Raw genomic sequence first — 109,328 nt, 5'->3', positions numbered from 1 at the left:
GTCGTTCGGCTGGAGACGACGGCTGCGGGCTTCACACGAGACTCATCCGGTCATGCCGCGCTGCGGGCAGGGAGTGCGTCGCCGGCGCGTAGCAGGCGCAGCGGTGGCGGGGCCTTGCCTCAGCTGAGGAGCTCCTCGAGCCCGTAGCTCTCAGCGAGCGCCGTCGCCACAAAAGGGGTGAACAGGAAGCGCGCGGTGACTGTCGGGCTGAGCCCAGGGCTGTAGGCGATGTCGGTGCAGTCGGCGTTGTGCAGGGAGACGTGCGCTCCTCGCGCCGTCCAGAAGTCGTACAGGCCGACGTCCGGCTCGACTCCTCGCCCGGGCTCCTCGCTGACCCCGGTGAGTCGGCACGCGGCCGCGAGATGGCCGCGCACGCCCAGCTCACCGCTGACGCCGGCAGACCCTGGTTGGATCATCATCCCGGGCCGGCCGAACGCGACCTGCCAGCGCGCGTCGCCGTCGCAGTCGCTCGCGAAGCGGCACAGCGCCTGCGCTGCTCGCGGGTACCGCGCCGTCGAACGCCCCGGCGGCGTCGACCCAACACACAAGGAGGCGAGGCACAAGGCTGCCCCGCCTTCCTCGTGACTGTGCAGTGTGCTAGTTGGTGAAGGACTGCAGCAGGCAGTCCCGCTCGATGTCGGCGGCGTTGGACGGAGTCGGTGTGCTGTCGCTGTCGTAGGTCCAGCCCAACCCGTTGGGGTAGACGCTGTGGTCCGGGACGAGGTGGACGGCGATGCCGTTCTTGCGCAGGCAGGCAACGTTCGCGGCGCTGTCGGCCCGGTAGTTGGGGTTACGGGCGGGGTTGAGCTCCTTCGGGGGCACGGGAAGCAGGCGGCGGCAAGCTGCCTGGGCCGCGGACGGGATGGGTTCGGTCGTAGTCCGTCCGGCGGGGACGGGGACCACCCCCTCGACCCGGGGGGTGCCGTGGGCGACGAGGCAGGCGTCCCATGCCGAGGTCCTGGCGGTGCGCTGCGCCTCGCTGTCGGTCAGCTGCTCCTGCGGCCGGCCGGTCGTCGACGGCTTGGCAGCCGGGCGCGCGGGCTTCGCGACCGGCCGTGCGGTCGTGCCAGGCCGGGCCTGTCCCACGCCCGCGACGGCGTGCACTGCGGCGGGAGCGGGAGCAGGGGCGCGGACGTCGGCGTAGGCCAGGCCGGTCAACCCGGCGCCGGCGCTGAGCGTTGCCAGCGCGGCGAGCAGGTACGGGGGGCGGCCGAGGCGGGTCCGGCGAGCAGCCTGCCCGGGCTCGAGACGGGGGCGCAAGCTCATGAGCGGTGCTCCTTCAGAGATGAGGTCGACCACCGATTGGGGTCGAAGGGGTGACGCCCGGGAGCAGCGCCGGGTTGCAGCCGACGCTGGCCTCGACCGTGGGCGATGAACGTTGCCGATGCTGCAACCCGAGGAGCTGGTCGGGCGTCATCGGGTGGACGGCGGCGCAACGGCCGAAGCCGTCAGGAGGAGGTGGGCCCGCCATATGCGTGAGACGAGCGAGTTCGACGCGTTCTACGCGGGCACGTCGCGCCGCGTCCTCGGCTCGGTGTACGCGATGACGGGCAGCGTGGCCGAGGCGGAGGACGCGGTCGCCGAGGCGTACGCGCGCGCCTGGCAGCGATGGCCGCGGGTGCGTGCCTGCGACTCGCCCGAGGCGTGGGTACGCACGGTCGCGTCGCGGCTGGCAGTGAGCTCGTGGCGCAAGAGCGTCAACCGCTGGCGGGCCCACGCCGCCAGCAGGCCGGTGCAGGAGGAGCTGCCCGGCCTTGACCCCAGCCATGTGGCCCTGGTCGACGCGCTGCGGCGGCTTCCGGAGAAGCAACGGCGCGCGGTCGTGCTCCACCACCTCGTTGGGCTGCCCGTGACCGAAGTGGCCGCCGAGATGGGTTCCCCGGACGGGACGGTGAAGGCCTGGCTCGCCCGCGGGCGCACGGCCCTCGCGGCCCATCTGGCCGATGACGACGAGCCGACGCCCACCGCCTCGGCCCGCGCAAAGGAGCTGCCCCATGCCCGATGACGACGCACGATTGGACGCCGACCTGCGCGCCCTGGCCCGCGCCGCCGGCTCGGCCGCGGCCCTGCCCCCCGCGTCGGCCGCCCGCCGCCGCGGTGAGCGTCGCGCCGCCCGCACCCGAGGGGCCGTGCTGACCCTCGCGCTCGGCGCGGTCGTGGCCAGCGGCGCCGCCGGGGTGACCGGCTGGCAGGAAGAGGGGCGCGGCGGAACGCGGCCGGCGCCAGGCGCTCCCGTCGCACCCAGCTCGCCAGACTCCACGCCGTCACCGCACGTGACCCCCGGCCACGTCCCACCGAAGACGCCCTCACCCGGCACGACGCCGTCTAGCTCGCCCTCGCCCGTCCCTACCGCGCGCTCCTGAGCGCGGATGCATGTTCGCAGCTAGGACGCTCAAGCGAGTCAGCTGGTCCCCGGGGACTCGCGGGAGAAAGCGTCAACAGCCTCTGACGGCTCTCACGCTGCATGATCATGCACTCACGCCGGTCCTCGGCTCGCGCTGCACGACGCCTTCGAGCCAGTGGCTCCGCGGCGCGTTGATGCGCACCCGCTGTACCCGTAACCACGTCGACATGTCCCGTCACGAGGCGGCAACACGCAGCTGCGAGTGTGCCGACCGCCTGATCGGATGACGAGATGCCGGTCTCGCATCACCAGGAGAGCACTCATGAAGCGAACGCTGCAGGCGACGACGTTGGCCGTCGCCGCGCTCTCGGCCGCCGTGGTCCTCGTGCCACCGGGGTCGGCGGGCGCGTTCACCTACGTGACCGACACCGCCGGCACCGCCTGGGGTATCCAGGACGCGGCCCCGCCCGGCGCAGACACCGGCAGCATCCGGGCCACCCAGACCGGCACCGGCGTGCTTGCGGCGTACTCCACCTTGCTCAACGGGTACGGCGGCATCCGAGTCCGGGTCGACTCCCCGACCGCACCCCGCTTCAACGGGGAACTGATGCGCGGGTTCGGGCTGGAGCAGACCGCGAAGGGCCAGTTCACGACCACCCGGTCGGTCGACCTGGGTGGGGTGCGGATCTCCCGCGACATCGCCATCGAGCAGGCGGGCTCCTACGGGCGCTGGCTCGACACGTTCACGAACACCACGCACCAGCCGCTCACGGTCGAGGTCGCCTTCGGCGGGCAGACCGGGTACGGCGCCACCGGCACGAACGCCAGCCGGATCGTGGCGACCTCGGACGGCGACACCGCGGTGACGACGAGGGACACGTGGACCGCCACGGCCAGCGGGACGTCGGCGACCGGCGCCACGACCGGCGGGCCGAGCGCCACGGTGGTCGGAAGGTTCGACCGCACGGGGAACTGGCTGCGCGACACCTTCACCCAGCCGATGGGCACCACGGGCCACGCGGCGAACTTCCCGGCGTACGTCAACACGCTGACGCTCCCGGCCCGCACCAGCGCCTCGCTGCTGCACTACGTCGTCGTCGGCAAGCCGGTCACCGCCGCGACGCTCGCCGGGGAGCTCGCCGCGGTCTCGCGCGTCGCCGGCACCCTTGCGGCCACCCCGATGCTCGCTGGCCTGTCCCACAACCAGGTGTGCACGATCGTCAACGTCCCTGCCGCCCGTACCAGCGATTGTCGGGGACGCGACACCACGCGGGTCAACCAGCCGAACGACGGCAAGGCGCCGAGGCTGGAGACCAAGTCGCCGTACGACGTCGTGGACAAGACGATCGGCGAGATGCAGGCGGACATGGAGGCCGGCCGCACCACGTCGAAGGAGATCACCCAGGCCTACCTCGACCGCATCTCCGCCTACGACGAGGGCCAGTTCGGGTTCAACGCCTTCACCACCGTAGCGAGCGACGCGTTGAAGCAGGCCGCCGCCGCCGACCAGAAGCGGCGCGCCGGTGCCAAGGGCGCGCTGCTCGGCATCCCGATCGCGGTGAAGGACCTCTACGACACCAAGGACATGCCGACCACGAACGGGTCGCTCACCTTCGAGGGGTTCCGCCCGAAGGACGACGCGTACCAGGTGGCGCAGCTGCGCAAGGCCGGGGCGATCATCATCGGCAAGGCGAGCATGGAGGAGTACGCCACCAGCGGCAGCTACTCCGACAGCGCCTACGGCACTGTCTGGAACGCCTTCGACCCCTCCCGCTCGGCACTCGCCTCTTCCGGCGGGTCCGCGGTGGCGACGGCGACGAGCATGGCCGCGGCAGCACTGGGGTCCCAGACCGGTGACTCGCTCTACGCCCCGGCGAGCGCTGCGAGCCTGGTGACCTTGCGCGGCACCGACGGGATGCAGTCCGACCGTGGCGTCATGCCGCTGAGCTGGCTGCAGGACTACGCCGGCGCCATGACCCGCTCGGTGCCGGACCTGGCCGACATTCTCAACGCCGTCTCCGGCACCGACCCGCAGAACCCGGAGACGGCCGAAGCCAGCAGCCACCGGCCGGCGGACTGGCGCTCGGTCCTGCAGGCGGACGCCCTCGAGGGCAAGCGCATCGGCTACCTGCCGTCGGCCTGGGTGGACCCCTACGGCACGACGACGACGATCGAAGCGTCGAAGGCCGCCCTGGCCCAGCTGAAGGCCGCCGGCGCGCAGATCGTCGAGCTGCCCGCGGGGCCGACCGCGCCGGCGCGCCCGAGTGGCGACGTGAACTGGGAGGGCTGGGCCCGTTACATCGCAGCGCACCCCGAGCTGGACACCCAGCTCGGCATCGACTCGCCGGCCGAGGTCGTGTGCTCGCAGAAGAAGCTGCCGTACACCCGCTATCCGACCAGCTACTGCGACGGCAGGACGCGCATGACCGACGCGCAGGCCACCGCCTGGCGCAACTACCGCGCCCAGTACCAGAAGAACATCGCTGCTTGGCTGGACACCTACCGGCTGGACGCCGTCGTCTACCCGGGCCTGCTGTCCGAGATCAGCCTCAACGACGGCGGGGGCAACCGCTCGAGCTTCGGGCGCCAGGACACCCCCTCCGGCAGCTCCGGCGTCCCGACCATCGCGTTCCCCGCCGGCACGGACGCCAACGGCGCCCCGATCAACCTCCAGCTGCTGGGTCGGGCGTGGTCCGACGCTCAATTGGTCGGCATGGCCTACGCCTTCGAGCACGTTGCTGACGGCCACGTCGCCCCCGACACCGTGCCGGCGCTGAAGGTTCGCCACTAGAGCGCCACCACGAAGCGGCACGGCGCCCTCTCGCGGCTGCTCACGACGCCCGGACACCTCGCGGATGTCCGGGCGTCGTGCGCCCCAGGGGCCGGCGAGCGCCGCGCCGCTGCCGCTCGTCCGGGACGGGACCTCAGCGCCGCCCACGGCGCCGTGCGGTCGCGTCGGGCGTGCGCGCTCCTGCCGCCGTCGGGGCGCGTCCGGTCGTCCGCTCATCCGGGTGTCCTGGCGTGGCTGGCCGCCGGGCATGATGTGCAGCACCCTGGTCATCCGCCCGTTGCGCTCGGGCCGGCCGGTGCCGGCAGTGGTCTCACGGACGAGGCGTCGATCGGCGCGGTGCCGTCCCGGAAGCGGCGAAGTGCCCCTGGTCGGGGACCGGGCGATGTCGCCGACTGGCCGCGCTGCTCCGGCCAGGCCGATCCCGTCCAGGTGCAGCAGGCTCGACCCGGTCGCCCGCCCGATCTGCCGGGGACGGATGCTGCCCTGACACGCGGCCTCGTGTGCCGCGGCGGCTGGGCCACCACGGCACACGAGGCAGGCGGTCAGACCCCGACGAGCCGGTGCGACGACGGCCGCAGGTAGACCGTCCACGTCACCGCGAAGCACACGGCGTAGAACGCGAGGAAGGCGACGTACGCCAGGTTGCCGTTGCCTGTCTCCAGGAACGACTGGCGGAACGCGAGGTTGACCAGCACCCCGCCGAACGCGCCGATGGCCCCGGCCACGCCGATCAGGGCGGAGGAGAGCCGGCGCGCCTCGTCGCCCGCGGCCTCGAGGTCGGCCCCGTGCATGACCTGAGCCGCCGCCTTGGCCCGGAAGATCGCCGGGATCATCTTGTACGTCGACCCGTTGCCCAGGCCGGAGAAGACGAACAGGGCGATGAAGCCGGCGAGGAAGAGCGGGAGCGACTGCTGGGCGGAGGCGAGGAGCACGATGCCTGCGCTGCCGGCCATCGCGATGAAGTTGACGAAGGTGACCTTGGCCCCGCCGACGCGGTCGGCCAGCAGCCCGCCCACCGGCCGGATGAGCGAGCCGAGCAGCGGGCCGAGGAAGGTCAGGTACGCCGCCTTGATCGGGGTGTCGAAGTCGGCCTTGAACTGCACCTGCAGCACCTGGCCGAACGCGAACCCGAAGCCGATGAACGAGCCGAACGTCCCGATGTAGAGCAGGGACATGATCCAGGTGTGCGGGTCGCGGCACACCCTGCGCATCGCGCGCTTGTCGTTCTTCGCCTGGGCGAGGTTGTCCATCTTCCACCAGGCGCCGAGGGCCGCGAGGACGATGAGCGGCACGTAGATGGCGAGCACCACGCGCGGGTGGTCCTTGCCGGCGGTCGCCAGCACGAGCAGCCCGATCAGCTGCACCGCGGCGACGCCGAGGTTGCCGCCGCCGGCGTTGAGGCCGAGCGCCCAGCCCTTGCGGCGCTCCGGGTAGAACGCGTTGATGTTCGCCATCGAGGAGGCGAAGTTGCCGCCGCCGACGCCGGCGACCGACGCGACCAGGAGCAAGGTGCCGAGGGACACCCCCGGCTCGAGGACCAGCGCCCCGAGGCCGACCGGGACGAGGAGCAGGGCCGCGCTGAACACGGTCCAGTTGCGGCCGCCGAACTTAGCGACCGCGAAGGTGTACGGGAGCCGCAGCACCGACCCGACCAAGGTGGGAACGCAGGTGAGGAGGAACTTGTCCGCGGCGTCGAATCCGTACGCCGGACCGAGGAAGAGGACCAGCACCGACCACATGCTCCAGACGGAGAAGCCGATGTGCTCGGAGAGGATCGAGTAGAGCAGGTTGCGACGGGCGACGCGCTCGCCCTTCTCCGCCCAGAACACGGGGTCCTCGGGCCGCCAGTCCTGGATCCAGCGGCCCTGCCCCTGGGAGGCCGGCTCCTCCGGGACGGTGGTGACCGGGGTTGCGGTGATCGACATGGGTGCCCTCCGAGGCGTGCGCGATCCGTCGTCGGCAACGTAGGGAGGAGGGGTTACGCACGGGTTCGACGAGCTTGTCGCCGGTGCTACATCCGGCTCACGGCCGGCTCGGGCGGGGGCGCAGCCGCATCACCGGGCCGCAGGCCCCGGGGAGAGCGCCTCGGAACGCTGCCGTAACGAGCCGTCCATCGTCGTGCAACGGCGCCCCGGCAGCCTCTGGAGCCATGCGCGGCCCCGTATCGACCGCAACCCACTGCCCCTACTGCTCACTGCAATGCGGGATAACCCTCGCGGTCGAGAAGGGGCGCGTGGAGCTCGCCGCCCAGGAGGACTGGCCCACCAACCGCGGTGGGCTCTGCCAGAAGGGCTGGACCGCCGCGGAGCTGCTCGACTCCCCGGAACGGCTCACGGCTCCGCTGGTGCGCGACAGCCGAGACCAGCCCTTGCGCCCGGCGTCCTGGGACGAGGCTCTGGGGCGGGTGGCCGTGGCGATGGAGCGCAGCCGCGCCGAGCACGGCCCCGACAGTGTCGGCTGCTTCAGCGGCGGCGGCCTCACCAACGAGAAGGCATACCAGGCCGGGAAGTTCGTGCGGGTCGCGCTCGGCTCGTCGGCCATCGACTACAACGGACGCTTCTGCATGTCGTCCGCCGCGGCCGCGGGGACCAAGGCCTTCGGGATCGACCGTGGGCTCCCGTTCCCGCTGGCCGACATCGCGGGCGCCGACGTGGTCCTCCTCGTCGGCAGCAACGCGGCGGACACGATGCCGCCTGCCATGCAGTGGTTCGAGGCAGGCCGCGAGCGCGGGGCGCGGCACGTCGTCGTCGACCCGCGCGCCACGGCGACCGCCCGCGCCGCTCACCTGCACCTGCAGCCGGTGCCCGGCAGCGACCTCGCGCTCGCGAACGGGCTGCTGCACCTCGCGATCCGCGAGGGATACATCGACGAGGCCTACATCGACGGGCGCACGACCGGCTTCGCGGAGGTACGGCGGGCCGTGCGGGCGTACTGGCCGGACCGGGTCGAGCGCATGACCGGCGTCCCGGTGCAGGACATGGTCGCCACCGTACGGCTGCTCGGCGAGGCGCGCTCGGCGATGATCCTCACGGCCCGCGGTGCCGAGCAGCACGCGCACGGCACCGAGACGGCACTCGCGTTCCTGAATCTCGCGCTGGCCCTCGGGCTGCCCGGCCGGCCGTTCTCGGGCTGGGGGACACTCACCGGGCAGGGCAACGGCCAGGGCGGCCGCGAGCACGGCCAGAAGGCGGACCAGCTGCCCGGGGCGCGCCGCATCGACGACCCCGCCGCTCGCGCCCACGTGGCGTCGGTGTGGGGCATCGAGCCGGAGGAGCTGCCCGGGCCGGGGCTGTCGGCGTACGAGATGCTCGACCGGCTCGGCACCCCGGGCGGCGTGCGCACGCTGCTCGTCATGGCGTCCAACATCGCCGTGTCCGCGCCCAACCGGGACCGCATGGTCGACCGGCTCGACGCCCTGGACTTCCTCGCCGTCTGCGACATGTTCCTGTCCGAGACCGCCGAGCGCGCCGACGTGGTCCTGCCGATCGCGCAGTGGGCCGAGGAGGAGGGGACGCTCACCAACCTGGAGGGCCGGGTCATCCTGCGCCGCAAGGCCGTGGAGCCGCCACCGGGAGTGCGCTCCGACCTCGAGGTCCTGGCCGACCTGGCCGAGCGGCTGGGACGCGGGAAGCACTTCTCCGCCGACCCGGCCGAGGTCTACGACGAGCTGCGCCGGGCCAGTGCGGGCGGGGCGGCCGACTACGCCGGCATCAGCCGGGAGCGCGTCCAGTCCGAGCAGGGAGTCTTCTGGCCGTGCCCCGACGTCTCTCACGCCGGCAGCCCTCGCCTCTTCACCGAGCGTTTCGCCACCCCCGACGGCCGGGCGCGCTTCCACGCGGTGCAGGCACAGGAGCCGGCCGAGCTGCCCGACGAGGAGTTCCCGCTCATCCTGACCACCGGAAGAGTGCTCCGGCAGTACCAGTCCGGCACCCAGACCCGGCGGGTCCCCGTCCTTGCTGCCGCCGAGCCGGAGGCCTTCGTGGAGGTCCACCCCTACGTCGCCGCCCGGGCCGAGGTGGGCGAGGGGGACGTGGTGCGGCTCCGCTCGCGGCGAGGCACCGCCGTCCTGCGGGCGCGGGTCACCGACACGATCCGCCCCGACACCGTCTTCGTCCCGTTCCACTGGGGCGGCCGGGCGGCCGCCAACGCGCTCACCAACCCGGCGCTCGACCCCTACTCCCGCATGCCCGAGTTCAAGGCGTGCGCAGTCGCGCTCACGCGGCTCGACCCCGAGGAGGCCCGGTGACCGTCGTGCAACCGCTCCCGACGCCGGACGACCCGCGCCCGCGCCTCGTGGTCGTCGGCAACGGCATGGCCGGCGGTCGGGCCGTCGAGGAGATCGTCGCCCGTGGAGGCGCAGAGCGCTTCGGTGTTGAGGTCTTCGGTGAAGAGCCGTACGGGAACTACAACCGGATCATGCTGTCGGAGGTGCTCGCCGGCAACGCCGCGGCGCCGGAGATCTACCTCAACCCCGTCGAGTGGTACGCGGACAACGGCGTCGTCTTCCACCGCGGCGTCCGCGTGGTGCGGATCGACCGGCGCAGGCGACTGGTCTTCGGCGACGACGGGTCGATCGTCGGCTACGACAAGCTGGTCGTCGCCACCGGCAGCCGGGCGTTCCTCCCGCCGATGGAGGGCATGTGGCAGGACGCCAAGACGCTCACGCCCGGCGTCTTCGGCTTCCGGGGGCTGGACGACACCGCGGAGATGATGCGGCACGCGCCGGAGCACGACGTCGCAGTGGTGATCGGGGGGGGCCTGCTCGGGCTCGAGGCGGCCCGCGGCCTGCAGACGTACGGGATGACGACCCACGTGGTCCACGCCGCGCCCACGCTGATGAACCAGCAGCTCGACGAGCAGGCCGGGCGCATCCTGCAGCGCTCGGTCGAGCAGCTCGGCATCTCCGTCCGCTGCGACGCCCGCACCACCGCGGTCCTCGGGGAGGACCGGGTGACCGGCGTCCGGCTCGCCGACGGGACGACGCTCGACTGCGACATGGTCGTGATGACCGCGGGGATCCGGCCGAACGTGGAGCTGGCGCGCCGCGCGGGCCTCACCGTCGACCGCGCGATCGTGGTCGACGACCAGATGCGCTCGGTGGACGACCCCGACGTCTACGTCGTGGGGGAGTGCGCCCAGCACCGCGGACAGGTCTACGGGCTGGTCGCGCCGCTGTGGGAGCAGGCCCGGGTGCTCGCCGACCATCTGACCGGCGCCGACCCCACCGCGGCGTACCACGGGTCGCGGGTGGCGACGAAGCTCAAGGTGGCCGGCGTCGACGTCGCGGCGATGGGGCTCAAGGAGCCCGAGCACGAGGACGACGAGCTCGTCCAGTTCTGCGAGCCCCGGCGCGGCGTCTACAAGACGTTGATCGTCCGGGAGGACCGGCTGGTCGGCGCCACCCTCCTGGGCGACGTGCGCAAGGTCGCCTTCCTCACGCAGGTGTTCGACAAGGGGCTGCCCCTGCCGGAGGAGCGGGCCCGGCTGCTCTTCGACATCGGCGGCGCCGCGGAGCCGGTCGGTGCGGCCGGCCTCGCCGATGACGCGCAGGTGTGCAACTGCAACGGCGTCACCAAGGGGCAGCTCGTCGCCTGCGTGCACGGCGGCGAGGACACCGTGACGGGGGTCATGGACCGGACCCGTGCCGGCAAGGGGTGCGGCTCGTGCCGCGGGCTCGTCAAGGAGGTCTGCGAGCTGGCGATGGCGGGACAGCAGGACGGGAGCGACGACGGCCCGGTGGCCGATCCCGCAGCCTGCGACAGCTTTCCGCGCCCGGGACGGCCCCTCGTCGTGCGCGCCGGCTGAGGGCTCGGGGCGGCCCGTCCGGGGAGGACGGGCCGCTCCTCGGCCGTCACGAACGCGGGAACGGCAGGGGGTGGTGCCGGACGAAGGCCGGCGCGACCGGCACGCCCCCACCGGTGTTCAGCTCCGGGCCCAGGGCCGCCGCCCGGGCATTCAGCAACCCCGGCTTCACGTGCCATGCCCCCTCGTCCAGCCGCTCCTGCAAGGCCGCGAAGGCCGACACGATCTCGGCGGAGGTGAAGGTGCAGTGCCCGGGGCGGTCCACGAAGACCTGCCGGAGCAGCTCCGGCCGCCCGCTTGCCGTGGCGTAGGCCCGCTCGTGAGAGCTGGGCACCAGCCCGTCCGCCGTGCCGTGCAGGGTGAGCAGCGGCTTGGCGGGCACGTCCGTCAGCCCGCCGTTGGCCGACAGGTACGCCCGGGCCGCGGAGCCCGCCTCGACGCGCGGCGCTGCGGCGAGGGTGGCGAGGTCCGCGTCCAGGTCCAGTCCCGCGGCGCGGTACAGCGCACGTACGTCCGCACGCTGCTCGGAGGCGCGCAGCATCCGCTCGTAGTCCACACCGACGTTGGACGAGGGGTTGCCGCCGGCGCGCGCCTCGAGCTCCCCGCGCTCGGCGAAGGCGAACACCGGGAAGGGCTCGGTCATCCACGCCAGCCGCGCCTGCGAGCGTCCGCCGGCGTCGGACGGCATCGGCGCCAGCGGGTCGACGGCGCCCGGGACCTGCATGACGGCGGCGGCGAGAGCGATGCGAGCGCGCCCGGCGGGCGTCCCCGCTGCTTCGGACAACATCGCGCCCGCAGCGCCGAGGTTGCCGAGCGGGTCGTCGATCCCGATGATCCGCACCGCATCGGACGATGGAAGCAGAGTTCGCAGGACGTACGCCCCGTCCAGGTAGATGTCCCACAGTGCGGGGCCGCCCGCGTTCAGCCCGCACAACGAGAGGCCGCCGTCGAAGCGTCCCGGCTGCTGCTCGATCAACGCGGTGGTGACGAGCCCGCCGAGCGACTCGCCCAGCGCGACCGTCCGGCTGGGCCGGCCCACCCGGTCCGCGAACGTGTCGAGGGTCTGCAGCTGGTCGTCGACGGCCTCCTCGAGCGCCCAGCCCGTGCCGGCGTACGACGAGCCGGCCAGGGCGTACCCCGCGCTCAGCAGCCAGCGCCGTGAGGCGTCCCCGGGAGCGGTCTCGGCTGGGTTGTCCTCGCCCGGGAAGCGGAGGCCGTGGCTGTAGAGGACGAGGGTGCCGTTCCAGTCCGGCGGGACCTCCAGGCGGTAGGAGGCGCCGTCAGCGAGGGCGCCGGTCAGGACACGCGCGTCCTCGGGCGCGGCGGTGGCGGCGGTGGCGACGGACACGGGGGCAGCGGTTAGGGCGGCCAGCAGCGCCGCCGTGAGGCGCGAGCGGTAGGTCATGCGCCCAAGCTGGTCGCGCGGGCCGGGCGGGGACAGAGCAACGGTTGCTCATCAGCGAGCGGTCTCGCGTCGCCGCCTCGTGAGCATCGGCGCCCCGGGCGGTTGAGCAACGCCTGCTCAGGTGGGGGGAGCCGTCGAGCGGCAGCCTCGACGTGCCGGCAGAGAGCCGGCAACAGCAGAGAGGCTCTCCGATGCAGACCCCCTTCGCGCGCCGCGCCGTGCGCGTGGCGTCCACTCTCGTGACGGCTGCGATGGCCGTCGTCGTCCCGGCCGTCGGGGCCACCCCCGCTCACGCGCAGGAGGTGACGACGGTGCGGGCCCACCTCACCTACGAGGACACCAACCTGCAGGACCGGCCGATCGCCTTCAGCAAGGTAGAGATCTGGCGGTTCGCCCCGCGGACGTTCGGGATATGGACGTGGGCCAACGAGCGCACCGTGCAGACCGACGGCAAGGGCAACCTGACGCAGTCCTTCCCCTTCGTCGATGACGCGATCTACGCGCTGCGCGTCTTCGCCACCAACAGCGCCGTCGAGGTCTGGCCCAACGACGCGCTGCACACCCAGCCGTTCTGGGCCGAGCCCGGACAGGGCTCGTCGATCATCGAGCTGACGTCGACGTCCCCGAACACGACGCTGTCCTTCGACTGGAACTTCGACGACGACTGGGCCCCGCAGCACTACAACCTCGCCGAGACGATCCGCCACGGGCGCGACTACGCGACGGCGAACCGGGGGGACACGGACGTCCTCCCGCAGGCCGACGTGCAGCCGACGTCGGTCACCGGCAGCTACTACAACCCGGTGAACAGCACGGTGGTCATCAATAGCAGCAGCGTCTTCTCCGACCAGACGGTCCTGCACGAGTACGGCCACTTCCTGCAGGACAAGATCGGGTCGTTCCCGTGGCTGCCCGCCAGGCACAACGGGTGCCTCACCTTCGACGTGCTCGGCAACGCGGTCAACACCGCGGAGCACGCCTGGATGGAGGGGTTCGCCAACTGGTTCGCGCAGGCGGTCGTACGCGCCAGGCCGGAGGCGGCGCTCGTGGGCAACACCAGCTCCACCGGTGAGGGCACCTTCAGCGCCTCGCAGCTGGAGACGCCCCGGTGCGGTGCGCTCCCGGCGAGCGTGACGGGGGACGAGGTCGAGCTCTTCGTGGCGGCCTCGCTGTGGGACCTGACCGACTCCTTCGGTGGCCTCGGCGAGCCGGCGGACACGGTGTCCGGGCGTGACCGGGAGGTGTTCCAGATCATGGACAAGGAGCTCGACGCGCAGTCCGGCGGGCCGACGCCGACGATCAGGACCTTCCGGGCCGCCTGGATGGCCCGGGGGATCTTCGGCCTCGAGCCGATCCTGAAGCTGAACCACGTCCTCTGAGCACGACCGACGGGGCTGCGGGCAGAACGCCCGCAGCCCGTCCGTCGTCCTGCCGCCTAGGCCGAGAGCGCCTCCGCGAGCTCGCGTCGGCTTCCGATGCCGAGCTTCGTGTACGCCGCCTGCAGGTGGTTATTGACGGTCCGGACGGACAGGAAGAGCCGTTCGGCGATCTCCCTGCTCGACATGCCGCGCGCGGCCAGCCGCGAGATCTCCCGCTCCCGATCGGTGAGCGGCGAGACAGACTCGACGAGCAGGGCGTGCAGGACGCCGCCCTCGCAGCGGCCCGCGAGCTGCCGGGCGCGCGCGGTCAGCGCCGCGACCTCACGCTTCGACGCCGTCCCCGCCGCGGCCTGCGCGGCCTGCGCCGCCGCCTCCGCGGCGCTCATCCGTGACCCGATGCGCTCGAACTCGTCGGCGGACGCGCTGAGTCCCGCCACGTCACGGCGCGCGGCGGCCGTCGCATGGCGGGCGAAGGCCGCGGTGAGGACGCCCTCGGTCGAGGCCTGCAGGCGCTCGAGCCGGTCGACGACGAGCCCGGGCCGGCCGAGGCGTACGACCCCGTGCAGCAGCGCGGCGGCGAGCGTCGGGTGACCGGCGTCCAGAGCCCGGTCCGCCCGGTCGCGCAGGTCACCGGTCGCGCCGTCGAGGTCGCCCTCCAGGGCCCGCGCCCAGCAGCCGGCGAGCACGCGCCACGGCTCGTCCGGGTCCCCGCTGGCCGGTATCCGCCCCAGCGCCTCCCGGGCCGGCCCCGGCTCCCCGAGCCACGCGTGGGCTAGCGCGAGCCCGGCCAGCCCGAGGCACACGTGCCGCCGGGGGCCGTGGGCCTGCCCGCCGCTGACCACGTCACGCGCCCAGCGGGAGGCGCTGCGCGGGCGGCCCGCGTGCAGCAGCGCCATCGTCAGCGTCCACTCGGCCACCGTGACGGCACGGTCGAGCCCGTCCTGGACCGCGTAGGCCAGCGCGCGGTGGGCGGCCTTCGTGGCGTCCTCGACGCGCCCGTCCTGGATGAGCGCCGCCGTGCGGGCGAGCTCCGGGGCCGAGCTGTGCAGCAGCGCGGCCCCGCGCAGCCGCGACATCGCGCTCGTGCTCTCCTCCGCGAGCTCCACGCCCTCCCGGGCACGACCCGCCCAGGCGAGGGCGACCGACGCCGCGACCGACCACTCGAGCCGGTCGCCGGGACGGGTCGGAGCGGGCACTGTCGTCACCGCCACCAGCGCCTCGTGCGCGCGGTACGCGTTGCGCAGGATCTCCGCGCGCGCGGCTGCGAGCGCGGCAGCCTGTCCCGGCACGGCCGCCTGTGCCTCGTCCAGCAGGGCGATCGCCGCGTCGACGCCGCCGGTGCCCTCGTCGGCGAGCAGGCCGGCCCGGAGCGCGGCGACCCGGGCGCGCACGTCGTCGGCCGCCGGCATACCGGCTGCCTCGCGCAGGGTCCGTGCGGCGTCGTCGGGCCGGCCCAGCTCGCACTCGGCCTCGCCCAGGTGCAGCAGCGACTCGGCCAGCCCCGGCCCGTGCTCGCGCCAGGACCTGGCCGCCGCGCCGGCCAGCCGTTCCACTGCGACGAAGTCGTGGGCCAGGCGCGCCAGGCGCGACGCCCGCAGCAGCAGGTCCGGGTCGGCCGTGCCCGTCGCCTCCAGGCGCCACAGGGCGACGCGCAGCGGGTCCCCGCGCCGTGGGGGGCGGGCCTCGACGACCGCGACCTGCTGGAGCAGCAGGTCGGCGGCGCGCAGCCGTGAGATGCCCGTCCGCACCACCGACTCGTACTGCGGATGTGCGAGCCGGGCGAGCAGCTGCGCGGCCGCGTCGTTGGCGCCGGGCTCGACCGTGACGATGCCGTTCTCCTCGAGCGCAGCCAGGGCGCTGCGAGCGGCGGGCTCGACCAGCTCGTCGACGTCGAGCGTCTGGCAGAGGGCGAGCCGTTCGACGACGGACCGACCGGCCGCGTCGAGCCCGTCCAGCCGCAGGCGGAGCAGCTCGAGCAGGGCGGGGCTGCCGGTCACCGGGCCGGTGAGCTGCCAGACCCCCGAGACCGAGGTGAAGCCGCCGCGCCGGGACGTCTCGGAGACGAGCTCACGCAGATGCAGCGCGTTGCCACCGCTCTCGCGGGCGAAGGCCTCGACGGCCTGGGCGGCGACCGGTCCTCCGAGCGTCGTGGCGATCAGCTCACCGCACTCGCGAGCGGTCAGGAGCGGGACGTCCACCCGGAGCGCCCGGTCCGCGCTCCACATCGCGAGGACCGCGTCCGGCAGGGCTTCACCGGACCGCGCGGTGGCGAGCAGGACGGCCAGCCCCTCCTCGAGCAGTTGGACGAGGACGCCCAGCGACAGCGGGTCCAGCCGCGGCAGGTCGTCGACCAGCAACAGCAGCCGCGCGCCGCCGGCGAGGTCGGCGACCACGCGGCGCGCGTGGGCGAACAGGCGCACCGCGTCGGTCGTGAGCGGGTCCAGGTCCACCTCGCCGAGGGTCAGCAGCCCGGCGAGCGGCCCGAGCGGCACCGCGGCGAGGCTGCGGGTCGCGGTGATCCGGAAGACGGGGTACGCCCCCTCCAACCGCGTGGCGCACTCCTGCGCCAGCCGGGTCTTGCCGACGCCCGCCGGGCCGTGCAGCAGCACAGCATGGAGGCCGGGCCGCCGCAGCGCGGCCTCGACCTGCTCGAGCAGGCCGTCGCGCCCGACGAGAGGCCACTTGGGTTGCCCGCCGGCAGCGGGCGCGGAGCCGAGGCTGGCGGGCGCGGCGGTGGCGTACGCGCCGGCGTGGGCGTGACAACGCACGCCCGCTCCGGCAGCCGCGCTCTCCGACGACACGCGCACACTTTGCCGTAGTTGTCCCGGCCGTGCAGCCGAATTCGGCGCCTGCCCGCGTCCCTCGTCAGGAGCCCTCGACGACCTCGCCGCGCAGCGACTCGACACGCTCGACGACGTCGGCGACCGCCTCGGGGTCGAGGTCGAGGTCGCGCAGGGTCGCCGCGAGGTGCTCGACGATCGCGTCGAACGCGGTGCCCGTGACGGCGAGCCCGGCGTGGGCCGCAGCCGGCGACCGCCCCGTGAAGACGTCCGGCCCGCCCACCACGCTGGTGAGGAAGGCGTGCTGGTGAGCTCTGAGCCGACGGAGGTCGACGTCGGCGAACCACGGCGCGAGCAGCGGGTCCTCCGCGACCCGCGAGTAGAACACCGTCACCGCCGTCGCGAGCCCCCGAGCGCCGCCGAGCCGGTCGTAGAGGCTGTCCCTCGTCTCGTGACCGACGAGGTGGGGCCCTCCGGTCGGCTCCCGGGCGCCCTGCTCCTGCGGCTGCCTCGTCGTCATGCGGTCCGCCTCCTTCTGCCGCTCTTCCGCCGCTCGGGGAATTGCACCACGCGCCGGGCGGCCCGGGCCTGAGCATTCCTTGCTCACCCTGCCCTCGCTGCCCGACGCGACTGAGCAACGAGTGCTCTGCCGAGCCGGGAGCGGGCGGGGTGTCCTGTGACCATGACGAACCGACCTGCCGCCCAGCGGCCCGTGCTCAGGATCTTCTCCGCGATCGCCCTCGTGCTCGCGACGTTGTCGGCCTCGCTCGCCGCGACCGGCGTCGCGCACGCGGACACCTGCAAGACCGGGGTGTGCATCACCTCCGCACAGACCGGTGCCGGCCCCAGCAACGTCACGACCACGCTGCAGACCAACGTCCCCACGACCGTCTACTACTACCTGTTCGACTCCCAGGGCGGCGTCGCGGGCGCCACGGTGGTGAGCGCCCCGGCCACGACGCACGTCCTGAGCGTGGCCGGCCTGCACCCGGCCAACGACTACACCTGGTGGGCCTCGGTGCTGGACGCGTCTGGTGCGGCCGTCGCTCGCCAGGGCACGGTGAGCACCCAGCGCGGACGGGTCGAGGTGCGGTTCGACACCGCGGACGTCTGGAACGACAGCGACTTCTGGTCGGCGGGCGACATGAGCGTGTACGGCCGCGCGGGCGACGCGCAGTTGACGATCGACGAGAGCAGGCAGGTCGACGGGGACGGCCTCAGCGGGGTCGACACGTCGTTGCACGGGCTAATGCTCACCGTGCCGAACACCGCGTCCACGGTCACGGCGGCGGTCGAGATGTACGACGACGACTGCGACTTCTTCCAGCTGTGCGTGCACGGCCTCGGCGCCGAGTGGGGCCAGGGCAGTGACAGCGAGGCCGACTGGGCGACCGCGTGGGCGTCCGCGCCGACCCGGAACCAGGACGGGCAGTGGCACCCGCTGCACGGCCGTGTCGACGGCCCGGTCGGGTTCAGCGTGCAGCTGAGCTACCGCGTCGTCCCCTAGAGCTTCCGGCCCCGTCGCCGCGCGGCGACGGGGCCGGACCCACAATGGCGCGGTGCGCCGTGCCCCTGCCGCCCTCCCGCTCGCCGTCGCGCTCGTGCTGGCGGCATGCGGCACCGGCTCAGACACCAGCACGTCGCAGGACCGCGCCGGCGGGACGGCAATGGCACCCACGCGGCCCGCCGACTGCAACCACGTCTCCCTGCAGGGCACGGACGCCGCAGCCGCGGTCGGCTTCCACTGGACGGGGGAGGAGCACCCCTACGGCACGGCGGTCACCCTCTGGTTCTGCGTCGACCCGCGGCTCGGCGGCAGTGTCGCGTTCGGCCCGCCGGAGGGCGTGACGGTGTCGCCCGCGACCCAGCCGAACCCTGCTCCCGGAACCGGCGTACTGCCGTTCACCGTCACGGTCCCGGCCGGCGCGAGCGGCAGGGTGCGGGTGCGGGCCTCGGACCCGGACGGGCGGCCGCAGGCGGACATCGGCGGGCCGGAGATCGTCGCAGCAGAAAGCGGCTGGCGGTTCTCCGAGCCGGGGCGCTAGCCGGGGCGGGCGCTACCGCCTCAGGCGCCGAGCCACGCCGCGCACGGCGCGGTAGGCGACCACGCCGCTCAGCACCCACGGCCCGCCGACGAGGATCGGGTCGAGCCACTGGTGGTTGACGTCGGCCCGGTTGCGCCCGAAGCGGCTGATGACGGGGTGGCTGCGCGGCTCGCCGAGCACCCCGGTCTCGGTGATCGGGTTGTCCGGGCGGGCGCTGAGGAACGACGCGAGCACGTGCTCGGTCCGGTCGACCCGGTCCGCCGCGATCAGCAGCAGCCAGTGGGCCGCGCGCCCCTCGCTGTACTTCGCGTAGGCGTGGCGGCGGATGACACCGGAAAGGCCCTTCGGAGGTGTAGAGGTGCCGAACACCGGGGTCAGGAACTTGTGCTCGATCGACCGCTCGCGCGGCCACTTCTCCTCCTGCCGCTCCGGGAAGTCCCAGTGGGCGCCACTGGCAGCGGGGTCGAACACCTCGCGCGGCACGGCCGGACGGTCCTTCGGGTCGAGGTCGACCCCCCATCCGGGGATGCGGGCGCGCAACTGCTCCGGCGTCTCCGGCAGCGGCGGCTTCTCCGGCGTGTAGGCCATCGTCGTCTGCCCTTCGGTCAGGAGGCGTTCGGGAGAATGATCGGCTTGATGCAGTTGTCGAGCTTGGACGAGAAGATGTGGTAGCCCTCGGCGATGTGCTCGAGCGGGATGCGGTGCGTCACGATGTCGTTCGGCTTGATGTAGCCGTTGCGGATGTGCTCGAACAGCCGTGGCCACTGACGCTTCACGGGCGCCTGGTTCATGCGGAGCGTCAGCCCCTTGTTCAGCGCGTCGCCGAACTTCACCGCGCTGAAGAGCGGCCCGTACGCGCCCATGACGCTGATCGTGCCGCCCTTGCGCACCCCGTCGATGGCCCAGTTGAGCGCGATCGGCGAGCCCCCCTGCAGCTTGAGCTTGGCCGAGGTGACGTGCTGGAGGAAGTTGCCGTCCGCCTCGGCGCCCACCGCGTCGATCACGCGGTCGGCGCCGATGTGGTCGGTGATCTTCTTCAGGTGCACGACGATGTCGTCGTACTCGGCGAAGTTGTACGTCTCGGCGTGGGCGAACGTGCGGGCCTTCTCCAGGCGGTAGTCGAGGTGGTCGATGACGATGACGCGCCCGGCACCCATGAACCACGCGGACTTGGCTGCGTACAGGCCCACCGGGCCGGCGCCGAGCACCACCACCACGTCGCCCTCGACGATGTCGGCGAGCTGCGCGCCGAAATAGCCGGTCGAGAGCGCGTCGGTGCAGAGCAGGGCGTCCTCGTCGTCCATCCAGTCGGGGATGAGGCTGGGGCCGACGTCCGCGAACGGGACGCGGACGTACTCCGACTGCCCGCCGTCGTAGCCGCCGCAGGTGTGCGAGTAGCCGTAGATGCCGCCCACCGCCGTCGCGTTGGGGTTGACGTTGTGGCAGTTGGAGTAGAGGCCCCGGGCGCAGAAGAAGCAGGACCCGCAGTAGATGTTGAAGGGCACCATGACCCGGTCGCCGACCTGCAGGCTCTGCACCGACGGGCCGACCTGCTCGACGACCCCGATGAACTCGTGGCCGAAGGTCATGCCGACGCGGGTGTCCGGCATCATCCCGTGGTAGAGGTGCAGGTCGGAGCCGCAGATCGCCGCCATGGTCACCCGCACGATCGCGTCGTTCGGATGTTCGATCGGCGGGATGTCCTTCTCCTCGACCCGGACCCGGTACGGCCCGCGGTACACCATCGCTCGCATGCGCCCTCCACCCGTCACCCGTCCTTGCGCGGGACACGATCCCCGCCGACAGGCCGGTCAACCGTCGAGGCGCTCAACCGCCCGGCCCGTGGTCAGCGGCCGCCGGAGACGTCCAGCGTGGCACCGGTGACGTAGGAGGCGTCGTCCGAGAGCAGCCAGGCGATCGCGGCAGCGACCTCGTCCGGCTCGCCCCCCCGGGCCAGCGGCACGCTCGGCGCCAGCCGGGCGACCCGGCCCGGCTCGCCGCCCGACGCGTGGATGTCCGTGGCGATCAGGCCGGGGCGTACGCCGTTGACCCGGATCCCGTCCGCGGCCGCCTCCTTCGCCAGGCCGACGGTGAGCGCGTCGACCCCGGCCTTGGCGGCCGCGTAGTCGACGTACTCGTCCGGCGCGCCGAGGACGGCCGCGCGGGAGGAGACGTTGACGACGGCGCCCCCGTCCCCGCCGGACCGACGGGACATGAGTCGCACGGCCTCACGGGCGCAGAGGATCGCGCCCAGGGTGTTGACCTCCAGGGTGCGCCGGATGCGGGCGGCATCGAGGTGCTCCACCCGCGACTGGGGGCCGAGGACGCCGGCGTTGTTGACCAGGCCGCGCACGCGCCCGAGGCCCGCCGCCGCCGCGAACGTCCGCTGCACGTCCGCCTCGCGCGCCACGTCGGCCTGCAGGACGAGCGCTCTCGCCCCGAGGCTCCGGCAGGCCGCCGCGACGGCCTTGGCGGGCTCGGGCCGGCTGACCCAGGTGAGGCAGACGTCCCAGCCGTCGGCGGCCAGGCGCAGGCAGGTCGCGGCGCCGATGCCCCGGCCGCCGCCCGTGACGACGCAGACGGGGCGACCCGGCCCCTCCTCCGGCTCGGTCATGCCGGCTCTCCCTCCTGTGCCGCGGGCTCCCACTGCGGCCGGTCGTGCCCCGCCGGCACCGGGCCGCGTACCCAGGCCGGTGCGCCCGGAGGCGCCACGACCGTCACCCTCCCCAGCGGGGAGGGCAGGGTCACGAGGTACGGCGTGACGTCCCCTGCGGGCTCCGCCGCCGTCGTCGCCCGGACGCCGGAGGCCGTCAGCCAGTGTGCCGTCTGTGCGAGCGACAGCTCGCCGTGCCACGTGCCGCCCTCGTCGCGCCGCCTCGCCAGGGCGGTCAGGGCCACGGCCGCCGCGAGGTGGCCGGTCCCGTGGTCGAGCGCCTGCGCCGGCAGCACCCCCGGGCGCTCGTCGTCCCCGTACGCCGTCGCGATGCCGGTCGCCGCTTGCACCAGCGAGTCGAAGCCGCGCCGGTGCCGCCACGGCCCCGTCGTGCCCCAGGCGCTCAGCCGCACGACCACGAGGTGCGGGTGGCGGGCCGCGAGCGCGGCGGCGCCCAGCCCGTGGGCGTCGAGCGCCCCGGGCCGGTAGCCGAGGGCCAGCACGTCGGCCGCGCGGAGCAGCTCCTCGAGGATGCCCCGGTCGGAGGAGGCGGCCAGGTCGAGCAGCGTGTGGCGCTTGCCGGGGCCGGTGTCGAGCAGTGCCCCCGGCAGCTCGGGCAGGTGCGGGCTGTCGACCCGGAGCACGTCGGCGCCGTGCGCCGCGAGCGTCCGGGTGGCCACCGGCCCGGCGATGACCCGGGTGAGGTCGAGGACACGCGGCCCGGACGGCGGGACGGCCCGTGCCGGAGCGTCCGCGACCCTCGTCAGGGACAGCAGCGGGAGCCGCGCGACCGTCGCGCCCTGCGGGTGCCGCGCCCACTCGTCGGGCGACCGGACGGCGGCCGCGGCACCGCCCGCCGCGACGACCGCTGCCTCGAGCTGCTCGGCGGGCATGGCCGCGGCCACCGCGTCGGGAGAGCCCTCGCCGAGCACCAGCCGCGCCGCGCGCTCGTGGTGCGGGTAGTTGGCGTGCAGGCGGAGCCACCCGTCCGCGGTACGCCAGAAGCGCGACCAGGGCGCGAAGCCCGCGCCTGCGGGCACCCCGTCCAGCCGGACGTGGCGCTCGCTGCGGAACGCGAAGCCGACGTGACGCGCGTCCAGCTCGACCGGCCCGCGCCCGCCGTTCAGCCGCCGGGCCGCCAGCAGCTGGGCGAGCACGGCACCGCAGGCGAGCTCGTCCACGGGCAGTGGGCCGCCCAGCCCGGGCATAGCGGAGACCCCGGTGGTGTCCGGGGGCAGCGGCGGCTCGCCGAGGGCCGCGCGGGCGGCGTCGAGCATCGCGTGGCCCGTCGGGCCCCCTCCCATGGCCGGCACCGCTGCTCAGCCGCGGCCGGTGATGCGGACGGCCGGGTCGAGGCACCACTGCAGGACGCCCGGCCACTCGCCGTAGCCCGCGTCCAGGTCGAGGTGGCCCGCGCCGGTCAGAAGGTCCGCGTCGAGGCCGAAGCGCTCGACGTAGACCCGTTGCGCACCGCCCGGGAAGTAGGGGTCGTCGTCGCTCGCGACGAGGCGGGCCCGTCGCCGAACGTCCTCGGGGAGCGGCTCCTCCTCCACGCCGGCGGGCGCGAAGGCGGCGACCGCGGCGTGCGTCCGCAGCACCTCGGCCGCGGGAGGCGCGACGAGCAGCACGCGGTCCGCCTGCAGCTCGCCGAGCGTCGACGCCTCCCGCCACCAGAGCACGACGGCGAGGCTGTGACAGACCAGCACCCGTTCCCGCCCGGCGAGGGCCGCGAGGCCCCGGCGCAGCTCGCGCGCCCAGTCGGCCGGGACGGGCTCGTCCGGCTCGGGCAGCTGCGGATAGGCGACCTGGTGGCCCGCGGCCCTCAGCCGGTCGGCCAGCCAGTGCTGCCAGTGCCCGGGCGGCCGGCGGTTCTGCCAGCCGTGCACGAGCAGGAAGCTCTTGTCTCCCGTCATGGGCCCTCCGTCGGACGCGTCGCGCCGGCACCCGGGCGGGTGCGGGCTCCGTCGCCCTTCGGCGGGGCAAGGATGCGATGCCGGGCGGGCGGGGCGCCAGCCGATTCCGCGCGCACCGCGGCCGGGCGCCGCGCGGGCTTCGCCCGTGCCGGGCTCGCATGGCCTCCTGATCGAGTGTCCGCATCCGGCCAAGTGTCTGACGCGGTGCCGGAAGCGCGGGCTGCTGTGCTGGTCGGCGGCGTCCTATGACGTCACAAACGCGAACGGTCGGCATCCGGTCCCGTCGGTTGCCGACGGACGATCTCCTGCAGCCACGCGCCCGATCGCCGCCATTCCTGACGAGGAGGCTTCCCCGGATCGTCGCGATGAGAGCCGTCCTTGCTCGCTCCGGCTCCCGGTCGATGGAGTGCGGGCCCCGACGGGTCGCGCGGTCGTACACGTCGTGCGCGCCCGACACGTGGCGCAGGTAGCGGAAGGCGGATCGAAGTGAAGGAAGCAGCGAGCCTGGCAATGGCGCTGGGCTCGGCTCTGTCGGTGGGGTCGTCGGGCGTCCTTGTGAGCCCCGCCGCGGCGACGCAGACGTCCGTCAAGCCGTGGCTGTCCGTCGTGGGCCTGGAGGTGAACCACCTGACCGAGCGGCCCCTGGGCATCGACGAGGCGGAGCCCGTCTTCTGCTGGGGCATGGAGTCGAACATCCTCGGCGCGAAGCAGGGGAGCTACCGCATCGAGGTCGCCACCGACCGGTCCTTCCGGCGCCTCGCCTGGGACAGCGGCACGTCGCCTCCGACGAGTCGACCGACGTCAGGTACGGCAGCACCGGGACGGCACAGCCGCTGCGGCCGGAGACCGACTACTGGTGGCGCGTGACTGTCGTCGACAACCAGGGAGCGGCGCGGACGTCCGAGGCCGCCGCGTTCTCCACCGGCCTGATGGACCCGACGATCGGCGTGGCGCTGGCGCAGCGACTCGGCGGACCGGCTTCACGCTGAACGCGACGCCGGGCGGCCAGGCGAGCAACAAGCCCTACACGATCACGACCGGCTTCAACGGCACGCCGAACATCCTCCCGGCGCTGACGAAGAACGGCGAGATCGAGACGGCGTACAAGCTGTTCAGCAGCGACGACTACACCAGCTGGCTGTACCCGGTCACCCTGGGCGCGACCACGATGTGGGAGCTCTGGAACTCCTACGAGCGCGGCTTCGCCCAGGGCGGCAAGCCAGATGAACTCGCAGAACCACTTCGCCCTCGGCGCCTCCCAGTCCTGGATGTACGAGTACCAGCTCGGCATCACCTCCGACGGCAGGAAGGGCTACAAGGACTTCGTCGTGCAGCCCGTCGCCGGCGGCAACTCCACCTCTGTCGAGGGCAGCTTCACCTCCAGCTACGGCCTCATCGAGTCCGGGTGGCAGGCGGAGAACGGCACGATCAGCTCGTACGAGGCCACGGTGCCGGCGAACACGACCGCGACGCTCTACCTGCCGGTGGAGAAGACGGTCAGCGAGCTCGACCACGTCCCCGGCGTCTCGTTCGAGGGCATGGCCACGCGCAACGGCCAGCTGACCGCGAAGTTCGAGCTGGGCGCCGGCGCCTACGATTTCGCGATCGACGTCGACGACGTCACGGCGACGGCGGACGGCGAGTTCGTCCGCTCGGTCGACGAGCAGGGCGGCCAGCTCGCGGGCCTCATCGCGGGCTACCGCGCCGAGGGGCAGATCAACGCACACGTCATCGCGGGCATGCTCGACCGGCTCGAGCGCGCTCTGGCCCGTGCCCGTGCGGGCAACCAGGTGGCCGCGATCGGCTACCTGCAGCACCTGATCGACCGGGCGAACAACCAGATCAAGGGCGATGCCGCCGACCTGGCGGCCCGCGACGTGATCGTCGCGGCCACACGAGACCTCATGGAGCGGCTNGCCGCCGCCGGCTTCCGTGTGCCCTCGGCCGCGGGCCGCGATCCGGCGGTCGCGCCTCCTACCCGGCGCAGCGGGTAGGAGGNNNGCAGGCCTGGCGCAGCGCGAGGCTCGGGCTCAGCGACCGGCTCGTCGGCGCCGGCGGCGGCGCTCCGCGAAGGGCCGCCGCCGGCTTCCGGGGACGTCGGCGACCGGCGCCACGACCGGCGGGCGCGCCTCCTACCCGGCGCAGCGGGTAGGAGGCGCGACCGGCGTGGAGGACGTTCGGGCCGCGGTCACCCGTGCGGCTGCGTCGACCGCACGTTCGAGGGAACGGCTCGTGGACAGGGGAACCACGCCGTCCGGTCAGATCGGGCTCGTCTCACCCGCCCAGCTCGAGGACGACCACTAGCGGCACAACCGCGCGCCGACTACCCGTCCACCCGTCAGCCCCGAGCCTCCACTGAGCTGAGGCGCGCCAGAGCCCATGGGTACGCACCCCTGACCTCCCTGCGGCAGCCTGGCCTCCTGCTCAGGGGCAGGCCGTGCTCCTGCCCTCTTCCGCATTCGTCGCGGGCCTGCACCAGCGCCACTAGCTCAGGAGGTAGGCGAGGTCGTTGCTGTACCCGTACTCGCCCGCGGGCTGCGTGAACTCCTCACCGGCAGGACTGACGTACAGGATGCCCGGAGCACCGCGGTGCACCGAAGAGCCGGCAGCGGCGGACCAACTGCCGAGCTGCTGCGACCACCACTTCGGCAGTGGCACGCTGTCTCGTCCTTCCCAGTCCGTCCTGACTGTCGCGTCGCTGCTGTCGCGCAGGACCGGCATTCCCTGTTCCATGCCGACGAGTGTGAGTCCGCTTCTCAGCAGCCGCGTCTCGCCGGTCCCGAGGTCCGTGCGCCAGAGGCTCGGGTAGCTGCGCCCCGCCGGACAGGCCTCGGATGACTCCGACCAGCACACCGTCCCCGTCAGCAGCGTCTGACCGTCTGCGCTGATCGCCCAGGACCGGTGGAGCTCGTTGTCGGGAATGAAGGTCGGCCGGAGCGGGAACCTGCGTGCCTCGTCCAGGCGATCCGCCAAGACTCCTCCACGAGCGATGAGATCGCGGTGCCCGTCCGTGAGATCGACGCGGTAGATCCGCTGCGACCACGAATCTCGACCGACAACGGCCACAGCGAATGTGCCCGCCGGCGGAGCCCCGCTGCTGACACCGCCTCGGTCGTCGGAGCTCTGGATGACGAGCTGGCTCGGCGGAGAGTTGTCTGCCTCGGACAAGGCCTCCGCAGTAGCATCCTGCGACTCGCCCGACGAAGGCACGACGAGCGTGCCCCCTCCCTCCCATGGCGCCGGTGTGTCCACAACGCAGACCGGACCCGCGATGGCCTGGTTGCCCACCTCGACCACGTGGCCCGTCATGTAGCGGAACGAGTGGGCACCGACCCACTCCCCGCCCTTGTCGCCGGTGCCGTAGAACGAGAGGCCGCTCGCCTTGCCGATGCACGCCCCTTCGTCCCCACCCACGCTCGTGATACGTCCACTGGCGAGATCGACGACATGAGTCGTGATGGTGGCGCTGCAGAAGGTGGACTTGGCGTCGAGGAATCGGCTCGCGGTGCGGGCCTCGCTCCACATCAGCGCGGTGCTGTCAGGGGAGAAGACCGGGGCATCCACACAGCGGCCAGCAGGAACAGGGAAGCTCCTCGACGGGGTCGCTCCGCCGGTGACGACAGTGCGGCCACCGCGCACGTCGGTGACGACGGCGGCGAAGCTGGCGCCGCTCGCGTCCACCGACGCGTTCCATGTGGTCCCCTCCGGGGCGCGGAAGAGGACCTTCGAGCCCGAGCCGTTGAACGCGAACGCACGGATGTCGGTGCTGCTCGTCCGCACCGCGAACGGTGCCGTGGCGGCAGGGTTGGGAGGCGGAGCCTGGGCGGCCGGAGGCGCGGAGGGGGGTGGCCCGCTCGCCTGGCCGACGGTCACGTTGAAGACTCGACTCGTTCCGGCGGCGGCTCGCGCGGTAGCTGGCACGCTGACCCGGTAGGTGTACGTGCCGGGGGTCAGTCCTCTCAGCTGCACCTTGCGGACCCCCGACGCGGTAGTCCTCCCGGCGGCCACCGTGCTCCAAGCCCTGCCCACGCGACGCTCGAGCTTGAGCATGCGCACGGACGCCGGGCGGACCCGCGCAACCACCGGTAGACGATCTGTCGTGCTGACGGAGCGGGGCGCGCTGACGGTCACCCGGGACGCCTGCAGCACCATGACGCGAAGCACCCGGCTGCTGACTCGTCGTCGAGGAGCGTGAGCGACGGTGACGACTCGGTACTGCTGGACACCGCCGGAAGCGGCTCGTAGACCGATCGCGAAGGAACCCTTGGCCCCGGTGTGCGATCGAGTGAGCGGTCGCCAACCGGCACGGACCTTGCGCTGCAGCTCGACCACGCGTCCGGCGCCAGCCCCACGTAGCACGCCCTTCACGACAAAGCGCTTGCCGGCCTCGGGCTGAGGCGGTGAGACCGTAGCTGCGAGGGACGGGGCCGTCGCGGCCAGTGCAGGCGCGGTGCCCCCAGCACTGACCGCGCTTCCGAGGAGAAGCGCTACGAGCAACAGGTGCCCTGGACGAGCGCGCTTGCCAATCATCTGTGCAACTCTCCAACTGTCGAAGCCGTTGTCACTCCGTCGACGCTCCAAGATGCAGTCGTGCCGCCGAGACGACGATCGGGTAATGCGGGTCCGTCATGCGGCACGCAGCGCGTGCACTGGTCGGCGTACCCAGGAGAGGTGCGGCGGCTGGCCCGGGCGTCGAGAACTACTCGGCGTCGCGCCCCTCAGCACCTGCCGGTGTGTCCGCAGACGAAGCGTTCCTTGCTGGGGATGAGGAAGGGTCGCTTGAGCACGAATGACGTGACGGTGTCGTAGTCCCAGCGACCGGAGTTGGTCTGCACCCCGGGCAATGTCTCGAGCAGACGACTGCTTCCGAAGCGGGTACGGATGACCGCCGCCTCAGTAGAGCTGCGGTAGGAGCGCTGGCTCAGACCGGTCCCCACCTGCTTCACCCGTCCATCGACCACCTGGAACAGTGCGTAGTGCAGTGCGGTGTCGTCGATGAGAGCGTCGGTGATGCGAACGAGCGCGCTCGGCTTGCCCCCGAGCGTTCCGTGCTGCACCTGTTGAAGCGCGACATCCGGCGCCTTGCCGTTCTTGAGCCGTATCTGTACCAGGTCACTGAGGGTGATGGTGTAGGTGGCGTTCTTCCAGTCGTACCGCTTGAGCGCCCCTGCAGCCGACGTCGCCGCTGCGCCCGATGCAGAGATGGCGGGGACGCTTGGGGCCGCAGCGGCCGGCGCCACTGCCGTGGCCGGCATGGCGAGTAGGCCGGCCAGCATCGCGGCGGTCGCCGGAATGCGCATGGACAAGACTCCTGGGTTCGTGAGGAGGACGTGACCGAGCCGGCGTTGGCGCGACAGCCCCGCGGGTAGGTCGCACAGCAGACCCTGCTGGGGGCAGGCACTCCGGTCGGTCGGGTGGGTGGACCCCGGACGCCGACGGGTGCCTGTAGCGAACGACACGCCTCGACGTCGGGAACGACAAGGAAGTATGGGCAGCACCTGATGTCATTTCGTAGCAGCGGACAAGGAGTTCACTCGACCGGCAGAGGGCCGTGCGGCCGCAGGTTCCGCCTCCGGTTGCGATAGGACGGCCGTCCGCCAGCCGTACGGGAACGCTCAGATATGAGCTGTCACTGCAGTGCCTGGCCGTCGCGTACTGCCGGGTCCTCATCAGGACTCCGGGCCTCGAGTGAACCCGGCAGGGGACAAGCAATGGCAACGAATCCGGTGGCCGCGATCGCGAATCCGAGCGGCGGGACGAAGTCTGCGCGGCGATTGGCCGCGTGCTACGGACGTCCCCGCTCCGAGCCTGGGAAACGGCCGAAGCGGGGACGCCTGGGTTTGTGGGGCCTACCCCCCCGACGAGCTGTCCCAGTCGGACTCCTCGTCGGGTACGTTGTTCGGGTCGATGGTCCACGTCAGCCGCTCGGCCGTCGTCACCTTGTACCCCGGTCCCCACTCCGGGTAGTACCCATCGGTCTCCAGCTGGCTCGTGTCGATGGACATCGACACGGTCACGCGCACGCGTGTCGCACCCTCCGGGACAAGGAACGTGAAGGTGTAGTCGCGCGGATCGAAGCTCGTGGCGCTGTACGACTCTCCGTTGATGGTTGCGGTGGCGTCCTTGGCGGTGAGCGGAAGCGCTGCTTCCGGCGTCTCGGGCGTCAGCGCGAGCACGAAGTAGGCCTTGCCCTGCGGCGCCCAACCGTTCTTTGCAGTCCAGGGCGTCAGAGACCAGTTCCCGTCTCTCGCGTAGTCAGCGGTGTAGCCGAAGCCCCAGGAGACGGTGTCTCCGTCGGGACGGGTGATGACAGGCTCGGTGAAGTCTGCGGTCGAGACGCTCGACACCTGGGTTCCCAGACGCTCGCTCTGTCCCTCGTCGAGCACCTTGCCCGTGAGAAGCGAAACGGCCTGGGTCGTCTCGCCGACCTTTACCGTGATCGCGACGTCCTTCACCTCCGTTGGGACCGCGAGCGCGAGCTGGGTACCGGTGGCGGCGATGAGGCTCTCGAGCGCCTGCTCCGTGGCGGCACCGGCTGGCTTGCCGTCGTACGTCAAGCCGTACGTCGGCGACACCTCCTGCTCCTCCGGCTGCGTGATCGTGACGTCGGAGACGATGAACTTGCTGGCGTCACCTGCTCGTGTGGGCTTGTCGGCGAGCAGGAGATACGGAGGCGTGGTCACCGACGCGACGTGCACAACAGCCGCAGGTGTGTTGAGCGTGCCGTCCAGCGTCTTGGCCGCCGAGTCGTAGGAGTCGTCGAATGCGAACCCGTCGGCGCTGGCGTAGCCGGGCTCGGCGGCCGGCAGCGACGCGAGCCATTCGGCGTGGTCGTCCTTGACGGCATTCGCCCGGCCCTCGAGCCACTCGGTGAGCTTCTCCGTGGTGTCGGAGTCGAACAGCCCGGCGGGCACGTCCTCGCCGCCGACGGCGAGCGATGCGTAGTAGGTGCTGCCGCGGGCGTAGACGGTCGCTCCGTCCGGCTTCGCCTCAGAGACGCCGAGCGATACGCTCAGTCCGCTCGAGGACTCGTAGCGGCACTGACCTTCATCGGTTTCATGGGCGTACACGGTCATTCCCAGGCGCTCGCTGAGCGACTCCTCGTCGCCGAAGAAGTCCGTGCACAGCGAGGACAACTGCGCCGGCTCGGCGCGAGTGAGCTCGTTGAAGCCGACGTCCGAGCCGCTGCCCCCACCCATGCCACATCCACTCATCGTCAGTGCGGAAGCAGCCGAGATGCCGCTCATGACGAGCCACTGACGCGTCCCTCGTGCGGTCCTCAACATCGATCCTCCTGTCCCACCGACCGCAGTCCGCGGTCTGGCCGTGCGTTCGACGAGCGGATCGGCTGACTCAGCAGGAGCGTGAGGAAGACAAACAGGTTGCTCGATCGAATCGCTCGATCGGCGGACGCAGGTCGGGTCGTGCGCTGCCAGCCCAGGCGTACAAGCGCAGCAATCACCCTGATAATGACCTGCTCCGCCAGGTGCGTCAGCAACGCCTGCGGCCGCGCTTTGTCCGGCTCGGTCGGCGTGACGAGCGCGTCAGTGCAGAAGCTGCCCCCCGTTCTGGTTGACGGTGTTGACGGGCCGCGGCCCTGGGTGAACCAGTCACTGGCCCAGCGCGGTGCTCGGCGCACCTCCCACGAGCCCTCGAGCGCTCCGCAAGGGAGCTTTGCGCGCTAGCGCGTGTCGATTCCTCGGCCCGGCCGGTATCAACAAGCCCGTCAGGGCCGGCCGGGCTTGCCGGCCGGTCATCTGATGCTGTTCGTGTCGTGTCGGAGTGGGGTACTCCGCCTTCCTCCGAGGTCCGAGCCGCCGACCGGTTGCACGCAAAGCTGCGCAATCTCGGCCGCCAGCTCGTCGTCAATGAGGTGAGCCTCATCCCGTTTGTGCTTCAGTCCCGCGAACCTGCTCGCGCTCATGTCGGCCCGAGACAGGTAGCCCGTCCGTCGCGTAATGCGCCTCCACCGCGACCTCGACGGTCTCCGACCTCAGGCTCGGGCAACGCGCCGTAGTCGGCCTCACGATCCAGCTCCCCCTTGCGTCCCCGCCGACGCATCTCCACCCCCCTTGACCAGGAGTGTGGCGACGTCCGCCGCCTTGCTCGCGGCCACGGGACGCGTCAGGAGCCGTCGTGGACGACCAGGGGCGAAGAGCCCGGCCGGTGCCGGGACCTCCGTTCCCGGGCGTTCCCTCGTCCGGTGCTTCGCGGCGCACGTTCGGGGGACGTGCTGTGGACAACGAAAGCGGCGGCCCCCGGTGCGTGTGCACCATCTCCCTTGTCAGTTCGTACGGCGGGGGGCTGGTGCAATGCGTGCTGTAGGTGTGGTCGAGGACGAGGTGCGTGAGCTCGTCCGGCGGCGGGGGATCGACCCGGTCGCGGACCCGGACGTGGTGCGCCGGCTCGTCGACGAGGTGATCGCGGAGTACGACGAGCGGTCGCTGGACGGGCGCCTTCCGGCGCTGGCGGACCCCGGGGCGGCGGCGCGTGACGTGTTCGACGCGGTCGCCGGGCTGGGGCCGTTGCAGCGCTACCTCGACGACCCGTCGGTCGAGGAGATCTGGATCAACGAGCCGTCGAAGGTGTTCGTCGCCCGGCAGGGGGTGTCGGAGCTGACGACGACGGTGCTCAGCGCGGACGACGTGCGAGACTTGGTCGAGCGGATGCTGAAGGCGTCGGGGCGGCGGGTCGACCTGTCGACCCCGTTCGTGGACGCGTCGCTGCCGGACGGCTCGCGGGTGCACGTGGCGATCCCGGACGTGACGCGCACGCACTGGTCCGTGAACATCCGCAAGTTCGTCGTGAAGGCCACGCACCTGGAGGACCTGGTCGCGCTCGGGTCCCTCACGACCCCGGCGGCCCGGTTCCTCGACGCCGCGGTCGCCGCGGGGCTCAACATCCTGGTCGCGGGCGGCACACAGGCGGGCAAGACGACGCTGCTGAACTGCCTGACCGCGGCGGTCCCGCCGCGCGAGCGGGTCATCACGTGCGAGGAGGTCTTCGAGCTGCGCGTGCCGCTGCCGGACGTGGTGGCGATGCAGTGCCGACAGGCGGGCCTCGAGGGCACCGGTGAGATCAAGCTCCGCCGACTGGTGAAGGAAGCATTGCGGATGCGGCCTTCGCGCATCGTCGTGGGCGAGGTGCGGCAGGAGGAGAGCCTCGACCTGCTGATCGCCCTCAACAGCGGCCTTCCGGGCATGTGCACCATCCACGCCAACAGCGCCCGCGAGGCCGTCACCAAGCTGTGCACGCTGCCCCTGCTGGCGGGCGAGAACGTCGGCCACTCGTTCGTCGTCCCGACCGTCGCCTCCTGTGTCGACCTCGTCGTGCACGCCGCGACCGAGGCGGACGGGAAGCGGCGGGTCCGCGAGATCGTCGCGGTGCCGGGCCGCGTGGAGGGCGACGTCGTGGAGACGGCCGACGTCTTCACCACCCGGGAGGGGCAGTTGGTGCGGGCGGACGGCTGGCCGCCGCACCAGGACCGGTTCGCGCGGGCGGGCTACAGCCTGCCGGCGCTGCTCTCGGCCGAGAGCGCGGCGTGACATGGGGGCCCTGCTCGGGCTGACCCTCGGGATCGGCCTCTTCCTCGTCTGGTCCGCGTTCGGCCCGCCCCGCCCGCCGCGTGTGCGGGCCAAGCCGGGGCTGCGCGACCGTACGGCCGAGATGCTCGCGCAGGCAGGCATCGACTCGGTCACGCCGGTCGCGCTCGTAGGCTCCTGCCTGGGCACCGGGCTCGTCGTCCTGCTCGCGATGCTCGTCGTCTCGCGCTCGCCCGTGGTGGCGCTGGCCTTCGCGGTGATGGCGGCGTACTCGCCCCTCGCCCTCGTGCGCTACCGGCAGCGCAGGCGCCAGTCGGACCTGCGCGAGGTATGGCCGGAGGTCGTGGACAACCTGGCGTCCGGCGTACGCGCCGGGCTGTCGCTGCCCGAGGCGCTCGCGCAGGTCGGGGTACGCGGCCCGGAGCAGGTGCGGGCGCACTTCGTCCGCTTCGGGGAGGACTACCGCGCCACGGGCCGGTTCGCCCAGAGCCTGGACCGGCTCAAGGCCTCCCTTGCGGACCCGGTGGGCGACCGCGTCGTGGAGTCGCTGCGGCTGGCCCGCGAGGTCGGCGGGTCCGACCTCGGCCGGCTGCTGCGTACCCTCTCCGGCTTCCTGCGCGAGGAGGCCCGCGCCCGTGCCGAGCTGCAGGCCCGCCAGTCCTGGACCGTCAACGGCGCGCGGCTCGCGGTCGCGTCCCCCTGGCTCGTGCTCGCGCTGCTCTCGCTCAACCCCGACGGCGTGGAGGCGTACAACAGCGCCGCGGGCGCTCTGCTGCTGGCCGGGGGTGGCGCCCTCTGCTTCGTGGCCTACCGGCTGATGCTGCACATCGCCCGGCTGCCCGAGGAAGAGCGGGTGCTCCGGTGACCGGCCACCTGCCCGGCGCGCTGCTCGGGCTCGTCGCGGGCTTCGGCCTCGTCACCGCGCTCTGGCGGCTGCCGGTGTTCCGGCGGCCCACGCTCGACGACCGGCTGGCGCCGTACCTGCGCGACACGCCCCGGCAGTCCCGGCTGCTCCGGACGGCGCGGTCGGTGACGCCCTTCCCGACCCTCGAGCGCATCGTCGGGCCGTTCGTCGCCGACGCGGCAGCCCTGCTCGGGCGGGTGCTCGGCGGCAGCGCGCCCGTCCGGCGCAAGCTCGAGCAGTCGGGCTCGGAGAAGTCGCTCGACCAGTTCCGCGTGGAGCAGGTCCTGTGGGCTGCCGTCTGCTTCGCCGGAGCGCTCCTCGTCAGCCTGCTCCTGCTCGCGAGCGGACGGTCCACACAGCCGGTTGTGCTCCTCGCGCTGTGCCTGATGGCCGCGATCGCCGGGGTGCTCCTGCGCGACTACCGGCTGGGCCAGGAGGTCGTGCGCCGTGAGCGCCGCATGCTGGCCGAGTTCCCCACCATCGCCGAGCTCCTCGCGCTCTCGGTGAGCGCGGGCGAGGGGGCGGTCGGCGCGCTCGAGCGGGTCACCTCCATCAGCCGTGGGGAGCTGACCAGGGAGCTGGAGCGGGCGTTGGCCGAGGCGCGCTCCGGGTCGAGCCTCGTCCTCGCGCTGCAGGGGATCGCCGCGCGCACCAGCCTCGCGCCGCTCGCGCGGTTCGTCGACGGCGTGGCGGTGGCCGTCGAGCGGGGCACCCCGCTCGCCGACGTGCTGCGCGCCCAGGCGGCTGACGTGCGCGAGCTCGGGAAGCGCGCGCTTCTCGAGGCCGGCGGGCGCAAGGAGGTCGGGATGATGGTCCCGGTCGTCTTCCTCGTCATGCCCATCACCGTCGCCTTCGCACTCTTCCCGGGGCTCGTCACCCTCGACGTCGCCGGCTGACCTCCACCACTTCCCAGACAAGGATCGACCGACATGCAGCTCGCCCTTCTTGCCACTTCCGCCCTGATGCGGGCGCACGGCAGCCTCGTCGACCGGCTCGGGAGCCGCGAGCGAGGGGACGTGCCGGCCTGGGTCCTCATCACCGTCATGACCGCGGGCCTCGTCGTCGTCCTGTGGGGCGTCGCCGGCCAGTCGCTGCAGGAGATGTTCAACAACGCGATGGAGTCGGTGACCGGGCCCGGCTCGGGGTCGTGACCGGACGGCCCGCGCGGGGCGAGGACTCCGGGGCCGCGCTCGTCGAGTTCGCGCTCGTCACCGCCATGCTCGTGCCGCTCCTCGTCGGGCTGCTCCAGCTCGGCGTCGTCCTGCACGTGCGCAACACGCTGACCGCGGACGCTTCCGAGGGAGCGCGCTACGCGGCCAACGCCGACCGCAGCCCGGCCGACGGTGCCGCCCTGACCCGCCGCCTCGTCACTGCGTCCTTCGGGCAGCGGCTCTCGCCCACGGTCACGGCCCGACGGGCCACCCGGGGCGGCCTGCCCGTGGTCGAGGTGCGGGTCGTCGCGGACCTGCCGCTCGTGGGCTGGCTCGCCGGCAAGGCCGACGGGCTCACCGTCACCGCCCGCGCGCTCGACGAGGAGGCACTGCGACCATGACCGGGCTCCGCTCAACCGTCCACCTGCGTGTGCGCACCAGAGGCGAGGACGGCAGCGCGCTCGTCGAGTTCTGCTGGCTGGCGGTGCTCCTGCTGGTGCCGCTGACCTGGGTGCTGCTCGCCGTGTTCCGCACGCAGGCCACGGCGTACGCCGTCACGGCCGCCGCTCGCGAGGCCGGGCGCGCCTACGTCACCACCTCCGGCAGCAGCGCGACGCCCGCGCAGTCCCGCGCCACCGCCGCGGCGTCGTTGACGCTGGCGAGCTTCGGCGTCGCGCTCGACCGGCGTGACCTCGACATCGACGGCGCGCTGCGGCCCGGCACCCCCGTCACCGTCGAGCTCACGGCGAGCGTGCCGCTGCCGTTCGTGCCCGAGTGGCTGGGCGGCTCGTCGGTGCGCGTGCACGCCCGGCACGTCGAGCTCGTGGACCAGTACCGGTGACCGCGCCCGGGCGTCGCCCGAGCGGCGACGGCGGCACGGTCACCCCGCTCGTCCTCGGCTTCGCGGTGGTCGTCATGACCCTCATCGCGGTCGTCACCGACGCCTCCACGGCCTACCTCGCCCGCCGCTCGCTGGCCTCCGCGGCCGACTCGGCCGCGCTCGCGGCTGCCGGCGGGGTCGACCGCGACCGGCTCTACGACGGCTCGCTCGCCAGCCTGCCGCTCAGCCCCGGCGCCGTGCGCGCCCGCGCCGACCGGCAGCTGACGCGTACGCAGCTGCGCGCCCGGCTCCCCGACGTCCGGGTCGACGGCGTGTCCCTCGACGGCAGCCGGACCACGGTCACGGTCCGGCTGACCGCCACCGCGCGGCTCCCGTTCAGCCGCGCGCTCGGAATCGGCCGCGGCAGCGTGCGCCTCACCGCGAGCGCCAGCGCCCGGTCGCCGCTGGGCTGAGCCCTGGCCCGACGAAGGAGCGTCAGGCCGCGCGCAGCTTGCCGAGCCCGGCGGGCAGGTCGGTCGAGTGGAGCACCCGCAGCCGCTGCGTCGGCCGGGTCATGGCGACGAACAGGTCGTTGACGCCCCGCGCCGACTCCGCGAGCAGGGCGGCGGGCTCGACCAGCACGACGGCGTCGAACTCCAGCCCCTTCGCCTCCGTCGCCGTCATCACCGACAGCGGCGCGTCCAGCGTGGTCGGGCCGTCGCCGACGCTCCCCTCCGGCAGCGCGGAGCGCAGCGCCTGCACCGCCCACTCCTGGTCCGCGCGTGAGGTCAGCACCGCGAGCCGGCCGCCGTCCAGGTGCGCGAGCTCGTCCCGGACGACCCGCAGCAGCGCCGCCTCGTCGCGGGCGGCGACCGCGTGCGACGTCGGCTCCCAGTCCACGTCGCGCACCGACCTCGCCGCAGCGGCTGGGATCCCCGCCGCTTGCAGCACGTCGTTGGCCACGTCCATCACGCGACGCGGAGTTCGGTAGTTCACGGTCAGCTGTTCCTGGTGCCAGCGACCCTCGACGTACGGGTCGAGCATCTCGCCCCAGGAGGAGGCTCCGGCCAGCGCGCCGGTCTGTGCGATGTCGCCGACCACCGTCATGGAGCGGCTGGGGCAGCGGCGCATGAGCAGGCGCCACTGCATGGGAGAGAGCTCCTGCGCCTCGTCGACGATGACGTGGCCGAAGGCCCACTCCCGGTCCTCGGAGGCCCGCTCCGCCACGGACAACGTGGCGGCGTCGCCCGCGTACCGGTCGAGCAGGTCGTCGGCGGTCATCATGTCGGCCGTGCCGGACATGGCGAGCGCCTGCTGGGCGTAGTCGCGCTCGGCCTTCCGCTCGGCCGCGGCCCGTGCAGCCTCCACCTGCGCGGACGTGTCGTCGTCGCCGAGCAGCTCGGCCGCCTCGTCCAGCAGCGGCACGTCCGCCGGCGTCCACGGCGAGCCGGCGTCCCGGCGCAGCAGCCGCCGCTCGGCGCGGCCCAGCCGGCCCTCGGCCGCGGCCGCGAGCTTGGCCGGGTCGGCGTACAGCTCGCTCAGCAGCTTCTGCGGGGAGAGCGGCATCCAGCAGAGGTTGACCTCGCGGCGCACGTCGCGGGACTCCCGCAGCTCGGCGAGCAGCCCGGGCCGCGTGTCCTCGTCGAGCTCGACGCGCTGGGCAGCCGCGAGCTGGCGGGCCAGCCGCTCCAGGACCGCCTTCACGAACACCACCCGTGCCGCGTTGTGCGGCTTTCGGCTCGCCCGCGCCCGGTCCCGGGCGAACGAGACGTCCGACGGCCGGAGGGTGACCTGCTGCCCGTCGACGGAGAGCCGCAGCGGCTTGGACGGCACGCGCTGCCGGTTGCGGACCGCGTTCGCGATCACCTCGGCCATCCGCAGCCCGCCCTTCACGGCCGCGGTGGCCGCCGGCTCGAGGGCGGTGGCGTCCACGCCGGGGAAGAGCCGGCCCGGGGTGGCGAGCACGGCACCGGTCTCGCCCAGGCTCGGCAGGACCTGCTCGATGTAGCGGAGGAACGCGCGGTTCGGGCCGACGACCAGCACGCCGGACGAGGCGATGCGGTCGCGGTGGGTGAAGAGGAGGTACGCCGCCCGGTGCAGCGCCACGGCCGTCTTGCCGGTGCCGGGGCCGCCCTGCACGACGAGCACCCCGGGCAGCGGCGCGCGGATGATCCGGTCCTGCTCGCCCTGGATGGTGGTGACGATGTCGCGCATACGGCCGCTGCGGCGCGCGTTCAGCGCGGCGAGCAGGGCGCCCTGCCCGGCGACGGCGGTGTGGTCGCCGCTGCTGGTGTCGAGCAGCTCGTCCTCGATGCCGGTGACGCGGCGCTGCTCGGTGGACAGGTGCCGCCGGCGGGCCACGCCAAGGGGGGTGGCGGCGGTCGCCTGGTAGAACGCCGCCGCTGCGGGGGCACGCCAGTCCAGCAGGAGCTGCACCCGGTCGTCGGTCGACAGCCCGACGCGGCCCACGTAGTGCCGGTCGCCGTCGACCATGTCGAGCCGGCCGAAGAGGAGCCGCTCCTCCACGCCCCGCAGCGTCGCCGCCTGCTCGGAGTACATCCGGATGAGCGCGTCCCGCTCGACGCGCGCGGCCGGGGTGCCCGCGGTCGGCGTCCGCTCGGCCCGCGCGAGCTGTCCCGTCACCTCGGCCCGGCGCCGGTCCAGCTGCGCGTAGACCGCGTCCAGGTGCTCCTGCTCGGCCGCCGTCTCGCGGGCGACCAGGGCGGCCGGGCCCGGCTCGTCCTGCCGCTCCGCGGGCGCGGGGCCAGTCTGTACGCCGTTCACGGAGCTCCTGTCGTCGTGGTCCGGGCGTCGCCGCCGACCCACATTGGTACCGGTTCCGGCCCCGAACCGCCTCCGCGCGGCCCCGGGCACCGGCGTGTCCAACGTCGAGGGAGCGCGCCGTCATCCGGGCGGGGCCGTGCGGACGCGGCGGGCTATCCGCGCAGCCGGCGCAGCTCGCGTGCCGCCTCCAGCCGCGACCGCAGCCGGTCGAGGAGGCCGTCGTCGTCCCGGGCCGTGTCGACCCCGCGCAGCGCGACGTCCATGTGCCGGCTCATCGGCCGCCCCATCCCGACGTCCAGGCCGTCGTAGTAGCGGGTCACCAGCCCGCAGCGGCGGCAGCGCCAGCGCAGCGTGACCGGCCGGGGGGGTACGCGGGCGAGCTCGTGCGCGCAGCGGCCGCCGCCGCCCGTGTCGGCGCTTCCCCCAGGCCACCCCTCCACGTCACTCAGCGTAGGCGGATCGACAAGATGCGGCTCGGCCGTACCCTTGTGCCTCGTGGCAGGCCCCGACTTCTCCGAACAGCTCAAGTCCATCGACGCGACGATGAACAGCGTCGAGGCGGTCCTGGACCTCCCGGCCCTGCGTCAGCAGGCGTCCGAGCTCGAGGAGCAGTCTGCGGCGCCGGACCTGTGGAACGACCCCGACGCCGCCCAGAAGGTGACGAGCAAGCTCGCCCACCTGCAGGGCAACCTGCGCAAGGTCGACGAGATCCGCCGCCGCATCGACGACCTCGCCATCATGTGGGAGCTCGCCGAGGCCGAGGACGACGCCGACACCCGCGCGGAGTCCGAGGCCGAGCTGGAGAAGCTGAAGAAGGACGTCGAGGCGCTCGAGGTCACGACCCTGCTCAACGGCGAGTACGACCCGCGCGAGGCCCTGGTCACGGTCCGGGCCGAGGCCGGCGGCGTCGACGCGGCCGACTTCGCCGAGATGCTGATGCGGATGTACCTGCGCTGGGCCGAGCGCCACGGCTACAAGACCGAGGTCTACGACACCTCGTACGCCGAGGAGGCCGGCATCAAGTCGGCGACCTTCAAGGTCGACGCCCCGTACGCCTACGGCACGCTCAGCGTGGAGCAAGGGACGCACCGGCTGGTCCGGATCTCCCCCTTCGACAACCAGGGCCGCCGCCAGACCTCGTTCGCCGGCGTCGAGGTGCTGCCCGTCGTCGAGTCCGACGACCACGTCGACATCCCCGAGGACGAGATCCGGGTCGACGTCTTCCGCTCGTCGGGGCCCGGGGGCCAGGGCGTCAACACCACCGACTCCGCGGTCCGCATCACCCACCTGCCGACCAACATCGTCGTGTCGTGCCAGAACGAGCGGTCCCAGATCCAGAACCGCGCCTCCGCCATGGCGGTCCTGGCCTCCAAGCTGCTCGAGCGGCGCCGGCAGGAGGAGAAGGCCCAGATGGACGCCCTCAAGGGCGACAGCTCCGGCAGCTGGGGCAACCAGATGCGGTCCTACGTGCTGCACCCGTACCAGATGGTCAAGGACCTGCGGACCGAGCACGAGGTCGGCAACCCGCAGGCCGTGCTCGACGGCGATATCGACGACTTCATCGAAGCCGGCATCCGCTGGCGCAAGTCGGGGGTCTGAGGCCTCACCCCGCTCGCTCGGGGCCGGGGCGCTCGCTGATCACGGGCAGGTCAGTGGCGACACGCCGGTCTGCTCGCTGAGCTGCCCATGATCACCGTGGGGTGAGCGTCAGGCCAGGGCGAGCAGGGCCACCCACACCACGAGCAGCACGGCCGCGATGCCCAGGAGCAGGGCGGACGACGGCCCGCTCGGCGGCTCGGGGCGCCAGCGGCGGCAGGTCGGGCAGTTGCCCTCGTCCACCGGCGAGTTGCACGCGGCACACACGGGGCGCGGGCTGCGCCGGTCGTAGGCGGTGACCACTGGGCCCCTCTCCGCGGAAGTCGTCCCGTCCAGTATTGCTCGGCCGGCACAACGCGCGGCTAAAGCCCAGCGTGCCCGGCATCGGCAGGCGACGCACCTAGACTCTGGAGTTGTTACACAACCGCCCCTCGAGTGACTGGCTGCTGAGTGATCCGATTCGACTCCGTCACGCACGCCTACTCCAAGACCGCGCGTCCGGCCCTGGCCGACGTCGACGTAGAGATCGCCAAGGGCGAGTTCGTCTTCCTCGTCGGGCCGTCGGGATCGGGCAAGTCGACGTTCCTGCGGCTCTGCTTCAAGGAGGAGACGCCGACGAAGGGCTCGGTCTTCGTGGCCGGGCGCGACGTCGGGCGGCTCTCGTCGTGGAAGGTGCCGGCGCTGCGCCGCCAGATCGGGGTCGTCTTCCAGGACTTCCGGCTGCTGCCGAACAAGACCGTCCGGCAGAACGTCGCGTTCGCGCTCGAGGTCATCGGCAAGCCCCGCGGGACGGTCAAGAAGGTCGTGCCGGAGGTGCTCGAGCTGGTGGGGCTGGCCGGCAAGGAGGACCGCATGCCGGACGAGCTGTCCGGCGGCGAGCAGCAGCGGGTCGCCATCGCCCGCGCGTTCGTCAACCGGCCCGCGATCCTGCTCGCGGACGAGCCGACCGGGAACCTCGACCCGACGACGAGCGTCGGCATCATGCGGCTGCTCGACCGGATCAACCGCACCGGCACCACGATCGTGATGGCGACGCACGACGACGACGTCGTCGACCAGATGCGCAAGCGGGTCGTGGAGCTGGACGCCGGCCGGGTCGTACGCGACCAGTCCCGTGGCGTCTACGGCTACACCCGCTGACCCGTCGCCGCCGCCAACGCACCGCTCCACCCCGCACTGCTCCGAGGAAGGGCCCATCCGTGCGCGCACGCGTGATCGCAGCCGACGTGGCCATCGGCCTGCGGCGCAACCTGACCATGACCCTCGCGGTGGTCATCACGACGTGGGTGGCGCTCGGGTTCTTCGCCGCCGGCCTGCTCTTCAGCCACCAGGTCGACACCATGAAGGGCGAGTGGTACGACAAGATCGAGGTCTCGATCTACCTGTGCACCGCCGAGGAGTCGGCCTCGCCCGGCTGTGCGGGCGGTGAGACCACCGAGGCCCAGCGCAACGAGCTGCGCGCGCAGCTCGAGCGGATGCCCGAGGTGGAGCGGGTCTACTACGAGTCCAAGGCCCAGGCGTACGCCAACTTCAAGGACATGTTCGAGGGCCAGCCGATCGCCGAGAACGTCGGGGAGAACGCCATCCCCGACTCCTTCCGGGTCAAGCTGGTCGACCCCACGCAGTACGAGGTCATCGCCACGCGTTTCTTCGGCGAGCCCGGCGTCGACACCGTCGAGGACAGCCGCGAGTACCTCGACAAGTTCTTCGCGATCGTGAGCCGGCTGCAGATCGGGGCCTACATCGTGGCCGGCGTGACGCTGGTCGCCGCGATGCTGCTGATCTCCAACACCATCCGCGTCATGGCGTTCAGCCGGCGCCGCGAGACCGGGATCATGCGCCTGGTCGGGGCGTCCCGGTTCTACATCCAGCTGCCGTTCCTCATCGAGGGGGCGCTGGCCGGGCTCCTCGGCGCCGGGCTGACCGTGGCGAGCATGGTGGCGTTCGAGAAGTTCATCATCATCGACCAGGCCCGGCAGCAGCTGCGTGCCTTCCCGTTCATCGGGTGGAGCGACATCTGGGCGACGGTCCCCTGGGTCCTCGGCCTCGGCCTGGTCCTCGCGTCGCTGGCCTCGCTGCTCACGCTCCGCCGCTACCTGCGGGTCTGACCGCTCGGCGCCGCGGGGGGCGGCGTCGCAGGCCCGTCGCGACCGTTGTGACTGCTGAGACTGTTGTGAACTGCGGCGCGCCTACCGCAGCCCGGGCGCAGCCGTTGCTATCAAGGTTCCGCCTCTGCCCCCGGACAGACCCGGAGTCCTTCGCGTGCGCCTGCGTCCAGCCCTGCTCGCTGTGCTGCTGGCGGCTGTATCCGTCGGGTCCCTGCCCATCGCCAGCGCCGACGACAAGGACCGCAAGCGCGAGGTCGACGCGTCGATCGACGCGCTGCACCAGGACCTCGCCGACACCGACCGCGAGCTCGCCGCGGCCGTGATCTCGCTGCGCACGGCCGAGGCCAAGCTCGGCACCGCGCGCAAGCGGGTCGAGGCGGCCCAGACGGCGCTCGACCAGGCCCGGCGGCGCGACCAGGCCATCGCGGCCAAGCTCGCCCTGGCCCAGGACGAGGAGGCCCACGCCGAGCAGGAGCTGCAGGGCGTGCAGGCCGAGCTCGAGGAGGGCCGCACGACCGTCAACAGCATCGCCCGGCAGGCGTACAAGAGCGGGCAGCTCAGCACCCTCTCGGTCGTCATGGGCTCCGAGTCGCCCGCGGACTTCACCGACCGGCTCGTCCTCATGCAGGACGCCCTGCGCAGCCAGGGCCAGGCGCTGCAGCAGCTGGCGGCCACCCGGGCGGACATCCGCTCCCGGCAGGTGACGCTGCAGGAGAAGCGCCAGCTGATCGCCGACCTCAAGGCCGAGTCCGAGGCCAACGTCAAGGCGAAGGCCGCGGCGGAGGCGGAGGCCGAGTCCGCCCAGCGCGAGGTCGAGCAGCTGGTCGCCTCGGCGGCCGCGGCGAAGGCCGCGGTGGAGGCGCAGAAGGCCTCCGAGGAGAAGCGGCTGGCGCAGATGCGGCGCGAGTCGGCCCAGCTGGGCGCGCTGATCCGGCAGAAGGCAGAGGAAGCGCGCCGGGCGGCCGCGGCGGCCGCGGCGGCGGCCCGCGAGCGCGAGAGCCGGGCGAGCAGCGCCGGCTCCGGCAGCAGCTCCTCCGGCGGCAGCACGTCCTCCGGCGGCGGCAGCAGCAGCTCCTCCAGCGGCGGCAGCGGGCTCTCGCACCCGGTCAGCGGGCCGATCACCTCGGCGTACGGGATGCGGGTCCACCCGGTGACCGGCGTCTACAAGCTGCACGACGGCACCGACTTCGGCGCGGCCTGCGGCACCCCGATCCACGCGGCCGCCGACGGGACCGTGATCTGGGCGCAGGGCCTCACCGGCTACGGCAACCAGCTCGCGATCGACCACGGGACGGTGAACGGCGTCGCGCTCTCGACGTCGTACAGCCACCAGGAGCGGTTCGCCGTCTCGGCCGGCCAGCACGTCACGCGCGGCCAGGTCATCGGCTACGTCGGGTCGACCGGCTACTCGACCGGCTGCCACCTGCACTTCATGGTCTACGTCAACGGCGCCGTGACGAACCCGATGGGCTGGCTCTAGCGCCGCACGACGCGCCGGAGCCGCTCCGGCTCCGTAGACTTCTGTCACATGCGGTCTCTGCGCCGGGTGGCAGGGGTCGGCGGCATCGTCGCCGGGCTGCTCATCGCGTACGCCGCGGGCGTGCTCACCGGGGTCCTGGCCGACGGCGACGGCCCGCCGCGCTCGGCCGCCACCGCGGCCGGGGCAGGCCCGATCGAGGCCGCCGCCGAGCGGATCGCGACGGGCGCAGCGCGCAGCGTCGACCGGGCCACGCTCGAGCAGGCCGCGATCTCCGGGATGCTGACGGCGCTGGGCGACCGCTGGGCCAGCTACTACCCGCCCAGCGAGTACGCGTCGTACGCCGACGCGCTCGAGGGGCGCTACACCGGGGTCGGGCTCTGGCTGCGCGCCGAGGAGAGCGGCAGCGGCACCCCGGCCGACGACAGCGACCCCGCCGCCCGGGTGGTCGTGGGCAGCGTGACGCCCGGGTCGCCCGCGGCACGGGCGCGGGTGGCGGTGGGCGACGTCCTGCTCGGCATCGACGGGCAGCGGCCGGGCTCCGTCGCGCGGGCCGCGACGCTGTTGCGCGGGCGCGACGGCACCTCCGTGCGCCTCGAGCTGTCCGGTGAGCGGACCGGCCGGCGCACGCTCGACCTGGTCCGGACGACGTTCGAGACCCGCGACGTGGCCGTGCGCCCGCTGGACGCCGCGACCCGCATCGTCAGCGTGGGCGCGTTCACCCGCGGCGTGGGGCGCGAGGTCCGCGACCAGCTGGCCAAGGCCCGGCAGGCGCGCGACGCCCTCGTGCTCGACCTGCGCGGCAACCCCGGCGGGCTGCTCGACGAGGCGGTCGAGGTGGCCTCGGCGTTCCTCGACGGTGGGACGGTGGTGAGCTACGAGCGGCGCGGGGAGCAGCCGCGCCGGCTCGACGCCGTCGGTGAGGGCGACACGGCCACGCCCCTCGTGGTGCTCGTCGACGCGGGCACGGCGAGCGCGGCCGAGGTGGTGGCCGCCGCGCTGCAGGACCGCGGCCGCGCGGTGGTCGTGGGGGCCCGGACCTACGGCAAGGGCTCGGTCCAGGAGGGCACCGAGCTGCCTGACGGGTCGGCGCTGGAGCTGACGGTCGGGCACTACCGGACGCCGAGCGGGCGCGACATCGACGGCACCGGGGTCGCCCCCGACATCGCGGTGGCGGCCCGGCAGGCGCCGTCCGTGGCCGAGCGGCGCGCCGTCGAGGTGCTGCGCGGGCTGCGCGCGGCGCGTACGCCCCCGGCTGTGCCGACGCCCACGCGCGCCGCGCGCTAGCCTCGACCCCCTGATGGTCAAGGAACAGGGGCGCAAGAACATCGCCCAGAACCGCAAGGCGCGTCACGACTACGCGATCGAGGACACCTACGAGGCCGGCATCGTGCTCACCGGCACCGAGGTGAAGTCGCTCCGCCAGGGCCGCGCCTCGCTGGTCGACGGGTTCGCCGAGGTACGCGACGGCGAGGTGTGGATGCTCAACGTCCACATCCCGGAGTACACCGAGGGGACGTGGAACAACCACACCCCGCGGCGGCCGCGCAAGCTGCTGCTGCACAAGCTCGAGATCCTCAAGCTGATCGGCAAGACCAAGGAGACCGGCTACACGCTGGTCCCGCTGTCGCTGTACTTCAAGGACGGTCGGGCCAAGGTCGAGCTGGCGCTCGCGCGCGGCAAGCGGGAGTACGACAAGCGGCAGACCCTGATGGAGAAGCAGGCCAAGCGCGAGGCGGACCGCGCGATGTCCGCCGCCCGGCGGCGCAACCGCGGCGCCTGAGGCGTAGCCCTGCCCCGGCGCGGGGATTGCCCGAGCCGTGAGAGCCATCGCGTACGACCGCTTCGGCGGCCCCGAGGTCCTGCAGCTCGTCGACCTGCCCACGCCGCCGGTCGGCCCCGACGCCGTGCTCGTGCGGGCGCGAGCGTCGAGCGTCAACCCGGTCGACTGGAAGGTGCGGCAGGGCTATCTGCAGGCGTTCTTCCCGCACAACTTCCCGATCGTGCCCGGCTGGGACGTCTCCGGCGTCGTCGAGCAGGTCGGCCCCGCGGTGACGGAGTTCGCGCCGGGCGACGAGGTCGTCGGCTACGTCCGCCGCGACGACGTGCAGTGGGGCACGTTCGCCGAGCTCGTCCCGGCCCCGGTCCGCACGCTGGCGAAGGCCCCGACCGGCGGCACGGGCCTCGTCGAGGCCGCCGGGCTGCCCCTGGCGGGGCTCACCGCGCTGCAGGCGCTGCGCGCGGCCGGCGTCGGCGAGGGCGACACCGTGCTGGTCCACGCGGCCGCCGGTGGTGTCGGCACGTTCGCGGTGCAGCTCGCGCACGTCCTGGGCGCCCGCGTGCTCGGCACCGCGGGGGAGTCCAGCGCGCAGCTGGTCCGCGACCTGGGCGGCGAGCCGCTGGCGTACGGGGAGGGGCTGGCCGACCGGGTGCGCGACCTCGCCGGCGGCCCGGTCGACGTCGCCCTCGACTTCGTCGGCGGCGACGCGCTGGTGGTCTCGCCGCAGCTGGTGAAGGACCCGGGCCGGGTGGTCAGCGTGATCGACCCGACGGTGAAGGAGCAGGGCGGCCGGTACGTCTTCGTCCGCCCGTCGGCGTCCGACCTGACCGAGCTGGTCGGCCATCTCGAGGCCGGGACGCTGCGCGTGGTGGTGGACGGGACGTTCCCGCTGGAGCGGGCAGCGGACGCGCACCGGCGCAGCGAGGAGGGGCACGTCCACGGCAAGCTTCTCGTGACGATCTGACAACGACCGAGGCTCTCTCCGTGACGGCCCGTCTTGTCAGAATTCGCCCCACACGGTAGGCACTTGCGCATCGTGTCCGCCGGGCCGCCGGCCCCTTCCGCGGCGCACGGGTCCCTCGCGGGGGTCGCATGCGCGTGTCCAGAGCCCGGACGTCCCGGGCCACCGTCTGCCTCGGGGGCGTGGCGGCGGCCGCCGTCCTCGGGCTGCCGGCGGCGTCGCCGTCGGCAGCCGCTCCCGCCGCCGCCGTCGACGTACCGGCCGGGACCGACGTCCGGGAGGTGTCGCCCAGCGCCAAGCTGCCGGTCTACGACGCGGCGGGGCGCAGGATCGCCGACAGCGCGTCCGGCCTGGCGGCAGCCGGCGCAGGGCTGCGGGCCCAGCGCCGCGCGGCCGCCGCGGACGACACCCCGCTCGGCACGGTCCGCAGCTGGGTCGCCCTCGACGACTACAAGGGGAGCTACTACCTCAAGCAGTTCGAGCTGCGCGGGGTCGGCGAGCACATCGAGGTGTGGGTCGCCATGGGGACGCAGCCGGCCACCGACCCCTCCACGGGCACGCAGTTCCTGCCGGGCGACTGCCGCAACAACCGCACCGAGATCGGGCAGGAGCAGGTCGACTACCTCATCGACCAGTTCGACAACACGATCTACCCGCTCGAGTCCGAGGTCTTCAGCGTCCCGCAGGAGCGCGACGGCTCCGCCAGCGCGATCGGCGACACCAGCGGCGGCGGCGACAACATCGTCACGCTCATCGACAACGTGCGTGACGAGCACTTCTACGACGTCGACAACAGCCGCGCGCTCACGCAGATCGCCGGCTTCTTCTCCCCGGCGATCAACGCGCTCACCGACCGCAACGTCATGACGATCGACGCCTTCGACTGGGCGCACCGCACCGGGCCCAACCCGCCCAACGAGCCGGTGCCGGGAGACAACTGCGCGAGCGCACCGGCCCGGCCGAACCTGTACGAAGGCGTCTTCGCCCATGAGTACCAGCACCTGCTCATGGGCTACACCGACCCCGACGAGGCCAGCTGGGTCAACGAGGGGCTCTCGGACGTCGCCGGCTGGCTGACCGGCTACTTCCGGCCGGAGGTCCCGGTCACCGACATCGCCCTGGAGAACCACACCCAGTGCTTCCTCGGCCGGCTCGGCACGGCGACCCCGGCCAACCCCAACCCCAGAGCCGAGTGCGGCCCGGAGAACAGCTTGACGCTCTGGGGCGACCAGGGCGAGGACGAGACGCTCGCCGACTACGGCGCCGCGTTCTCCTTCTTCCAGATGGTGCACGACCGCTACGGCGTGGACGCGATCAGCCGGTTGCACAATGACGAGGACAACGGCTTCGCGAGCCTGCAGAGCATGCTGGCGGCCGAGGGTCGGGCTGCCACCCCCGCCGACCTCGTGCACGAGTGGGCAGCCCTCAACGCGCTGGACGGCGTGCTCGACCGCTCGCCCACGGCGTACGCCTCGCTGAAGCGCCGCTATTCGGCCCCGTCGCTGGACTCCACCGTCAACTGGGACGAGAACGACGCCTACGACACCCCAGGGGCGCCGCCCAACGGCGCCGACTACGTGCGGCTGCGGGACGCGACGGGTGCCCACCTGCGTGCATCGGACGTGCAGTCGATCGACTTCGACGGCGGCACCACGCTCGACCCGGTGCCCGTGCGGTGGACGGTGGACGCCGACCCGCCGGAGCGACCGGGCGACCCGGCGCTGTGGAGCGGCAACGGCAACAACCTGGACGCGGCGATCATCCGGTCGGTGGCGGTCCCGGCCGGCAGCCCGACGTTGAGCTTCTCGACCACGTGGAGCACCGAGCCCGGCTACGACTCCGGCTTCGTGCAGGTCTCGACGGACGGCGCGCGGACCTGGGCCAGCCTCGGCAACGCCGACACGGTGGACGAGCTGGACCCCGCGGCGGACAGCAGGCTGCGTGAGAGCCTCCCGGGCTTCAACGGCGAGGGCGGCTGGACGACCGAGACGTTCGACCTGTCGGCGTACGCCGGGCAGACCGTGCTGCTGTCGTTCCGCTACATCTCCGACGCCAACACCAACGGCGAGGGCTGGTGGGTCGACGACGTCTCCGTGGGCGGGACGCTCGTCAGCGACGGGTCGACCACTGCGGGCTGGTCCTCGCAGACCGAGCTCGTGCCCGTTGCGGTCTCAGGATTCACGGTTCAGGTGATCGGCTACGCCTCGGACGGGAGCAAGGTCGACCTGGTGGAGGTCGGGCTCGACGACGAGCTCGACGGCACGCTGCGGGGCGGGAAGGCCCGCTCCCTGTTCGGCCCGTCGGTCGACACCATCGCCGCGATCGTGACCTACGACGAGCCGACCGAGCAGGTGACGGCTTATGCGCCGTACGAGCTGCGGGTCAACGGGGTGCTGCAGCCGGGCGGCTGACGCCCCAGCGCGCGCCCGCTCCGTCCGCGCTCAGCGGGCGGAGAGGGCGTTGCGCAGGACGACCGTGCTGCCGGGGACGACGACGGTGTAGCCGGTGCCGGCCTTCGGGGCCTTGAGCAGGAAGCGCCCCTTCGCGTCGGTGCGGCTGGTCGCGACCCTCTTGCTCGCCTTGACCAGCGAGACGACCGTGCCGCGCTTGGCCGGGCTGACCGTGCCGCTGACCCGCAGCCCCTTCGCCTGGACCGTGACCTTGGGCGCGACCCGGACCGTCACGGCCGAGCTGGACAGGGCGTCGAGCCCGCTGCCGCCGGCGAAGACGAGCCGGTAGGTCGTGGTCGCCCTGGGCAGCTGGGAGAAGGACACCGTGCCGAGACTGCTGGTGTACGCGGTGGCCACCCGGCCCCACGCGGAGCCGGTGCGGCGCTGCAGGTCGACGCGCAGGCCCGGGACGCCGGCCTGGCCGGACGCGAGCGTGCCCTGGACCACGGCCTGCTTACCGGCCACGATGCTGGCCTCCCGGGCGTTGGCCGACAGCGTGGCCGTGGTGGCCGGCGCAGGGGCGGTGCCCGGCGCGGGCGTGGCCGGCGCCGCCGACGTCGCCCCGGCGGTCACGACGAGCTGCGCGGTACGGCCGTCCTCCTGGCGCAGCGTGGCCCGCACGGTGCCGCCCTGCCTGCAGGCGGCGCCGACGCTGGCGGCCTTCGGGGACGTGGAGACCGTCCGGGCGGAGGACACCTGGCAGCCGCTGCCGGCCCACGAGATCGACCAGCCCTGGCCGGACAGGACCTGCGGCTTCACGCTGACGGTCGTGCCGTCGTACGTGCCGCTGACCAGCGCCGGCGCCGGCGGGTCGTAGAGGAACGAGCTGTTGGCGGCGTTCCAGTTCTGCGCGAGAGCTGAACCCGGCTTCGGGTTCACGTTGAAGTAGTCGTCGCCGTTGCAGTCGAGCAGCTTCTCGTGCGTCGTCGGGCACGACTGCGTCATCCGCACGCCGTCGCCGTCCGGGTAGCACATGACGTCCGACTCGTCGGTGCAGTGCCCGGCCGCGGACTTGTGCGGGGCGAAGGAGAGCACGGCGCCGAGCGTGTGGGTCAGCTCGTGCGCCTCGACGCTGTGGTCGCTGGCAGCCCAGCAGGGGGCGTCGACCCGGGCGTACTGCGGGAAGCGGCCGTTGTTGGCGTTGCTCGACAGCGGGGTGTTGTCGGCGTAGACGTTCGCCACACCGCAGAGGACGGCGGCGTCGGTGTAGAGCAGGTACTTGCGGTCCGGGCGGTTGTGGCCCATCGCCTTGAGCGCGCTCGTCAGGGCCGGGAAGCTGTCGTCGTCCTTGGCGCCGACGACGACGTGCTCGAGCACGAGCTCGCACGAGGTGTCGTGCACCCAGCGGACCTGCCGGCGGCCGCCGTTCTCCATGGCGCTCGCCAGCATGACCGAGTCGACCTCGGAGGAGTACGAGCGGAGCAGGCCGGAGACCTGGGAGAACCGGTCCGGGCGGTCGGCGGCGACGACGTACATGACCTGCACGCGGTTGCCGGACCGGCCGTCGTCGGAGCAGCCGATGCCGGCGCGGCCCGAGCTCACGCTGTCGTTCGCGGCCACGGCGGCCGCCCGCTGGACCAGCGTCTCGGTCGGGACCTCGTCATCGACGTCGATGCCCTCGGGGGCCTCGTCGCCCTCGTAGCCCTCGGCGTTCAGGCCGTGGGCGTTCACGCTGACCGCCGCCTCCGTGCGCGCCTTGAGCGCCGCGAGGGAGGAGTCGGCGGAGGCCGTGGAGCCGAAGCTGGAGGTCAGCCCCGTGACCCCGGCCGCCAGGGCCAGGACTCCGGCGGCCGCGGTGACGGCGGCGGAGGCGGCGCGGCGGGTGGCAGTCACGGGAAGCCCTTTCACGGTCGGCGGAGGTGCGGGGGAGAGGCACCGTCGTGATGAGGGCATCGGGGGTCGCTCGGCGCGCGTGTATCCGCCGTCCCGGTGATGTGCACCTGGGCAATCACCCGGGCGGCCTAGCAACCCGGCGGCTGGGCATCAGTGGGACGGGGGCCGGCGGGCACGGCCCGCGACGGCCGGGCGTTCAGTCCCGGTGTGGGCCCGATGGGAGGTCGGAGTGCTTTCGCGTAGTTCTCGTCCTCGGCGCGCCGGGCGCCGGACGCTGGCGCTCCTGCTGGCGCCGCTGGCCGCGCTGCCCGCGGTGGCGCTGCCGGCGGTGGGGCCGGCCGCACCCGCCTCCGCGGTGACCTACGGCACAACGGTCCGCTCCCCGGTCAAGACGGCGCCGTGGGCGCTCAGCCTGTGGCGCGGCGCCCGCTCGACCGGCCCGGTCCGGTTCCTCTGCACCGCGACGGCGGTCGCCCCGCAGGTCGTCGTGACCGCGGCCCACTGCGTGCAGCAGAAGGGCTTCTTCTACGTGGAGGTCGGGGCGGGGCGGCTCGGCGCGGGCAAGCGCGTGCCGGTCGAGGCGGTCACCGACCACCCCCGCTACCGTTCCGAGCGCTTCCGCTACGACATCGCCGTGCTGCGCCCGCTGCTGCCGCTGGCCCTTCCGTCGTACGCCACCGCCGGCACGGCCTCCCTCGCCCGCAGCGTCAAGGCGGGGCGCCAGCCCTCGCTCGGGCTGTACGGCTGGGGGCTGGACGAGCGCGAGCGCCTCGGTCGGCTACGGTCGGCGACCCTGCGCACCGCCCCCGACACGGTCGTCGACGCCTTCGGCCGGGCCTTCGACGAGCGCTCGATGATCGCCGCCGGTCGCCCGCTGCCGTCCGGCAGGTACGCCGGGGGCTGCAACGGCGACAGCGGCGGCCCCCTCGTGGTGGGGCAGGGGGGCACGCGCTACCTCGTCGGCGTCACGTCCTTCGGGGCGGAGGGCTGCGACCAGGACCTGCCGACCGTCTTCACCAGCGTCGGCGACTACGCCCACTGGCTCTCGACGGCGTCGAGCGCGCTGCCTCGGCAGGCGCGGACCGCGAACCGCGCCCTTCCCGTCCCCACCACGAAGCCCACCGTGCGCGGCGACGCGGTCGTGGGCGGCACGGTCACGTGCGACCCGGGGGTCTGGACGGCCAACGCCACGCGCGTCACCGCCACCTGGTTCCGCGGGCAGGCCCGGCTCGAGGCCGGAGCCTCCCACCAGGTGGTGCCGCAGGACGCGGGGGCCACGCTGCGCTGCGTGGTCCGGGCGACGTCGCAGGCGGGGGCGGCCACCCGGGTCGCACGGGTGTCGGTGCCGCCGGCGGCGGCGCGCCCGGCCTGAGCCGACGACCGCGGGCGCGCGTACTCGTTGGCGACAGCGGGAAGCAGACGGCTAGACTGGGTGTTGCACCACATGCCCGGGGCTCGCCCCGGGCGGTGCCTTGAAAATTGCACAGGGGGTGATTGGTCTCGACTTCGGATGTCGAGCCAGGGGAAGCGGGTCGAGGATCCTGGGATGATCTCGTTAACCATGCCCAGGAACCAATAGGTGCCAATTCTCAGCGCACCGTTGCTCTCGCTGCCTGACGTAGCGTAGAGCGACTGCAAGCCCGGGGGTGCTCCCGCTCCGGTCGCTTGCATCAGCTAGGGGGCTTCACCGTCGCACTCGGTCACGGGGTGCGGCGGGACATCAAACAGTGACTGGGCCCGTCGACAGGTCTGCTCATGGAGCGGTCGGGGCCGAGAAACTCGCCTCATGAGATGCACCCGGAGAAGCCCTGGTTCCACGACGAAGGACGCGGGTTCGATTCCCGCCACCTCCACCCTGCCGGCCGACCCATGCGCCGGCCGCTACGAGAACCGCCTCGGGCCGGCTTCGCCGGGTTCCCGGGGCGGTTTCTCGCGTCCGTGGCGCGTCCGTGCTGCGTCCGTTGCCGGGCAGCAGGCAGCCGGGCGGAAACGCCGGTGCGCGTGCGGGCGCGCTCTGCCTAAGGTGCTCGCGATTCCTGCACGCGAGAACGGATGTCGACATGGCCGAGCTGCGCCCGATGACCCTCGACGACGCCGAGGCCGCGTTCGCGGTCGTGGACGCGGCCGACCAGGCGGCGCCACGGCTGCCGGGCGACGACTACCAGCCGCCGTCGGACGACATCCGGTCCCTCATGCTGCAGGGCAGCGCGCGATTCGTGGAGCGGGACCCGGACGGGGCATGGGTCGCCGAGCGCGACGGGCAGGTCGTGGGCATCGCCGAGGCCGTCCGCCGCGGGCCGTTCTGGGGCCTGTCGATGCTCTTCCTGCACCCGAGCGCCCAGGGCCAGGGGATCGGCCGCCGGCTGCTGGAGCAGGCGCTGGCGTACGCCGAGGGTGCCGAGCTGCGCATGATCATGGCCTCCACGGACCCGCGGGCGCTGCGCAGGTACTACCTGGCCGGCCACGAGATCCACCCCGCCGTCACCGCGAGCGGGGCCGTCGACCGCGCCGCGATCCCGGTGGGCCTGCCGGGGCGGCCGGGGGACCAGGGCGACCTGGCGCTCGTCGAGCGGGTGGACGCCGGGCTGCGCGGGTCGCGGGCCGAGGACGTCGAGTTCCTGCTCCGCACGGGGGCCCGGCTGGAGGTCGTCGACGGGACGGACGGCTCCGGCTACGTCGTCTCGCGCAGCGGCAGGATCAACCTGCTCGGCGCGACGGACGAGCGCACCGCCTCCGTCCTGCTGTGGCGCGCGCTGGCCGGGATCGAGGGCAAGGCGCACGTCTCCTGCCTCACCGCGCAGCAGGGCTGGGCCGTCCGGGTCGCGCTCGCGGCTCGGCTAACGGTCGCCCCGACCGGGCCGCTCTTCGTCTCCGGCATCGAGCGCCCGCCCGGCCCCTGGATCCCCAACGGCTGGTACTTCTGACCCGCCGCACCAGTCCGCTCGGCGACAGCAAGCCCGCACGGACTGTGGCTACGGTCACCCGGCCTCCGCCGGCAGCCGGGACGTATCCGGCGCACCCCCTTGTTGAATCATGCGTGACCCGTTCCTGGCAGCCCAAGCGCGTGCTGGTGACCAAGTCGGCGGCCGAGCTGCCGCACGGACGGCAGATCGTCGAGCGATGCACGGCGGCCGGGGTCGAGGACGTCCAGCTGCTGCGCAGCGACCGGCTGCCCAGCCTCAGCGGCGCGGACGAGCGGGCGACCTACGCGCTGGCCAAGTCGACCCTGGCCGTCGTCGTGGCGCCGCCGTCGAAGCGCAAGCTGCAGCCGATCCCCCCGAGCGCCGACTGGCGGGTGGACCTGGCCGAGGGGTGCCCCGCCCACTGCCAGTACTGCTACCTCGCCGGCTCGCTCGGCGGCCCCCCGATCACCCGGGCCTACGCCAACCTCGACGAGATCCTCGGGGCCGTCCCGCAGCACGTCGGCGCGGGTGGCGTCACCAGCGGCACCGACGCGCGCGGCCACGAGGGCACGACCTTCGAGGCCTCCTGCTACACCGACCCGCTCGGGATCGAGCACCTGACGGGCTCCCTGTCGAGCGCGATCACCCGCTTCGGCACCGCGGACCTCGGCGGCCCGGTGCAGTTGCGCTTCACCACGAAGTTCGCCGACGTCGAGCCCCTGCTCGGCCTGCCGCACAACGGGCGCACGCGCGTCCGCTTCTCCGTCAACGCGGCGTCGGTCGAGCGGTTCGAGGGCGGGACGGCGCGCATGGGCGAGCGGCTGGACGCCCTGCGGCGGATGGCGCTCGCCGGCTACCCGGTGGGGCTCACCATCGCGCCGATCATGCCGGTGGAGGGCTGGCGCGAGGAGTACGCCGCGCTGCTCGACGCGGTCGCGGCCGCCACCGCCGGAGTGCCCGGCCTCGACCTGACCGCCGAGCTCATCACCCACCGGTTCACCCCGAAGAGCAAGGACGTGCTGCTCGGGTGGTACCCGCGGACCAAGCTCGAGATGGACGAGGACCTTCGCCGGCAGAAGCGCGGCAAGTTCGGAGCGGTGAAGCACGTCTACCCGGCACCGGTGATGAACGAGCTGCGCACGTGGTTCGAGGAGGCGCTGGACAGCCGGCTGCCCGACGCCCGATTCCTGTACTGGACGTGACCATGACTGCGCTGCTGGACGTACGCCGGATCTACCTCGAGCCCGCCGCCGCCGAGCTGCCCCGCGGGCAGGAGATCCTCGCCCGCTGGCCCGACGCGACCCGGGTCGAGGTCGACTCGCACTGGAACATCCCCGAGCTGCACGGCGACGAGTCGAACGTCGAGCGCTGGGTGCGCATCAAGACCGAGGCGCTCGTGCTGGGGGTCAAGAAATCCCTGGCGGCCCGGCCGAACGGACGGTCCGCGGACTTCATCGCCCCCTCGACGGCCAACGGCTGCGCGATGGCCTGCGCCTACTGCTACGTGCCCCGGCGCAAGGGCTACAGCAACCCGATCACCGTCTTCGCCAACATCGACAAGATCTCGGGCTACCTCGCGCGGCACGTGAAGCGGCAGGGCGCCAAGCCCGAGCCGAACCAGTGCGACCCCGCCGCCTGGGTCTACGACATAGGCGAGAACAGCGACTGCTCCGTCGACGCCACGGTCAGCGACAACGTGCGCGACCTGGTCGAGCTGTTCCGCCTCCTGCCCACCGCGAAGGCGTCGTTCGCCACCAAGCACGTCAACCGCGACCTGCTCGACTGGGACCCGCAGGGCAGAACGCGGGTTCGCTTCTCGCTGATGCCCGACAGGGTCTCCCGACTGGTCGACATCCGCACGACCCGGGTGGCCCAGCGCATCGCGGCGATCGACGACTTCGTCGAGGCGGGCTACGAGGTGCACCTGAACTTCAGCCCCGTCATCGTCCACGACGGCTGGCTGGAGGACTGGGCGGAGCTGCTGGAGCAGGTGGACGCGGGCATCGGCGCCAAGGCCAAGGCGCAGCTCGCCTGCGAGGTCATCCTGCTCACGCACAACCAGGCGCTGCACGAGGTCAACCTGGGCTGGCACCCGAAGGCCGAGCAGGTGCTGTGGCGGCCGGACCTGCAGGAGCCCAAGCGCTCGGAGAGCGGCGGGTGGAACGTGCGCTACCGCACCGGCCAGAAGGGCCGCCACGTCGCCGCGCTCACCGGGCTGATCGCCGAGAAGCTGCCCTACTGCCGGGTGCGCTACGCGTTCTGACCGGGCCCTGCTTGCAGGACGTCCCGGCCATCTGCAACGGTGCGCCGGGAGCGGCGAGGAGGTGCGCGTGCAGGTCGACCTGAACTGCGACGTCGGTGAGGGCTTCGGGGCGTGGGAGCTCGGCGCCGACGACGAGCTGCTCGAGGTGGTCACCAGCGCCAACGTGGCCTGCGGCTTCCACGCCGGCGACCCCTCGTGGATGCGCAGGACCTGCGAGCGCGCGGCCGAGCGCCGCGTCGTCATCGGCGCCCAGGTCGGGTTCCCCGATCTGCAGGGCTTCGGGCGGCGGCACCTGGAGATGACCGAGATCGAGCTCGCCGACGCGGTGCTCTTCCAGATCGGCGCGCTGGACGCGTTCGCCCGCGCCGCCGGGTCCCGCGTCGAGTACGTCAAGCCGCACGGGGCGCTCTACCACGCGGCGGCGCGGCGTCAGGACTACGCGGCCGGCGTGCTGCAGGGCGTCCTCGGGTTCTCGTCGGAGCTGGCCGTCGTCGCCCCGCCCGGCTCGCTGCTCGGCGCGGCCGCCGCCGACGCCGGGCTCGCCGTCGCGGTCGAGGGCTTCGTCGACCGGCGCTACACCGCCGACGGCGGGCTGGCGCCGCGGTCCGAGCCGGGCGCGGTCCTGACCGACGCCGCGGAGATCCGGCGGCAGACGGTGGGTCTGGCGACCGCCGGTCACCGGGGCCCCGACGGGATGACGAGGGTCGCGACCCTGTGCGTGCACAGCGACACGCCCGGCGCGGCCGGCGTCGCGCGCGAGGCCCGACAAGCGCTCGCCGATGCAGGAGTCGAGGTTCGCCCGTTCCTGCCGCGGGCAGGCTGACGCAGGTGCCCGGCCTCCGTCCTTGCGGCGAGACGGGCCTGCTCGTGGAGCTGGCCCACGACGACGACGTGCTGGGGGCGTACTTTGCCCTCGCGAGCTCGGTGCCGCCCGGCGTCACGGACCTCGTCCCGGCGCAGCGCACGGTCCTCGTCACCTTCGACCCCACGCTGACCACCGCCGAGGCGGTGGCGGCCTGGGCCTGGTCGACCCCGCCGCGGGCCGCGGGCGCCGCGCCCGGTCGCACGGTCGAGATCCCGGTGGCGTACGACGGGGAGGACCTCGCCGAGGTGGCGGCCGCCGCGGGGCTGACGGTCGAGGACGTCGTACGGCTCCACTCCGCCACGGAGTTCCGCGCCGCGTTCTGCGGCTTCGCCCCGGGCTTCGCCTACCTGCGCGGCCTTCCCGAGCAACTGCACCTGCCGCGCCGCCCCACCCCGCGGACCCGCGTGCCTGGGGGGGCGGTCGCGATCGCGGGGGAGTACTCCGCCGTCTACCCCGGCCCGTCGCCCGGCGGCTGGCACCTGCTCGGCACGTCGCCCACCCTCATGTGGGACCTGACGCGCCGCCCGCCGGGGCTCGTGCAGCCCGGCGACGCCGTGCGCTTCATGGCCACCGGGTGACCGGGGCCTCCCGGTGATCGAGGTCGTGCGGGCCGACGGGCTCGTCACCCTGCAGGACCGCGGGCGCGTGGGGTACGGGCGGTGGGGGGTGTCCCCGTCCGGCGCCGCCGATCGGGCGAGCCACCTGCTCGGCGCGCGGCTGGTCGGGAACGCCGGTCACACGGCGGCGCTCGAGCTGACCCTGGGCGCGTTGACCCTGCGCGCCGACCGGCGCCACGTCGTCGCCGTCACCGGCGCACCCGCCCCGGTGCTGGCCGACGACGCCCCGGTGCCGATGCTGCGCCCACTGCTGCTCGAGCCGGGGCAGTCGCTCCGGGTGGGGCGGCCCACCGCCGGGCTGCGGACGTACGTCTCGGTCGCCGGCGGCTTCGACGTCCCCGCCGTCCTGGGCTCGCGCTCGACCGACACCCTGTCCGGGATCGGGCCCGCCCGCCCCGGGCCCGGCGACCTGCTGCCGGTCGGGCCGGGCGGTGGCACGCCGGCGTGGGACGTGGACCTCGCCGTCCAGCCTCACCTCGGGCCGGCGGGTGCGCTGGCCCTCACCCCCGGCCCGCGCGCCGACTGGTTCGAGCCGGACGCCCTGCGCGTCCTCACCACGGCCGAGTACGAGGTGTCGCCTGACAGCAACCGGGTGGGGGCCCGCCTGCGCGGCCCGGTGCTCGCCCGGCGCGTCCTGGACGAGCTGCCGCCCGAGGGGCTGGTCCGCGGCGCCGTCCAGGTCCCCGCGAGCGGTGAGCCGCTGGTCTTCCTGGCCGACCACCCCGTCACCGGTGGCTACCCGGTCATCGGGGTCCTCGCCCCACCGGACGTCGACCGGCTCGCGCAGTGCCGGCCCGGGGACAGGACGCGCTTCCGCCTGCCAGCCGGAAGAGCCGACGCACGATTCCGGTGAGCCGCTTCGGTTCCGCGGGATCCTGCAGCGGGCACCGAGGAGGGGTTGGCACGCCCGGCGTCACCCGGGCGACCGGAGAACGAGGGAGGGGCCATGAGCGAGCAGCCTGACCACGAGCTCGAGGAGCTGGAGGAGGACTCGTCGGTGCCGCCGCGGCCCGAGGAGGCCGTCGCGGACGCCGGGCAGGGCCATGCGGGCACCCCCGGCGTACAGCCGGTCGTGCCCGGGGCGCCCGAGGTGGCCGACAACACCCTCGCCTGACCCGGGCGGCGCACTTCGGGGGTTGTCCTCCCGGTCGTAGCGGCACGGGCTACCGCCCCCGCGCTGATCGTCCTATCCTGCTTGGCCTCGGCAGAGGCAGCGTTCTCCCTCGAGGAAGAAGGCAGCGCATGGCCAGGTCGACGACGCGCGGGCAGGCATTCGGGCCGCAGGGCCGGCCGCCGGGCTCCGCCGAGCACTACGCGGCGCTGCGCGACAGCCCGGACTTCCGCGAGCTGCGCGCGCGCTTCCGCCGCTTCGTGTTCCCCATGACCGCGGCCTTCCTGGCGTGGTACCTGCTCTACGTCGTCTGCTCGGCGTGGGCCCGCGACTTCATGGGGAGCAAGCTGGTCGGCGTCGTCAACGTGGCGTTCGTCTTCGGCCTGCTGCAGTTCGTCTCCACCTTCCTCATCGCCTGGCTGTACGCCAGGCACGCACGCAGCACGCTCGACCCGCTCGCGGACCGGGTCGCGCGCGACGCGGACGCGCGGCGTACCGGACGGGGGGAGGCATGATGAGCGACGTGCAGGCGCAGCCCCTGGCCGCGGCCGCGAGCGACGTGACCGGCGGGCAGCGCGGGCTCACGGTCGCGCTCTTCCTCGCGTTCGTGGCGCTCACGCTCTACATCACGCTGCGAGCGAGCAGGCAGACCAAGACGGCAGCGGACTTCTACGCCGGCGGCCGTTCGTTCTCCCCGGTGCAGAACGGGCTGGCCATCGGCGGGGACTACATGTCGGCCGCGTCGTTCCTCGGCATCGCCGGGATCATCGCGCTCTTCGGCTACGACGGCTTCCTCTACTCCATCGGCTTCCTTGTCGCCTGGCTGGTCGCGCTGCTGCTCGTGGCCGAGCTGTTGCGCAACTCCGGCAGATACACCATGGCCGACGTCGTCGCGTTCCGGATGCGGCAGCGGCCGGTGCGCGTCGCAGCGAGCGTGTCGACCATCGTGGTCTCGATCTTCTACCTGCTCGCGCAGATGGTCGGCGCCGGTGCGCTCGTCGCGCTGCTGCTCGGCATCTCCGCCGACAACGACGCCGCCAAGGCACTCACCATCGTGGTCGTCGGCCTGCTGATGATCTTCTACGTCACGGTCGGCGGCATGAAGGGCACGACGTGGGTGCAGATCGTCAAGGCCGTCCTGCTGATGACCGGCACCACGCTCATCACCATCCTCGTCCTCGCGTGGGTCGGGTTCAGCGTCAACGAGCTGCTGGACCGGGCCGCCGAGCGCAGCGGCAAGGGCGAGGCCTTCCTGGAGCCGGGGCTGCGCTACGCCACCGAGGCGAGCGGCCTCACCGGCAAGCTCGACCTGCTGAGCCTGGGGCTCGCCCTCGTGCTCGGCACCGCGGGCCTGCCGCACATCCTGATCCGCTTCTACACCGTCCCGACCGCCCGCGACGCCCGCCGCTCGGTCAACTGGGCCATCGGCATCATCGGGGTCTTCTACCTGATGACCATCGCCCTGGGCTTCGGCGCCGCCGCCTTCGTCGGGAGCTCCGCGATCGCCGAGCAGAACCCGGGCGGCAACACCGCCGCCCCACAGCTCGCGCGCTCGGTGGGGGACCACTTCTTCGGCGACACCGGCGGCACGGTGCTGCTGGCCGTCATCGCCGCGGTCGCGTTCGCCACGATCCTGGCGGTCGTCGCGGGGCTCACCCTCGCCTCGTCGTCGTCCTTCGCCCACGACATCTACGCCAGCGTCCTCAAGGACGGCCAGGCCGGCGAGGGCCAGGAGGTGCGCGTCGCCCGGGTGTCGGCGTTCGTCATCGGCGCCGTCGCGATCGTGCTCAGCATCTTCGCGCAGAACCTCAACGTGGCCTTCCTCGTCGCGCTGGCGTTCGCCGTCGCGGCGTCGGGCAACCTGCCGGCGATCCTCTACAGCCTGTTCTGGAGCCGCTTCAACACCTCCGGCGCCGTCTGGTCGATCTACGGCGGGCTCGTCTCGGCCGTGACCCTGGTGATCTTCAGCCCGGTCGTGTCCGGCAAGGAGACCTCGCTCTTCAAGGACACGGACTTCTCCTGGTTCCCGCTCGACAACCCCGGGATCGTGTCGATCCCGATCGGGTTCCTGTGCGGGTGGCTCGGCACCGTGCTCTCCAAGGAGCGCGACGACGTGAAGTACGCCGAGCTCGAGGTGCGCTCGCTGACCGGGCACGGGGCGGAGGGCGCGGCGTCGCACTGACGGCGGGTGGGCGGACGCCTGCCTCGCGGGCACGTCCGCCTCGCGGGCACGACACGCCTCGCCGACTGCGCTGATCGTGCACGGTGGTCAGTTGTCCACAGGGACGGCTCCCGGCGGCAGTGACGATGAGTGGTGGCGGCATCGAGCTGATCCTGGAACAGGTCGCATGCCAGTGGTCGCAGGAGACTCTGGTAGCAGGCCGTGACCTCGGAGTCCGGGTGCGTGCGGTCGCCCTGTCCAGCAACCCGCAGCGGTCCTCGAACTCCAACCCCAGCCCTGCCGTGCCTCCGGACGGCCCCGACCCGACGGCTACAACAGCCCGGCCCAGGATGGGATGAGTCACCGGACGTGCCTGGTCAGCGGCAAAGGGCGGGGTTGCCGCGAGCTCCACGAGCGGCGCGCCGCTGCCGCAGCCTGCGAGCGGCGCGACCGTGCCCAGCAGCTAGGCACGCCCCGCCAGGACCCGCTTCCGGGCTGCCAGTCCCCGTCAGCCCTCCGCGCCGCACCGGCGCAGCACCAGCACGGTGACGTCGTCCTCGTGCGCCCCGCCGGTGTGCGCGGACGCGAGGGCGCGCCGCAGCAGCGCCGACGCCGTGCACCCGGCGGACCCGTCGAGCGCGCCGACGACGCGGGCCATGCCGACGTCGATGTCCTCGTCCCGGCGCTCGACGAGGCCGTCGGTGAGCATGACGAGCGACTCGCCGGGGGCGAGGGCGACGGTGACCGAGCGGCGGTCGCCGTCCACGACGCCGAAGGGCGTGCCCCCGTCCACGTCGAGCTCCTGCGTGCCGGTCTCCTGCACGAGGAGCGGGCAGAGGTGCCCGGCGCTCGCGATCTGCACGGTGCCCTGCGCCGGGTCGAGCAGCAGGTAGAGCAGGGTGACCAGCTGCGCGACGTCGAGGCTGTCGAAGAAGCTGTCGACTCGCGTGAGGACGGCCGCGGGGTCCGGGTCGGCGATCGCGTACGCCCGGACCACCGTGCGGGTCTGGGCCATCGCCGCCGCGGCCTGCACCCCGCGGCCCATGACGTCGCCCACGACGGCGACGACCCGGCCGTCGGGGAGGGGGAGCACGTCGTAGAAGTCGCCACCGGCCGCCTGCCCGCCCGCCGGGCTGTAGTGGGCGCTGATGTCCCACCCGGGAACGGTGTCGACGCCGGCCGGCAGCAGCGCGCGCTGCAGCTCGAGCGCGGCCTCGCGCTCGGCCGCGTAGAGCTCGGTGCGCTGGAGCGTCTGGGCCGTCTGCGCGGCCAGCGCGAGCACGAAGCTGCGCTCGTCGTCGTCGAACAGCCGCCGGCTCTGGAAGCTGAAGCGCAGCGCGCCGAGCGTGCGCTCGCCGACGGTCAGCGGGACCGCGCACATGGAGACGGTCGCGGCCTCCAGGCCACGCAGGGCGGGGAAGCGCCGGTCGCGCTCGTCGCGCGACTCCAGCCACACGGCCTCCCCGGTCCGCAGCGCGGTGGCGGCCGGCAGCGGGGCGTCGAGGCGCTCCTCGCGCAGCGCGTCGACCAGCTGCTCGCCGTAGCCGACGACGCCGGGGACGGTCAGGTGCTCCTCGTCGGGCGCAGGCAGCACGAGCCCGCCGCCGGAGGCGCCCAGGGCGGCGACGCCCTCGGACACGACCACGTCGGCGACGTCCTCCGGGGTGCGTGCCCGGGCGAGCGCCGCGGTCACCCGCTGAAGCCGGGCGGCGCGCTCGGTGGTGCGCTGCAGGGCGGCCAGCCGCTGCATCTCCTCCAGCAGTCGGGTCTCGAACGGCACGACGGGCTCCGGGCGGCGCCCGGCCGCCAGCTCGCGCAGCTGCCGGACGACGGCCTCGACGTACCACTGGCGGAAGAGGCGGTGCGCCGGTGGCGTCTCCAGCGTCAGCAGGCGTGCGGCGCGGGAGTACGCGTCGGCCTCGTCGAGCGCCGCGAGGTAGGCCTCGCCGGCCTCCGCCGCGGACGTCGGCAGGTGCAGGGTGAGCAGGGTGCGCGGCTCGGCCCGCTGCGCGGCGGCGAGCGCCTGCCGCTTGATCGCGTCCCGGGCGTCGCCGAAGCCGTCGACCACCGTCTCGATCAGCGTGGCCAGGTGCTCGGGGACGTCCCCACCCTCGGACGCGTCGCGGGCGAGGCTGAGCTCCCGGACCAGGTTGTCGATGTGCGCCTTGGCCGCGATCAGCAGGTCGGTGGGGACGTCGCCGAGCACGACGGTGTAACGCTGCTCGGCGGAGGGCTCCTCGTCGTGCCAGGCGGCCAGCAGCCCGTCGACGTCGACGGACAGGTCGTTCGTGAGGCCCGGGCCGGCCTCGAGCTCGGCCCACACGAGCTTGCCGCCCCGCCCGTCGCGGTCGACGCCCCAGCCGGCGGACACCGCCTCGACGAGGGCGAGCCCGCGCCCGGTCATGTTGGTCGTGCTCGGCGCGGGGCGGACCGGCGTCCGGGCGCTGGCGTCGTGGACCTCGATGCGGATCCGCTCGGCGTTGCCGGCCACGCAGACCGTGACGGGCGGCGCGCCGTGCTGCACCGCGTTGGCCAGCAGCTCGGCCGCGACCAGCGCCGCGTCGTCGGCGAAGGCGGTCGCCCCCCGGGACACGACCTCGCGCTGCACGAAGTGACGCCCGGTGCGGACGACGAGCGCCCCGCCCTCCGCCTCGATCTCGAGGCACTCGCTGCGCGCGCCGGGCGTACCGGCACAGCAGCCGCCCGCCCGCTCGGCCCCAGCGTTCGTCACCCCCGAATGGTAGGGCCGCGCCCCGGCGGCGGGGCGCAGACCTGCTCATCACGGGTGGGAACTCGAACGGTGCGCCCGCGGCGACGCAACGTCACGGGGGGTTTGGATCATGGGGCTGGGGAGAAGAGCGCCGTCCGTGAGCGCGCTGCGGCTGGACATGTCGCCCCTTGACTACCTGATCCTCGCGCTGTATTTCGCGACGGTCCTGGGCATCGGCTTCGCCGCCAGACGGGCCATCAGAACCAGCCTGGACTTCCTGCTCTCGGGCCGTGCGCTCCCGGCCTGGGTGACCGGGCTGGCCTTCGTCGCGGCCAACCTCGGCGCCATCGAGATCCTGGGCATGGCGGCGAACGGCGCGCAGTACGGCGTGGCGACCGTCCACTACTACTGGGTCGGCGCCATCCCGGCCATGGTCTTCCTCGGCATCGTGATGATGCCCTTCTACTACGGGTCGAAGGTCCGCAGCGTGCCGGAGTTCCTCCGGCTGCGCTTCAACGACTCGACCCATCTGCTCAACGCGGTCACTTTCGCGCTGTCGGCCGTGCTGATCGCCGGGGTGAACCTGTACGCCCTCGCCATCGTCATGCGCGCGATGCTCGGCTGGCCGCTGTGGGTCTCGATCTGCGTCGCGGCCGCGTTCGTCCTCGTGTACATCGGGCTGGGCGGGCTGTCGTCCGCGATCTACAACGAGGTCCTGCAGTTCTTCGTCATCCTCGCCGGGCTCATCCCGGTCGTCGTGATCGGCCTCAAGGAGGTCGGAGGCTGGAGCGGCCTGGAGGAGAAGGTGCGCGCCACGCAGGGCGGCGGGGAGGCGTACCTCCATGCGTGGGAGGGCACCGGGTTCGGCACCGGCACCAACCCGATCGGGGCCAACTGGCTCGGCATCGTCTTCGGCCTCGGGTTCGTCCTCGGCTTCGGCTACTGGACGACCAACTTCGCCGAGGTCCAGCGCGCCCTCTCCGCCCGCAACATGAGCGCGGCACGGCGCACGCCGCTCATCGCCGCGTACCCGAAGATCTTCATCCCGCTGGTCACGGTGATCCCGGGCCTCATCGCGCTCGTGCTCATCCCGCAGCTGGGCGACGAGAAGGCCGGCGCGGACTTCGAGTACAACAACGCGATCCCGCTGCTCATGGAGAGGTACCTGCCCTCCGGCGTGCTCGGCGTGGCCGTCACAGGCCTGCTGGCCGCGTTCATGGCCGGCATGGCGGCGAACGTGTCCAGCTTCAACACCGTGTTCACCTACGACATCTGGCAGCAGTACGTCCGCAAGGACCGGCCGGACGAGTACTACCTCAGGGTGAGCCGGTGGGTCACCGTGGCCGGCGTGGGCATCGGCATCGGCACGGCGTTCATCGCGGCCGGCTTCAGCAACATCATGAACTACCTGCAGACGCTGTTCTCGCTGTTCAACGCTCCGCTGTTCGCGACCTTCATCCTCGGGATGTTCTGGAAGCGCATGACGCCGAAGGCCGGCTTCTGGGGCCTGCTCAGCGGGACGCTCGCGTCCCTCACGCTCTACGTCCTCTACAAGACGGGGGTCGTGGACTTCCGGTCCGACCTGGAGGAGAGCATGTGGGGCGCCGGGCTCGCGTTCGTCGTCGACATCGCCGTCTCGGTCGCGGTGAGCCTGCGCACGACGCCGAAGCCGGTCGAGGAGATCGCCCCGCTGACCTACGGCGGCAAGGGCACCGCGGCCAGCAAGCCGGCGGACCTGCTCAAGGGCGACGAGGCGTGGTACCGCTCGCCGGTCCTGCTGGGCGCCGGGGCGCTGGTGCTCTCCGTCGTGCTCTACATCCCGTTCTACTGAGGAGGCCCGGCATGGCCCAGGAACCGCGCAGCACGGCCCCCGGCGACAGCTCGGGGGAGCCGCAGGCCTCGACCGGTGCCGCCCGCCTGTTCGACGTGCGGCGGATGATCGGCGGGCTGTTCGTCGTGTACGGCGTGATCGTGACGATCGCCGGCCTGGTCGACGGCGAGGAGGCGGCCGAGAAGGCGCAGGGGATCGACATCAACCTGTGGGCGGGGCTGGGCATGCTCGCGCTGGGCGTCGTCTTCCTGGCCTGGCTGTGGCTGCGCCCGGCAGAGCCCCCGGGCGGGGACGACCAGGAGGTCATGCGCGAGGCGGCGCTGCGCGCCAAGCACTGACCCGGGTGAGGCCGACCTCACGGCCTCGGGCGGCGCCCGGAGGGTAGGAAGCGTCCCATGGCAACGATCCCCACCACCGGCCTCGACGTCTTCGGCCTCTGCCTCGGCGGCAACGTCTTCGGCTGGACCGCGGACGAGCAGGCCTCCTTCGCGGTGCTGGACGCGTACGCAGCAGCCGGCGGCAACTTCGTCGACACGGCCGACGTCTACTCCGAGTGGGCTCCCGGCAACTCGGGGGGCGAGTCCGAGCGGGTCCTCGGGGCCTGGATGCGCAGCCGCGGCAACCGCGAGCAGGTCGTGGTCGCGACCAAGGTCGCCAAGCACTCGGCGCTGCGCGGGCTCGCGCCGGCCACGATCGCGAAGGCGGCCGACGAGTCGCTGAGCAGGCTCGGCACCGACTACATCGACCTGTACTACGCCCACGAGGACGACCCGAGCGTCCCGGTCGAGGACGTCCTGGGCGCCTTCGCCGAGCTGGTCCGGGCCGGCAAGGTCCGTCAAGTCGCCGCGTCCAACTTCTCCGCCGGCCGGCTGGCCGAGTTCCTCGCGGTGTCCCAGCGCGAGGGGCTGCCGCGCTTCGTCGCCCTGCAGAACGCGTACAACCTCGTCAACCGCGACGAGTACGGCGCGGGCCTGCAGCAGCTGGTGACGCGGGAGCGGCTCGCCTTCCTGCCCTACTACGGGCTCGCCTCGGGCTTCCTCACCGGGAAGTACCGTCCCGGCGCCAGCGTGGACAGCGTGCGCAGCGGGGGAGCGGCGGCGTACCTGCAGGACCCGCGCAGCGCCGGCCTGCTCGCCGCGCTCGACGAGACCGCGCAGGCCCACGGCACGAGCGTGGCCGCCGTGGCGCTGGCCTGGCTGCGCGTGCAGCCCGGTGTCGTCGCCCCCATCGCGAGCGCACGCACGCCGGAGCAGCTGGCGGACGTGCTCCCCGCGGCGACGCTCGAGCTGTCCTCGGACGAGCTCGAGCGCCTCACCGCGGCCTGGTCGTAGCGGCGCTCAGCCGACGGCGGGCGTGCCCCAGCTGCCGCTGAACGCGATCTGCGGCAGCGGCATGCGCTCGCGCGGGGCAAGCTCGCGCGCCCGGAGGGCCTCCGGCAGGCCCTCCGGGTCGCCCATGCGCCCGATCGCGAGCACGATGAAGGCCTCGTAGCCGGCCGGGACGTCGAACTGGGCGAGCAGCGCCTCGTCCGAGAAGCCGGCCATCTGGTGGACGTGCAGGCCGAGCGCGTGAGCCTGCAGGGTGAGCTGCGCGACCGAGAGGCCGAGCTCGTACGGCGCGTGGCGCAAGGGCGCGCCCTCGGCGTCCACCGTCGCGGCCAGCCCCACGACGAGAGCGGACGCGGACCCCGCCCAGAGCTGGTTGCCCGGCATGAGCGCGTCGTAGACCCCCTTGAACGTCGCGTCGCCCCGGCGGCCGACGAGGAACCGCCACGGCTGGCGGTTCACCGCGCTCGGCGCCCAGCGGGCCGCCTCGAGCACGGAGTGCAGGGCGGCCTCGTCGAGCTCGTGCGCGATGTCGTAGGCGCGCGGGCTCCAGCGGTCGGCCAGCAGCGGGTGCAGCGTCGGGGGCGTGGCGGAGGTGACGTCGGTCATGGAGATGCTCCGTGGGTCGGCGCGCGTCATTGAACGTTCAACAGTGAGCTTAGGACATCTCTTCCCCGGGGACCCGGTGCTGCCGGGCCGCTTCGCCCTGGTACGTCCATCCGTGCGTATTCCCTTGCGTCCCGGCGGCGGCGGTATCAGGCTGCAACCCTCGGCGCTCAGCCCCTAGGGGATCGGCCGAGAGGTGTACGGGCCCGGTCATCCCGCCGGACGATGCGTGCCGATTCCCGCGGGCGGCACGATCAGATGAGAGGCTGATGAACGGCGAGGGGAGGTCAGGTGACTGCGGTCGTGGGAGTCGTACGCGGCGCCGGGCGACGGGTGCCACAGGGGGCGAGGGAGCTCCTGCTGGTCGCCGTGCTCCTCGTGGTCTACAAGTTCGGCCGGCTGCTCAGCGCTGAGTCGGTCGCGACGGCCAAGCAGAACGCCTACGCGATCCTGCACCTGGAGCGCGTGCTCCGGCTGCCGCAGGAAGCGTGGGCGCAGAGCCTGGCCCTCGGGTCACCCGACCTCGTGCAACTGGCCAACAAGTACTACGCCTGGGTGCACTTCCCGGCGGCCGCCGCCATGCTGCTCGGCCTCTGGTTCTTCGCCCACGGCCACTACTTCTGGGTCCGGCGGGTCATGGCCACGATGACGATGGTCGCGCTCGTGCTCCACGTGGTCCTGCCACTCGCCCCGCCGCGGATGCTGCCGGGCTTCGTCGACACCGGGCTCTACTACAACGAGTCCGTCTACTCCTCCCCGACCGCGACGGCCCTGGCCAACCAGTACGCCGCGATGCCCTCGCTCCACGTGGGCTGGGCCATCATCGTGGCGGCGGCCGTCATGGCGACGATCCGCTCGCGCTGGCGCTACCTGATCCTGGCCCATCCGGCGATCACGCTGATCGTCGTGGTCGTGACGGCGAACCACTACTGGCTCGACGCGCTGGTCGCCGGCGCCCTCTTCGTCGTGAGCTTCGCGCTGGTGGGGCCGCGGGGAGTGCTGCTGCGCAGCCGGCAGGAGTACGCGGTCGCGGCGTAGGCGCTGCCGTCGCCGCGGGGGGCGACGAGCCGTCGAGGCCGTTTCAGGGCAGGCGCGCCGGGGGGAGCCTGGGGGTCATGACCTTGCCGCAGACCGAGCCGGAGCCGGTGCCCGACCTGCCGCCGCTCGACCCCGCAGAGCCGATCCCGGACGACCCGGGGCCGCTGCTGCCGGACGACCCGACCGAGCTGCCGCCGCCGGTGCCGGAGCCCTCGCCCGACCCAGGGGCGCTGCCGCCCCCGCCCCCGCCCGCGCCGCCGGGGCTGCCGCCAGGCTGAGCCCGAGAGGTGCCGGACCGCTCGCGAGCGCGCCTCGATGCGGTTCTCGACCGGTTCTCGACCGGTCTCCGGCTGCGCTGACCGGGGCGAGCAGCAGGCTTGTCCCCCCTGACCGACCAACGGGGCACTACCGTGACGAACGTGACTTCGCCGATGCAGCGCGACGAGGAGGCCGCGCCACCGGCCGGGTCCCCGCCTGTGCCGGCGTCCGAGGCGCCCCTGCCCGCAGGCGAGCCGGGCGTCCCGGCGGGGAGCGCAGGCCCGGCTCTGGCCGACGTGCTCGACGCGCTGGCGGTGGCGACGATCGTGCTCGACGCCCGAGGCCGCATCGCCGTGTGCAACAGCGCCGCCGCGGAGCTCCTCCAGCTGCCCGCGGGGCGGTGGGCCGGTCGCAGCGTCCTGCTCGGCCAGGACGACAGCCTCGTCGACGCCGTCCGACGGCTCCTCGCCGGTGAGCCGATGGCGCGCGAGACCCCCGTCCGGCTCGGCAACGGCGACGTCCGGGCGCTGTCCTGGAAGGGCACCCCGCTGCGCGACGCGGACGGTGCGCCGGCGGGCGCGGTCGCCGTCCTGGAGGACACCCGCCGCCGGCAGGCGACGCGGCGCGACCTCGCGCTCGTGGACGCGCTCTTCCGGGAGGCGCCGGTCGGGCTGGCGGTCTTCGACACCCGCGGCCGGTTCACCCGGGTCAACCGGGCCCTGGAGCTGCTCGACGGCGTTCCCGACGACGAGCACCGCGGCCAACGCTTCACACAAGCGCTGCCCACCGTCGCGGCCGACGTCGACGAGGTCGTCGACCGCGTGCTGCGCACCGGCGCCCCGGCGCCGGACGTCGAGATCGTCACCTCCGGCGACAGCGGGGGCAGCGGGGCCGACCCCGGCGGCGCGCGGACCTGGCTCGGCTCGTTCTTCCGGCTCGAGCACGCCGGGCAGCCGGTCGGCGTCGGCTCGATCATCCGCGACGTGACGTCGCAGCGGCGGGCGCAGCAGGAGCGGGCGGAGGCGGCCGAGCGGCTCGCCTTCATCGTGCGCGCCGGTGAGCTGCTCGCCGGGTCGCTCGACCCCCGGCTGACCATGTCGAACCTCTGCGACCTCATCGTCCCCGCGCTGGCCGACCACGCCTTCGTCGACCTGCGCGAGGAGGACGGCGGGCTGCGCCGCACGGCGATCCGGCACGCCGAGGGCGTCGACGTCCCCCCGGCGGCCGTCCGCCACGTGGGGCAGGTCTACGACTACCCCCACGGCCACCCGCTGCGACGCGCCGCCGAGCTGGGGGAGGAGCACCTGGTCCCGGACGTCGACGCCGTGCCTCAGCAGGTTCCGCAGGGCAAGGACGCGGGCTTCGTCAAGGCCGTCGGCGGGCGCAGCGTGCTCGTGCTGCCGATGATGGTGGCCGGCCAGGTCATCGGCGTGACCACGATGGTCCTCTCGCGCAGCGGGCGCAGGTACGGCCCGGCGGAGGCCGAGCTCGCGCGTGACCTGGTCAACCGGGCGTCGGTCGCCGTGGCCAACGCGCTCTCCTACGAGCAGCAGCGCTCCGCGGCGGTCGCCCTGCAGCGCAGCCTGCTGCCCGAGGTCCTGACCGGGACGGAGGGGCTGGACGCCGCCTGGCGCTACCTGCCGGGCGCGACCGGCACCCAGGTGGGCGGCGACTGGGCCGACGTGATCCCGCTCCCGAGCGGCCGGGTCGCGATCGTGGTCGGCGACGTCATGGGCCGCGGGCTGCACGCTGCTGCCGTCATGGGCCAGGTGCGGACGGCGGTGCGGGTGCTCGCGTACCAGGACCCGCCCCCGTCGGAGGTGCTCCGCGCGCTCGACCTCGCTGTCGCCGGGCTGGCCGAGGGGCAGATCGTCACCTGCGTCTACGCCGTCTTCGACCCGGGCCGGGGCACGCTGACGCTCGCCAGCGCCGGCCACGTCCCGCCCATCCTGGTGCCGCCGGGCGGCGAGCCGGAGGTGCTGCGCGGCCCCGTCGGCGTGCCGCTCGGGGTCCGGGCCGACCTGGGCTACGAGGACTTCGAGGTGCCGATGCCGCACGGCACCGGCCTCGCGCTCTACACCGACGGGCTCGTGGAGGCGCCCGGCCAGGACGTCGACGACGGCATCGCCCGGCTCGCGGAGGCGCTGCGCGACGGCTGGGACGACCTCGACGGCCTCTGCGACGCGGCGATCAAGGCCGGCGCTCAGCACGCGCCCGGGCGCCCGGACGACGTCGCGGTGCTGCTGGTGCGCGCGAGCTTCGGCCAGGACGAGCTGGTGGTGTCCGCGACGCTGCCGCCCGACCCCGCGGCGGTCTCCCCGGCCCGCGCCATGTTCTCCGCGGCCCTCGAGCGCTGGGGCCTCGGCGACGACCCGGCCGCGATCGCCGGTGAGCTGCTGGTCAGCGAGGTCGTGACCAACGCGATCCGCTACGCCCCGCGGGGCAGCTGCCAGCTGCTCGTGCGCCGCGCCGAGCGCAGCCTGCACATCGAGGTGCGCGACTCCGACACCCGGCTGCCGCGGCTGCGCCACGCAAGCTTCGAGGACGAGGGCGGACGCGGGCTCGCGCTCGTCCAGGCCCTGTCCCGCAACTGGGGTGCGCGGGCGCTGCCCGACGGCAAGGTCGTCTGGTTCACGCTGGACGTTCCTCCGGTCGAGCCCCCCGCAGGGTGAGCACGGGCAGGCCGAGCGCGGGCAGCTCGACCGGTGGCTCGTCGTCGTCGACGTCCACCACGACGAGGCCGGCGCCCTTCGCCGACGCCCGCGTCACCGACGCCGGACGCAGGAACCGGAACTCCGGCTCGGCGGTGGCCTCGGCCTCCATCGCGGCGACCGCGTCCGGGGTCGGGGGCTTGGCGATGGAGGCCGAGGTCTTCGCCCCCGGCGCGGGCGGCCGGTGCGGCTCGTGCGCGCCGGGGGAGTGCGGCAGGGCGGGGCCGCGGCGTACCCAGAGCGTGGCGCCGGGGGTGCAGAGCCCGGCCAGCAGCCCGGACGCCGTCACCTCGCTCTCCTGCGTGAGCGTGAGCTCGGCGTCCTCGCCGTCCTGCAGCGCCCACACCGCCTTCTCCTGCTCCTCGGTCGCCTCGGCGCGCCCGAGCAGCTCCAGCGCGGCGTACACCGGGAGCTCCTTCTCCCGGCCGCGCCGGATCGGCCACCGGGGGAAGGCGGGGGCGGGCCACAGGTAGTCCAGGTCGTCGGGCGTCCCGGGGAACCTGTCCCGGTAGTACTCCGGCTCCTTGCGCAGCAGGGCCGACCGGTGGCTCAGGTGGAACGCCTCCTCGCCCAGCCACGGCGGCAGCTGGCCCTGCTCCAGCAGCTGCTCCCACTGCGGCTCCCGGCCGCCGGTGAACGCCAGCAGGGACGCGCGGGTGGCCTCCGCCCGCCCGCGGCGCTCCCAGACGTCGCAGGTCGCCAGCCCGTAGGCCACGAGCGCGGGGGTGAAGCCGCGCCACATCCGGGTGGCGGGATGGTTCTTCCAGCCGTACTGGGGCCAGACGAGGGCGCGCAGGATCTGGAACGTCTCGACCCGCTGCTTGCCCAGGCGCTTGTCGTCGAGGGCCTGGGCGCTCGCCACGAAGTCCGGGTACGGCAAGAAAGTCTGCACCTGCGCGTCGTACCCACCTGCGGGTGGCACCATCTCCGACATGACCCTGGCGCCCAGCGTGTCGTACTCGATCACCGTGCGGCTGGAGCTGCCGGCCGCGGGCGGGGCCGTCAGCCGGCTGACCGCGGCGGTGGAGCAGGCCGGGGGCGTCGTGTCGGCGCTCGACGTCACCGCCAGCGGCCCGAAGGTCGTCCGGATCGACGTCACGATGGCGGCCCGCTCCAGCGACCACGCCGGGGAGCTGGTCGACGCGCTGCGCCGGCTCGACGGCGTCACCATCGGCAAGGTCTCCGACCGGACGTTCCTCCTGCACCTCGGGGGCAAGATCGAGGTCACCTCGAAGGTCCCCATCCGCAACCGCGACGACCTGTCGATGGTCTACACGCCAGGCGTCGCGCGGGTCTGCCTGGCGATCGCGGAGAACCCCGAGGACGCCCGGCGGCTGACCATCAAGCGCAACACGGTCGCCGTCGTGACCGACGGGTCGGCTGTGCTGGGGCTCGGCAACCTCGGGCCGAAGCCCGCGCTGCCGGTGATGGAGGGCAAGGCGGCGCTGTTCAAGCGCTTCGCGGGCATCGACGCCTTCCCGATCTGCCTGGACACCCAGGACGTCGACGAGATCGTCGAGACCGTGGTGCGGATCGCGCCGGTGTTCGCCGGCATCAACCTCGAGGACATCTCCGCCCCCCGCTGCTTCGAGGTCGAGCGCCGGCTGCGCGATCTGCTCGACATCCCGGTCTTCCACGACGACCAGCACGGGACCGCCATCGTCGTGCTGGCGGCGCTCACCAACGCCTTGCGCGTGGTGGACAAGGCGCTGCCCGACGTGCGCATCGTCATGGCGGGCGCCGGAGCGGCGGGCACCGCGATCCTCGACCTCCTGCTCGCCGCCGGGGCACGCGACGTGGTCGTCTGCGACGAGCACGGCGCGCTCCACCCGGACCGGCCCGCCACCGACGAGCGGCTCTGCGACATCGCGCGGCGGACCAACCCGCGCGGCTACCAGGGGCCGCTGAAGGGCGCGCTCGCCGGCGCGGACGTCTTCGTCGGGGTCTCCGCCCCCGGCATCCTCACCGGCGACGACATCGCCACCATGGCGCCGCGCTCGGTGGTGTTCGCGCTGGCCAACCCGGACCCGGAGGTGGACCCGGTCGACGCGGCCGAGCACGCCGAGGTCGTCGCGACCGGTCGCAGCGACGCGCCGAACCAGATCAACAACGTGCTCGCCTTCCCCGGCGTGTTCCGCGGCCTGCTGGACGCCCAGAGCCGCGGCGTGACGAACGAGCTGCTGCTCGCCGCGGCGCGTGCCCTCGCGGCGGTGGTCGCCGACGACGAGCTCAACGCGGCGTACATCGTCCCCAGCGTGTTCCACCCGGGGGTGGCCGACGCCGTCGCCTCGGCCGTCCGCACGGCGGCGGCCCGCGGTGGCACGTCGGTGGCCGCGCAGCCGTTGGACGAGCTGCCCGGGGAGCAGGACGTGGAGGAGCGCGCGTGACGTCGACGAGCGAGCAGGCGTCCGAGCCCGTCGAGCGGGGCGGCTCGCTGCGCACGCCGGCCCGGTGGGCGGTTTTCGTCGCGGCGATCGTGCTCCAGCTCGTCGTCGTGTACACGCCGTCCTCCGGCCCCGGCGGAGGGGTGCCGTACCTCGACAAGGCCGTGCACGCCGCGATCTTCGGGCTGGTCGCGTGGTCCGGGCTGCGGCTCCGGCTGCCCGCCGCCGCCCTGCTCGGCGTCCTCGGCGCGCACGCCGTGATCAGCGAGGTGCTGCAGGGGACGTTGCTGCCGCGGCGCAGCGGCGACGTCCTCGACGCGGTCGCGGACGTGGTGGGGATCGCGCTTGGGGCGCTCGTGGCCGGGCACCACTTCGACCGCGTCGAGCGGGCCCGCCGGCAGCGGAAGGGCACGCCCCCGGACGCGGGGCGGGCGGAGCAGTGACGGGGAGGCCATGACCGAGGGGCGGAGCATGTCGGAGGGGGCCGGCGCGGGAGCCGGCCAGCTGGCCGGCCGGCTGCTGGTCGCGGCACCTGCGCTGGTCGACCCCAGCTTCGCCGGGTCCGTGGTGCTCGTGCTCGACCACGACGGCGGCGGCGCCCTCGGCGTGGTGCTCAACCGGCCGACCGACGTGCCCGTCGCCGACGCGCTGCCGTCCTGGGCCGGGCACATGTCCGACCCCTCCGTGGTCTTCCGTGGCGGCCCGGTCGCGCTGGACAGCGCGCTGGCGCTGGCCCTGCTGGCGACGGTCCCCGCGGCCGAGGACCCCGAGCCGCTCGGCTGGCGCCAGGTCGTCGGCGCCCTGGGCCTGGTCGACCTCGACGCCCCGCCGGAGATCCTCGCCAGCCGCACCGCCGCGATGCGGGTCTTCGCCGGGTACGCGGGCTGGGGCTCCGGCCAGCTGGAGGGCGAGCTGGCGGCCGACGCGTGGCTCGTCGTGGACTCGCTGCCCGGCGACGCGTTCAGCACGAGCCCCGAAGGGCTGTGGCGGGCAGTGCTGCGGCGCCAGACCGACCGCCGGGCACTGCTGTCGACGATGCCCGAGGACCCGAGCCGCAACTGACCCGGGCGCCTCCGGGTGGGCGGGCTCGTGCGGGCGCGGCCCGGGAAGCCCCGCGCGCGCCGTAGCATGCCCGCATGAGCAGCCCCGGTTTCGACGAGCCCGGCTTCGGCGGCGGCACCCTGCTGGAGCAGGAGGTCGAGCGGACCCCGCAGACGAGCAACGACGACGGCGACCACGAGCGCTTCGCGCACTACGCGCCGAAGGACAAGATTGTCGAGGCGATGGTGACCGGCACGCCGATCCGCGCCCTCTGCGGCAAGGTCTGGGTGCCGAGCCGCGACCCGCAGCGCTACCCGGTCTGCCCGACCTGCAAGGAGATCTACGAGTCGCTGCCCCCGGGCGACGACGGCTCGGACGACTGAGCGGGCGCGGCACCTCCCCTGGCACCCCTTGCTGAGCCCGCGGCCGCCCGGTCGGGGGGCGTTTTCGCACGCCCTCACCGCCGGCTGACCGCGGGCATCGTCGCGCTCGTCCTCGCCATCGCGTTCGAGTCGATCGCGGTGGCGACCGCCATGCCCGTCGTCGCGCGCGAGCTCGACGGCGAGGCGCTCTACGCGTGGGGCTTCAGCGCGTTCCTCGCCGTCTCCCTGGTCTCCATGGTGGTGGCCGGCGACCTCGCCGTGCGGCTGAGCCCGCGGGCGGTGGTCGCGGGCGCGGTCGGGGCGTTCATGGTGGGCCTCGTCGTCGCCGGCACGGCCAGCTCGATGCCGGTCTTCATCGCCGGCCGCGCGGTCCAGGGCATGTCCGGCGGCACGATCGTGGCCATCTACGTGGCGGTGGCCGCGGCGTACCCGGAGCACCTGCGCCCGCGGGCGCTCAGCCTGCTGTCCGCCTGCTGGGTGCTGCCGAGCGTGCTCGGGCCGAGCGTCGCCGGGTGGCTCGCCGAGTCGGTGTCGTGGCGGTGGGTCTTCCTCGGGGTCGTGCCGCTGGCGGCGGCGGCGCTCCTGGCCGCCGTGCCGGCGATGGCGGTCGGCGCCGGCGAGGCGGAGATGTCGGCGGCGAAGAGCCGGCGGCGGGTGTGGCGGGCCGGCGTCCTCGCGCTCGGCGTGGTCCTCCTGCAGTACGCCGGGCAGCGCCTCGACCTGGCCGCCGTGCCGCTCGCCGTCGCCGGGCTGGCCCTCATGGCCCCGACGCTGCGCCACCTGCTGCCCGCCGGCACGCTGCGCGCCGCTCGCGGCGTGCCCTCCATCGTCCTGCTGCGCGGGGTCATGGCCGGCGCGTTCTTCGGGGCGGACGCCTTCATCCCGCTCATGCTGGTCGAGCAGCGCGGGCTCAGCCCGGGCGTGGCGGGGCTGGCCCTCACGACCGCCGCGGTCGGCTGGGCCGGCGGCTCGCTCTGGCAGGGCCGGCCGGCCGCGGCCGCGCACCGCCCCTTGCTCATCGGGGTCGGGACGGTCGCCGTCCTCGCGGGGATCGGGCTCGTCGCCGCCGCGCTCGCGGAGTCGCTGCCGCCGGCGCTCGCCGCCGTCGGCTGGGCCTTCGCGGGGCTGGGCATGGGCCTGTCGGTCTCCGGCGTCAGCGTGCTGCTGCTCGAGCGATCCGAGGAGTCCGAGCGGGGCGGCGACATCGCAGCCCTGCAGCTGTCCGACGCGCTCGGCGGAACCCTGCTCATCGCCGGCGCGGGGGTGCTGCACAGCGCGCTCGGGGTCGAGGCGGGATGGGGGGCGGGGTCGTTCCTCGCGATCTTCGGCCTCATGGGCACGGTCACGCTCGTGGGCACCTTCCTCGCCACCCGGCTCGGGCCCTCCCGGGCTCCTGCGGCGATGGCGTGAGGACGACGCGGCACGCGATACCACGGACGGGGGGACTCGCCGGGCAGAGCCGGCGGCTCGGCATGTCGATCACGGGTGCCGGGTTAGCCTGCCCGGGCTTATGAGTACGACAGCCGCCTCCTCGCTCCCTCCCGCCTATCCCTCGCGCGCCCCCTGGGGCACAGCCCCCCGGCTGCGCGCGTGGCAGCAGGAGGCGCTCGACGCGTACCTGCAGAGCAGCCCGCGCGACTTCCTCGCGGTCGCGACCCCCGGCGCCGGCAAGACGACGTTCGCGCTGCGGATCGCCACCGAGCTGCTGGGCCAGGGGGTCGTCCGCGCGGTCACCGTCGTCGCGCCCACCGAGCACCTCAAGCGGCAGTGGGCCGAGGCCGCCCAGCGCGTCGGCATCGCGCTGGACCCCGAGTTCAAGAACGCGCAGGGCGCGCACGCGGCCGGGCTGACCGGCGTCGCGGTGACGTACGCCCAGGTGGCGATGGCCCCGATGCTGCACCGCGCGCGCACCGAGGCCCGGCCGACGCTGGTGATCCTCGACGAGGTGCACCACGCCGGCGACGCGCTCTCGTGGGGCGACGCCGTGCGCGAGGCGTTCGACCCGGCCAAGCGCCGGCTGTCACTGACCGGCACGCCCTTCCGGTCGGACACCTCCCCGATCCCGTTCGTGACCTACGCGCCGGACCACGACGGCGTGCGCACGTCGGTCAGCGACTACTCCTACGGCTACGGCAACGCGCTGCGCGACGGGGTCGTCCGCCCGGTGATCTTCCTGGCGTACGGCGGCAACATGCGCTGGCGCACGTCGGCCGGGGACGAGATCGCGGCCTCGCTCGGCGGGGACCAGCTGACCAAGGACCTGACGGCCCAGGCCTGGCGCACCGCGCTCGACCCGTACGGCAACTGGGTGCCGCAGGTGCTCAGCGCGGCGGACAAGCGCTTGACCGAGGTTCGCCGCCACGTCCCCGACGCCGGTGGGCTGGTCATCGCCAGCGACCACGCGACGGCGCGCGCCTACGCCGCCCGGCTGCGGGCGATCTGCGGCGAGGCCCCCACCGTCGTGCTGTCCGACGACCCCACGGCCTCCAAGCGGATCGCGGAGTTCAGCGCGTCGACCTCGCGCTGGATGGTCGCGGTGCGCATGGTGTCCGAGGGCGTCGACGTGCCGCGGCTGGCGGTCGGGGTCTACGCGACGAGCTACTCGACACCGCTGTTCTTCGCCCAGGCGATCGGGCGCTTCGTCCGTGCCCGCAAGCGCGGCGAGACCGCGTCGGTCTTCCTGCCGACGGTGCCGATCCTGCTCGAGCACGCCAACTCGATGGAGCGCGAGCGCGACCACGCGCTCGACAAGCCGGTCAAGGAGGGCGACTACGACCCCGAGGCCGCCCTGCTGCAGGAGGCCAACCGGCGGCGCGACAGCCCCGACGGGGGCCAGGAGGCGCTGAGCTTCGAGTCGCTGGAGTCGGAGGCGACCTTCCACGGCGTGCTCTTCGACGGCGGCGAGTTCGGCCTGCAGGCCGAGGTCGGCTCGGAGGAGGAGCAGGACTACCTCGGGCTGCCCGGCCTGCTCGAGCCCGAGCAGGTGTCCCAGCTGCTCAAGCAGCGCCAGGCCGAGCAACTGGCCAAGGGGCGCAAGGCGACCGTCCCCGAGCCCGCGCCGGCGCCGGCGCCGGCCACGCCGCTGCTCGACGCGGACAAGCTCGCGGGGCTGCGCAAGGAGCTCAACGCGCTCGTCGCCGCCTGGCACCACCGCACCGGGCAGCCGCACGGCGTGATCCACGGCGAGCTGCGGCGTACGTGCGGCGGGCCGCCCACCGTGAAGGCCTCGGCCGAGCAGGTGCAGGCGCGGATCGACACGATCCGCGACTGGCACGCCAAGGGCCGTCGGCTGGCGTAGCGGGCCGGGCCCGTCGGGCAGCACGTTGAAGCGGCGCCCTCCCTGCGGGGAGGGCGCCGCTTCGAGGACGTCAGCCGCCGGACGGGACGGCTGCCCGGGTCAGCAACGGAAGTAGTGGACCCAGCGGTGCTGGCCGTTGAGCACCTTCACCCAGGCGCTGGAGCTGTCGCCGTTGGCGCCTCGGCCGACCCGGTAGACCGAGTTCGACATCGACGGGTAGCCGGACTCGTAGGCACACCAGCCGGCGGTCAGCAGGTACGCGTCGTCGTCGGTGCACACCGCCTCGGCGCCGCGCGGCGTGGGGGTGGACCTCGCCTCGTCCCAGTAGTTCCCGAGGTCGCACGTCACGGTGAGGATGCCGGGCGAGGACCAGGTGTTGTGGATGTGGCCGCAGCCGATGACGGGGGTGCACGTCCCGGCCGAGGCCGGCGCGGCGGTGGCGACGGGGAACGCCCCGCCCATCGCCGCGGTGGCCAGCACGAGAGCCCCGACGCGCGCCCTGACGGACTTGAGAGTCTTCACGTCTTCCCTTTCATCAGTGCCCGCGGCCGTACGCCGTGGCCACGAGCTGTGAGCGCCTGCACGCGTGGCGTGCTCGGCGAAAGGGACGTTAGGGACGTGAAGTGACCAGCCCCACCTTCTGTGATGAACACTGCGTCCCGGGGAGGTGACGCTGCGGCGGCCGGACGGACTGCTTCGCCGCCGGGGATGGCCGTCCGCCTCGTCAATCGTCAAGCCGTTGTCATCTTCCCCGGGCACGCGTGCGGGCAGGAGAGCTGCCGGTCCTATCCCGGAGGAGTTCTCATGACCATCGAAGGCATTCTCGGCGCCGTCGTCATCGGCCTGATCATCGGAGCGCTCGGCCGGCTCGTCGTGCCCGGCAAGCAGAACATCCCGATCTGGCTCACGATCGTCATCGGGATCGTCGCCGCCCTCATCGGCAGCGCGATCGTCGGGCCGCTGCGCGACACCGACGGCCTGGACTGGATCGAGCTGATCGTCCAGGTCGCGCTCGCCGCCGTCGGCGTTGCCGCGACCGTCGCGTTGCGCGGCGGGCGCACGACGCGCTGACCCTGGCCCGGCCTCGGCACGCCGCCGGGGCCGGGCTCGTCGGGCCGGGCTCCCGCGCGGAGCCCGGCCCCTGACTCTGCCACCCTGACCGCATGGCCCTGACGCTCCGCCGTGGCGAGAAGGTGGTCCTCAAGGGGCGGGCCGTGACCGTCACCGAGACCGCCTACGAGTGGCTGCCCCGCGTGCGCGACCACCTGATCGAGGTCGCCGAGGCGCGCGCCACGATCACGTACGGCGAGTTGCGCGAGGAGCTGGGCCTGCCCTACCTGGTGCAGGGGATGGGCCGGCTGCTCGACCTCCTGTCGGAGGACTGCCGGCGCCGGGGGGAGCCGTCGCTGGCGAGCCTCGTCGTCAACGCGTCCACCGGCGAGGTGGGCCATGACTTCGCCGGGGACCCCGGCGCCGAGCGGGAGCTCGTCCACAGCAGGCGCTGGCGCTGATCGCCGCCCCGCCGAACGGGGACGTACGCGCGGGCAACCGCCCCGGCACTGGCAGGATCGCAGCCATGAGCACCGCAGTCCCCGGCCCGGCACGGCCCACCCGGTCCCTGGCCTGGGTCGCGAAGGCGACGATCGTCGTCCTCGGGACCCTGCTGCTGGCGTACTTCGTCTACCAGTTGCGCTCCGTCGTCATCTCCGTGTTCCTGGGGCTCTTCCTCGCGGTCGGCTTCGACCCGGTGATCCGCCGGCTCGAGCGGGCCGGCCTGCGCCGCGGCCTGGCCGTGCTGGTTTTCCTGCTGGGGATCATCGGCCTGCTCGCGCTCTTCGTCGCGTACGCGGTCACGCCGGCCGTCAACGAGCTGAGCGGGCTGGTCCAGGACCTGCCCGACCTGGTCCAGCGCCTCGCCGAGCGCAACGAGACGGTCGGGGAGTGGGTCAACGAGTCCGACATCCAGCAGCGGCTGCAGGACTCGCTGAGCTCGCTGCCGGGCTACGTCGCGTCCAGCCTGCAGACGGCCGTCGACGTGCTGACGTCGTTCATCGGCGGCCTGTTCAGCCTGCTCACCGTGCTCGCGCTGATGGTCTACTTCATGATGGCGCTGCCGCGCATGCGGGCGTTCGCGCACCGTGCGCTCGGCAACGAGGAGCGCGTCGACGTCATGGAGGAGGCGCTGGCCAAGGTCGGCGGCTACGTGACCGGTCAGCTGACGGTCTGCCTCTGCGCGGGCACCTTCGCGTTCGTCGTCCTCGAGGTGATGGGGGTGCCGTACGCGGCGGTGCTCGGCATCTCCGTGGCGCTGTTCGACGCCGTGCCGCAGATCGGCGCGACGATCGGCGCGATCATCGTCACCCTCGTCGCGCTGACCGAGTCGCTGACCACGGGGCTCGTCGTCTTCGTCCTGCTGCTCGCCTACCAGCAGCTGGAGAACTACGTCATCGCGCCGCGCGTCTTCTCCCGCTCGGTCAACCTCAGCCCGGTGGCGGCGTTCATCGCCGTGCTCTGCGGGGTCAGCCTGGCCGGCTTCGTCGGTGCGCTGACCGCCCTGCCGGTCGCGGCCGCCCTCAAGGTCATCATGCGCTACACGCTCCGCCGCCAGCTCGCGGAGATCGGCGTCGAGGAGGAGGGCGCGGCCCAGCTCGAGGCCGACGAGGCGGGCGGCCGGGTCGTGGGAGCGCAGGCGCCGGACACCGGGGAGCAGGTGCCGGGGGCCGCGGCGGACGGGGAGGCCCCGCCGGAGCTCGGCGACGGCCGCCCCCGGCACCCGGTCACGCACGCTCCGACGCCGGGGCACCGGGGCGACCACCACGCCTCTGACGAGGACCCCGTCCGCTAGCGGGCTTCGCCTTCATGCTCCTGCTGCTGTAGGTGTTCCGTCGGATGAGCATGCGAACGCGCTGCTCAAGCGGGGCCAGGTCCTCGGCGCGGCCGCGATGTCGCTCGGGCACGGGCTGCAGGACGCGCAGAAGACGAGGGCGTCATCACGCTGGCCCTCGTCGTGACGGGCACGTCGAGGAGTTCATCGTGCCGCTCTGGGCGTCATCGCCTGCGCGCCCGCGATCAGCCTCGGGACGTACTCCGGCGGCTGACGGATCATGCGCACCCTCGCGCGGCGGGTCATCAAGCCCGACAACACGTCGGGCTCGCGGCCCGGACCGTCGCGTCGGCCGTCATCTTCACGACCTCGCACCACGGGCTGCCGGTGTCCACGACCCACGTCACCACCGGCTCGATCACGGGCGTCGGGCCACCAGCCGGCTGTCGGCCGTGCGCTGGGGCGTCGCCGGCTCGATCGCGACGGCGTGGGTGCTCACCCTCCCGATGGCCGCCTTGGCCGCCGCTCTGACGTACGCGGGAGTGTCGCTGGTCGTGTGAGGCGCGGCGCCGTCAGCGCAGCCCGGCCTCCCACCGCGCGCGGCGCTCGTCCTCGCTCTGCTCCCACCACGGCGTACCGCGCTCGCCGAGGGCCGACTTCGCGGCCTGCACCCGGCCCCGGGCGGCCCGCTCCGCCCCGGCGTCCCCGGCACGGAGGGCCTGCCCGACCGCGCGGCGCGCGCTCATCAGCTCCGAGCGCAGCTGCACGGCGACGTCCTCCGGCAGCAGCGGGTCGGTCGCCCGCCAGCGCCGGCCGTCGATGACGACGTAGCGCCCGTCGGGGGTGTGCTCGACGCGCCGTCCGGTGGCCATGACGGGTGTCTACCCCCGGATCGCCCGGCTCTGGGCCTGTGGGCGGGCGAGGGCGCGGACCATGTCCTCGACCCCGTCGGGTTGAGCAGACCGGCGACCGGCGGACGTCAGGGACGTCGGCCACCGTCGACGGGCTCGGCCCTCGTGAAGCGCCCGATGAGCCACTGCTTCCAGGACCGCCCCCTCGACCGTCCGTGCGGCGGGTGCGTGCGGTCCGCTCCGGCCGTCCCTCCCGCTGCACCGGGGCCGTCGGCTGGTGAGGCGGCTCGCGCAGCGTGCCACTGTGCGACCGCTTCCTCGACGTCCACCCCCCGAACGGTCAGCGGGGGGCCCTGCTGCGGTCGTCGGTAGGCCTCACGCAGGCGCGCGTTGAAGTCGTCGACCACAGCTCGCACTGCCTGTTCGGAGCTGCGGCTGACGATCAGGGCGGAGAGGCCTTCCCGCTCTTTGCGCAGTTGCAGGCTCTCCGGCAGCGCCGGCAGCAGGCCCAGGCCCTCACGCTCGGCCCACTCGGTGAGCCAGCGGTCCACGCTCCACGGCTTGTCCAGGCCCTGCAGCGGCTTGCCCTTGCCCGGCAGGTCGTCGAAAGCGCCCCGCTCCTCAGCGGCCTTGACCTGCCGGCCGATCCAGTCCTCGGGAGGCTCCTCCGCCCACGGTGTCCTCACGTCCTGTCCGCCTCTCCACGCGCCCGGGCCGCGTCGGCTCCCGTCCCGCGCGGGCGCCGCGCTGGCATGACGATCAGGATCCGCTCGCGACGAGCGGTGCCAGTGACTTGTCGGGAGTGGCGGTCACGAGCCATCCTCAACGCCTGCTCCCGTCTGCCAGGTTCTCCGCCGCAGGGCCGGTACGCCTGAGCCTTCCCCCTACCGGCCGCCTGGTGGACATCGGCGTCAGCGGCCGCCTCCGGCGTCGGCCTGCGGGGTGGGCCGCGGCATCCCGGGGATGACGGTGAAGGGACCGTCGCCGACGACCCGCACCGCACCGTCGTCCACCAGCACAGCGCGTCCGTCCGAGAGCGCGTAGGTCGTCTCCACGAGCCCGGCCGCCGCTTCGCGCACCACCGCCTCTGCTGCGAGGGGGAAGTGGGGCGAGTCCAGGTGGGGCTGGACGAGGAAGCCCACCAACGCGAGGCCGGCGCGGTCCTCGATCGTCTCCTGCGCCGAGCGGCTGAGGCCCAGATGCGGTCCGGTCACCATGCTGCCGGCGGAGACCCCGAGGTAGACCCGCTCGTCCAGCAGCTCCGCCAGGACGTCACTCAGCCCGGTGCCCCTCATGCTGCGCAGCAGGTGCGTGGTGTCGCCCCCGCTGACGGCCAGCACGTCGGCCTCCTCCAACCGGGGGCGCCAGATCTCGGGCCGGAGTGCGGAGATGTCGACGATGTCGACCTGTGAGAAACCGGCGCGCTGGAAGCGCACGTAGTCCGCGATGAGCCAGCCCTTGTCACCGGGGATGACGTTGGCCGCCGTCGGGATGACCGCCAGGGCCAGCGACGGGAGCGGGCGGCCGGAAAGGGCGGCCAGGCTCTCGCACAACGTCTCGTTGGTGAGGCCGGCGGACGTCAGGAGCAGTCTCACGAGGGGAGGCTATGGCCGGCGGGCCGGCGCCCGCGCTGCAGCCGCGTCAGCACCCCTCCGCGCGAGCGCACGCCCAGCAGCGCCCACCTCAGACGTAGACCGTCTCCAACGCCGCCTCGCCCTTTGACAGCTGCCGCGCGTGGGGCGGCAGCTCCCCGAGCGACTCGCCGTGGCGGCTGCGCGCCGCCTCGAGCGGCTCGCGCCCGATGACCTCCCCCTTGCGCACCAGGTGCCGCAGCAGGGGCCGGCCCGGCTCGCCCGCCGGCACGTCCGACCCGAGCCCGATGGCCTCCTGCCGGGCGACGCCGCTCTCGTCGTACCGGCGCGCCGCCCACTTGCGCCCGCCGCGGCTGGGCTTGCCCGCCGATGCCTTGGCGACCGGCTCGAGCGGCGCGCCGTCGTCCAGCGAGCGGGCACGGGCCGTCAGCTTGTAGACCAGCCCGGCGGTGGGCGCGCCGCTGCCCGTGACGAGCGAGGTGCCGACGCCGTACCCGTCGACGGGCGCGGCGGCCATCGCGGCCAGGGCGTACTCGTCGAGGTCGCTGGTGACGAGGATCCGGGTCTGCGCGGCCCCGAGCGAGTCCAGCAGCTCGCGGACCTCCTTGGCCTGGGTGATGAGGTCCCCGGAGTCCAGCCGGACCGCCCCGAGCGAGGGGCCGGCGGCGGCGACGGCCCGCCGGACCCCGCGCATCACGTCGTAGGTGTCGACGAGCAGCGTCGTGCCCGGGCCGAGCGCGGCCACCTGGGCGCGGAACGCCGCCTCCTCGTCGTCGTGCAGCAGGGTGAAGGCGTGCGCGCTCGTGCCCGCGGACGGCACGCCGTAGCGGCGCGACGCCTCCAGGTTGGACGTCGTCGCGAAGCCGGAGATGTACGCCGCCCGCGCCGCCGCCACCGCGGCCTGCTCGTGCGCCCGCCGCGAGCCCATCTCGATGCAGGGCCGGCCGGAGGACGCGCAGGTCATCCGGCTCGCGGCCGCGGCCACCGCGCTGTCGAAGTTGAGGATCGACAGGATGAGCGTCTCGAGCAGGACCGCCTCGGCGAAGGTGCCCTCGACGACGAGCAGCGGGGAGCCCGGGACGTAGGTCTCGCCCTCGCCGTAGCCCCAGATGTCGCCGCTGAAGCGGTAGTCCGCCACGGCGTCCCGCGTGGCGCGGTCCAGCCCCGCCCGCTCCAGCAGCTCGAGCTCGGCCGGGCCGAAGCGGAAGCCCTCGAGCGCGTCGAGCAGCCGCCCCGTGCCGGCGACCACGCCGTAGCGGCGTCCCTCGGGCAGGCGGCGGGCGAAGACCTCGAACACGCATCGCCGCTGGGCGGTGCCCGACTGCAGGGCCGCTTGGAGCATGGTCAGCTCGTAGTGGTCGGTCAGGAGCGCGGTCGAGGAGTTGGTCGCGTTTCCCACGGCCGGAGCGTACGCGCGGGCAGGTGCGGCGCCCGACGTGCCCGCCCCGAGGGCGGCGCTGTCTAGGCTGGGCCCGTGTCCACCGCCCCTGTCGAGACCGCGCGCCCCGAGGCCGGCCTGGACGAGGACCTCGTCGCCCGGCTGGACAAGCCGTGGGTGACGATCGTGTGGAACGACCCGGTCAACCTCATGTCCTACGTCACCTGGGTGTTCCAGCAGTACTTCGGCTACTCCAAGGAGAAGGCCGCCGAGCTGATGATGGACGTGCACCACAAGGGCCGGGCCGTCGTCTCCAACGGGTCCCGGGAGGAGATGGAGCGCGACGTGGAGGCCATGCACGGCTACGGGCTGTGGGCCACGCTCCAGCACGACGAATGAGGAGTGGCGCGGTGGGAAGCGGCGTGCGGCGATGAGCCTGCGGGACAAGTTCCGCCGGCGGCGCGACGGCACGATCGAGGCGCGCTTCGACGAGGTCGACGAGCAGCTCCTGCGCGCGGTCCTGTCCGACGTGCTCGAGCTGCTGGACGACGGCGAGGCCCCCACCCATGAGGACCCGCTGGCGGCGGCCCTCGGCATCGGCGTCGCCACCACGCCTCCGGACGACCCGGCGCTGCGGCGGCTGCTGCCCGACGCGTACGCCGACGACGAGGCGGCCGCGGGGGAGTTCCGCCGCTACACCGAGCGCGGGCTGCGCGAGCGCAAGCGCACCGCGGCCCGGGTCGCGCTCGCGTCCCTCGACACGGGGAACGGGGTCCGCGAGCTCGACGAGGAGCAGGCGCTGGCCTGGCTCGGCGCGCTCAACGACGTACGCCTCGCGCTCGGCACCCGGATCGGGGTCAGCGAGGACTGGGACGAGCGCGCGGCCGGCCTGGCCGACGACGACCCGCTGGGCTACGCGTTCGCGGTCTACGACCACCTGACGTGGCTGCAGGAGCTGCTCGTCCAGGCGATCGGGGAGCCGAGCGGGGGGCCGGGCGCGGTGCGCAACTAGGCTGGCCCGCGTGTTGCGTATCGACCGCGCCGCGTACGACGCGATTGTTGCCCACGCCCGGCGCGACCATCCGGACGAGGCGTGCGGCGTGGTCGCCGGCGCGGCCGGGAGCGACCGGCCCGCGCGGGTGATCGAGATGCTCAACGCCGCCCGCTCGCCGACGTTCTACGAGTTCGACTCGATGGAGCAGCTGCGGGTCTGGCGCGAGATGGACGACCGCGACGAGGAGCCGGTCGTGATCTACCACTCGCACACCGCCACCGAGGCGTATCCGTCGCGCACCGACGTCACTCTGGCTCAGGAGCCCGGCGCGCACTACGTGCTGGTCTCGACGCGCGAGCCCGACACGGTGGAGTTCCGGTCCTACCGCATCGTGGACGGCGAGGTGACCGAGGAGCCGGTCGAGGTCACCGACGGTGGGGACACCACCGCGCTCACGGAATAGGGGCGGGCCGGCCGGCCGTTGCGACGCTGGTGCGGCCGCGGCGGGGCGGGCGCGCGCGAAGTGCTGCAACCGAGAAGGTGGAGAGGGCGAAGATGGCTGTCGAGGTACGGATCCCGACGATCCTGCGTCAGTACACGGACGGCGCGAAGTCGGTCGAGGGGTCGGGCGCGACGCTGGCCGAGCTCATCACCGACCTCGAGTCGCGCCACCCGGGCCTGAAGGACCGGCTGGTCGAGGGCGATGCCCTGCGCCGCTTCGTCAACGTCTACCTCAACGACGAGGACGTCCGGTTCCTCGGCGGCCTGCAGGCCACGGTCGACGACGGCGACGCCGTGACGGTGCTCCCCGCCGTCGCGGGCGGCTGACCTTCCCGCGCTCGTGCGCTACGACTCGCTGCTCGACTCGGTCGGCCGTACGCCGCTGGTCGGGCTGCCCCGGCTGTCCCCGTCCCCGGACGTGCGGCTGTGGGCCAAGCTCGAGGACCGCAACCCCACCGGCTCGGTGAAGGACCGGCCGGCGCTGGCGATGGTCGAGCGGGCCGAGGCCGACGGCACGCTGAAGCCCGGGATGACGATCCTGGAGCCGACCTCGGGCAACACCGGGATCGCGCTCGCCATGGCGGCCAAGCTCAAGGGCTACCGCATCGTCTGCGTCATGCCGGAGAACACCTCGGCCGAGCGCGCCCAGCTGCTGCGCATGTGGGGGGCGGAGATCTCCTTCTCGCCCGCGGCGGGCGGGTCCAACGAGGCCGTTCGCGTCGCCAAGCTCATGGCCGCCGAGCACCCGGACTGGGTGATGCTCTACCAGTACGGCAACCCGGGCAACGCGCTCGCGCACTACGAGACGACCGGCCCCGAGCTGCTCGAGGACCTGCCCGAGATCACTCACTTCGTGGCCGGCCTCGGCACGACCGGCACTCTCATGGGCGTCGGGCGCTACCTGCGCGAGAGGGTGCCGGGCGTCGAGATCGTCGCCGCCGAGCCGCGCTACGGCGAGCTGGTCTACGGGCTGCGCAACCTCGACGAGGGGTTCGTCCCGGAGCTCTACGACGCCTCCGTGCTCACCACCCGCTTCTCGGTGGGGCCGCGTGACGCGCTCAAGCGCACCCGCGAGCTGCTCACGCAGGAGGGCATCTTCGCCGGCATCTCCACCGGGGCGATCCTGCACGCCGCGCTGGGTGTCGCCCGCAAGTGCGTCAAGGAGGGGCGGCGCGCCGACATCGCGCTCATCGTCTGCGACGGCGGCTGGAAGTACCTCAGCACCGGCGCGTACGACATGGAGCTCGACGAGGCCGAGGACGCGCTCGAGGGCCAGCTCTGGGCGTGAGCCGGCTCAGCGGCGCCCGGCGATGACCTCCCGGTAGGCGCGGTCGTACGCCGCCGCCATGGCGGTGTCCGAGAACGCCGTACGGGCGCGCTCGCGGCCGGCGGCGCCGAGCCGTGCGCGCAGCTCTCGGTCCGCCGCCAGCTCGCGCAGCGCGGACGCCAGGCCGCCGACGTCCTCGGGCTCGACGAGCAGCCCGGTCCGCCCGTGCTGGACCACCTCGCCGACCGCGCCCACCCGCGTCGCGAGCACCGGCAGGCCGGCGTGCATCGCCTCGAGCACGACGAGCGGCATCGCCTCGTTGCGGGAGGGAGCCACGAGCACGTCGACGGTGGCGAGGAAGCTCTCCGGCGCGGGGGCCCAGCCCGAGAAACGCACCCGGTCGCCCACCCCCAGCCGGGCCGCGAGCTTCTCCAGCGCGGCCCGCTCGCTGCCGTCCCCGGCGACCGTGAGCCCGAGCCCGGGGGCCTGGACGAGCGCGTGCAGCAGCACGTCGACGCCCTTCTGCCGCTCCAGCCGGGCCAGCACGCCGAGCAGGGGCGGGTCCCGCTGCTCGTGCGCGGGCCCGGGATGTGGCGGGACGCCGTTCGGGATCGTCCGCACGCTGCCCGGCCGCAGTCCGCAGAAGCGCTCGACGGCCCGCGCGGCGGCGGTGCCGACCGCCACCCGGCGGGCGCTGGCGCGGGTCGTCAGCCGCTGCACCGCCCGCCCGCGCCAGGTGAGCCCGGGGGCCGGCAGGTGGTCCACCAGCACGAACGGCAGCCGGAGGGTGGCCGCGGCCAGGATCGCCGGGCGGCAGTCCACCGCGTCGGGCAGGTTGACGTGCACGACGTCGGGACGCGCCCGGCGCAGGGCGGCACGCAGCGGGCGCACCCGCATCGGGACGGCCACCGCCGCCGCGCCCGGCCGCCGCGCGACGACGTCGGCGAGCACCCGCGGGTCGGCGCCCAGCACGGTGACGTGCACCGTGGGCGGAAGCGCTCCCAGCAGGAACTGCAGGAAGCGCTCCGCGCCGCCCAGCTGCGTGGAGTGGGCCACGACGCAGAGCCGGTACGCCCCGGAGCGCATGTCAGCGGGGCCCGGGCGCATCGTGCGGGCCGACGGGCAGGAACCGGGCCAGCACCTCGCGGACCGCCGCGGCCGAGGCCTCGGGGGCGTACCGCTCGGCGTGCAGGTCCCGCCCCGCCCGCCCCAGCTCCCGGGCCAGCGTCGGGTCGTCCAGCACCCGGACGCAGGCGTCGGCCAGCTCCGCGGGGTCGTCGCCCACGAGCAGGTGCCGGCCGTCGACCACGGACAGCCCCTCGCGCGCGAGCGGCGTGCTGACGACGGGCACCTCGTGGGCGAACGCCTCGAGGATCTTGATCCGGGTGCCGCCGCCGTAGCGGATCGTCGCGAGGGCCAGGGCGGCGCGCGAGAGCTCGGGCCCGACGTCGGGCACCTCGCCCACGACGTCGACGCCGGGAAGCCCGCCGAGGTCGGCCAGCAGCTCCTCAGCGAAGCGGCCGACCAGGCGCAGCCGCGCGTCCGGGACCTTCTCGCGCAGCAGCGGCAGCACCTGTCGTGCCGCGAAGGCGGCCGCGTCCACGTTCGGCAGGTACGAGTACGTCCCGATCATCAGCAGGGTGGGCCGGCCGTCGGGCCGCCGCACGTAGCCCGGCGCCGGGTAGGGGTAGACGTTCGGCACGACGGCCGCCCGCGGGGTGCGCAGCCGGCGGCGGTCCAGCTCGCTGCACACGACCAGCGCGTCGGCCTGCTGGCTGGCGCGCTGCTGGACGTGCCACCAGAGCGGCAGCTCGATCCGGCGCTGCAGCCGCACCAGCCCGCGGGTGACCGGGGTGTCGGCCGGCAGGCAGAGGAACGTGCGCGCCTTCGAGGTCTCCACGTCGTCCATGTCGATCACGCGGTGCCGGGCGCGCACCGCGCGCTGCAGGCTCAGCGCATGGTCGGTGGCCCCGAACCACACCAGGTCGTACGTCGTGGACCGGAGCGGGGCCATCGCCCTGCGCGCGCTGCCCCAGCGCGGCACCGCCACCTGCCAGGGAACGGCACGGGTGAGCGCGACGACGGCGGCCACGGGCTTCGGGCGCAGCGGCCCGTCGTGCTGGACGCAGCGCCGGGCGCGGACGCCCGGAGGCAGCGGCTGCGCGACGGGTGGCCCGGCGAACAGCACCACGACGTCCAGGTCCACCTCCGGCAGGGCGGCGAGGGCCCGCAGCGTGGCGGACGCCCGCATCCGCTTGCCGCCGTTGGCCGGCCACGGCCGGTCGGGCACGGTCAGGAGCACCGACAGGCGGCGGTCGCGGTCCTGCCCCGCCGCCGGTAGCCGGCGGGGGAGCCGGACGTCCCCCGGCCCCAGCCAGGTCGTGCGCTCCCGCGCCTGCAACCGCCGGCGCACCACGCTGGGCAGCGCGTACGCGGCGGCGGCGAGCGCGCGCGAGCGCGGCGCCTGCTCCCGGTCGGCGAGCACGGCCCGGGCAGCCGCCCGCGGGTCCCCGGCCGGGTCGAGCAGGGCGCGCTTCAGCTCGTGCCGGGCCGCCGTCCGCGTGTGCTGCGCAGCCGCCGCCAGCGCGGTGCGGCGCTCCCGCACGGTCAGCTCGAGCCGGTCACACGCTTCGGTGAGCAGGGCTGCGATGCTGCGGGCCATCGCCGGCCGGTCGGAGCTGAGACTGGTCTCCTGCAGGTGGTAGACCGCGAGCGGCTCGGGGACCAGGCCGATGCGGGAGCCCGTGTGGACCATGCGGATCCAGCAGTCCCAGTCGGTGGCGTGCGCGATGCGCTCGTCGAAGCCGCCGACGGCGAGGAACGCCGACCGCCGCAGGACGACGTGCCCGAAGACGAAGTTGCGCTCGAGGATCGCGCGCCGCTGGTCCTCGAAGGCGAAGGGGTAGTGCGGCCCGTACCACCGGCCGAGCCGGCGCCCGTCGTGGGAGAGGTAGGCGTCGGTCGTCACCAGGTCCAGGCCCGGCCGGTCGGCGAGCAGGCCGGCGACCGCGGCGAGTCGGCCGGGCAGGAACTCGTCGTCGGCGTCGAGGACGGCCACCCATTCGGTACGCGCGGCGCGCACGGCGGTGTTCTTGGCTCCCGCCTCCCCACGGTTCTGCGCGTGGCGAAGGACGCGGACACGGGGCCCGAAGCCGGCGAGGACCTCGACGCTGTCGTCGTCGGACGCGTCGTCGCAGACGACGACCTCCGCCGGTGCCGGGTCCTGGAGCAGGGCCGAGCGCACTGCTCGCGCGATCGTGCCCGCCGCGTTGTGGCAGGCGATCACCACGGTGATGCCGGGCCCTGGAGATGGGCTCATTCAAGTGCCCGCGCCGGCCCGCATGGCCGGATGCTAGTGGCGGCAGCGGACTCCGGTCGAGATTCCCTGAGAGATTCCTGAGTCTCGAGTGGAGCCTCCCGCGCGAGCCACCGAGATCGTCACGCTGCACGGGGTGGTCAGTCGCTCACCGTGACGAACATCGGCTGCGCGTCCTGCGCCGCAGATGTGCCACGAAGGTCGTGCAGATGCAGGTGTCGACCCCTGTGCCCGCGTGGAGGGCGTACCTCGGACGGGTGAGGCATCCCGAGGCGAACCTCACTGTTGCCCGGATTTCTCCACGTGACCTGGGCCACTCGGGCGACATCGAGCCGCGGTCACTCGTCCGGCGGACCGTAGATTGCCCCGGCAACTACGGGAAGTGGAACGGGGACTCGTGTGATGCGGGGGCTTTTCGTGCCGCGCGAAAGTGCTGCAATCAGGGCATCGGCGGCGCTCACTGGGCGGCGGCACGGTATCGACGGCCTCCGGGCCGTCTGCTGCCTGGCCATCATCCTCTTTCACAGCTGGGACTTCGCCGGTCGGCCGAGGGCGTACGGGCTCGGGCTGATCGGCGCGCTCGACGTGCGCAACGAGTTGTTCATGGCCATCAGTGGGTTCTGCCTCTTCTTGCCGTTGGCCACCCGTCCCGAGCGTCTAGCCGCCTTTTCCGCACGGGAATTCCTGATGGCGCGGTTCCGGCGAATCGCGCCGGCCTATTATGCCGCCATCGCCCTCTCTCTGGTCCTACCCTTCGTGGCGCTCGGGCTGCTCCGGGCCACGGGAGCCGGCCCGGGGTGGGTCTCGTTCCCCGCGCAGGTGGACCTGCTCACCCAGTTCCGCTACTCGTTCCCGAGCGCGCCGGACCTGCTCGCCCACCTGTTCTTCGTCCACACCTTCTTCGACAGCTACTGGGACGGCATCAGCGGCAACCTCTGGTTCATGGGCCTCGAGGCGCAGTTCTACGTCGTCTTCCCCCTCGTCGTCCTGGCCTACCGGCGCTACGGCGACCGCACCCTGGCGGCCGTGCTCGGCCTGGCCCTGGCCTACTCCGTGGCCGTCTCCGCGTTGGTGCCCGACGCGTCGGAGCGGGCCTTCCGCATGTCCGCGCTCGGGGGCGGGATCATGTTCGCGGTCGGCATCTGGGCGGCGGTCTCGCTTCCCCGCCTGCGGCCCGGGATGTCGCGGCGGCGGGAGGGCGCGCTGCTGGCGGGCGTCCTCGCCACCGTGGGCAGTGCCGTCAGCTGGGCCGACCGTGCGCCGCTCGGCCTGCCGTTGCGGTCGGTCCTGCTCGCCGCCGGCTTCTGGGGCCTCGTGTCGCTGGCCGCCACCCCCGCCACCCGCACCGCCCGGCTGCTCTCGATCCGGCCGCTGACCCGCCTCGGGCTCATCTCCTACAGCGTCTACCTCGTGCACCACGTCACGCTCTTCTTCGTCTGGCAGGCCGGCTGGCAGCTCGGGCTGGCGCGACAGGGGCTGTCACCCCTCGCGCTGGAGCTGACCGTCGGAGTTGCCGTCGTCCTCGCCGTCGCCTACCCCTTCCATCTCGCTTTCGAGCGGCCGTTTCTGAGCAGGCGCAGCGCTTCCACGTCGTCCAGCGGCTCCGGAAGCGCGGCGCCCGAGTCACCGGGGAGCGCGGGGGAGCTCCGCCCGGCCGTGGCCCCGGCGGCCGCTGCGTCCCCCGCGACCGCGGTCATCCCCGCTCCTCGACGGGGCGGGACGGTGGGCCTCCGGCAGGGGACCGGGCAGAGTGCCAGAAGCGGCACCTGAAGGCGGCTTCCTGCTCTAGGGTCGCCCCGCGGCGGGCCTCGTGCCCCTGACCCCCGAACTGCGGAGCAGGCGATGAGCAGCGAGCACAACGAGGCATCCCCCACGCCGCGCTCGACGGCGAGCCGGCGCACCGTCCTGCGGACGGCTCTGCTCGGCGCCGGGGCGGTCGCGACCGTGCCGCTCGTGGCGCAGCCGGCCACCGCCGCGACGGGCAGCGGCACGGCCGGCGCCACCGACACCGGCGCGCCACCGGCCCTGCGCGCGGCGCGCGCCGCGCTCGCCCTGCGGGCGGTCGCGCCCGTACGCATCGTCGCCATCGGCAGCAGCACCACCGCCGGCAACAACGCCGGGACCGCGGAGAAGCGCTGGCTGACCTTGTTCTCCCGACAGCTTCACGCCCGGCTCCTCGTAGCCACCGGTGGCGTCTTCACCCCCGGAGTGAACGCCGGGCTCCTGCGCGAGAGCGAGTGGGTGTTCTCCGGCTCGACGGCGACCGTGTACGCCGGCCTCGCCCTCGCGACCCGGCTGTCCGCCGGCGCATCGATGACCCACACCGCCCGGCGGGCCACGGCCTTCACCGTGCTGCACGGCCAGGGGCCGGGAGCCGGCGCGTTCACCGTACGCATCGACGGCGGCGCTCCCGTCACCGTCACTCCCGCAACCTCGGGGGTGGACCGCAGTGACGGGTCGTGGACCTCCGGAAGCCTCGCACCCGGCCAGCACACGATCACGATCACGGCCCTCGGCGCCGTGACGGTGGACGGGCTCTACTCCCACGACGGGGACGTGTCGGCAGGCATCCAGGCCTACAACGGGGGCGTCGGCGGCGCGACCGTGGCGACCTTCCTCGGCAAGGCTCCCGTCGCGCAGCGCCTGGCCCAGCTCAAGCCCGCGATCGTGCTGCTCATGCAGGGCTCGAACGACTACGCGGGAGGGGTGTCGATCGCCACCTTCAAGGCCCAGCTCCTGCAGCAGGTCGCGGAGATCAAGGCCGCGGCCGGCCCGGTGTGCATCGCCCTCGTCTCCATGCACCAGCGCGGCGGCGTCACCAGCCCGCTCCGGTGGACGGACTACACGACGGCCATGGCCGAGGTCGCGGCCACGGACCCCGCCCGGCTCCTGTTCATCGACACGCACCCCGTGTTCGCGTCCGTGGACGTCGCGGGCGCGGACCCCCTGGACCTGCTCAGCGCCGATCAGGTCCACCTCAACGAGCCCGGCCTGCAGCTCTACGCCGACCTGCTGGCGGACGTCTTCTGCCAGCCGGTCGCGGGCATCGGCACGGCGGCTGTCCCTCCCGTCCCGCCGCCCCCGGCGCCGGCTGCGGTCGACCTCGACTTCACCGCCATGGCGGACACCGCCGTGCTGCCGGCCCCGCTCGTCGTCAACGAGGCGAGCCGGCCGACGGTGATCAGGAACGGCCGGCTGTGCACTCCGACCGCCAACTTCGAGGGACAGGGCGTCCACTTCGAGCTTCCCGGCTCCGGCTACGGGACGCTCACCGTCGAGTTCTCCAACCCGAGCGGCGTCGCGCTCGGGGTGCCGGGCTCGGGTGACGTGTCCTCCCTGCAGCACCGTGGGAACCACATGTGGGTCTTCGGCAGCGCGCCCTGGCCGCCCAGGGACTCCTTCGCCCTGCCGAGCGGCGGCTCCGCGCCGACGTACGCGGTGCGTACCTTCCCGCCGTCGAGCTCCCGTCCCAACGGCTACGCCGAGGTGTCGGTGGGCGGCGCGGTCGTCCACACGTTCGTCTTCGCGAACGGCGGCGGCCTCGGGGCCCGGCGGACGGCCTCGGTGTCGATCGACTCCAGCGCCGGGGCCGTCACGCGCATCCGCTTCGTCCCCGACGGCGCGCTAGCCTGACCGCTCGGCACCGTCAGGGAGGCGAGGGCTGTGCAGGTCACCGTCGTCGGCTGCTCGGGCTCGCTCCCGGCGCCCGGGAACGCCGCCAGCTGCTACCTCGTCGAGGCCGGCGGCACCAAGCTCGTGCTCGACGTGGGCAGCGGGGCGCTCGGCCCGCTGCAGGCCGCGACGTCGCTGACGGACGTGGACGCGGTCGTCCTGAGCCACCTGCACCCCGACCACTGCATGGACCTCTGCGGCTGGTACGTCTTCGCGCGCTACCACCCGGACGTGCTGCGCTCCGGCCGGCCCGGCCCCCGGCTGCGGGTCTACGGGCCGAGCGGCACGCTGGCGCGGCTCGCGGGCGCCTACGGCGGGGTCGGGCCCGAGCAGATGGCGGCCGTCTTCGACGTGGTGGAGCTGCAGGACGGCGAGACGTACCAGATTGGCGAAATGCGCTTCACCGTAGCCCGCGTCGCCCATCCGGTCGAGGCCTACGCCACTCGCGTCGAGCACGGCGGGTCCTCGCTGGCCTACTCCGGCGACACCGGCCGCAGCGACGCGCTGGTCCGGCTCGCCGCCGACGTGGACCTGCTGCTGTGCGAGGCGTCCTTCCTCGTCGGCGTGGACGACGAGGCGCCGGAGGGGCTGCACCTGACCGCCCGCGACGCGGGGGAGCACGCGGCCCGGGCCCGGGCGCGCCGGGTGCTGCTGACCCACGTGCCGCCCTGGGGCGACCCCGTGCGGGCGCTGGCCCAGGCCCGCTCGGCCTACCCGGGGCCGCTCGCGCTGGCGCGGGCCGGTGACGTCCACCAGGTGCGGCCGCGTCGCTAGGCTGCCGGGATGCCTCGCCCCGACGGCCGCACCGCCGACCAGCTCCGTCCCGTCACCTTCACCCGCGGATGGCTCGACCACGCCGAGGGCAGCGTGCTCGTGGAGTTCGGGCGCACCCGCGTCCTGTGCTCCGCGAGCGTCACCGAGGGGGTCCCGCGCTGGCGCAAGGGCAGCGGCCTGGGCTGGGTGACGGCCGAGTACGCCATGCTCCCGCGCAGCACCAACACCCGCAGCGACCGCGAGTCGGTCAAGGGCAAGATCGGCGGCCGCACCCACGAGATCTCCCGCCTGATCGGCCGCTCCCTGCGCGCGGTCGTCGACGAGAAGGCGCTCGGCGAGAACACCATCGTGCTCGACTGCGACGTGCTGCAGGCCGACGGGGGCACGCGCACCGCTGCCATCACCGGCGCCTACGTCGCCCTCGCCGACGCGGTGAGCTGGCTGCGCGAGCGCAAGCTGCTCAAGGGCGAGCCGCTGCGGGGTAGCGTCTCGGCCGTCAGCGTCGGCATCATCGCCGGCGAGCCGCGGCTGGACCTCTGCTATGAGGAGGACGTGGCCGCCGGCACGGACATGAACGTGGTGATGACCGGCGACGGGACGTTCGTCGAGGTGCAGGGAACTGCCGAGGGGGCGCCGTTCGACCGGGCCGAGCTGGACTCGCTGCTCGAGCTCGCGGCCGGAGGCTGCACCCAGCTGGGCGTCCTGCAGCTCGAGGCCCTGGGGCGTTGACGATGGCCGCCCGCGTCGTCCTCGCGACCCGCAACGCGCACAAGGTCGAGGAGGTCCGCCGCATCCTCGAGGCCGCCGGGGTGGACGGTGTCGAGCTGCTGTCGCTCGACGGGTTCGACGCCCCCGAGGTCGTCGAGGACGGCGCGACGTTCGTGGAGAACGCCGTGCTGAAGGCTCGCTCGGCCGTCGCGGCCACCGGGCTGCCCGCGCTCGCCGATGACAGCGGGATCGCGGTCGACGCCCTCAACGGCATGCCCGGGGTGCTGAGCGCCCGGTGGAGCGGAGGGCGCGGGGACGCGGCCAACGTCGACCTGCTGCTCGCCCAGGTCGCCGACGTCCCCGACGAGCGGCGTGGCGCCTCGTTCGTCTGCGCGGTCGCGCTCGCGCTGCCCGACGGCACGCTCGTGACGGAGGAGGGCGTGGTCGCCGGGACGCTGCTGCGCGAGCGGCGCGGCACCGGCGGGTTCGGCTACGACCCGGTGTTCGTGCCGCTGGGGCACGAGCAGTCGACCGCCGAGCTCAGCCCAGCGGAGAAGGACCGGCTGTCGCACCGAGGCCTGGCGCTGCGCGCCCTCGCCCCGCGGCTGGCGGAGCTGGGGCGCGCAGCGGGCTGAGCAGGCGCAGGAGCGGAGGTCAGCCGCGCGGCTGCACCTCCGCCATCGGGCCCCATCCGCTGAGGTCGGGGGAGTCGACGTACATGATCTCCGGGGTCCGGCTCACGTAGTCGGGGAACGCCGCCGTCGCGGTCCTGAAGTGCTCGGAGCCGACGTGCTCGGAGCCGGCGGCCGCGTCCCGGAAGCCTTCGACGAGCATCCACGTCGAGGGGTCCTCCACGCTGCGCGACCACTCGAAGAACTCGTTGCCCGGCTCGGCGCGGGTCGCCTCGGTGAACTCGCGGACCAGCTCGGGCCAGCGGTCGGCGTACTCGTCCCGGACATGCCACTTCACGACGATGAGAATCACCGGTCGATGCTAGCCGCGCCGGTCCGCGGCCGGCTCCGGGAGCCGTGCGGCCGTGTCGCGCGTACGCCCTCAGAGCGAGCTGAGCTCGACCACCTTGTTGCCCTTCGGCGCCTCTGCGGTCACTCCGCCGGTGCCGTAGTTGTAGACCATGATCGGGTTGTCACCCCCGGCCGGTGCGATCGCCTTCGGCAGCGGCTTGCCGGCCGCCGCGACGAGCACCCGGGGCGATGCCGGCGTACCGGCGATCTCCACGGTCTCGACCCCGCGGTAGGCCTGCCGGGCCACGACCTTCGGTGAGGCGACGGTGAGCGAGCTGGCCGGGTCCAGCAGGTCGAGCACGACGGGGATGCGCTCGTCCCCGACCGGCGCGCTCACCCACTTCTTCTCCAGCGCCTCCGCCTTGCTCGCGTCGATGCCGAGCAGCGGCAGGAACTCCGGCTCCGGCTTGAAGTAGACGGTCCGGCCGATGCGCACGACCTTGGACTTGCGCCCGTCGACGGTGACCGACCCCTGCGCACGGTCCCAGCCGGCGCTGAAGCTGACCGAGTAGCCGACCGACCCGACGTAGCCGTCACCCTTGATCTGGTAGGACCCGACGTCCTGCACCGCGGCCCGCGCGCGCGACAGCCACTGGGCTGCGGTCGGACCCTTGGCCGGGCGCGGCGTCGCGGGCCCGGTCGTCCGGGGCGTCCCTCCCGCGTGAGGCGTGGCGGGCGCCGTCGGGGTCAGGGGCGGCGACGCCACCGGGCTGGACGGCGGCGCCGTCGTGGCCGCGGTCGTGGGGCCGACCTGGGCAGCGGCGAAGGCACGGTCGGCGGCGTCGTCGGGCTCGCCGCCGCAGCCGGACAGGACGAGGGCGGCAGCGGCGGACGCGAGCACGAGCCGGGTGGCGGGGGCCGACGGACGGAGCACGACGGGGGAACCTCCTGGGGCGGGCGGCGACGGGTCAGGCGCAGGTGACGTTGGACAGCCGAGCGCCACCGGACACCGTGTTGTCGCAGCGGACGGTGTTCGGCTCGGCCGTGTCGACGTTGATCGCCAGGCCGTCCGGCCCGACGACCGCCCTGTTGCGGGAAAAGACGTTTCCCTTGCCCCAGCCGTCCAGGATGCTGTGGACCTGGAAGCCGTCCCGGCGGGTGTTCCTGCCGACGTTCCCGGTGACGACCCAGCCGTTGCCCTTCACGTCGACCCACGAGTCCGCGTACTGGTCGGCGGTGGAGAGCGCCCTGCCGTCGAAGCGGTTGCCGACGAGCCGGCCGCCCGATGTGCCCTCCTTGATGTCCACGCTCTCCGCGGTCGTCGCGCTGACCGTGTTGCGCGAGATCACGTTGCCGTCGCTGCGGTCGGGCTTGCCGCCGGAGTACTTGCCCCAGTTGCTCTGCGCGGATCCGACGTAGATCCCTTCACCGAAGCGCTCTTCCTTCAAGCCGGTCCGGCGGATCGTGTTGCCGGTGACCGTGTTGCGCTTGCTGAACGAGCGCAGGTGCAGCGCCTCGTGCCCCACCCGCTCGATGAGCAGCCCGGCGAGCACCGAGTCCGTCGTTCGGTCGGCCATGAGCCCCTTGAGCCCGCCGCGGATGGTGAGCCCGCGTACCTCGACGTGGTGCACGCCCTCGAGGTGCAGGGTGTTGCCCTTCAGGCCGGCCTTGCCCCGGAGCACGGCCCCGCGGCCGCCGCAGAGGCGGAGCGGCTTGCCGGCCCGTCCCGAGCGCTCGATCGTGAACGGCCCCTGGTAGGCCCCGTTCGCCAAGCCGATCGTGGTCCCGGGCCCGGCCTCCCGCAGCGCCTTCTTCAGCCCGTCCGTGCTCGAGACCGTCACCGTCGCCCTCGGGCAGCCGGCGGGGGCGGCGTAGGCCGGGGCGGCCGGGAGCGCCAGCGCCGCTCCGACCACCGCGGCGACGCTCACCGCGACGGGCACGGCGAGGGGCAGGGCACGAGGGAGCGGGCGCGGAGCACGGAGCATGCCCCCAGTCTCCGGTACGCCCGCCGCTGCCGGGAGGGTAGTCATCCCATCGTCACCCGCTGGACGGGAAATGTCCGGGTGCGCCCCGGGCCGTGCGCGTGCCCGCACCGCGCCCCTCGCCGCGCCGCGGCCCGCCCGCCCTTGGCAGGATGGTGCAATGAGCACACCACCCGACGACCCTCCCTCCAGACGCGTGGCGCCGTCCCGGTCCGGCGCCACATGACGGTCGCCCTGGTCTCGCTCGCCCTGGCACTGGTGCTGGTGGTCGCCTGCGGGGCCTACGTCGCCGCCGAGTTCTCGCTCCTCACCGTCGACCGGGCGAGCGTCGAGAAGGCCGCCGAGTCCGGCGACCGGGGGGCACAGGGAGTGCTGGAGGGGCTGCGCTCGCTGTCGACGCAGCTGTCCGGCGCGCAGGTGGGCATCACGGTCACCAACCTGCTCATCGGCTACCTGTCCGAGCCCGCCATCGCCCGCCTGATCGAGCCGCTCGTGGAGGCCGTCAGCGACTCCGAGCGAGCCGTCCGCACCGTGTCCGTGACGCTCGCGCTCGTGCTGGCCACCGTGCTGACCATGGTCTTCGGCGAGCTCGTGCCCAAGAACCTCGCCATCGCCCGCCCGATCGAGACGGCCAAGTCCGTCCAGCGCTTCTCCCGGGTCTCGACCGCGGTCACCGGCCCCGCGATCCGGCTGCTCAACGGCACGGCCAACGCGCTGCTGCGCCGGCTCGGCGTCGAGCCGCAGGAGGAGCTCGCGTCCGCCCGCTCGCCGCAGGAGCTGGTCTCGCTCGTGCGCAGGTCAGCCGAGCAGGGGACGCTCGAGGCCGAGACCGCCGTCCTGCTCCAGCAGAGCTTCGCCTTCGGCGAGCGTCGCGCCCGCGACGCCATGACGCCCCGCGTCCAGATGCACACGCTCGCCGACGACGCCACCCTCGCGGACGTCGTGGCCGGGGTGAACGAGACCGGTCGCTCGCGCTTCCCGGTGGTGCGCGGGGCCGCCGACGACGTGATCGGCGTGGTCCACGTCAAGCACGCGCTCGCCGTGCCGCACGAGCGGCGCTCCCGGGTGCCCGTCACCTCCGTCATGGCCGAGCCGGTCCTCGTGCCGGACACCCTCGAGCTCGACCCTCTGCTGGACATCCTCAAGCAGGGCCTGCAGGCCGCCATCGTCATCGACGAGTTCGGGGGAGTGGCAGGCATCGTCACGCTCGAGGACCTGATCGAGGAGCTCGTCGGCGACGTCATCGACGAGCACGACGAGCGGGCCTCGCCGGTGCGCCGCCTCGCCGACGGCTCGTGGTCGCTGTCCGGCCAGCTGCGCCCGGACGAGGCGTCCCGCCACGTCGGGGTGGAACTGCCCCAGGACGAGGACTACGAGACGATCGCCGGCCTGGTCAGCGCCGAGCTTGGCCGGCTGCCCGAGGTCGGCGACGCGGTCGAGATCGAGGCCCCGCTCAGCGGCGGCCTGGCCTCCGAGACCGTCGTCCTGCGCGTCGCGGCCATGGACGGGCACCGGGTGGACCGCATCGAGCTCGCCGTCGGCGTACCGCGCGACAGCACCGGTGAGAGGGAGGCCCGATGAGCGGGGAGCTCGCGATCGCGATCGCGGTCGGCCTGCTGCTCGGCAACGCGTTCTTCGTGGGCGCGGAGTTCGCGCTCGTCGGCGCCCGCCGCTCGGCGATCGAGCCGCGGGCCGAGGCGGGGTCGCGCGCCGCCCGCACGACCCTGCGTGCGATGGAGGAGATCTCCCTCCTGCTGGCCGGCGCCCAGCTCGGGGTCACGGTCTGCTCACTGGGGCTCGGCTCGCTCGGTGAGCCCGCCGTCGCGCACTACATCGAGATCCCGCTCGAGCACGTGCACGTGCCCGAGGCGCTGCTGCACCCGATCGCCTTCGTCATCGCCCTGACGATCGTGGCGTTCCTGCACATCGTGCTCGGGGAGATGGTGCCGAAGAACCTCGCCCTGGTCGGCCCGGACCGGGCGGCCGTCGTCCTCGGCCCCGCGCTCATGGTGGTCGTGCGCGCGCTCCACCCGGTGATCGTCGCGCTCAACGCGCTGGCCAACGCCAGCCTCCGGGTGGCCCGGATCCAGCCGAAGAACGAGGTGACCAGCGCGTTCACCCGGGACGAGGTGGCCGGGCTGGTCGAGGAGTCGCGTCGGGAGGGCCTGCTGGAGGAGGACGAGGAGCGGCTGATCAAGGGGGCGCTCAGCTTCGAGGAGCGCGGCGCCCGCTCGGTCCTGCTGCCGACGGCCTCGCTGACGGCCATCGAGCCGGGGCTGACCCGGGCGCAGGTGGAGGAGCTGTCGGCTCGCACGGGGTACTCCCGCTTCCCGGTGCGCGACGGCGCCGGTGGGTTCAGCGGCTACGTGCACGTCAAGGACGTCCTCGAGGTCGACCCCGCGCGGCGGGCCGCGCCGCTGCCTCCGGAGGCCGTACGCCCGCTCCCCGCGGTGCGGGACAACGACCCGCTGCGCGAGGTCCTCACCGTCATGCAGCGCACGGGCTCGCACCTGGCCCGCGTGCTCGACGGGGCCGGCACCGTGGTCGGCGTCGTGGCCCTCGAGGACGTCATCGAGGAGCTGGTGGGCGAGATCCGCGACGAGACGCAGAAGCTGCGCCGCTAGCCCTCGCGCGGGCGGCTCCGGGACGTACGAGCCCGGTACGGCGAACGGCCGCAGCGGCTGCAGGAGCAGCCGCTGCGGCCGTTCGGCCGAGCGAAGGGTCAGGCGGGGACGGGAGCGGCCTCCCGCTGCCGGCCCGGGACCTCGACCGGGGTGCCGTCCACGGGGAGCGCGAAGCCGTCGCTGCCGCGCGGGGCGTCGTAGACCGCCTTGTCGAGGATGCCCTCGCGCTTGGCCACGATCGCGGGGACGAGAGCCTGGCCGGTCACGTTCAGCGCGGTGCGGCCCATGTCCAGGATCGGGTCGATCGCCAGCAGCAGGCCGACGCCCTCGAGCGGCAGCCCGAGCGTCGAGAGCGTGAGCGTCGTCATGACGGTCGCGCCGGTGGTGCCGGCCGTCGCCGCGGACCCCACGACGGAGACCAGCACGACGAGCAGGTAGTCGGTGATCCCGAGGCTGATCCCGAAGAACTGCGCGACGAAGATCGCCGACAGGGCCGGGTAGATCGCGGCGCAGCCGTCCATCTTGGTGGTCGCGCCGAGCGGGACGGCGAACGAGGCGTATGCCCGCGGGACGCCGAGGTTGCGCTCGGTCACCTGCTGGGTCACGGGCAGGGTGCCGAGCGACGAGCGCGACACGAAGGCCAGCGACGTCGCGGGCCAGACGCCGGTGAAGAACTGCTTGATCGACAGCCCGTTGGCCTTGAGGACCACCGGGTAGACGACGAGGAGGACCAGCGCCAGGCCGATGTAGACCGCCAGCGCGAAGACGCCGAGCGAGCCGAGGGCGTCCCAGCCGTACGCGGCGACCGCGTGGCCGATGAGGCCGGCGCTGCCGATCGGCGCGAGGCGGATGATCCACCACAGCACCTTCTGCACGACCTGCAGGGCCGCCTGGACGAAGCCGACGAACGGCTCGGCCGCCTCGCCGACCTTGAGGGCGGCGATGCCGAGGGCGACGGCGATGACCACGACCTGCAGCACGTTGAACGAGAGGCTGGTCGAGGCGACGCCGTCGGTGACCGAGGTGTCGGCCTCGAGGCCGAGGACGTTGTCGGGCACGAGCCCGGTGAGGAAGGCCCACCAGTCGCCCATCGTGCTCACACTGCGGGCGCTGTCCTCCGTCACGGAGGTGTGGTCGCCGGGGCGCAGGACCAGTCCGAGGCCGATGCCGATCAGGACGGCGACGAACGCGGTGATCGCGAACCAGAGCAGGGTCTGGGCGGCCAGCCGTGCGGCGTTGCCGACGCCGCGCAGGTTGGCGATGCTCGCGATGACCGCGGTCAGGACGAGAGGCACGACGGCGGCGCGCAGCAGGCTGACGAACAGGTCGCCGACGGTGTCGAGAGTGCTGGCCAGCCAGTTCGGGCTGCCGTCGGAGACGTCACCCATCGAGCGGGCGACGAGCCCGAGGACGACGCCGAGGACGAGGCCGATCAGGACTTGGGCGGAGAAGGGGACGCGGCGCAGGGCGCGCATGGGCAGGACCTTTCGGGCGCGCGACGGCGCCGGGAGCGGATTGCGGGGCAGGTGGCCGGCGAAGGGGTCGTCAGGGACGACAGGCCGCGCTGCACGTGCGCAGGAGGTCGACGTGCCGGCGCTGCGTCAGCGGACGCACGACGATCTGCAGCACGACAATCACCTCCCCGGGCAATCAACTCGGCGCCAGGGTAGGGCATTCCCAGCGGCTCCCGCGGCGCGGTGCGCCGCGGGAGCCGCTCGGGGTCAGGCCGCCACGCCCGCCCGGGGGAGCAGCCGGCGCAGCACGTCGGCGAGCGTGACGACGCCGGCCACCCGGCCGTCGTCGGTCACCACCGCGAGGTGGTTGCGGCTCTCGCGCATCTGACGTAGCGCGGCGTGCACGGTCGTCCCCGCGTCCAGCGTGAACACCGGCCGGGCGAAGGGCGCGGCCGGGGCCGAGTCCTCGGCGGCCAGCGTGTCGCGGACGTGCACGACCGCGGTGATCCGGCCGGGCTCGCCGACCAGCACGCGCAGGTGGCCGGTACGCCGCGTCATGTCGCGCACGTCCTTCACCAGCGCGTCCGGGGGAACGGCGGCGAGCGCCTGCCCGGAGCCGAGCAGCTCGCGTACGGTCATCCGCTCCATGCTGAGCGCCTCGGCCAGCTGCGCCGAGAAGCCCGCGTCGAGCGCGCCGACGTTGGCCGAGTGCTCCACGAGGTGGCGCAGCGCGTCGGGGCTGTGCCCGACCGCGACCTCGTCGGCCGGCTCGACCCCGACGGCGCGGACGAGGCGGTTCGCCAGATCGTTGAGCGCGCGCAGCAGCGGGCGGAACACCCACATGAAGCCGCGCATCGGCAGCGCGAGCAGCGTGGCCGACCGCTCGGGATGCGCGATCGCCCACGACTTCGGCGTCATCTCACCGACGACGAGGTGGAGGAACGTCACGACGACCAGCGCGAGCACGAAACCGGCCACGTCCGCCGCGACCTCGGGGAGCCCCACGTCCTCGAAGAGCGGGGTCAGCCAGTGGTGCACGGCCGGCTTGCTGATCGCGCCGAGCGCGAGGGTCGCGGCGGTGATGCCCAGCTGCGACCCGGCCAGCAGCAACGTCAGCTCCGAGGAGCTGCGCAGGGCCGCGCGGGCCGACCGGCTCGCCGGCGCCGCGTCCTCGAGCCGGTGGCGCTTGGCCGCCAGCGCCGCGAACTCCACCGCGACGAAGAACGCGCTTGCGGCGACGATGGCGAGGGTGGCGGGCACGACGACCCACGGGTTGTCGCTCATCGGGCGCCCTCCACGTCGTTCGTGCCCGCCGCGGACATGCGGCCCACGGCCGTTCCGTCCGCGCCGATGCCGTCCGCGCCGATGCCGTCCGCGCCGATGCCGTCCGCGCTGACCGGCTCGCCCTCGCGCTCGGGCAACGTGAGGCGTACGCGGGCGGGGACGCGCCTCGCGACGTCGAGCACCTCGACCTCCAGCACCCGCGGCTCCGGCTCCTCGTCCAGCAGCAGGTCCGCAGGATCGGCGGGCAGCGGGATCGTCACCCGGTCCCCGGGGGCGGGCAGGCTGCCGGTGGTCGCGAGCACCAGGCCCGCCACGGTCTCGTAGCGGCCGCGGGGCAGGTCGACCCCCAGCGCGCGCTCGACCTCGTCCACGTGCACGTCGCCGGGCATCTCCCAGATCCCGTCGCCCTCGACGGGGACGTACTCCGGGCGGGCCTCGTCGTGCTCGTCCGTGATCTCCCCGACCAGCTCCTCGGCCAGGTCCTCGACCGTGAGCACACCCGCGAACCCGCCGTACTCGTCGACGACGCAGGCGAGCTGGTTCTTGCTCTCCGTCAGCTCGCGCAGCGCCTCCGGCAGCGGGGTCAGCGTCGAGACGAAGAGGCAGGGCCGCACGATGTCGGTCACCGGCGCGCGGTCCGGGTACGCCGTCGAGAGCACGTCGGCCAGGTGCACCACCCCGACCACCTCCTCGCGCTCGGCCTCGAGGACCGGGTAGCGCGAGTGGCCCGAGGCCATGAGCCGGCGCAGCTCGCCGACGGTGGCCGTCGTCTCGACCGTGTCGACCTGCGGCCGCGGGATCATCGCGTGCGCCACCGGGCGGTTCGGGAAGTCCAGGATGCGGTCGAGCAGCATCGACAGCTCGGCGGGCAGGTCCCCGCTCTCGCGCGACTCCTCGACGATGTGCTCGAGGTCGCGTGCTGTCGCGGCGTGCTCGACGTCGTGCACGGGCTCGATGCGCAGGGCGCGCAGGAACAGGATGGAGGCCTGGTCGAACACCCAGATCAGCCAGCCGAAGACGCGCAGGAAGAGCACCGTGGACCCCGACAGCCGCAGCGCCACCGGCTCCGGGCGGGCGATCGCGAGGTTCTTCGGCAGCAGCTCGCCGAAGAGCATCTGCACCAGCGTCGAGAACACCAGCGCGGCGACGGCGCCGACCGCGACGCTCACCCCGGACGGGACCGCGACCCCGCCGAGCAGCGTGCTGAGCGACTCCCCGATCAGCGGCTCGGCGACGTAGCCGACGAGCAGGCCGGTGACGGTGATGCCGAGCTGCGCGCCCGACAGCATGAACGAGGTGCGCCGAGTGACCTGGAGCGCACGGGCGGAGGCGGCGTCACCGGCCTCGGCCCGGGCGGACAGCCCGGACCGGTCGACGGCCATGTAGGCGAACTCCTGCGCCACGAAGTAGCCGGTCGCGGCCGTGATGATCACGACCACCGCCACCCCGAGCAGCAGGGAGAGCACTTCGATCAACGGCCACGCACCGCCTCAGCGAGCTCGGGATGCGCGGCCCAGGGTCTGTGATCTGTGCTCATGGTCCTTCCGGTTCGCGGACACGGCGTCCGCGGTCGTGGGGCTTCTCGGGGTCGAACGCGGGAGCGGGCCCGCAGGTTCCGCGCGCCTACCGGCGGCGGGCCGCGTACGCCGCCAGCGCGTAGGTGACCGCGTCCTCGGCGACGGCGGCCTGCCAGGCGGGCAGCCGGCCGGACGCCCACCCGCGCCACTTCGCTCCCGCGTAGCTGCCGGCGAGCGCCCCCGTGGCACCGGCGACGGCGGCAGCCGCGCGGCTGCCGCGCTCCCGCTTGGCGAGCCCGGCGCCCGCGCCGCTACCGGCCAGGACGCGGACGGACAGCACGTCTGGGCGCAGCCGGCTCGGCGTTGTGGGCAGCTTGTCGGCGACCAGCTCGCCGGCGGCCCCCAGCGCCGCGGCCGTGGTGCCGACGGGGCCCGCCAGGTAGGCGAGCGGGCCCCCGATCGAGCGCCGGGGGGTGGTCGCGGCGAGGGCCGCGAGACCCGACACGCTCCGCCCGCCACTGGCCAGGCCGAGCAGCGCGGCCCGGACGACGACCGGAGGCGCGGTGCGCAGCGGCGGCTCGAGGGCCGACAGCACGGCGGAGGTCGTGATGCCGTACGCGAGGTGGGGGACGAGGTCCGAGGCCCAGTCGGTGCCGGACCAGCTGCGCGGGTCGCTGACGCCGGTGACCGCCAGCGGAACGTCGCTCGCGGCCATCGCGGCGGCGCCGGTGAGCAGGGCTCCGAACGGCTGCGGCAGCCGCAGGCCGGCGGACCGGGCCAGGGAGGCGGCGACGCCGATGCCCACCCCGGTCGCGATGCCGGCGAGGGCCCCGAGCGCACTGCGGCGGTTGTCCGCCTCCTCGCCGGCGCCCGGCACCTGCCTGCCGGCGCCCGCCGCCAGCCGCTCGACCAGCTCCTCCGGCGCCGAGCTGGCCGGACGAGCGCGCAGGGCCATGTCGAGGTAGGTCACCGCGTTGAGCACCGTGGTGCCGGCCGCGCCTGCGGCGATGCCGCGTCCGATTGCTCCGATCATGGGCGCAGCGTGCCCGCGGCGGCCCCGGCTGAACCCGCGCGGCCGGTCAGGCGGCGAGCCCGATGCGGAACCAGACGGCCTTGCCCTCGCCCGTCGGCTCGATCCCCCAGGCGTCGCTGATGAGGTCGACCAGCGCCACCCCGCGCCCGCTCTCGTCCTCGACCGAGGCCTCCTTGGCGACCGGTGCGGCCGGCGAGCCGTCGCTGACCCGGACGAGCAGGCCCATGGTGCCGTCGCAGGAGATCTCCAGCGTGATCGGCGGAGCGCCGTGGCGTACGGCGTTGGCGACGAGCTCGGAGACGAGCAGCCGCGCCTCGTCGAACACGTGCGCGCCGTGGGCCGGGCAGGTGGCCTCCGCCACGAAGCCGCGGGCCTGCGCCGCCGCCCTCATGTCCATCGGCAGCGTGAGCTCGGCCGCCGGTGTGAAACTGCACACTCAGTCCCCCCAACGCGTCGTGGTCGGGTCCGTGATTCCCGAGCGTGCCGATCCCGCAACCATCCGCATTCGGGGAGATCTCGGAAATCGCGCACCGCGGATGCAGTGGCGCCTGCACCACGTCGGCGACGTCGGCGAATGGTGCGGGAGAGGGGGTTCGAACCCCTGCGCCCTTTCGGGCACGGGAACCTAAATCCCGCGCGTCTGCCAGCTCCGCCACTCCCGCGGGAAGGCCACCCTAGCCGTTGCTGCCCGGTGGCCGGGGGCCGCTCAGACGCCGAGCTCCTTGCGCAGCTTGGCGACGTGGCCCGTGGCGCGCACGTTGTACATCGCCCGCTCCACCCGGCCCTGCTCGTCGAGCACGAAGGTGGAGCGGATGACGCCGGTGACCTGCTTGCCGTACATCGTCTTCGTGCCGAACGCGCCCCACCGCTCCATCACGGAGCGGTCGGCGTCGGACAGCAGGGGGAACGACACCCCCTCCGCGTCGCGGAAGGCCGCCAGCTTGGCCGGCTTGTCCGGAGAGATGCCGACCACCGCGTACCCGGCGGCGGCGAGCGGCTCGAGCGAGTCGCGGAAGTCGCACGCCTGCTTGGTGCAGCCCGGGGTGCCGGCTGCGGGGTAGAAGTAGACGATCGCCCGGCGCCCGCGCAGGTCGGCCAGCGAGACGGCGTTGCCGTCGGCGTCGGGCAGCGTGAAGCCCGGGGCCTCGTCGCCTGGCGCGAGCCGCTGTGCCGCGTCCTGCCCCGTCGCGTCCGTCCCGCTCACCATGCCTCCAGTCACGCCCCGTGGATGTACGCCGCAAGACTAGGAGGTCGGCGGTGGGTACAGGGCGTCACCTGCGCTGGGACGCAGAGGTCGGGGCCCGCGCCGTGGGCCGCCTCCACCCGGCGCGCGCCGGGCCTTCTCCGGCCGCTCCCGGCCCTAGACTCCGGCGCGTGACCGCTCCGAGGGCGGGGCATAGGCAGCGCCACAGGGAGATCGGGACCGGCACCCGGAGCCGGGACGCAGAGCAGGAGGCATTGGTGAGCGAACCCCCCGGCACCGTTTCGACGTCCCCCCACGGGGTGGCGCGCAGCCCGGCGCAGATCGAGCGGGACATCGAGGCCACCCGCGACCGGCTCGCGGGCACGATCGACGAGATCAGCGACCGGGTGAAGCCGGCCAACCTCGTCGCGGACGCGAAGGCGAAGGTCAAGGCCCAGTTCATCAACGCGGACGGCAGCCCGCGCACAGACCGGATCGCGGTCGTCGGCGGGGCCGCGCTGGCCGTCGTCGCCGTCGTCGCGCTCCGCGCCCGGCGGCACTGACCGCCGCTTCTCGACTCCCCTGCGCCGGGCCGGGCACCGGAGCCCGTCCCGCGCAGGAGGTAGGTTCCCCGTCGTGAGCGCCCCCTCCAGCGAGGTCCCCGGCCCGGCCGGCTCGTCCGGCCTGCCCGTCCGCCTGCTCCACGACCGCGTGCTGGTCCGCGTGGGCAGCGGCGAGGGAGAGCGCCGCAGCACCGGCGGCATCCTCATCCCGGCGACCGCCACCATGGGCCGGCGCCTGGTCTGGGCCGAGGTCGTCGCCGTAGGCCCCAACGCCCGTGCCATCGAGACCGGCGACTCGGTCCTCTTCGACGCGGAGGACAAGCCCGAGGTCGAGCTCCACGGCTCCACGTACGTCATGCTCCGCGAGCGCGACATCTCGGCCATCGCCGCGGCCCGGGTCAGCGAAGGCGCGACCGGCCTCTACCTCTGACGAACCGCCGCGGCGGCGTGGGCTCGCTCGGGCGGGCGGTTCTCGTCGCAGGAGCTCGCGGCGGGGGTTGGCCTGACGTCGGCCGTGTCAGGGGCACTTCCGCGGTGTCAGGACGCGGCCGACGTGCCCCTGCCGCGGCGAAGGTCGCGTCTGTCTGCCCTGTCGACGCCTCGGGCACGCGTGCGTCCCTCGCGGTGCGGGCGTCACGTCCCGGGCGGCCCACTTGCACGGCATCACGCGCAGGCCCGCGGTGTCGGCGGCGCTTTCGCGGTGTCGGCGGCGCTTTCGCGGTGTCGGTGGCGCTTTCGCGGTGTCGGTGGCGCTTTCGCGGTGTCGGGACGGGGCCTGAGTGCCCTTGGCGCCGCCTGAGCCGACCGGGCAACCTCGACCGGGGAC

The 109,328-nt window shown here is 73.6% G+C and carries 99 protein-coding genes, 1 tRNA gene, 1 other RNA gene and 3 pseudogenes; 66 read left to right on the top strand and 38 right to left on the bottom strand.

Annotation, left to right across the window (positions count from 1 at the left end):
* Positions 1-119: 119 nt before the first annotated feature.
* Positions 120-419, bottom strand: a complete 300-nt coding sequence (locus G9H72_RS08715) for a hypothetical protein (RefSeq protein WP_166169864.1) — start codon at positions 417-419, stop codon at positions 120-122.
* Between the two features lie 178 nt (positions 420-597).
* Positions 598-1,266: a hypothetical protein gene (locus G9H72_RS08710; RefSeq protein WP_166169862.1), complete on the bottom strand. Its 669-nt coding sequence runs from the start codon at positions 1,264-1,266 to the stop codon at positions 598-600.
* A 205-nt stretch (positions 1,267-1,471) separates the two neighbouring features.
* Here G9H72_RS08710 and G9H72_RS08705 point away from each other — a divergent pair, with 205 nt between their 5' ends.
* Positions 1,472-2,005, top strand: coding sequence for a sigma-70 family RNA polymerase sigma factor (locus tag G9H72_RS08705; protein ID WP_166169860.1), 534 nt, complete (start codon positions 1,472-1,474; stop codon positions 2,003-2,005).
* Positions 2,006-2,666: 661 nt separating this feature from the next.
* Positions 2,667-5,135 (top strand): amidase, encoded by a 2,469-nt coding sequence (locus G9H72_RS08700; RefSeq protein WP_166169858.1) that lies wholly within the window; start codon positions 2,667-2,669, stop codon positions 5,133-5,135.
* A gap of 542 nt (positions 5,136-5,677) precedes the next feature.
* On the opposite strand, the gene G9H72_RS08695 is transcribed toward G9H72_RS08700, so the two are convergent.
* Positions 5,678-7,060 (bottom strand): MFS transporter, encoded by a 1,383-nt coding sequence (locus G9H72_RS08695; protein WP_166169856.1) that lies wholly within the window; start codon positions 7,058-7,060, stop codon positions 5,678-5,680.
* A 224-nt stretch (positions 7,061-7,284) separates the two neighbouring features.
* Here G9H72_RS08695 and G9H72_RS08690 point away from each other — a divergent pair, with 224 nt between their 5' ends.
* Positions 7,285-9,381: a molybdopterin oxidoreductase family protein gene (locus G9H72_RS08690; protein ID WP_166169854.1), complete on the top strand. Its 2,097-nt coding sequence runs from the start codon at positions 7,285-7,287 to the stop codon at positions 9,379-9,381.
* A gap of 65 nt (positions 9,382-9,446) precedes the next feature.
* Entirely contained in the window at positions 9,447-10,940 is a 1,494-nt protein-coding gene (locus G9H72_RS22900) for an FAD-dependent oxidoreductase (protein WP_166169992.1), read from the top strand.
* A gap of 46 nt (positions 10,941-10,986) precedes the next feature.
* Here the strand turns inward: G9H72_RS22900 and G9H72_RS08680 are convergent, their stop codons facing one another.
* Positions 10,987-12,342, bottom strand: coding sequence for an alpha/beta hydrolase family protein (locus G9H72_RS08680; RefSeq protein ID WP_166169852.1), 1,356 nt, complete (start codon positions 12,340-12,342; stop codon positions 10,987-10,989).
* A 191-nt stretch (positions 12,343-12,533) separates the two neighbouring features.
* Here G9H72_RS08680 and G9H72_RS08675 point away from each other — a divergent pair, with 191 nt between their 5' ends.
* Complete coding sequence (locus G9H72_RS08675) at positions 12,534-13,721, top strand: hypothetical protein (protein WP_166169850.1); 1,188 nt, start codon at positions 12,534-12,536, stop codon at positions 13,719-13,721.
* A gap of 56 nt (positions 13,722-13,777) precedes the next feature.
* On the opposite strand, the gene G9H72_RS22895 is transcribed toward G9H72_RS08675, so the two are convergent.
* Both G9H72_RS22895 and G9H72_RS08665 read right to left on the bottom strand, forming a co-directional pair.
* Complete coding sequence (locus G9H72_RS22895) at positions 13,778-16,522, bottom strand: LuxR C-terminal-related transcriptional regulator (RefSeq protein ID WP_166169848.1); 2,745 nt, start codon at positions 16,520-16,522, stop codon at positions 13,778-13,780.
* Positions 16,523-16,586: 64 nt separating this feature from the next.
* The gene (locus G9H72_RS08665) at positions 16,587-17,021 is read right to left on the bottom strand and encodes a group I truncated hemoglobin (protein WP_166169846.1); all 435 of its coding nucleotides are present in this window, start codon (positions 17,019-17,021) and stop codon (positions 16,587-16,589) included.
* Positions 17,022-17,183: 162 nt separating this feature from the next.
* Here G9H72_RS08665 and G9H72_RS08660 point away from each other — a divergent pair, with 162 nt between their 5' ends.
* A complete protein-coding gene (locus G9H72_RS08660) occupies positions 17,184-18,008 on the top strand; it encodes a hypothetical protein (RefSeq protein ID WP_166169844.1) in 825 nt (274 codons plus the stop codon).
* A 52-nt stretch (positions 18,009-18,060) separates the two neighbouring features.
* Positions 18,061-18,546 (top strand): hypothetical protein, encoded by a 486-nt coding sequence (locus G9H72_RS08655; protein WP_166169842.1) that lies wholly within the window; start codon positions 18,061-18,063, stop codon positions 18,544-18,546.
* 12 nt (positions 18,547-18,558) lie between these two features.
* Here the strand turns inward: G9H72_RS08655 and G9H72_RS08650 are convergent, their stop codons facing one another.
* The 5 genes from G9H72_RS08650 to G9H72_RS08630 all read right to left on the bottom strand — a co-directional run bounded on the left by G9H72_RS08650 (position 18,559) and on the right by G9H72_RS08630 (position 23,112).
* Positions 18,559-19,134: a hypothetical protein gene (locus G9H72_RS08650; protein ID WP_166169840.1), complete on the bottom strand. Its 576-nt coding sequence runs from the start codon at positions 19,132-19,134 to the stop codon at positions 18,559-18,561.
* Between the two features lie 17 nt (positions 19,135-19,151).
* On the bottom strand, positions 19,152-20,300 hold the full coding sequence (locus G9H72_RS08645; protein ID WP_166169838.1) for a zinc-dependent alcohol dehydrogenase: 1,149 nt from the start codon (positions 20,298-20,300) through the stop codon (positions 19,152-19,154).
* Positions 20,301-20,392: 92 nt separating this feature from the next.
* A complete protein-coding gene (locus G9H72_RS08640) occupies positions 20,393-21,160 on the bottom strand; it encodes an SDR family oxidoreductase (protein WP_166169836.1) in 768 nt (255 codons plus the stop codon).
* Complete coding sequence (locus G9H72_RS08635) at positions 21,157-22,503, bottom strand: CoA transferase (RefSeq protein WP_231126594.1); 1,347 nt, start codon at positions 22,501-22,503, stop codon at positions 21,157-21,159. The genes G9H72_RS08640 and G9H72_RS08635 overlap by 4 nt, the downstream gene beginning before the upstream one ends.
* Before the next feature lie 15 nt (positions 22,504-22,518).
* Complete coding sequence (locus tag G9H72_RS08630; RefSeq protein WP_166169834.1) at positions 22,519-23,112, bottom strand: RBBP9/YdeN family alpha/beta hydrolase; 594 nt, start codon at positions 23,110-23,112, stop codon at positions 22,519-22,521.
* 510 nt (positions 23,113-23,622) lie between these two features.
* On the opposite strand from G9H72_RS08630, the pseudogene G9H72_RS08625 reads away from it, so the two are divergent.
* The 3 genes and pseudogenes from G9H72_RS08625 (at position 23,623) to G9H72_RS08615 (ending at position 25,106) form a co-directional block, all read left to right on the top strand.
* A pseudogene (locus G9H72_RS08625) lies at positions 23,623-24,101 on the top strand (glycoside hydrolase family 78 protein).
* Positions 24,098-24,295 (top strand): annotated as a pseudogene (locus G9H72_RS23380) (alpha-L-rhamnosidase-related protein); the annotation flags it as partial. The pseudogenes G9H72_RS08625 and G9H72_RS23380, both read left to right, overlap by 4 nt.
* Positions 24,296-24,335: 40 nt before the next feature.
* Positions 24,336-25,106: an alpha-L-rhamnosidase C-terminal domain-containing protein gene (locus tag G9H72_RS08615; RefSeq protein WP_166169830.1), complete on the top strand. Its 771-nt coding sequence runs from the start codon at positions 24,336-24,338 to the stop codon at positions 25,104-25,106.
* A gap of 490 nt (positions 25,107-25,596) precedes the next feature.
* Here the strand turns inward: G9H72_RS08615 and G9H72_RS08610 are convergent, their stop codons facing one another.
* The 3 genes from G9H72_RS08610 to G9H72_RS08600 form a co-directional block, all read right to left on the bottom strand.
* Complete coding sequence (locus G9H72_RS08610) at positions 25,597-26,892, bottom strand: hypothetical protein (protein WP_166169828.1); 1,296 nt, start codon at positions 26,890-26,892, stop codon at positions 25,597-25,599.
* Between the two features lie 938 nt (positions 26,893-27,830).
* Positions 27,831-28,412, bottom strand: a complete 582-nt coding sequence (locus tag G9H72_RS08605) for a hypothetical protein (protein ID WP_166169826.1) — start codon at positions 28,410-28,412, stop codon at positions 27,831-27,833.
* A 549-nt stretch (positions 28,413-28,961) separates the two neighbouring features.
* Complete coding sequence (locus tag G9H72_RS08600; RefSeq protein ID WP_166169824.1) at positions 28,962-30,359, bottom strand: hypothetical protein; 1,398 nt, start codon at positions 30,357-30,359, stop codon at positions 28,962-28,964.
* A gap of 1,065 nt (positions 30,360-31,424) precedes the next feature.
* Here G9H72_RS08600 and G9H72_RS08595 point away from each other — a divergent pair.
* The 7 genes from G9H72_RS08595 (at position 31,425) to G9H72_RS08565 (ending at position 36,002) form a co-directional block, all read left to right on the top strand.
* Positions 31,425-32,657: a CpaF family protein gene (locus G9H72_RS08595; protein WP_166169822.1), complete on the top strand. Its 1,233-nt coding sequence runs from the start codon at positions 31,425-31,427 to the stop codon at positions 32,655-32,657.
* 1 nt (position 32,658) lies between these two features.
* Complete coding sequence (locus G9H72_RS08590; protein ID WP_166169820.1) at positions 32,659-33,519, top strand: type II secretion system F family protein; 861 nt, start codon at positions 32,659-32,661, stop codon at positions 33,517-33,519.
* On the top strand, positions 33,516-34,454 hold the full coding sequence (locus G9H72_RS22890; protein ID WP_166169818.1) for a type II secretion system F family protein: 939 nt from the start codon (positions 33,516-33,518) through the stop codon (positions 34,452-34,454). Before G9H72_RS08590 ends, G9H72_RS22890 begins: the two co-directional genes overlap by 4 nt.
* Positions 34,455-34,520: 66 nt before the next feature.
* The gene (locus G9H72_RS08580) at positions 34,521-34,709 is read left to right on the top strand and encodes a hypothetical protein (RefSeq protein ID WP_166169988.1); all 189 of its coding nucleotides are present in this window, start codon (positions 34,521-34,523) and stop codon (positions 34,707-34,709) included.
* The gene (locus tag G9H72_RS08575; protein WP_331272107.1) at positions 34,706-35,110 is read left to right on the top strand and encodes a TadE/TadG family type IV pilus assembly protein; all 405 of its coding nucleotides are present in this window, start codon (positions 34,706-34,708) and stop codon (positions 35,108-35,110) included. The genes G9H72_RS08580 and G9H72_RS08575 overlap by 4 nt, the downstream gene beginning before the upstream one ends.
* Positions 35,107-35,550 carry a hypothetical protein gene (locus G9H72_RS08570; protein ID WP_166169816.1) on the top strand — a complete coding sequence of 148 codons (444 nt, stop codon included), beginning with the start codon at positions 35,107-35,109 and terminating at the stop codon, positions 35,548-35,550. Before G9H72_RS08575 ends, G9H72_RS08570 begins: the two co-directional genes overlap by 4 nt.
* A complete protein-coding gene (locus G9H72_RS08565) occupies positions 35,547-36,002 on the top strand; it encodes a pilus assembly protein TadG-related protein (RefSeq protein WP_166169814.1) in 456 nt (151 codons plus the stop codon). Before G9H72_RS08570 ends, G9H72_RS08565 begins: the two co-directional genes overlap by 4 nt.
* A gap of 22 nt (positions 36,003-36,024) precedes the next feature.
* Here G9H72_RS08565 and G9H72_RS08560 read toward each other — a convergent pair whose 3' ends face one another.
* Both G9H72_RS08560 and G9H72_RS08555 read right to left on the bottom strand, forming a co-directional pair.
* Positions 36,025-38,313 carry a HelD family protein gene (locus tag G9H72_RS08560; protein ID WP_331272106.1) on the bottom strand — a complete coding sequence of 763 codons (2,289 nt, stop codon included), beginning with the start codon at positions 38,311-38,313 and terminating at the stop codon, positions 36,025-36,027.
* A gap of 152 nt (positions 38,314-38,465) precedes the next feature.
* Positions 38,466-38,753, bottom strand: coding sequence for a hypothetical protein (locus G9H72_RS08555; RefSeq protein WP_166169812.1), 288 nt, complete (start codon positions 38,751-38,753; stop codon positions 38,466-38,468).
* A gap of 55 nt (positions 38,754-38,808) precedes the next feature.
* Between G9H72_RS08555 and prfB the strand changes: the two genes are divergently transcribed.
* A complete protein-coding gene (gene prfB / locus G9H72_RS08550; RefSeq protein ID WP_166169810.1) occupies positions 38,809-39,912 on the top strand; it encodes a peptide chain release factor 2 in 1,104 nt (367 codons plus the stop codon).
* A 108-nt stretch (positions 39,913-40,020) separates the two neighbouring features.
* Here the strand turns inward: prfB and G9H72_RS08545 are convergent, their stop codons facing one another.
* A complete protein-coding gene (locus G9H72_RS08545) occupies positions 40,021-40,212 on the bottom strand; it encodes a hypothetical protein (protein WP_166169070.1) in 192 nt (63 codons plus the stop codon).
* 147 nt (positions 40,213-40,359) lie between these two features.
* Here G9H72_RS08545 and ftsE point away from each other — a divergent pair, with 147 nt between their 5' ends.
* The 7 genes from ftsE to G9H72_RS08510 all read left to right on the top strand — a co-directional run bounded on the left by ftsE (position 40,360) and on the right by G9H72_RS08510 (position 48,646).
* Complete coding sequence (gene ftsE / locus G9H72_RS08540) at positions 40,360-41,049, top strand: cell division ATP-binding protein FtsE (RefSeq protein WP_166169808.1); 690 nt, start codon at positions 40,360-40,362, stop codon at positions 41,047-41,049.
* A gap of 59 nt (positions 41,050-41,108) precedes the next feature.
* A complete protein-coding gene (gene ftsX / locus G9H72_RS08535) occupies positions 41,109-42,017 on the top strand; it encodes a permease-like cell division protein FtsX (protein ID WP_166169806.1) in 909 nt (302 codons plus the stop codon).
* A gap of 154 nt (positions 42,018-42,171) precedes the next feature.
* Positions 42,172-43,497 (top strand): peptidoglycan DD-metalloendopeptidase family protein, encoded by a 1,326-nt coding sequence (locus G9H72_RS08530; RefSeq protein WP_166169804.1) that lies wholly within the window; start codon positions 42,172-42,174, stop codon positions 43,495-43,497.
* 48 nt (positions 43,498-43,545) lie between these two features.
* Complete coding sequence (locus G9H72_RS08525) at positions 43,546-44,781, top strand: S41 family peptidase (RefSeq protein ID WP_166169802.1); 1,236 nt, start codon at positions 43,546-43,548, stop codon at positions 44,779-44,781.
* 13 nt (positions 44,782-44,794) lie between these two features.
* Positions 44,795-45,277, top strand: a complete 483-nt coding sequence (gene smpB, locus G9H72_RS08520) for an SsrA-binding protein SmpB (protein WP_166169800.1) — start codon at positions 44,795-44,797, stop codon at positions 45,275-45,277.
* A gap of 37 nt (positions 45,278-45,314) precedes the next feature.
* Positions 45,315-46,238, top strand: coding sequence for an NADP-dependent oxidoreductase (locus G9H72_RS08515; protein ID WP_166169798.1), 924 nt, complete (start codon positions 45,315-45,317; stop codon positions 46,236-46,238).
* A gap of 128 nt (positions 46,239-46,366) precedes the next feature.
* Positions 46,367-48,646, top strand: coding sequence for a choice-of-anchor J domain-containing protein (locus G9H72_RS08510; protein WP_166169796.1), 2,280 nt, complete (start codon positions 46,367-46,369; stop codon positions 48,644-48,646).
* A gap of 30 nt (positions 48,647-48,676) precedes the next feature.
* Here the strand turns inward: G9H72_RS08510 and G9H72_RS08505 are convergent, their stop codons facing one another.
* On the bottom strand, positions 48,677-50,518 hold the full coding sequence (locus tag G9H72_RS08505) for a hypothetical protein (protein ID WP_166169794.1): 1,842 nt from the start codon (positions 50,516-50,518) through the stop codon (positions 48,677-48,679).
* Between the two features lie 229 nt (positions 50,519-50,747).
* Between G9H72_RS08505 and G9H72_RS08500 the strand changes: the two genes are divergently transcribed.
* The 11 genes from G9H72_RS08500 to G9H72_RS08450 all read left to right on the top strand — a co-directional run bounded on the left by G9H72_RS08500 (position 50,748) and on the right by G9H72_RS08450 (position 60,459).
* Positions 50,748-51,890 carry a S1 family peptidase gene (locus tag G9H72_RS08500; protein ID WP_166169792.1) on the top strand — a complete coding sequence of 381 codons (1,143 nt, stop codon included), beginning with the start codon at positions 50,748-50,750 and terminating at the stop codon, positions 51,888-51,890.
* Positions 51,891-52,004: 114 nt separating this feature from the next.
* Positions 52,005-52,374, top strand: a transfer-messenger RNA (tmRNA) gene (ssrA, locus tag G9H72_RS08495).
* Between the two features lie 204 nt (positions 52,375-52,578).
* Positions 52,579-53,442, top strand: a complete 864-nt coding sequence (locus G9H72_RS08490) for a GNAT family N-acetyltransferase (protein ID WP_166169790.1) — start codon at positions 52,579-52,581, stop codon at positions 53,440-53,442.
* Positions 53,443-53,555: 113 nt separating this feature from the next.
* Positions 53,556-54,623 (top strand): SPL family radical SAM protein, encoded by a 1,068-nt coding sequence (locus G9H72_RS08485; RefSeq protein WP_166169788.1) that lies wholly within the window; start codon positions 53,556-53,558, stop codon positions 54,621-54,623.
* Positions 54,624-54,625: 2 nt separating this feature from the next.
* Positions 54,626-55,684, top strand: a complete 1,059-nt coding sequence (locus G9H72_RS08480) for a spore photoproduct lyase family protein (protein ID WP_166169786.1) — start codon at positions 54,626-54,628, stop codon at positions 55,682-55,684.
* 67 nt (positions 55,685-55,751) lie between these two features.
* Positions 55,752-56,507, top strand: a complete 756-nt coding sequence (locus G9H72_RS08475; RefSeq protein ID WP_331272105.1) for a LamB/YcsF family protein — start codon at positions 55,752-55,754, stop codon at positions 56,505-56,507.
* Between the two features lie 5 nt (positions 56,508-56,512).
* Positions 56,513-57,127 (top strand): 5-oxoprolinase subunit B family protein, encoded by a 615-nt coding sequence (locus G9H72_RS08470; protein WP_166169782.1) that lies wholly within the window; start codon positions 56,513-56,515, stop codon positions 57,125-57,127.
* 13 nt (positions 57,128-57,140) lie between these two features.
* Complete coding sequence (locus G9H72_RS08465) at positions 57,141-58,019, top strand: 5-oxoprolinase subunit C family protein (RefSeq protein ID WP_166169780.1); 879 nt, start codon at positions 57,141-57,143, stop codon at positions 58,017-58,019.
* A gap of 93 nt (positions 58,020-58,112) precedes the next feature.
* Positions 58,113-58,280 (top strand): hypothetical protein, encoded by a 168-nt coding sequence (locus G9H72_RS08460; RefSeq protein ID WP_166169068.1) that lies wholly within the window; start codon positions 58,113-58,115, stop codon positions 58,278-58,280.
* A 128-nt stretch (positions 58,281-58,408) separates the two neighbouring features.
* Positions 58,409-58,792, top strand: a complete 384-nt coding sequence (locus G9H72_RS08455; protein WP_166169778.1) for a DUF485 domain-containing protein — start codon at positions 58,409-58,411, stop codon at positions 58,790-58,792.
* The gene (locus tag G9H72_RS08450; protein WP_166169776.1) at positions 58,792-60,459 is read left to right on the top strand and encodes a solute symporter family protein; all 1,668 of its coding nucleotides are present in this window, start codon (positions 58,792-58,794) and stop codon (positions 60,457-60,459) included. The genes G9H72_RS08455 and G9H72_RS08450 overlap by 1 nt, the downstream gene beginning before the upstream one ends.
* Before the next feature lie 487 nt (positions 60,460-60,946).
* Here G9H72_RS08450 and G9H72_RS22885 read toward each other — a convergent pair whose 3' ends face one another.
* A complete protein-coding gene (locus G9H72_RS22885; RefSeq protein WP_166169774.1) occupies positions 60,947-63,169 on the bottom strand; it encodes a SpoIIE family protein phosphatase in 2,223 nt (740 codons plus the stop codon).
* A 109-nt stretch (positions 63,170-63,278) separates the two neighbouring features.
* Here G9H72_RS22885 and G9H72_RS08440 point away from each other — a divergent pair, with 109 nt between their 5' ends.
* From G9H72_RS08440 to G9H72_RS08430, 3 genes are read left to right on the top strand one after another with little or no spacing between them, the layout of a single operon-like run.
* A complete protein-coding gene (locus G9H72_RS08440) occupies positions 63,279-64,979 on the top strand; it encodes a sodium:solute symporter family protein (RefSeq protein ID WP_166169772.1) in 1,701 nt (566 codons plus the stop codon).
* Positions 64,980-64,990: 11 nt separating this feature from the next.
* Complete coding sequence (locus tag G9H72_RS08435; protein WP_166169770.1) at positions 64,991-65,317, top strand: hypothetical protein; 327 nt, start codon at positions 64,991-64,993, stop codon at positions 65,315-65,317.
* 57 nt (positions 65,318-65,374) lie between these two features.
* Positions 65,375-66,310 carry an aldo/keto reductase gene (locus tag G9H72_RS08430; RefSeq protein WP_166169768.1) on the top strand — a complete coding sequence of 312 codons (936 nt, stop codon included), beginning with the start codon at positions 65,375-65,377 and terminating at the stop codon, positions 66,308-66,310.
* A 6-nt stretch (positions 66,311-66,316) separates the two neighbouring features.
* Here the strand turns inward: G9H72_RS08430 and G9H72_RS08425 are convergent, their stop codons facing one another.
* On the bottom strand, positions 66,317-66,913 hold the full coding sequence (locus tag G9H72_RS08425) for a nitroreductase family protein (RefSeq protein ID WP_166169766.1): 597 nt from the start codon (positions 66,911-66,913) through the stop codon (positions 66,317-66,319).
* A 288-nt stretch (positions 66,914-67,201) separates the two neighbouring features.
* On the opposite strand from G9H72_RS08425, the gene G9H72_RS08420 reads away from it, so the two are divergent.
* The 3 genes from G9H72_RS08420 to G9H72_RS08410 all read left to right on the top strand — a co-directional run bounded on the left by G9H72_RS08420 (position 67,202) and on the right by G9H72_RS08410 (position 70,878).
* The gene (locus G9H72_RS08420) at positions 67,202-67,948 is read left to right on the top strand and encodes a phosphatase PAP2 family protein (RefSeq protein ID WP_166169764.1); all 747 of its coding nucleotides are present in this window, start codon (positions 67,202-67,204) and stop codon (positions 67,946-67,948) included.
* Between the two features lie 77 nt (positions 67,949-68,025).
* The gene (locus G9H72_RS08415) at positions 68,026-68,226 is read left to right on the top strand and encodes a hypothetical protein (RefSeq protein ID WP_166169762.1); all 201 of its coding nucleotides are present in this window, start codon (positions 68,026-68,028) and stop codon (positions 68,224-68,226) included.
* A gap of 141 nt (positions 68,227-68,367) precedes the next feature.
* Positions 68,368-70,878, top strand: coding sequence for a SpoIIE family protein phosphatase (locus G9H72_RS08410; RefSeq protein WP_166169760.1), 2,511 nt, complete (start codon positions 68,368-68,370; stop codon positions 70,876-70,878).
* On the opposite strand, the gene G9H72_RS21425 is transcribed toward G9H72_RS08410, so the two are convergent.
* On the bottom strand, positions 70,838-71,809 hold the full coding sequence (locus G9H72_RS21425; RefSeq protein ID WP_331272103.1) for an MSMEG_6728 family protein: 972 nt from the start codon (positions 71,807-71,809) through the stop codon (positions 70,838-70,840). The two genes, G9H72_RS08410 and G9H72_RS21425, sit on opposite strands and share 41 nt — an antisense overlap.
* Before the next feature lie 40 nt (positions 71,810-71,849).
* Between G9H72_RS21425 and G9H72_RS08400 the strand changes: the two genes are divergently transcribed.
* The 6 genes from G9H72_RS08400 to G9H72_RS08375 all read left to right on the top strand — a co-directional run bounded on the left by G9H72_RS08400 (position 71,850) and on the right by G9H72_RS08375 (position 78,023).
* Complete coding sequence (locus G9H72_RS08400; RefSeq protein ID WP_166169759.1) at positions 71,850-73,304, top strand: NAD-dependent malic enzyme; 1,455 nt, start codon at positions 71,850-71,852, stop codon at positions 73,302-73,304.
* On the top strand, positions 73,301-73,744 hold the full coding sequence (locus tag G9H72_RS20940; protein ID WP_196790897.1) for a VanZ family protein: 444 nt from the start codon (positions 73,301-73,303) through the stop codon (positions 73,742-73,744). Before G9H72_RS08400 ends, G9H72_RS20940 begins: the two co-directional genes overlap by 4 nt.
* Positions 73,745-73,772: 28 nt before the next feature.
* Entirely contained in the window at positions 73,773-74,363 is a 591-nt protein-coding gene (locus G9H72_RS08390; RefSeq protein ID WP_166169757.1) for a YqgE/AlgH family protein, read from the top strand.
* A gap of 74 nt (positions 74,364-74,437) precedes the next feature.
* On the top strand, positions 74,438-74,725 hold the full coding sequence (locus G9H72_RS08385) for a DUF3039 domain-containing protein (protein WP_166169755.1): 288 nt from the start codon (positions 74,438-74,440) through the stop codon (positions 74,723-74,725).
* A gap of 18 nt (positions 74,726-74,743) precedes the next feature.
* Positions 74,744-76,135 carry an MFS transporter gene (locus G9H72_RS08380; RefSeq protein ID WP_331272113.1) on the top strand — a complete coding sequence of 464 codons (1,392 nt, stop codon included), beginning with the start codon at positions 74,744-74,746 and terminating at the stop codon, positions 76,133-76,135.
* Positions 76,136-76,235: 100 nt separating this feature from the next.
* The gene (locus tag G9H72_RS08375) at positions 76,236-78,023 is read left to right on the top strand and encodes a DEAD/DEAH box helicase (RefSeq protein ID WP_166169751.1); all 1,788 of its coding nucleotides are present in this window, start codon (positions 76,236-76,238) and stop codon (positions 78,021-78,023) included.
* 99 nt (positions 78,024-78,122) lie between these two features.
* On the opposite strand, the gene G9H72_RS08370 is transcribed toward G9H72_RS08375, so the two are convergent.
* The gene (locus G9H72_RS08370; RefSeq protein ID WP_166169749.1) at positions 78,123-78,545 is read right to left on the bottom strand and encodes a hypothetical protein; all 423 of its coding nucleotides are present in this window, start codon (positions 78,543-78,545) and stop codon (positions 78,123-78,125) included.
* A gap of 282 nt (positions 78,546-78,827) precedes the next feature.
* Here G9H72_RS08370 and G9H72_RS08365 point away from each other — a divergent pair, with 282 nt between their 5' ends.
* The 4 genes and pseudogenes from G9H72_RS08365 to G9H72_RS23375 form a co-directional block, all read left to right on the top strand.
* Positions 78,828-79,094: a GlsB/YeaQ/YmgE family stress response membrane protein gene (locus G9H72_RS08365; RefSeq protein ID WP_166169747.1), complete on the top strand. Its 267-nt coding sequence runs from the start codon at positions 78,828-78,830 to the stop codon at positions 79,092-79,094.
* Positions 79,095-79,186: 92 nt separating this feature from the next.
* On the top strand, positions 79,187-79,534 hold the full coding sequence (locus tag G9H72_RS08360; protein ID WP_166169745.1) for a hypothetical protein: 348 nt from the start codon (positions 79,187-79,189) through the stop codon (positions 79,532-79,534).
* Positions 79,535-79,599: 65 nt separating this feature from the next.
* On the top strand, positions 79,600-80,868 hold the full coding sequence (locus tag G9H72_RS08355; RefSeq protein WP_166169743.1) for an AI-2E family transporter: 1,269 nt from the start codon (positions 79,600-79,602) through the stop codon (positions 80,866-80,868).
* A gap of 162 nt (positions 80,869-81,030) precedes the next feature.
* Positions 81,031-81,225, top strand: a pseudogene (locus G9H72_RS23375) (hypothetical protein); the annotation flags it as partial.
* A gap of 194 nt (positions 81,226-81,419) precedes the next feature.
* Here the strand turns inward: G9H72_RS23375 and G9H72_RS08345 are convergent.
* The 4 genes from G9H72_RS08345 to G9H72_RS08330 form a co-directional block, all read right to left on the bottom strand.
* Positions 81,420-81,719 (bottom strand): hypothetical protein, encoded by a 300-nt coding sequence (locus G9H72_RS08345; protein ID WP_166169739.1) that lies wholly within the window; start codon positions 81,717-81,719, stop codon positions 81,420-81,422.
* 107 nt (positions 81,720-81,826) lie between these two features.
* Positions 81,827-82,384, bottom strand: a complete 558-nt coding sequence (locus G9H72_RS08340) for a DnaJ family domain-containing protein (RefSeq protein WP_166169737.1) — start codon at positions 82,382-82,384, stop codon at positions 81,827-81,829.
* 225 nt (positions 82,385-82,609) lie between these two features.
* Positions 82,610-83,293 carry a Type 1 glutamine amidotransferase-like domain-containing protein gene (locus G9H72_RS08335; protein WP_166169735.1) on the bottom strand — a complete coding sequence of 228 codons (684 nt, stop codon included), beginning with the start codon at positions 83,291-83,293 and terminating at the stop codon, positions 82,610-82,612.
* Positions 83,294-83,381: 88 nt separating this feature from the next.
* The gene (locus G9H72_RS08330; protein WP_331272102.1) at positions 83,382-84,689 is read right to left on the bottom strand and encodes a nicotinate phosphoribosyltransferase; all 1,308 of its coding nucleotides are present in this window, start codon (positions 84,687-84,689) and stop codon (positions 83,382-83,384) included.
* A 75-nt stretch (positions 84,690-84,764) separates the two neighbouring features.
* Here G9H72_RS08330 and clpS point away from each other — a divergent pair, with 75 nt between their 5' ends.
* From clpS to G9H72_RS08310, 5 genes are all read left to right on the top strand, one after another.
* On the top strand, positions 84,765-85,067 hold the full coding sequence (gene clpS / locus G9H72_RS21420) for an ATP-dependent Clp protease adapter ClpS (protein ID WP_331272101.1): 303 nt from the start codon (positions 84,765-84,767) through the stop codon (positions 85,065-85,067).
* A gap of 31 nt (positions 85,068-85,098) precedes the next feature.
* On the top strand, positions 85,099-85,680 hold the full coding sequence (locus tag G9H72_RS08325; RefSeq protein ID WP_166169731.1) for a DUF2017 domain-containing protein: 582 nt from the start codon (positions 85,099-85,101) through the stop codon (positions 85,678-85,680).
* Positions 85,681-85,690: 10 nt separating this feature from the next.
* Positions 85,691-86,125, top strand: a complete 435-nt coding sequence (locus tag G9H72_RS08320; RefSeq protein ID WP_166169729.1) for a Mov34/MPN/PAD-1 family protein — start codon at positions 85,691-85,693, stop codon at positions 86,123-86,125.
* Between the two features lie 92 nt (positions 86,126-86,217).
* Positions 86,218-86,490, top strand: a complete 273-nt coding sequence (locus tag G9H72_RS08315; protein ID WP_166169727.1) for a MoaD/ThiS family protein — start codon at positions 86,218-86,220, stop codon at positions 86,488-86,490.
* Positions 86,491-86,503: 13 nt separating this feature from the next.
* Entirely contained in the window at positions 86,504-87,451 is a 948-nt protein-coding gene (locus tag G9H72_RS08310; RefSeq protein ID WP_166169725.1) for a PLP-dependent cysteine synthase family protein, read from the top strand.
* Positions 87,452-87,457: 6 nt separating this feature from the next.
* Here the strand turns inward: G9H72_RS08310 and G9H72_RS08305 are convergent, their stop codons facing one another.
* Together G9H72_RS08305 and G9H72_RS08300 are read right to left on the bottom strand one after the other, a co-directional pair.
* A complete protein-coding gene (locus G9H72_RS08305) occupies positions 87,458-88,516 on the bottom strand; it encodes a glycosyltransferase family 4 protein (protein WP_166169723.1) in 1,059 nt (352 codons plus the stop codon).
* A gap of 1 nt (position 88,517) precedes the next feature.
* A complete protein-coding gene (locus G9H72_RS08300) occupies positions 88,518-90,749 on the bottom strand; it encodes a glycosyltransferase (RefSeq protein ID WP_166169721.1) in 2,232 nt (743 codons plus the stop codon).
* A gap of 399 nt (positions 90,750-91,148) precedes the next feature.
* Here G9H72_RS08300 and G9H72_RS08295 point away from each other — a divergent pair, with 399 nt between their 5' ends.
* From G9H72_RS08295 to rdgB, 5 genes are all read left to right on the top strand, one after another.
* Positions 91,149-92,516, top strand: a complete 1,368-nt coding sequence (locus tag G9H72_RS08295) for an acyltransferase family protein (RefSeq protein ID WP_231126592.1) — start codon at positions 91,149-91,151, stop codon at positions 92,514-92,516.
* A 72-nt stretch (positions 92,517-92,588) separates the two neighbouring features.
* On the top strand, positions 92,589-94,379 hold the full coding sequence (locus G9H72_RS08290; protein WP_166169717.1) for an SGNH/GDSL hydrolase family protein: 1,791 nt from the start codon (positions 92,589-92,591) through the stop codon (positions 94,377-94,379).
* A 30-nt stretch (positions 94,380-94,409) separates the two neighbouring features.
* Positions 94,410-95,192, top strand: coding sequence for an MBL fold metallo-hydrolase (locus tag G9H72_RS08285; protein ID WP_166169715.1), 783 nt, complete (start codon positions 94,410-94,412; stop codon positions 95,190-95,192).
* A 9-nt stretch (positions 95,193-95,201) separates the two neighbouring features.
* On the top strand, positions 95,202-95,921 hold the full coding sequence (rph, locus tag G9H72_RS08280) for a ribonuclease PH (protein ID WP_166169713.1): 720 nt from the start codon (positions 95,202-95,204) through the stop codon (positions 95,919-95,921).
* Between the two features lie 2 nt (positions 95,922-95,923).
* Positions 95,924-96,535, top strand: coding sequence for an RdgB/HAM1 family non-canonical purine NTP pyrophosphatase (gene rdgB / locus G9H72_RS08275; RefSeq protein WP_166169711.1), 612 nt, complete (start codon positions 95,924-95,926; stop codon positions 96,533-96,535).
* A gap of 19 nt (positions 96,536-96,554) precedes the next feature.
* Here the strand turns inward: rdgB and G9H72_RS08270 are convergent, their stop codons facing one another.
* From G9H72_RS08270 to G9H72_RS08260, 3 genes are all read right to left on the bottom strand, one after another.
* A complete protein-coding gene (locus G9H72_RS08270; RefSeq protein WP_166169709.1) occupies positions 96,555-96,884 on the bottom strand; it encodes a putative quinol monooxygenase in 330 nt (109 codons plus the stop codon).
* Positions 96,885-96,953: 69 nt separating this feature from the next.
* Positions 96,954-97,796, bottom strand: coding sequence for a hypothetical protein (locus G9H72_RS08265; RefSeq protein ID WP_166169707.1), 843 nt, complete (start codon positions 97,794-97,796; stop codon positions 96,954-96,956).
* A 34-nt stretch (positions 97,797-97,830) separates the two neighbouring features.
* Positions 97,831-98,847, bottom strand: coding sequence for a right-handed parallel beta-helix repeat-containing protein (locus tag G9H72_RS08260; protein WP_166169705.1), 1,017 nt, complete (start codon positions 98,845-98,847; stop codon positions 97,831-97,833).
* Between the two features lie 219 nt (positions 98,848-99,066).
* On the opposite strand from G9H72_RS08260, the gene G9H72_RS08255 reads away from it, so the two are divergent.
* Together G9H72_RS08255 and G9H72_RS08250 are read left to right on the top strand one after the other, a co-directional pair.
* Positions 99,067-100,425 (top strand): hemolysin family protein, encoded by a 1,359-nt coding sequence (locus G9H72_RS08255; protein ID WP_166169703.1) that lies wholly within the window; start codon positions 99,067-99,069, stop codon positions 100,423-100,425.
* Positions 100,422-101,468 (top strand): hemolysin family protein, encoded by a 1,047-nt coding sequence (locus G9H72_RS08250; RefSeq protein WP_166169701.1) that lies wholly within the window; start codon positions 100,422-100,424, stop codon positions 101,466-101,468. Before G9H72_RS08255 ends, G9H72_RS08250 begins: the two co-directional genes overlap by 4 nt.
* 98 nt (positions 101,469-101,566) lie before the next feature.
* Here G9H72_RS08250 and G9H72_RS08245 read toward each other — a convergent pair whose 3' ends face one another.
* From G9H72_RS08245 to bcp, 7 genes are all read right to left on the bottom strand, one after another.
* On the bottom strand, positions 101,567-102,943 hold the full coding sequence (locus G9H72_RS08245) for a dicarboxylate/amino acid:cation symporter (RefSeq protein ID WP_166169699.1): 1,377 nt from the start codon (positions 102,941-102,943) through the stop codon (positions 101,567-101,569).
* Positions 102,944-103,189: 246 nt separating this feature from the next.
* Positions 103,190-104,206, bottom strand: a complete 1,017-nt coding sequence (locus G9H72_RS08240; RefSeq protein ID WP_166169697.1) for a CNNM domain-containing protein — start codon at positions 104,204-104,206, stop codon at positions 103,190-103,192.
* Complete coding sequence (locus G9H72_RS08235; protein ID WP_166169695.1) at positions 104,203-105,681, bottom strand: hemolysin family protein; 1,479 nt, start codon at positions 105,679-105,681, stop codon at positions 104,203-104,205. Before G9H72_RS08235 ends, G9H72_RS08240 begins: the two co-directional genes overlap by 4 nt.
* A 148-nt stretch (positions 105,682-105,829) precedes the next feature.
* A complete protein-coding gene (locus G9H72_RS08230; protein ID WP_196790896.1) occupies positions 105,830-106,756 on the bottom strand; it encodes a hypothetical protein in 927 nt (308 codons plus the stop codon).
* 46 nt (positions 106,757-106,802) lie between these two features.
* Positions 106,803-107,192, bottom strand: coding sequence for an ATP-binding protein (locus G9H72_RS08225; protein ID WP_331272100.1), 390 nt, complete (start codon positions 107,190-107,192; stop codon positions 106,803-106,805).
* 139 nt (positions 107,193-107,331) lie between these two features.
* Positions 107,332-107,418 (bottom strand) — tRNA-Leu (locus G9H72_RS08220).
* A 44-nt stretch (positions 107,419-107,462) separates the two neighbouring features.
* Positions 107,463-107,960 carry a thioredoxin-dependent thiol peroxidase gene (bcp, locus tag G9H72_RS08215; protein ID WP_331272099.1) on the bottom strand — a complete coding sequence of 166 codons (498 nt, stop codon included), beginning with the start codon at positions 107,958-107,960 and terminating at the stop codon, positions 107,463-107,465.
* A 257-nt stretch (positions 107,961-108,217) separates the two neighbouring features.
* On the opposite strand from bcp, the gene G9H72_RS08210 reads away from it, so the two are divergent.
* A complete protein-coding gene (locus G9H72_RS08210; RefSeq protein ID WP_331272098.1) occupies positions 108,218-108,502 on the top strand; it encodes a DUF3618 domain-containing protein in 285 nt (94 codons plus the stop codon).
* 73 nt (positions 108,503-108,575) lie between these two features.
* Positions 108,576-108,932 carry a GroES family chaperonin gene (locus tag G9H72_RS08205; RefSeq protein ID WP_166169693.1) on the top strand — a complete coding sequence of 119 codons (357 nt, stop codon included), beginning with the start codon at positions 108,576-108,578 and terminating at the stop codon, positions 108,930-108,932.
* Positions 108,933-109,328: the final 396 nt, after the last annotated feature.

The organism is Motilibacter aurantiacus (genome assembly GCF_011250645.1).
GTDB lineage: Bacteria > Actinomycetota > Actinomycetes > Motilibacterales > Motilibacteraceae > Motilibacter_A > Motilibacter_A aurantiacus.
The sequence above is the reverse complement of the archived record's forward strand: the minus strand, read 5'-3'. Positions and strand labels throughout refer to the sequence as shown.

Bases quoted from the DNA above. Each gene is read 5' to 3' on its own strand.
- G9H72_RS08715 (WP_166169864.1), bottom strand. From the start codon at position 419: ATGATGATCCAACCAGGGTCTGCCGGCGTCAGCGGTGAGCTGGGCGTG.
- G9H72_RS08710 (WP_166169862.1), bottom strand. From the start codon at position 1,266: ATGAGCTTGCGCCCCCGTCTCGAGCCCGGGCAGGCTGCTCGCCGGACC.
- G9H72_RS08705 (WP_166169860.1), top strand. From the start codon at position 1,472: ATGCGTGAGACGAGCGAGTTCGACGCGTTCTACGCGGGCACGTCGCGC.
- G9H72_RS08700 (WP_166169858.1), top strand. From the start codon at position 2,667: ATGAAGCGAACGCTGCAGGCGACGACGTTGGCCGTCGCCGCGCTCTCG.
- G9H72_RS08695 (WP_166169856.1), bottom strand. From the start codon at position 7,060: ATGTCGATCACCGCAACCCCGGTCACCACCGTCCCGGAGGAGCCGGCC.
- G9H72_RS08690 (WP_166169854.1), top strand. From the start codon at position 7,285: ATGCGCGGCCCCGTATCGACCGCAACCCACTGCCCCTACTGCTCACTG.
- G9H72_RS22900 (WP_166169992.1), top strand. From the start codon at position 9,447: ATGGCCGGCGGTCGGGCCGTCGAGGAGATCGTCGCCCGTGGAGGCGCA.
- G9H72_RS08680 (WP_166169852.1), bottom strand. From the start codon at position 12,342: ATGACCTACCGCTCGCGCCTCACGGCGGCGCTGCTGGCCGCCCTAACC.
- G9H72_RS08675 (WP_166169850.1), top strand. From the start codon at position 12,534: ATGCAGACCCCCTTCGCGCGCCGCGCCGTGCGCGTGGCGTCCACTCTC.
- G9H72_RS08665 (WP_166169846.1), bottom strand. From the start codon at position 17,021: ATGACGACGAGGCAGCCGCAGGAGCAGGGCGCCCGGGAGCCGACCGGA.
- G9H72_RS08660 (WP_166169844.1), top strand. From the start codon at position 17,184: ATGACGAACCGACCTGCCGCCCAGCGGCCCGTGCTCAGGATCTTCTCC.
- G9H72_RS08650 (WP_166169840.1), bottom strand. From the start codon at position 19,134: ATGGCCTACACGCCGGAGAAGCCGCCGCTGCCGGAGACGCCGGAGCAG.
- G9H72_RS08645 (WP_166169838.1), bottom strand. From the start codon at position 20,300: ATGCGAGCGATGGTGTACCGCGGGCCGTACCGGGTCCGGGTCGAGGAG.
- G9H72_RS08640 (WP_166169836.1), bottom strand. From the start codon at position 21,160: ATGACCGAGCCGGAGGAGGGGCCGGGTCGCCCCGTCTGCGTCGTCACG.
- G9H72_RS08635 (WP_231126594.1), bottom strand. From the start codon at position 22,503: ATGGGAGGGGGCCCGACGGGCCACGCGATGCTCGACGCCGCCCGCGCG.
- G9H72_RS08630 (WP_166169834.1), bottom strand. From the start codon at position 23,112: ATGACGGGAGACAAGAGCTTCCTGCTCGTGCACGGCTGGCAGAACCGC.
- G9H72_RS08605 (WP_166169826.1), bottom strand. From the start codon at position 28,412: ATGCGCATTCCGGCGACCGCCGCGATGCTGGCCGGCCTACTCGCCATG.
- G9H72_RS08600 (WP_166169824.1), bottom strand. From the start codon at position 30,359: ATGAGCGGCATCTCGGCTGCTTCCGCACTGACGATGAGTGGATGTGGC.
- G9H72_RS08595 (WP_166169822.1), top strand. From the start codon at position 31,425: ATGCGTGCTGTAGGTGTGGTCGAGGACGAGGTGCGTGAGCTCGTCCGG.
- G9H72_RS08590 (WP_166169820.1), top strand. From the start codon at position 32,659: ATGGGGGCCCTGCTCGGGCTGACCCTCGGGATCGGCCTCTTCCTCGTC.
- G9H72_RS08580 (WP_166169988.1), top strand. From the start codon at position 34,521: ATGCGGGCGCACGGCAGCCTCGTCGACCGGCTCGGGAGCCGCGAGCGA.
- G9H72_RS08570 (WP_166169816.1), top strand. From the start codon at position 35,107: ATGACCGGGCTCCGCTCAACCGTCCACCTGCGTGTGCGCACCAGAGGC.
- G9H72_RS08525 (WP_166169802.1), top strand. From the start codon at position 43,546: ATGCGGTCTCTGCGCCGGGTGGCAGGGGTCGGCGGCATCGTCGCCGGG.
- smpB (WP_166169800.1), top strand. From the start codon at position 44,795: ATGGTCAAGGAACAGGGGCGCAAGAACATCGCCCAGAACCGCAAGGCG.
- G9H72_RS08510 (WP_166169796.1), top strand. From the start codon at position 46,367: ATGCGCGTGTCCAGAGCCCGGACGTCCCGGGCCACCGTCTGCCTCGGG.
- G9H72_RS08490 (WP_166169790.1), top strand. From the start codon at position 52,579: ATGGCCGAGCTGCGCCCGATGACCCTCGACGACGCCGAGGCCGCGTTC.
- G9H72_RS08480 (WP_166169786.1), top strand. From the start codon at position 54,626: ATGACTGCGCTGCTGGACGTACGCCGGATCTACCTCGAGCCCGCCGCC.
- G9H72_RS08460 (WP_166169068.1), top strand. From the start codon at position 58,113: ATGAGCGAGCAGCCTGACCACGAGCTCGAGGAGCTGGAGGAGGACTCG.
- G9H72_RS08455 (WP_166169778.1), top strand. From the start codon at position 58,409: ATGGCCAGGTCGACGACGCGCGGGCAGGCATTCGGGCCGCAGGGCCGG.
- G9H72_RS08450 (WP_166169776.1), top strand. From the start codon at position 58,792: ATGAGCGACGTGCAGGCGCAGCCCCTGGCCGCGGCCGCGAGCGACGTG.
- G9H72_RS08440 (WP_166169772.1), top strand. From the start codon at position 63,279: ATGGGGCTGGGGAGAAGAGCGCCGTCCGTGAGCGCGCTGCGGCTGGAC.
- G9H72_RS08435 (WP_166169770.1), top strand. From the start codon at position 64,991: ATGGCCCAGGAACCGCGCAGCACGGCCCCCGGCGACAGCTCGGGGGAG.
- G9H72_RS08430 (WP_166169768.1), top strand. From the start codon at position 65,375: ATGGCAACGATCCCCACCACCGGCCTCGACGTCTTCGGCCTCTGCCTC.
- G9H72_RS08425 (WP_166169766.1), bottom strand. From the start codon at position 66,913: ATGACCGACGTCACCTCCGCCACGCCCCCGACGCTGCACCCGCTGCTG.
- G9H72_RS08415 (WP_166169762.1), top strand. From the start codon at position 68,026: ATGACCTTGCCGCAGACCGAGCCGGAGCCGGTGCCCGACCTGCCGCCG.
- G9H72_RS08400 (WP_166169759.1), top strand. From the start codon at position 71,850: ATGACCCTGGCGCCCAGCGTGTCGTACTCGATCACCGTGCGGCTGGAG.
- G9H72_RS08390 (WP_166169757.1), top strand. From the start codon at position 73,773: ATGTCGGAGGGGGCCGGCGCGGGAGCCGGCCAGCTGGCCGGCCGGCTG.
- G9H72_RS08385 (WP_166169755.1), top strand. From the start codon at position 74,438: ATGAGCAGCCCCGGTTTCGACGAGCCCGGCTTCGGCGGCGGCACCCTG.
- G9H72_RS08375 (WP_166169751.1), top strand. From the start codon at position 76,236: ATGAGTACGACAGCCGCCTCCTCGCTCCCTCCCGCCTATCCCTCGCGC.
- G9H72_RS08365 (WP_166169747.1), top strand. From the start codon at position 78,828: ATGACCATCGAAGGCATTCTCGGCGCCGTCGTCATCGGCCTGATCATC.
- G9H72_RS08360 (WP_166169745.1), top strand. From the start codon at position 79,187: ATGGCCCTGACGCTCCGCCGTGGCGAGAAGGTGGTCCTCAAGGGGCGG.
- G9H72_RS08355 (WP_166169743.1), top strand. From the start codon at position 79,600: ATGAGCACCGCAGTCCCCGGCCCGGCACGGCCCACCCGGTCCCTGGCC.
- G9H72_RS08345 (WP_166169739.1), bottom strand. From the start codon at position 81,719: ATGGCCACCGGACGGCGCGTCGAGCACACCCCCGACGGGCGCTACGTC.
- G9H72_RS08325 (WP_166169731.1), top strand. From the start codon at position 85,099: ATGAGCCTGCGGGACAAGTTCCGCCGGCGGCGCGACGGCACGATCGAG.
- G9H72_RS08315 (WP_166169727.1), top strand. From the start codon at position 86,218: ATGGCTGTCGAGGTACGGATCCCGACGATCCTGCGTCAGTACACGGAC.
- G9H72_RS08305 (WP_166169723.1), bottom strand. From the start codon at position 88,516: ATGCGCTCCGGGGCGTACCGGCTCTGCGTCGTGGCCCACTCCACGCAG.
- G9H72_RS08300 (WP_166169721.1), bottom strand. From the start codon at position 90,749: ATGAGCCCATCTCCAGGGCCCGGCATCACCGTGGTGATCGCCTGCCAC.
- G9H72_RS08295 (WP_231126592.1), top strand. From the start codon at position 91,149: ATGCGGGGGCTTTTCGTGCCGCGCGAAAGTGCTGCAATCAGGGCATCG.
- G9H72_RS08290 (WP_166169717.1), top strand. From the start codon at position 92,589: ATGAGCAGCGAGCACAACGAGGCATCCCCCACGCCGCGCTCGACGGCG.
- rph (WP_166169713.1), top strand. From the start codon at position 95,202: ATGCCTCGCCCCGACGGCCGCACCGCCGACCAGCTCCGTCCCGTCACC.
- rdgB (WP_166169711.1), top strand. From the start codon at position 95,924: ATGGCCGCCCGCGTCGTCCTCGCGACCCGCAACGCGCACAAGGTCGAG.
- G9H72_RS08260 (WP_166169705.1), bottom strand. From the start codon at position 98,847: ATGCTCCGTGCTCCGCGCCCGCTCCCTCGTGCCCTGCCCCTCGCCGTG.
- G9H72_RS08255 (WP_166169703.1), top strand. From the start codon at position 99,067: ATGACGGTCGCCCTGGTCTCGCTCGCCCTGGCACTGGTGCTGGTGGTC.
- G9H72_RS08250 (WP_166169701.1), top strand. From the start codon at position 100,422: ATGAGCGGGGAGCTCGCGATCGCGATCGCGGTCGGCCTGCTGCTCGGC.
- G9H72_RS08245 (WP_166169699.1), bottom strand. From the start codon at position 102,943: ATGCGCGCCCTGCGCCGCGTCCCCTTCTCCGCCCAAGTCCTGATCGGC.
- G9H72_RS08240 (WP_166169697.1), bottom strand. From the start codon at position 104,206: ATGAGCGACAACCCGTGGGTCGTCGTGCCCGCCACCCTCGCCATCGTC.
- G9H72_RS08230 (WP_196790896.1), bottom strand. From the start codon at position 106,756: ATGATCGGAGCAATCGGACGCGGCATCGCCGCAGGCGCGGCCGGCACC.